The sequence below is a fragment of the Corynebacterium pilbarense genome (assembly GCF_026930265.1).
GTDB classification, from domain to species: domain Bacteria; phylum Actinomycetota; class Actinomycetes; order Mycobacteriales; family Mycobacteriaceae; genus Corynebacterium; species Corynebacterium pilbarense.
In genome coordinates this window covers 1-114318 of the sequence record NZ_JANRML010000003.1, presented here as the reverse complement: position 1 = coordinate 114318, position 114318 = coordinate 1, and the positions used below count along the sequence as shown (strand labels likewise).

At 65.6% G+C, this 114318-nt stretch carries 104 protein-coding genes and 1 tRNA gene (1 of these 105 only partly in view); 67 read left to right on the top strand and 38 right to left on the bottom strand.

Annotation, left to right across the window (positions count from 1 at the left end):
* On the bottom strand, positions 1-161 hold the 5' portion of the coding sequence (locus NUW87_RS04095) for a (deoxy)nucleoside triphosphate pyrophosphohydrolase (protein ID WP_269027308.1). 229 nt of this gene lie to the left of the window's left edge; the window shows 161 of its 390 coding nt (coding positions 1-161); its start codon is at positions 159-161; the stop codon falls past the left edge of the window.
* A 53-nt stretch (positions 162-214) separates the two neighbouring features.
* A complete protein-coding gene (locus NUW87_RS04090) occupies positions 215-1174 on the bottom strand; it encodes an L-lactate dehydrogenase (protein WP_269027307.1) in 960 nt (319 codons plus the stop codon).
* A 123-nt stretch (positions 1175-1297) separates the two neighbouring features.
* On the opposite strand from NUW87_RS04090, the gene hisD reads away from it, so the two are divergent.
* Entirely contained in the window at positions 1298-2599 is a 1302-nt protein-coding gene (hisD, locus tag NUW87_RS04085) for a histidinol dehydrogenase (protein ID WP_269027306.1), read from the top strand.
* 52 nt (positions 2600-2651) lie between these two features.
* On the opposite strand, the gene NUW87_RS04080 is transcribed toward hisD, so the two are convergent.
* The 4 genes from NUW87_RS04080 to NUW87_RS04065 form a co-directional block, all read right to left on the bottom strand.
* Positions 2652-4064 (bottom strand): amino acid permease, encoded by a 1413-nt coding sequence (locus tag NUW87_RS04080; protein ID WP_377734214.1) that lies wholly within the window; start codon positions 4062-4064, stop codon positions 2652-2654.
* A 419-nt stretch (positions 4065-4483) separates the two neighbouring features.
* Positions 4484-5833: a CitMHS family transporter gene (locus tag NUW87_RS04075; RefSeq protein ID WP_269027304.1), complete on the bottom strand. Its 1350-nt coding sequence runs from the start codon at positions 5831-5833 to the stop codon at positions 4484-4486.
* Positions 5834-5882: 49 nt separating this feature from the next.
* Positions 5883-6908, bottom strand: coding sequence for a hypothetical protein (locus NUW87_RS04070; protein WP_269027303.1), 1026 nt, complete (start codon positions 6906-6908; stop codon positions 5883-5885).
* A gap of 19 nt (positions 6909-6927) precedes the next feature.
* Positions 6928-7911 carry a hypothetical protein gene (locus tag NUW87_RS04065; RefSeq protein ID WP_269027302.1) on the bottom strand — a complete coding sequence of 328 codons (984 nt, stop codon included), beginning with the start codon at positions 7909-7911 and terminating at the stop codon, positions 6928-6930.
* On the opposite strand from NUW87_RS04065, the gene NUW87_RS04060 reads away from it, so the two are divergent.
* Both NUW87_RS04060 and NUW87_RS04055 read left to right on the top strand, forming a co-directional pair.
* Positions 7889-9925 (top strand): DEAD/DEAH box helicase, encoded by a 2037-nt coding sequence (locus NUW87_RS04060; protein ID WP_269027301.1) that lies wholly within the window; start codon positions 7889-7891, stop codon positions 9923-9925. The two genes, NUW87_RS04065 and NUW87_RS04060, sit on opposite strands and share 23 nt — an antisense overlap.
* A 110-nt stretch (positions 9926-10035) precedes the next feature.
* Complete coding sequence (locus NUW87_RS04055) at positions 10036-10812, top strand: chymotrypsin family serine protease (RefSeq protein ID WP_269027300.1); 777 nt, start codon at positions 10036-10038, stop codon at positions 10810-10812.
* 145 nt (positions 10813-10957) lie between these two features.
* Here NUW87_RS04055 and NUW87_RS04050 read toward each other — a convergent pair whose 3' ends face one another.
* From NUW87_RS04050 to putP, 3 genes are read right to left on the bottom strand one after another with little or no spacing between them, the layout of a single operon-like run.
* Positions 10958-11440, bottom strand: coding sequence for a DUF2269 domain-containing protein (locus tag NUW87_RS04050; RefSeq protein ID WP_269027299.1), 483 nt, complete (start codon positions 11438-11440; stop codon positions 10958-10960).
* A gap of 33 nt (positions 11441-11473) precedes the next feature.
* On the bottom strand, positions 11474-12028 hold the full coding sequence (locus NUW87_RS04045) for a GmrSD restriction endonuclease domain-containing protein (protein WP_269027298.1): 555 nt from the start codon (positions 12026-12028) through the stop codon (positions 11474-11476).
* A 51-nt stretch (positions 12029-12079) separates the two neighbouring features.
* Entirely contained in the window at positions 12080-13648 is a 1569-nt protein-coding gene (gene putP / locus NUW87_RS04040) for a sodium/proline symporter PutP (RefSeq protein ID WP_239219886.1), read from the bottom strand.
* A gap of 166 nt (positions 13649-13814) precedes the next feature.
* Between putP and NUW87_RS04035 the strand changes: the two genes are divergently transcribed.
* The 6 genes from NUW87_RS04035 (at position 13815) to NUW87_RS04010 (ending at position 22396) form a co-directional block, all read left to right on the top strand.
* Positions 13815-16919: a DEAD/DEAH box helicase gene (locus NUW87_RS04035; protein ID WP_269027297.1), complete on the top strand. Its 3105-nt coding sequence runs from the start codon at positions 13815-13817 to the stop codon at positions 16917-16919.
* Positions 16912-17730 (top strand): SWIM zinc finger family protein, encoded by an 819-nt coding sequence (locus tag NUW87_RS04030; protein WP_269027296.1) that lies wholly within the window; start codon positions 16912-16914, stop codon positions 17728-17730. The genes NUW87_RS04035 and NUW87_RS04030 overlap by 8 nt, the downstream gene beginning before the upstream one ends.
* A 57-nt stretch (positions 17731-17787) precedes the next feature.
* Entirely contained in the window at positions 17788-18939 is a 1152-nt protein-coding gene (locus tag NUW87_RS04025) for a metallophosphoesterase family protein (protein ID WP_269027295.1), read from the top strand.
* 3 nt (positions 18940-18942) lie between these two features.
* Positions 18943-21591 (top strand): AAA family ATPase, encoded by a 2649-nt coding sequence (locus NUW87_RS04020; RefSeq protein WP_269027294.1) that lies wholly within the window; start codon positions 18943-18945, stop codon positions 21589-21591.
* Between the two features lie 11 nt (positions 21592-21602).
* Positions 21603-22076: a MarR family winged helix-turn-helix transcriptional regulator gene (locus NUW87_RS04015; protein WP_269027293.1), complete on the top strand. Its 474-nt coding sequence runs from the start codon at positions 21603-21605 to the stop codon at positions 22074-22076.
* An 89-nt stretch (positions 22077-22165) separates the two neighbouring features.
* Positions 22166-22396: a PspC domain-containing protein gene (locus NUW87_RS04010; protein ID WP_239219898.1), complete on the top strand. Its 231-nt coding sequence runs from the start codon at positions 22166-22168 to the stop codon at positions 22394-22396.
* Here NUW87_RS04010 and NUW87_RS04005 read toward each other — a convergent pair.
* Complete coding sequence (locus tag NUW87_RS04005) at positions 22393-23223, bottom strand: polysaccharide deacetylase family protein (protein WP_269027292.1); 831 nt, start codon at positions 23221-23223, stop codon at positions 22393-22395. The genes NUW87_RS04010 and NUW87_RS04005 overlap by 4 nt on opposite strands.
* A gap of 842 nt (positions 23224-24065) precedes the next feature.
* Between NUW87_RS04005 and cmtR the strand changes: the two genes are divergently transcribed.
* The 3 genes from cmtR (at position 24066) to NUW87_RS03990 (ending at position 25388) form a co-directional block, all read left to right on the top strand.
* Positions 24066-24425, top strand: a complete 360-nt coding sequence (gene cmtR, locus NUW87_RS04000; RefSeq protein WP_194560256.1) for a Cd(II)/Pb(II)-sensing metalloregulatory transcriptional regulator CmtR — start codon at positions 24066-24068, stop codon at positions 24423-24425.
* Positions 24422-25024: a cadmium resistance transporter gene (locus tag NUW87_RS03995; protein ID WP_269027421.1), complete on the top strand. Its 603-nt coding sequence runs from the start codon at positions 24422-24424 to the stop codon at positions 25022-25024. Before cmtR ends, NUW87_RS03995 begins: the two co-directional genes overlap by 4 nt.
* Positions 25025-25136: 112 nt before the next feature.
* Entirely contained in the window at positions 25137-25388 is a 252-nt protein-coding gene (locus tag NUW87_RS03990) for a hypothetical protein (protein ID WP_239219408.1), read from the top strand.
* 339 nt (positions 25389-25727) lie between these two features.
* Here the strand turns inward: NUW87_RS03990 and NUW87_RS03985 are convergent.
* From NUW87_RS03985 to NUW87_RS03965, 5 genes are all read right to left on the bottom strand, one after another.
* Positions 25728-25804, bottom strand: a tRNA-Arg gene (locus NUW87_RS03985).
* 208 nt (positions 25805-26012) lie between these two features.
* Positions 26013-26687 (bottom strand): LutC/YkgG family protein, encoded by a 675-nt coding sequence (locus NUW87_RS03980; protein ID WP_269027291.1) that lies wholly within the window; start codon positions 26685-26687, stop codon positions 26013-26015.
* Entirely contained in the window at positions 26688-28241 is a 1554-nt protein-coding gene (locus NUW87_RS03975) for a LutB/LldF family L-lactate oxidation iron-sulfur protein (RefSeq protein ID WP_239219410.1), read from the bottom strand.
* Positions 28238-29023 (bottom strand): (Fe-S)-binding protein, encoded by a 786-nt coding sequence (locus tag NUW87_RS03970; RefSeq protein WP_269027290.1) that lies wholly within the window; start codon positions 29021-29023, stop codon positions 28238-28240. Before NUW87_RS03970 ends, NUW87_RS03975 begins: the two co-directional genes overlap by 4 nt.
* 91 nt (positions 29024-29114) lie before the next feature.
* Positions 29115-30785: an L-lactate permease gene (locus NUW87_RS03965; protein WP_269027289.1), complete on the bottom strand. Its 1671-nt coding sequence runs from the start codon at positions 30783-30785 to the stop codon at positions 29115-29117.
* Positions 30786-30949: 164 nt separating this feature from the next.
* On the opposite strand from NUW87_RS03965, the gene argS reads away from it, so the two are divergent.
* From argS to thrB, 4 genes are all read left to right on the top strand, one after another.
* The gene (gene argS / locus NUW87_RS03960) at positions 30950-32602 is read left to right on the top strand and encodes an arginine--tRNA ligase (protein WP_269027288.1); all 1653 of its coding nucleotides are present in this window, start codon (positions 30950-30952) and stop codon (positions 32600-32602) included.
* Positions 32603-33967 (top strand): diaminopimelate decarboxylase, encoded by a 1365-nt coding sequence (lysA, locus tag NUW87_RS03955; protein ID WP_269027287.1) that lies wholly within the window; start codon positions 32603-32605, stop codon positions 33965-33967.
* 86 nt (positions 33968-34053) lie between these two features.
* Complete coding sequence (locus tag NUW87_RS03950; RefSeq protein ID WP_269027286.1) at positions 34054-35406, top strand: homoserine dehydrogenase; 1353 nt, start codon at positions 34054-34056, stop codon at positions 35404-35406.
* A gap of 12 nt (positions 35407-35418) precedes the next feature.
* Positions 35419-36348, top strand: coding sequence for a homoserine kinase (thrB, locus tag NUW87_RS03945; RefSeq protein ID WP_269027285.1), 930 nt, complete (start codon positions 35419-35421; stop codon positions 36346-36348).
* On the opposite strand, the gene NUW87_RS11745 is transcribed toward thrB, so the two are convergent.
* Positions 36345-37685, bottom strand: coding sequence for an HNH endonuclease signature motif containing protein (locus NUW87_RS11745; RefSeq protein ID WP_269027284.1), 1341 nt, complete (start codon positions 37683-37685; stop codon positions 36345-36347). The genes thrB and NUW87_RS11745 overlap by 4 nt on opposite strands.
* A 346-nt stretch (positions 37686-38031) precedes the next feature.
* Here NUW87_RS11745 and NUW87_RS03935 point away from each other — a divergent pair, with 346 nt between their 5' ends.
* Positions 38032-40014, top strand: a complete 1983-nt coding sequence (locus NUW87_RS03935; protein WP_269027283.1) for a VWA domain-containing protein — start codon at positions 38032-38034, stop codon at positions 40012-40014.
* Between the two features lie 12 nt (positions 40015-40026).
* On the opposite strand, the gene NUW87_RS03930 is transcribed toward NUW87_RS03935, so the two are convergent.
* The gene (locus NUW87_RS03930; protein WP_269027282.1) at positions 40027-41757 is read right to left on the bottom strand and encodes a long-chain fatty-acid--CoA ligase; all 1731 of its coding nucleotides are present in this window, start codon (positions 41755-41757) and stop codon (positions 40027-40029) included.
* A gap of 183 nt (positions 41758-41940) precedes the next feature.
* On the opposite strand from NUW87_RS03930, the gene rho reads away from it, so the two are divergent.
* From rho to NUW87_RS03835, 19 genes are all read left to right on the top strand, one after another.
* The gene (rho, locus tag NUW87_RS03925) at positions 41941-43749 is read left to right on the top strand and encodes a transcription termination factor Rho (RefSeq protein ID WP_272508658.1); all 1809 of its coding nucleotides are present in this window, start codon (positions 41941-41943) and stop codon (positions 43747-43749) included.
* The gene (gene prfA / locus NUW87_RS03920) at positions 43749-44828 is read left to right on the top strand and encodes a peptide chain release factor 1 (RefSeq protein ID WP_269027280.1); all 1080 of its coding nucleotides are present in this window, start codon (positions 43749-43751) and stop codon (positions 44826-44828) included. The genes rho and prfA overlap by 1 nt, the downstream gene beginning before the upstream one ends.
* On the top strand, positions 44815-45660 hold the full coding sequence (gene prmC / locus NUW87_RS03915) for a peptide chain release factor N(5)-glutamine methyltransferase (RefSeq protein WP_269027279.1): 846 nt from the start codon (positions 44815-44817) through the stop codon (positions 45658-45660). Before prfA ends, prmC begins: the two co-directional genes overlap by 14 nt.
* A 25-nt stretch (positions 45661-45685) precedes the next feature.
* Positions 45686-46342, top strand: coding sequence for an L-threonylcarbamoyladenylate synthase (locus NUW87_RS03910; RefSeq protein WP_239219437.1), 657 nt, complete (start codon positions 45686-45688; stop codon positions 46340-46342).
* Between the two features lie 6 nt (positions 46343-46348).
* The gene (locus NUW87_RS03905; RefSeq protein ID WP_269027278.1) at positions 46349-47512 is read left to right on the top strand and encodes an MraY family glycosyltransferase; all 1164 of its coding nucleotides are present in this window, start codon (positions 46349-46351) and stop codon (positions 47510-47512) included.
* A gap of 19 nt (positions 47513-47531) precedes the next feature.
* Positions 47532-47930 carry a Cg1360 family ATP-synthase-associated protein gene (locus tag NUW87_RS03900; RefSeq protein ID WP_239219486.1) on the top strand — a complete coding sequence of 133 codons (399 nt, stop codon included), beginning with the start codon at positions 47532-47534 and terminating at the stop codon, positions 47928-47930.
* A gap of 355 nt (positions 47931-48285) precedes the next feature.
* Positions 48286-49080 (top strand): F0F1 ATP synthase subunit A, encoded by a 795-nt coding sequence (gene atpB / locus NUW87_RS03895; protein WP_269027277.1) that lies wholly within the window; start codon positions 48286-48288, stop codon positions 49078-49080.
* 97 nt (positions 49081-49177) lie between these two features.
* Positions 49178-49423, top strand: a complete 246-nt coding sequence (locus NUW87_RS03890; protein WP_034999811.1) for an ATP synthase F0 subunit C — start codon at positions 49178-49180, stop codon at positions 49421-49423.
* Positions 49424-49470: 47 nt separating this feature from the next.
* Positions 49471-50043 (top strand): F0F1 ATP synthase subunit B, encoded by a 573-nt coding sequence (locus NUW87_RS03885; RefSeq protein ID WP_034999813.1) that lies wholly within the window; start codon positions 49471-49473, stop codon positions 50041-50043.
* A gap of 5 nt (positions 50044-50048) precedes the next feature.
* Positions 50049-50882: a F0F1 ATP synthase subunit delta gene (locus tag NUW87_RS03880; RefSeq protein WP_239219441.1), complete on the top strand. Its 834-nt coding sequence runs from the start codon at positions 50049-50051 to the stop codon at positions 50880-50882.
* Between the two features lie 8 nt (positions 50883-50890).
* A complete protein-coding gene (atpA, locus tag NUW87_RS03875; protein ID WP_269027276.1) occupies positions 50891-52555 on the top strand; it encodes a F0F1 ATP synthase subunit alpha in 1665 nt (554 codons plus the stop codon).
* A gap of 51 nt (positions 52556-52606) precedes the next feature.
* A complete protein-coding gene (locus NUW87_RS03870) occupies positions 52607-53575 on the top strand; it encodes a F0F1 ATP synthase subunit gamma (RefSeq protein ID WP_239219445.1) in 969 nt (322 codons plus the stop codon).
* 3 nt (positions 53576-53578) lie between these two features.
* Positions 53579-55090, top strand: coding sequence for a F0F1 ATP synthase subunit beta (atpD, locus tag NUW87_RS03865; protein WP_269027275.1), 1512 nt, complete (start codon positions 53579-53581; stop codon positions 55088-55090).
* Positions 55091-55101: 11 nt separating this feature from the next.
* The gene (locus tag NUW87_RS03860; protein WP_239219456.1) at positions 55102-55470 is read left to right on the top strand and encodes a F0F1 ATP synthase subunit epsilon; all 369 of its coding nucleotides are present in this window, start codon (positions 55102-55104) and stop codon (positions 55468-55470) included.
* Positions 55471-55568: 98 nt separating this feature from the next.
* Positions 55569-56084 carry a DUF2550 domain-containing protein gene (locus NUW87_RS03855; RefSeq protein WP_269027274.1) on the top strand — a complete coding sequence of 172 codons (516 nt, stop codon included), beginning with the start codon at positions 55569-55571 and terminating at the stop codon, positions 56082-56084.
* A gap of 22 nt (positions 56085-56106) precedes the next feature.
* Positions 56107-56799: an endonuclease NucS gene (gene nucS, locus NUW87_RS03850; protein ID WP_239219459.1), complete on the top strand. Its 693-nt coding sequence runs from the start codon at positions 56107-56109 to the stop codon at positions 56797-56799.
* Complete coding sequence (locus tag NUW87_RS03845) at positions 56799-57086, top strand: Rv1322 family protein (RefSeq protein WP_063937385.1); 288 nt, start codon at positions 56799-56801, stop codon at positions 57084-57086. Before nucS ends, NUW87_RS03845 begins: the two co-directional genes overlap by 1 nt.
* A 10-nt stretch (positions 57087-57096) precedes the next feature.
* On the top strand, positions 57097-57399 hold the full coding sequence (locus tag NUW87_RS03840) for an MTH1187 family thiamine-binding protein (protein ID WP_034999836.1): 303 nt from the start codon (positions 57097-57099) through the stop codon (positions 57397-57399).
* 6 nt (positions 57400-57405) lie between these two features.
* Positions 57406-58239, top strand: a complete 834-nt coding sequence (locus NUW87_RS03835) for a tetratricopeptide repeat protein (protein ID WP_269027273.1) — start codon at positions 57406-57408, stop codon at positions 58237-58239.
* Here NUW87_RS03835 and glgB read toward each other — a convergent pair.
* Complete coding sequence (gene glgB, locus NUW87_RS03830) at positions 58236-60425, bottom strand: 1,4-alpha-glucan branching protein GlgB (RefSeq protein WP_269027272.1); 2190 nt, start codon at positions 60423-60425, stop codon at positions 58236-58238. The genes NUW87_RS03835 and glgB overlap by 4 nt on opposite strands.
* A gap of 8 nt (positions 60426-60433) precedes the next feature.
* Positions 60434-62461, bottom strand: a complete 2028-nt coding sequence (locus NUW87_RS03825; protein WP_269027271.1) for a maltotransferase domain-containing protein — start codon at positions 62459-62461, stop codon at positions 60434-60436.
* Positions 62462-62601: 140 nt separating this feature from the next.
* On the opposite strand from NUW87_RS03825, the gene NUW87_RS03820 reads away from it, so the two are divergent.
* The 5 genes from NUW87_RS03820 to NUW87_RS03800 are packed head-to-tail and all read left to right on the top strand — an operon-like array spanning position 62602 to position 67646.
* Entirely contained in the window at positions 62602-63396 is a 795-nt protein-coding gene (locus NUW87_RS03820; RefSeq protein ID WP_269027419.1) for an ABC transporter ATP-binding protein, read from the top strand.
* A gap of 18 nt (positions 63397-63414) precedes the next feature.
* Positions 63415-64290, top strand: coding sequence for an NUDIX hydrolase (locus NUW87_RS03815; RefSeq protein WP_269027270.1), 876 nt, complete (start codon positions 63415-63417; stop codon positions 64288-64290).
* Complete coding sequence (locus NUW87_RS03810) at positions 64280-65419, top strand: THUMP-like domain-containing protein (protein ID WP_269027269.1); 1140 nt, start codon at positions 64280-64282, stop codon at positions 65417-65419. Before NUW87_RS03815 ends, NUW87_RS03810 begins: the two co-directional genes overlap by 11 nt.
* 10 nt (positions 65420-65429) lie before the next feature.
* Positions 65430-66539, top strand: coding sequence for a cysteine desulfurase family protein (locus NUW87_RS03805; RefSeq protein WP_269027268.1), 1110 nt, complete (start codon positions 65430-65432; stop codon positions 66537-66539).
* Between the two features lie 51 nt (positions 66540-66590).
* Complete coding sequence (locus tag NUW87_RS03800; RefSeq protein ID WP_239219473.1) at positions 66591-67646, top strand: glycoside hydrolase family 25 protein; 1056 nt, start codon at positions 66591-66593, stop codon at positions 67644-67646.
* Here the strand turns inward: NUW87_RS03800 and NUW87_RS03795 are convergent.
* The 8 genes from NUW87_RS03795 to NUW87_RS03760 form a co-directional block, all read right to left on the bottom strand.
* The gene (locus tag NUW87_RS03795) at positions 67643-68431 is read right to left on the bottom strand and encodes a spermidine synthase (protein WP_269027267.1); all 789 of its coding nucleotides are present in this window, start codon (positions 68429-68431) and stop codon (positions 67643-67645) included. The two genes, NUW87_RS03800 and NUW87_RS03795, sit on opposite strands and share 4 nt — an antisense overlap.
* Positions 68432-68445: 14 nt before the next feature.
* Entirely contained in the window at positions 68446-69195 is a 750-nt protein-coding gene (locus NUW87_RS03790; protein ID WP_269027266.1) for an ABC transporter permease, read from the bottom strand.
* Between the two features lie 3 nt (positions 69196-69198).
* Positions 69199-69945, bottom strand: a complete 747-nt coding sequence (locus tag NUW87_RS03785; RefSeq protein ID WP_269027265.1) for an ABC transporter permease — start codon at positions 69943-69945, stop codon at positions 69199-69201.
* Positions 69942-70856 carry an ABC transporter ATP-binding protein gene (locus NUW87_RS03780; RefSeq protein WP_269027264.1) on the bottom strand — a complete coding sequence of 305 codons (915 nt, stop codon included), beginning with the start codon at positions 70854-70856 and terminating at the stop codon, positions 69942-69944. The genes NUW87_RS03785 and NUW87_RS03780 overlap by 4 nt, the downstream gene beginning before the upstream one ends.
* 83 nt (positions 70857-70939) lie before the next feature.
* Positions 70940-71620, bottom strand: coding sequence for a response regulator (locus NUW87_RS03775; RefSeq protein ID WP_269027263.1), 681 nt, complete (start codon positions 71618-71620; stop codon positions 70940-70942).
* On the bottom strand, positions 71617-72729 hold the full coding sequence (locus NUW87_RS03770) for a sensor histidine kinase (protein ID WP_269027262.1): 1113 nt from the start codon (positions 72727-72729) through the stop codon (positions 71617-71619). The genes NUW87_RS03775 and NUW87_RS03770 overlap by 4 nt, the downstream gene beginning before the upstream one ends.
* A gap of 55 nt (positions 72730-72784) precedes the next feature.
* Entirely contained in the window at positions 72785-73078 is a 294-nt protein-coding gene (locus NUW87_RS03765; protein ID WP_269027261.1) for a metal-sensitive transcriptional regulator, read from the bottom strand.
* Positions 73079-73109: 31 nt separating this feature from the next.
* Complete coding sequence (locus NUW87_RS03760; protein WP_344849657.1) at positions 73110-75260, bottom strand: heavy metal translocating P-type ATPase; 2151 nt, start codon at positions 75258-75260, stop codon at positions 73110-73112.
* 173 nt (positions 75261-75433) lie between these two features.
* Between NUW87_RS03760 and mnmA the strand changes: the two genes are divergently transcribed.
* From mnmA to NUW87_RS03745, 4 genes are read left to right on the top strand one after another with little or no spacing between them, the layout of a single operon-like run.
* A complete protein-coding gene (gene mnmA, locus NUW87_RS03755; protein WP_269027260.1) occupies positions 75434-76513 on the top strand; it encodes a tRNA 2-thiouridine(34) synthase MnmA in 1080 nt (359 codons plus the stop codon).
* Positions 76514-76523: 10 nt separating this feature from the next.
* Entirely contained in the window at positions 76524-77225 is a 702-nt protein-coding gene (locus NUW87_RS03750; RefSeq protein WP_336296909.1) for a uroporphyrinogen decarboxylase/cobalamine-independent methonine synthase family protein, read from the top strand.
* Positions 77225-77386 (top strand): hypothetical protein, encoded by a 162-nt coding sequence (locus NUW87_RS11740; protein ID WP_336296908.1) that lies wholly within the window; start codon positions 77225-77227, stop codon positions 77384-77386. The genes NUW87_RS03750 and NUW87_RS11740 overlap by 1 nt, the downstream gene beginning before the upstream one ends.
* Positions 77383-77766, top strand: a complete 384-nt coding sequence (locus NUW87_RS03745; protein ID WP_269027259.1) for a hypothetical protein — start codon at positions 77383-77385, stop codon at positions 77764-77766. Before NUW87_RS11740 ends, NUW87_RS03745 begins: the two co-directional genes overlap by 4 nt.
* A 7-nt stretch (positions 77767-77773) precedes the next feature.
* On the opposite strand, the gene NUW87_RS03740 is transcribed toward NUW87_RS03745, so the two are convergent.
* Positions 77774-78448, bottom strand: a complete 675-nt coding sequence (locus NUW87_RS03740; protein WP_269027258.1) for a 3'-5' exonuclease — start codon at positions 78446-78448, stop codon at positions 77774-77776.
* Between the two features lie 70 nt (positions 78449-78518).
* Between NUW87_RS03740 and ligA the strand changes: the two genes are divergently transcribed.
* Positions 78519-80546: an NAD-dependent DNA ligase LigA gene (gene ligA / locus NUW87_RS03735; RefSeq protein WP_269027257.1), complete on the top strand. Its 2028-nt coding sequence runs from the start codon at positions 78519-78521 to the stop codon at positions 80544-80546.
* Between the two features lie 219 nt (positions 80547-80765).
* On the opposite strand, the gene NUW87_RS03730 is transcribed toward ligA, so the two are convergent.
* Genes NUW87_RS03730 through NUW87_RS03720 form a run of 3 tightly spaced genes read right to left on the bottom strand, consistent with a single transcriptional unit; the run spans position 80766 to position 82954 of the window.
* Positions 80766-81773: a serine hydrolase domain-containing protein gene (locus tag NUW87_RS03730; protein ID WP_269027256.1), complete on the bottom strand. Its 1008-nt coding sequence runs from the start codon at positions 81771-81773 to the stop codon at positions 80766-80768.
* Complete coding sequence (locus tag NUW87_RS03725) at positions 81773-82237, bottom strand: ArsR/SmtB family transcription factor (RefSeq protein ID WP_269027255.1); 465 nt, start codon at positions 82235-82237, stop codon at positions 81773-81775. Before NUW87_RS03725 ends, NUW87_RS03730 begins: the two co-directional genes overlap by 1 nt.
* Before the next feature lie 51 nt (positions 82238-82288).
* Positions 82289-82954, bottom strand: coding sequence for an ACT domain-containing protein (locus tag NUW87_RS03720; protein WP_269027254.1), 666 nt, complete (start codon positions 82952-82954; stop codon positions 82289-82291).
* Between the two features lie 82 nt (positions 82955-83036).
* Between NUW87_RS03720 and NUW87_RS03715 the strand changes: the two genes are divergently transcribed.
* From NUW87_RS03715 to NUW87_RS03690, 6 genes are all read left to right on the top strand, one after another.
* Positions 83037-84176 carry a cytochrome P450 gene (locus NUW87_RS03715; protein WP_269027253.1) on the top strand — a complete coding sequence of 380 codons (1140 nt, stop codon included), beginning with the start codon at positions 83037-83039 and terminating at the stop codon, positions 84174-84176.
* A 68-nt stretch (positions 84177-84244) separates the two neighbouring features.
* Positions 84245-84544, top strand: coding sequence for an Asp-tRNA(Asn)/Glu-tRNA(Gln) amidotransferase subunit GatC (gene gatC, locus NUW87_RS03710; RefSeq protein WP_034999856.1), 300 nt, complete (start codon positions 84245-84247; stop codon positions 84542-84544).
* Positions 84545-84550: 6 nt separating this feature from the next.
* Positions 84551-86032, top strand: a complete 1482-nt coding sequence (gene gatA / locus NUW87_RS03705) for an Asp-tRNA(Asn)/Glu-tRNA(Gln) amidotransferase subunit GatA (protein ID WP_269027252.1) — start codon at positions 84551-84553, stop codon at positions 86030-86032.
* Positions 86007-87317, top strand: coding sequence for an MFS transporter (locus NUW87_RS03700; protein ID WP_269027251.1), 1311 nt, complete (start codon positions 86007-86009; stop codon positions 87315-87317). The genes gatA and NUW87_RS03700 overlap by 26 nt, the downstream gene beginning before the upstream one ends.
* 10 nt (positions 87318-87327) lie before the next feature.
* Complete coding sequence (locus tag NUW87_RS03695; RefSeq protein ID WP_269027250.1) at positions 87328-88359, top strand: ATP-dependent 6-phosphofructokinase; 1032 nt, start codon at positions 87328-87330, stop codon at positions 88357-88359.
* A gap of 18 nt (positions 88360-88377) precedes the next feature.
* The gene (locus NUW87_RS03690) at positions 88378-88893 is read left to right on the top strand and encodes a mismatch-specific DNA-glycosylase (RefSeq protein WP_269027249.1); all 516 of its coding nucleotides are present in this window, start codon (positions 88378-88380) and stop codon (positions 88891-88893) included.
* Here NUW87_RS03690 and NUW87_RS03685 read toward each other — a convergent pair.
* Both NUW87_RS03685 and NUW87_RS03680 read right to left on the bottom strand, forming a co-directional pair.
* Positions 88860-89681, bottom strand: coding sequence for a PrsW family glutamic-type intramembrane protease (locus tag NUW87_RS03685; RefSeq protein WP_239219614.1), 822 nt, complete (start codon positions 89679-89681; stop codon positions 88860-88862). The genes NUW87_RS03690 and NUW87_RS03685 overlap by 34 nt on opposite strands.
* Positions 89681-90139 carry a hypothetical protein gene (locus NUW87_RS03680; protein WP_070474879.1) on the bottom strand — a complete coding sequence of 153 codons (459 nt, stop codon included), beginning with the start codon at positions 90137-90139 and terminating at the stop codon, positions 89681-89683. Before NUW87_RS03680 ends, NUW87_RS03685 begins: the two co-directional genes overlap by 1 nt.
* A gap of 132 nt (positions 90140-90271) precedes the next feature.
* Between NUW87_RS03680 and NUW87_RS03675 the strand changes: the two genes are divergently transcribed.
* The gene (locus NUW87_RS03675) at positions 90272-91219 is read left to right on the top strand and encodes a GNAT family N-acetyltransferase (protein ID WP_269027248.1); all 948 of its coding nucleotides are present in this window, start codon (positions 90272-90274) and stop codon (positions 91217-91219) included.
* A 36-nt stretch (positions 91220-91255) separates the two neighbouring features.
* Positions 91256-92758, top strand: coding sequence for an Asp-tRNA(Asn)/Glu-tRNA(Gln) amidotransferase subunit GatB (gatB, locus tag NUW87_RS03670; protein ID WP_239219616.1), 1503 nt, complete (start codon positions 91256-91258; stop codon positions 92756-92758).
* Positions 92759-92956: 198 nt separating this feature from the next.
* Here the strand turns inward: gatB and NUW87_RS03665 are convergent, their stop codons facing one another.
* Positions 92957-94360: a YkvI family membrane protein gene (locus tag NUW87_RS03665; protein ID WP_239219618.1), complete on the bottom strand. Its 1404-nt coding sequence runs from the start codon at positions 94358-94360 to the stop codon at positions 92957-92959.
* Between the two features lie 181 nt (positions 94361-94541).
* Between NUW87_RS03665 and NUW87_RS03660 the strand changes: the two genes are divergently transcribed.
* Positions 94542-95357, top strand: coding sequence for a DoxX family protein (locus tag NUW87_RS03660; protein ID WP_269027247.1), 816 nt, complete (start codon positions 94542-94544; stop codon positions 95355-95357).
* Positions 95358-95365: 8 nt separating this feature from the next.
* Here the strand turns inward: NUW87_RS03660 and ilvD are convergent, their stop codons facing one another.
* Both ilvD and NUW87_RS03650 read right to left on the bottom strand, forming a co-directional pair.
* Positions 95366-97204 carry a dihydroxy-acid dehydratase gene (ilvD, locus tag NUW87_RS03655; protein ID WP_269027246.1) on the bottom strand — a complete coding sequence of 613 codons (1839 nt, stop codon included), beginning with the start codon at positions 97202-97204 and terminating at the stop codon, positions 95366-95368.
* 12 nt (positions 97205-97216) lie between these two features.
* Entirely contained in the window at positions 97217-97759 is a 543-nt protein-coding gene (locus NUW87_RS03650) for a PH domain-containing protein (RefSeq protein ID WP_239219624.1), read from the bottom strand.
* Between the two features lie 314 nt (positions 97760-98073).
* Between NUW87_RS03650 and NUW87_RS03645 the strand changes: the two genes are divergently transcribed.
* The 3 genes from NUW87_RS03645 (at position 98074) to ilvC (ending at position 101478) form a co-directional block, all read left to right on the top strand.
* The gene (locus NUW87_RS03645; RefSeq protein WP_377734292.1) at positions 98074-99867 is read left to right on the top strand and encodes an acetolactate synthase large subunit; all 1794 of its coding nucleotides are present in this window, start codon (positions 98074-98076) and stop codon (positions 99865-99867) included.
* 2 nt (positions 99868-99869) lie between these two features.
* Positions 99870-100388 carry an acetolactate synthase small subunit gene (ilvN, locus tag NUW87_RS03640; RefSeq protein WP_194560197.1) on the top strand — a complete coding sequence of 173 codons (519 nt, stop codon included), beginning with the start codon at positions 99870-99872 and terminating at the stop codon, positions 100386-100388.
* A 73-nt stretch (positions 100389-100461) separates the two neighbouring features.
* Positions 100462-101478 (top strand): ketol-acid reductoisomerase, encoded by a 1017-nt coding sequence (ilvC, locus tag NUW87_RS03635; protein WP_269027245.1) that lies wholly within the window; start codon positions 100462-100464, stop codon positions 101476-101478.
* Between the two features lie 70 nt (positions 101479-101548).
* Here ilvC and NUW87_RS03630 read toward each other — a convergent pair whose 3' ends face one another.
* Entirely contained in the window at positions 101549-102163 is a 615-nt protein-coding gene (locus tag NUW87_RS03630; RefSeq protein WP_239219630.1) for a hypothetical protein, read from the bottom strand.
* 268 nt (positions 102164-102431) lie between these two features.
* Between NUW87_RS03630 and NUW87_RS03625 the strand changes: the two genes are divergently transcribed.
* Genes NUW87_RS03625 through NUW87_RS03590 form a run of 8 tightly spaced genes read left to right on the top strand, consistent with a single transcriptional unit; the run spans position 102432 to position 111809 of the window.
* The gene (locus NUW87_RS03625; RefSeq protein ID WP_239219632.1) at positions 102432-103322 is read left to right on the top strand and encodes a cation diffusion facilitator family transporter; all 891 of its coding nucleotides are present in this window, start codon (positions 102432-102434) and stop codon (positions 103320-103322) included.
* Positions 103323-103344: 22 nt separating this feature from the next.
* Positions 103345-105114 carry a DUF262 domain-containing protein gene (locus NUW87_RS03620; protein ID WP_239219634.1) on the top strand — a complete coding sequence of 590 codons (1770 nt, stop codon included), beginning with the start codon at positions 103345-103347 and terminating at the stop codon, positions 105112-105114.
* A complete protein-coding gene (locus NUW87_RS03615; protein ID WP_239219636.1) occupies positions 105115-105972 on the top strand; it encodes a hypothetical protein in 858 nt (285 codons plus the stop codon). It begins immediately after the preceding gene.
* Positions 105973-106031: 59 nt separating this feature from the next.
* Positions 106032-107048 carry a 3-isopropylmalate dehydrogenase gene (locus NUW87_RS03610; protein WP_239219649.1) on the top strand — a complete coding sequence of 339 codons (1017 nt, stop codon included), beginning with the start codon at positions 106032-106034 and terminating at the stop codon, positions 107046-107048.
* Between the two features lie 10 nt (positions 107049-107058).
* Positions 107059-108507: a cell wall-binding repeat-containing protein gene (locus NUW87_RS03605; protein ID WP_269027243.1), complete on the top strand. Its 1449-nt coding sequence runs from the start codon at positions 107059-107061 to the stop codon at positions 108505-108507.
* Between the two features lie 42 nt (positions 108508-108549).
* Positions 108550-110415 carry a DUF294 nucleotidyltransferase-like domain-containing protein gene (locus NUW87_RS03600; protein ID WP_269027242.1) on the top strand — a complete coding sequence of 622 codons (1866 nt, stop codon included), beginning with the start codon at positions 108550-108552 and terminating at the stop codon, positions 110413-110415.
* Between the two features lies 1 nt (position 110416).
* A complete protein-coding gene (locus NUW87_RS03595; protein ID WP_269027241.1) occupies positions 110417-110983 on the top strand; it encodes a 3'-5' exonuclease in 567 nt (188 codons plus the stop codon).
* A 34-nt stretch (positions 110984-111017) separates the two neighbouring features.
* A complete protein-coding gene (locus NUW87_RS03590) occupies positions 111018-111809 on the top strand; it encodes a fumarylacetoacetate hydrolase family protein (protein ID WP_269027240.1) in 792 nt (263 codons plus the stop codon).
* 5 nt (positions 111810-111814) lie between these two features.
* On the opposite strand, the gene NUW87_RS03585 is transcribed toward NUW87_RS03590, so the two are convergent.
* Positions 111815-112930 (bottom strand): isochorismate synthase, encoded by a 1116-nt coding sequence (locus NUW87_RS03585; protein ID WP_239219659.1) that lies wholly within the window; start codon positions 112928-112930, stop codon positions 111815-111817.
* 85 nt (positions 112931-113015) lie between these two features.
* Here NUW87_RS03585 and NUW87_RS03580 point away from each other — a divergent pair, with 85 nt between their 5' ends.
* The gene (locus NUW87_RS03580; protein ID WP_269027239.1) at positions 113016-114068 is read left to right on the top strand and encodes a CE1 family esterase; all 1053 of its coding nucleotides are present in this window, start codon (positions 113016-113018) and stop codon (positions 114066-114068) included.
* The last annotated feature ends 250 nt before the right edge of the window (positions 114069-114318 follow it).

The following is a 114318-nucleotide window of genomic DNA, read 5'->3' as shown; positions in this document are numbered from 1 at the left end:
ATCTCGCGCTTCAGCGCCTGTTCCGGAGTCTCGCCGGGTTCAATCTTTCCGCCGGGAAACTCCCACAATCCGCTCATCGATCGGCCCGGCCCCCGTTGTGCGGCGAACACAAGGTCGCCGTCGAGGATCACTGCTCCAACCACATCGATGTTTCTGGCCATGTAGACATCCTAGACGGCAGCCGGGCGAAGCTGCCGTCGATAAGCAAAGGCCCCTAGAACTCGGCGTGGTCGATGACCTCGCGCAGGGCCTTGGCGGAGTGGCGGAACTTCTCCAGCTCGTCGGAGTCCAGGCGCAGTTCCACGACGTTGCGCACGCCGCTGCGGTTGAGGACGGTGGGGGTGCCGATGTAGAGGTCCTCGAGCCCGTACTCGCCTTCGAGTAGCGCAGAGACGGGCAGGACCACGTCCTCGTTGCGCAGGATCGCGCGCGTGATGCGGGCGAGCGCGTTGCCGATGCCGAAGGCGGTGTTGCCCTTGCGCTTGATGATGTCGTAGGCGGCGTCGCGGGTGCGGATGAACATCTCGTCCATCTGGGTGTAGATGTCCGGGTTGGTCTCGGCCTCGGTCTCCAGCATGGCGCGCAGCGGCACACCGCCGACGGAGCCGGAGGAGAACACGGGCAGTTCGGTGTCGCCGTGCTCGCCGATGATGTGGGTGTGCACCGCGGACGGGGCGATGTCGAAGTGCAGGCCGAGGTTGTGGCGCCAGCGGGCGGTGTCCAGCACGGTGCCGGAGCCGATGACCTGGTTGGACGGCAGGCCGGTCTGCTTCCAGGTGATGTAGGACAGCACATCCACAGGGTTGGTGGCCACGACGTAGATGCCGTTGAAGCCGTTGGCCATGACCTCGGAGTTGATGGACTGGAAAATCTTGGCGTTGCGGGCGATCAGGTCGATGCGGGTCTCGCCGTCGCGCTGCGCCACGCCCGCGCAGTTGACCACCATGGCGGCGTCGCGGCAGTCCTCGTAGGTGCCCACCGTGACGTCCGTGTGGTGGCCCGAGAACGGGACAGCGTGGTTGAGATCCTCAACCTGGGCCCAGACAAGGTCCTCGTTGAGGTCGATGATGGCCAGGTGGTCCGCCAGGCCCTGGTTGGCAATTGCGTATGCGAAGGCAGTGCCGACAGCACCGGCGCCGATAAGGACGATCTTGTTGCCATGAGTCACGGTCATACGACCAAGTGTGTCAGACCAAGCGGGATGGTGCGCGGTGGGGTTGTGTGAAAAACGGCCTCGGCGGCGACGTTGCGTGGATACCATTCAGGAAAGAAATCCCAAGAACTGAAGGGGAGCGACATGCTGTCTGTGACTGATCTCAGAGGCCGCGCGTTGTCAGTGCGCGAACTCCGGAAAGTGCTACCTCGCGCAGGTGCGGACGTAAACGCGGTGGTGTCGCAGGTGACTCCCATCGTGGACACGGTGCGTCACGACGGCGCGCAGGCGGCGCTGGAGTACGGCGAGCGTTTCGACGGCGTGCGCCCGGCCTCTGTCCGTGTGCCCGCGGAGGTGCTAGCGGAGGCCGTGGACGGACTGGACGCGGACGTGCGCGCGGCGCTCGAGACCTCAATCGCGCGCATCCGTGCTGTACATGCGGACCAGAAACCTGCCGAGCACACTACCGAGCTCGCACCGGGCGCGACTGTGACGGAGGTGTTTCGGCCCGTACAGCGCGTAGGGCTGTACGTCCCGGGCGGGAAGGCCGTGTATCCCTCGAGCGTGCTCATGAACGCGATTCCCGCGCAAGAGGCTGGCGTTGGATCAATGGTGGTGTGCTCGCCGCCGCAGGCTGACTTTGGTGGGTGGCCGCACCCGACAATCCTCGCAGCGTGTGCGCTTTTGGGGATCGAGGAGGTGTGGGCGGTCGGCGGCGCCCAGGCAGTCGCGCTGCTCGCCTTTGGTGATGAGAACCTAGAGCCGGTGGACATGGTCACAGGCCCCGGAAACGTCTTCGTCGCCGCGGCGAAACGCGTGGTCAATGGCGTGGCGGGCATCGACGCTGAAGCGGGTCCAAGCGAGATCGCGATCATCGCTGACGGCTCCGCCGACCCGGTGTACTTGGCGTACGACCTCATCTCCCAAGCTGAGCACGATGAACAAGCGGCATCAATTCTGATTACCGATTCGCCAGCGCTTGCAGAGGCCGTTAACCGCGAAATCGCGGACCGCTACCACGTCACGCTGAACGCGGAGCGCGTGCGCGAGGCGCTGCAGGGACCGCAATCAGGCATCCTGCTTGTCGACGACCTCCGGTCCGCCGTCACTATCACCAACGCGTACGCGCCCGAACACCTGGAAATCCACACCGAAAACGCCCGCGAGGTTGTGTCGCAGGTTGCCAATGCCGGCGCGATCTTCGTCGGGCCGTATACCCCTGTGCCGCTCGGCGACTACTCCGCCGGCTCGAACCACGTGTTACCGACATCTGGCACGGCGCGCTTCGCGCCAGGGCTGAGCACCCACACCTTCCTCAAACCAGTCAACGTGGTGGAGTACTCCGCGGATGCGCTAGCGGAAGTGGCCGACGCGGTGGTCACGCTTTCAGACGCTGAAAGGTTGCCAGCCCACGGCGAAGCAATCAGGGTGAGACAGGAGCGGTAAGACTAAAACCCAGCGCCGCTGACGCAGCGCTGGGTTTTACTCGTTTCGGGATCTATTTCGCGTCGTACTCGACCTCATCCTCCGCAATCGCCTGCGGGCGACCGGTGACGAAGTAGAGGATCGTCATCAGGATCAGGAACGCGACACCGACGATGAGTGCAGTGTGGAACTCCTCCATCCACACCATCGTGCCAAAGGTGAACAGGATGAACGCGACGGAGAACCACTGACCGAACGGCCAGAGTGGTACCGGGAACTTCAGGTTCTGCTCCTCGGCGGGGGAGATGTTGCGTCGAGAAGCAATGTGCGCGAGGAGGATCATCAACCACACAAAGATGGTGGCGAAGGTGGCCAACGCTGCGACGGTTTCAAAGATGTCGGGGTAACGCTGGTTCAGGAAGACACCGACGATCAGGGCGATGATCAGCATGACCACCGTCATCACGGGCACATCGCGGTAGGTCTTCGCCATCGCCCGCGGCGCCAGCTTCTCCTTGGCCAAACCCGCGAGCACGCGGCCAGTGCCGAACAGGTCAGCGTTGATGGCGGACAGCGACGCACTCAGCACCACAACATTGAGAAGTGCTGCCGCCCAGCTGACACCAAGAGTGTCGAAGATCTGGACGAAGGGGGAGTCCTCGCCGTCGATGGTGCGCCACGGGTTGATCATCAAGATGATCAGAATGGACAGCACATAGAAAATCAGGATGCGCGCCGGGACGGTGTTCACCGCCTTGGGGATGGAACGGTCCGGGTTCTCGGCTTCGGTGCCAGCGACGCCGATGATTTCGGTGCCGCCGAACGCGAACAGCACGAGAATGAATGATGCCGCCATGCCTGAAATGCCGTTTGCGAAGAAACCGCCATCACTCCAGAGATTGCTCACACCCATCGTTTCAGGCTGCGAACCGAGGTTAAATGCGAGGATGGCGGCGCCGCCCACGATCATGGCTATCACAGCGCCGACCTTGATCAGCGTGAGCAGGAACTCTAATTCGCCGAAGAGCCGGACCGCAGCCAGGTTCGCCGCGCTAATGATCAAGAGCGTGACCGTAATCCAAACCCACGCGGGTGTTGTCGGGAACCAGAACTTCATATAGATCGTGATGGCGGTTAAGTCCGCCAGGCACACGATCATCATCTCGAAGGCGAACATCCAACCGGTGATGTAGCCGCCCCAGCCGCCCAGGTACTTGCGGCAGTACACGGCGAACGAGCCGCGCACCGGGTTGCGCACGCTCATCTCGCCGAGCGCGCGGAGCATGAAATACACCACCGCGCCGCCAAGCAGGTACACCAGCAGCACGGATGGACCCGCCGCCTGGATGGCTCCTGCGGAGCCGTAGAACAGGCCGGTGCCGATGGCGGAGCCGAGCGCGATGAAGTGGATGTGGCGTGCGTTCAGGCCGGGGCGTTTCGGTTTGGGCTTGTTAGCGGATTCAGATGGTGCAGTCATAACAGACATCACTGTGCTCTTTCGGGAAGCAATGCGCGAATCGGGGCGCGGGGAAATGGATTGAGGTGTGCCAAAAGTTGGGGCGGCGTCTCCCCGGTTTGGCCGTCGATAGGCGAGTGCAACCGTGTACCTCGCGGACGGATCCGGGGGCGCGGTGTGAACGACATAAGCCTCGATGCGTCCGCGCTAACAAGAAACCCCTGCGCGATTTGCAGCAGAGGCTGTTAGCGCAGGGGGCTGGAGTCGGCCGACACCGCGCTACAGATGATGATGCAGGCGGGTCGGCTGGGTATTCAGCAACGCAGAACGCGTGGCCTGCGCGGCCACGGTTACAAATGCGCTGCTGTTGATCATGTCGGCGACTGTAGCACGGTGGGCGGTATGTCCGCAGCGGATTGCGGAAACTATTTGCCGCAATGCGCGTAGCACTACGCGAACACGCCGAATGCCCAGGACCCGAGAACCAGCAGGACCGAGAACACCCAGCACACCGGGAAGGCGAGGCGGATGTACTTGCCCATTTCGCCTCGGGCAAGGCCGAGCGCCAGCCAGAGGGCGGGGGAGAATGGGCTGACAAACGTGCCGATGACGTTGCCCACGATCATCGCGGATGCTGCGCCCATAGCGGAGACGCCGAACGCCTCGGCGGTTTGCTGCACGATCGGAAGGACGGAGAAGTAGTAGGCATCGGTGGACGTCGCCAGGTCCAGCGGCACACCCAAAAGGCCGACGATGATGTGGATGTACGGGCCGACAGCCTCCGGCAGAACAGCGATGAGCGACAGCGCGATCTGCTCCAGCATGCCAGTGCCGTCGAGAATGCCCAGGAACATCGCTGCGGCGAGAATCACGCCGGCCATGGACAACGCGGTGGGAGCATGACGGCGCAGCGCGTCGCTCTGGTCCTCGAGCTGGGCAAAGTTAATGACAAGGAGCAGTGCAGTGCCCACAAGAAACGCCGGAGCCGGGGATGCAAGGCCAGACACGAGAACACCAATCAGCGCGACAGTGATCAGCGCGTTCGCCCACGTCACCCATGAGCCGCCGCGTTGAGTGAACTCCAACTTGGCGCGTTCCTCCTGCTGACGGTTAGAAAAGTCCTCCGCGACGGCATTGACGTCGACTTTCTCATCAGCTGGGCCTGCAGCGGTGGCCCGGCGGCCTTCAACCACGCCAAAGATGGCGGCGACGATGAATACGAGCACGATGGCGACGCCCTGCACAGGAAGCAGGTGGGCCCAGATCTCGTTCGGTGACGGGCCGATGACTGAGCTGGCGCGGCCGACGGGGCCACCCCACGGCAGCATGTTCATCACGGATGCGGACAGCGCAACGATAGTCAGCAGCACGTAACGAGACATTCGCATCGCCTCGTACAGCGGGAGCAATGCCGGGATGGTGAGCAGAAACGTCGTGGAGCCGGAGCCGTCCAGGTGAGCGACGATCGCGATGGCTGCCGTGCCCAGTGTGACCAACAGCGGCGTGCCGCGCGTTGCCTTGATCAGTGCCTTGATCACTGGTTCAAACAGCCCCACGTCGGAGAGAATGCCGAAGTAGATGATGGCGAAGATGAACATCACCACGACGTTCATCACCCGGTCCAACCCGTCCATGTAGAAATCCGAGATCTCGGCAACGCCAGCGCCGGTGAGTATGGCGCCGACGATGGGGATGAGCGTCATCGCGACGATTGGGTGGGTCTTGCCTTTCAGCAACAGCCCGACGGTGACCACGATGATGGCCAGGCCGAGCAATGTCAGCGCGAGGGGAGAAGTCATGGAGAAATCCTAAATCACAGACCTCTCTGTTCTGTGTTTCAGGTCATGCTTAGGGTTGCTGCTCCACGTCCTTCTCCGGGAACAACAGCGCTAACGTTGCGGCGCCGGCACCTTCGCGCTCACAGATCGGATCGCCCACACCTCCCGGGGCGGAATCTGGGAACGTGAACCCGACGGTGCAGTTCCAGCCCTCGGGGGAGGTCCAGTCGGCGGTTTCAGCGCCTGCGTCGAGGAAGTCGATGTACGGCTTCGCTGCCTCCATCACCCCGACGCAGTCGGTGTCCGGGGCCACCGCAATACCAACGAAGGCGCCTTCTTTGCCTTCCTGCGAGTAGGGGAAACTGCCACAAACGGTGCCTTCCGGGGCAGCGGAGTCTTTCGCCTCCTGCTCCTTGTGCAGCGTATTCCCACCTTCCGCGAGCAGATCCTGGTACGGGCTTTCAATCGTCGTCTCGCCTCCGCTCACGGTGGCGGTGTGAGCTCCGCGCACAAGGAGCATCGTCTCGTCGTCGGGGCGGCCGATGGTGAAGCCGTTGAGGGTGACCTTCTGGCCGGTCTTCAACTCGGCGGCGTCTGCGACGTATTTGTCTTCCGGGGCTTTGTCTTCCTCGGTGTGGAAGCCAACCGCGGGGTTGTAGTTCAAAAACGAGTGGGGCAGCGCGATGCCGGGGGTGCGCTTTTCTGGTGGGATGCTCTCCGGGTCTATCTCGCCAGCGTCGCAGGTGAAGCCGAACAGCGTGTTATCGGTCATCTCGGCAGAGGTAGACTCCGCTTTTTCAGTGGGGACGTTGCAGGTTCCAATCCCGGGCAACGCCACTTGAAAGACCATAGGGGAAGCGGTGAAACCGTCGGCTGGGGCCTCTTCGAGCGTGTCCAGGTCTGCGGCGGTGAAGTGCTTCTTAAACGGGCTCTTGTTCTGCTTCGGTGTGTCCTCGGTGGCGCCAGTTTCGGCAGTATCCGGTGGAGCGACCTCCGCAGCGTCCTCCGAAGAGGTGCAGGACGTGAGGGCGAGCGCAGACGCAGCGAAGGCGGCGGCGACGGAAAAGGCAGTACGGCGGTTGTGCGTGTGGGTCATGTCGGCTGCTCCTTCGCGTCTACTGTCCGGCGCCACGCGGCGGCAGGTCGACCACCACGGCGCCACCGGAGCCCTGGCGGTAGCAGTTCGGGAATGTGCCGGCGCCAAATTCCTGGTGGGGCATGGGGAAAAACGAGATGTCGCAGCGCCAGCCATCGGGGGAGTTCCAGGCCACGGGCGAGTGCTCGTCGCCAAGGGTTGCGCGGTCTTGCCGGAAGTACTGCGAGATCGCCGCAAGCGCCGCGTTGCAGTCGGTGTTGTTGGTCAGCGCCACCGGAACCGACACGCCGCCGTTGGGTAGGGGCTTGAACCCGCACAGGAACCCTTCGGGCGCCGCGTTGTAGTCGTAGCGGTCCGGGGTGCGGCCGCGGATGATGGTGTTGGGGCGCTGCTCGCCGTAGCGCTGGAAGCTGACAATCGGGCTGAAGCTGAACACGGATCCGGCGACGATCGCCGCGGCGTGCGTGCCACGTTCGATCACTGCGACGTCGTGGTCCGGGCGGCCGACGGTGAAGCCGCCGATGGTGACCTTCTGCCCCGGCAGAAGCTCTGTGTATGTGTCGCCGAACTGCAGTGACCGGTTCTGGTTGTCCACGAAACCGACGATGGGGTCGTACTCCAAAGTGAAGTGTCCGCCGTCGCCGTACGCGGCGTCGATGCCGAACGGGAACGGCGCGTCCGCGGCTGCGGGGATCACGCAGCCGTTGCTGCCCGTGCCGGGCAGCGCGATTGCATGCATCTTGTCGTGCAGGAAGGGTTCTGCGGGGACTGCTTGCAGGGAATCGATGTCGATGTCATGGGCCTTGCGTGCTGCAGTGTTGGGGTCCATCGTCGGTGCTCCTTCGAGGTGTGGGGCAGAGGTGTCGTCGATAGGCAATGTGACCTGCAGCACGAACTTTACGGGAGGGTGTGTGACTTCGCCCGCCGGGAAACCGCAGGAATACTTACGGGGGCGCACAATGGCGTACGCTGAGCCAACGATGAGCATTTCCGAAAACGCCACCGGCGGCGAGAATGGGCCGGACATGAATGAGTCGGAAAATCAGAACAACCCGCAGGATGTCGCGGCCGAGATCGTTGAGGCCGTAGTAGAGGACACCAGGGATGCGGGGGTTTCTGAGGAGACCGGCGCCGCGGACACCGTGGCCATTGAAAATGAAGATGATGTGCTGAAGCTTAACGACGAACCTTCGGCTGAACCCGCCATCGAGCCCAAGAAGCCCGAGAATGGCTTCGAAACCCTCGGCCTGCCCGACCAGGTCATTGAGGCAGTCAAGCGCGTCGGCTTTGAGCAGCCGTCGCCGATTCAGGCGCAGACCATCCCGTTGCTGATGAAAGGCCGCGATGTGGTCGGCCTCGCGCAGACGGGCACCGGCAAGACCGCGGCGTTCGCGCTGCCGGTGCTGTCCCAGATCGATCCGGACAAGCGCTACCCGCAGGCGCTCGTGCTCGCGCCGACGCGTGAGCTGGCGCTGCAGGTGTCCGACTCCTTCCAGTCGTTCGCAGACCACATCGACGGCGTGAGCATCCTGCCGATCTACGGCGGCCAGGCCTACGGCATCCAGCTGTCCGGGCTGCGCCGTGGCGCCCAGGTCATCGTCGGCACCCCGGGACGAGTCATCGACCACTTGGAGAAGGGGTCACTGGACATCTCCAACCTGGACTTCCTCGTTCTGGACGAGGCCGACGAGATGCTCAACATGGGCTTCCAAGAAGACGTCGAGCGCATCCTGGAAGACACCCCGGACTCCAAGCAGGTGGCGCTGTTCTCGGCGACGATGCCGAACGCGATCCGCCGCATCTCCCGCGACTACTTGAACGACCCGGAAGAGGTCACCGTCAAGTCGGAGACGCGCACAAACACCAACATCACGCAGCGCTACCTGTTCACGGCGCACCGCAACAAGCTCGACGCGATCACCCGCATCCTTGAGGTGACCGAGTTCGAGGCAATGATCGTGTTCGTGCGCACCAAGAATGAGACCGAGGAGCTGGCTGAAAAGCTGCGCGCCCGCGGGTTCTCCGCCGCCGCCATCAACGGAGACATTGCCCAGCAGCAGCGCGAGCGCACCGTGGACCAGCTCCGCGACGGCCGCCTGGACATCCTCGTGGCCACCGATGTCGCCGCCCGCGGCCTGGACGTCGAGCGGATCTCGCACGTGCTCAACTACGACATCCCGAACGACACGGAGTCCTACGTCCACCGCATCGGCCGCACGGGGCGCGCGGGCCGTTCCGGTGAGGCGATCCTGTTTGTCACCCCGCGCGAGCGCCGCATGCTGCGCTCCATCGAGCGTGTGACCAACGCGACCATCGAAGAGATGGACCTGCCCACCGTGGACGAGGTCAACGAGTCGCGCAAGGCCAAGTTCATGGACTCCATCACTGAGTCCCTTGAGGCCACCGACCTGCAGATCTTCAAGACCATGGTGCGTGAGTACTCCGCCGCGAACAACGTGCCTATGGACGACATCGCCGCCGCCCTGGCCACCCAGGCCCTGGCCGGCGACGAGTTCCTGATGAAGGAGCCGCCGCGCGACAAGCGCGACCGCCGCGACCGTTTCGACCGCGACGACCGCCGCGGGCGCGGACGCGACCGCTTCGACCGAGACGATCGTGGTGGCCGCGGCCGCCGCTTCGACGACAGCGGCAACTTCGACACCTACCGCCTGGACGTGGGCAAGCGCCAGCACGTCCGGCCGGGCGCGATCGTCGGTGCCCTGGCCAACGAGGGCGGCCTGAACTCCAAGGACTTCGGCCGCATCACCATCGGCGGCGACTTCACCCTGGTGGAGCTGCCGAAGAACCTGGACCAAGCCGTGCTGGATCGCCTGGTGGACACCCGCATCTCCGGCCAGCTGATCAACATCCAGCGCGACCACGGCGCACCGCCGCGTGATCGCGGCGGACGCGGCCGTGGACGCGGTGGCCGGGGAGGCTACCGCGGCGGGCGTGGACGCGACGACCGCGGCGGTTACCGCGGCGGACGAGGCCGTGGCCGCGACCGCTGGGATTAACCCCCACAACCTGATGCAGCCGGCACAGCTCACAAGCAGCGTGCCGACTGCTTTGGGTTTGGGTGGGGGACCGGAGGGCGTCGATACGCAAGAATGCTAGGTTAATGCGCATGTCTTCCCAGCGCACGCACCGAATTTCCAGGGCACTCCTCGCAGCGGCCGTCGCGCTGGGGATGCAGGCCGCACCCGCCGAGGCGCAAACGCGGGTGGAACAAGGCGCGCCCGTGCTTGTCGACGGCACCGGCACCTGCACCATCGGCTTCAACGACCCCGCCCGCCACCGCAGCCTCGTGGCCGCGCACTGCGGAGCCGAAGGCGCCCGAGTCAACGCCGGCGGAGCCACCGGCACGCTGTTTCGCTCCAAGGCCTACGACGGCCACCTGAGCAACGACTGGGCCGCCATCCAATGGGACCCGGGCGTGCACGTCGGCGGCAACCGGCTCACCGGCGACGCGTGGGTCCACCCGGGTGACGTGCGCCTCGGCGAGACCGTCTGCTACTTCTCCCGCACCCGCGGCGCACAGACCTGCGGGCGCTTCTCCGGCTCCGCCGACGGCACTTTCTTCGCCGCAGCGCCACTGAGCCATCCCGGTGACTCTGGCGGGCCAATGTGGGTCCCCGGCCGCGGCTTCATCGGCGTGGTCTCCAGCATGTGGACCTCCAACCCGCTGCCGTTCCTGCGCGGCGGTGACTACGTCATCGGCATCGTGCCCCACGACGGTCCCGCCGTCCCCGAAGCCCGCCTCGTCGGCGTATGGGGGCAAAACGCGCTGTTTACCGGGCTAACCGGGCCGGTGGCGGAGGTGCTGCGCAAGGCGGTGGACGGCATCTTCCGCGCGCTTGCCGGACTGGGCCTCGGCGGCACCCCTGCGCTGCGGTACAAGTAGGTGGCGGGGTCGGCACGGATGCGGTCTGCGCGGGGGTGTCATCCAGGACCCCGGGCGCGGGCCGGAACTAGCCCAGCGAATAAGGCCCAGCCATTCGCCGAACGGGAATAGCTGGGCCTTACTAGCGGGAACCCCCGCGCGTTCCTTACGCCGGGGTCGGCAGGAACATCAGGATCAGCGTGAGCATCCACAGCAGGTTGAAGATGCCGGCGCCGGCGGTTGCCTTTGCCTTGGACTTTTCAAAGTTGTCGGTCACATCGGACGGGTCGGCATCAGCGGCCGGCAGCGCGCCGATGGTGCCCATCATCTTGCGCTGCTGCGGGATGACCATGGCCAGCAGGATGGCCCAGGCGATCACAGAGAGCACGATGGCGGTGTGGAACCAGTAGTTGGACTTGTAAGCCTCCCAGTCGAACGCGAGCACGGCGCCGCCGAGCAGGGGGACGAGCAGGGAAAGCATGCCGTAGGTCTTGGTGATGCTGTAGAGCACCGACGCGCGGCCAGTGGACTCCTCGCCGCCGGCGCGGGATTCCGCGGCCTGGCGCGGGAACATGGAGGTCGACACGACGACGGGGCCGAGCAGCAGGATAGCCGCGGCCACGTGCAGGAAGATGAGGAATGTAGTCATGGGCCCACACCTTACGGCATGGTGGGAAAATCCTCACAGCTCGCCGCGGGACAGGAGCCCGGCGACTCCGGAGCATGCGCGCCGCACCTCCCGCAGGTCTGCCCGGGGCAGCGGCAGGGCGTAGTGCTTCGCGACGTCCACGAGCCTGCGCCCATACGCACAGCGCGAGCGTCTGTCTGAGGGCATCCATTCGGAGGGAAGTTTGTCGCCTTTGGCCTGGTTAGCGGCGGAGGAGACGGCGACGAGGTTTCGCGGGTCGTTGTAAAAGCTGGCCCGGGTGGCGCCGTCCCAGCGGTGGGCGCCTAGGTCCCACGCGGCGGAGACGGGCAGGATGTGGTCGATTTCCACGTCATGCGGCAGAAGAAAATCCCCGGTGTAGGGGTCTACAACTCGGGGATTATCCCACTGCGGCCAGGGCTGGGCGCAATCGGCGTCAAAGGCGGCAGCCATCACCGCGGCGCGGGTGTCGCAGCCGCGGGTGCCGGCGGCCCAGCCGGGGCCGAACTCGGCTCTGTCGTAGCCGAGGATGGTGGTGCGGTGGGGCACCGTTGGGACGTCGATAGGCAATTGCCCCGTGGGAAACGGCACCACCAGAACAGTAAGAGCAGACAGAATAAGAAGGTATCGGCGCATACCTTCTTAGACTGCGGTGGAGCCTCCGCGGTTCCGCAGGGCTGCGGAGAAGTCCTCGTCCGGGTGGGCGAGAGCGTAGTCGGTGGCGGCTGCGGCGGTGTCGAACTCTTCTGCCACACCCTGCTTCGGGCGGGTGGCCAGGGAGACGATGACCATGGCCAGGGTGGCCAGGATGACGCCCGGGACGATCTCGTAGATGATGCCGTTCAGCGCGTCCACGGAGCCCCAGACAAACGAGGTCACGGCGCCGACGATCATGCCGGCGATCGCGCCCTGGGAGGTGAGGCGCTTCCAGTACAGCGACGCCACCACCACGGGTCCGAACGCGGAGCCGAAGCCGGCCCACGCGAAGCCGACGAGGCCGAGGATGGTGTCGGACGGGTTCAGCGCCAGCAGCATGCCAATCAGGGCAATGCCGATGACCATGGCACGGGAGAGCACGAGCAGGGTGGTGTTGTTCGGGTTCTTCTTGAAGATGCGGTAGATGTCCTCGATGAGCGCCGACGAGGTGACCAGCAGCTGGGAGGACATGGTGGACATGATCGCGGCGAGCACGGCGGTGAGCACGATGCCGGCAATCAGCGGGTGGAACATGATGCGGGCCAGGTCCAGGAAGACGGTCTCGTAACCGGACTGGTCGGTCACGGACGCGGACTTCTGGCCGAAGTAGACCGTTGCCACCATCGCGGTGAAGATGCCGCCGAGGTAGCAGATGGCCACCCAGATGGTGCCGGTGCGGCGGGCTGCCTTCGCCTCAGACGGGGAGCGCAGCGCCATAAAACGGGTGATGATGTGGGGCTGGCCGAAGTAGCCCAGGCCCCAGGCGATGTTGCCGATGATGGTGCCCGCGGACACGCCGGCGACGACGTTGAAGTAGTTCGGGTTGCCGTCCTCCCAGGGGCCGTAGGGGTTGGAGGTGGCCCAGGAGAAGATGTCGGACGGGTTGTCCAAGGACATCAGCGCCATGATGGGCACCGTGATCAGGGCGAGGAACATCAGGCCGCCCTGCACCACGTCGGTGTAGCTCACGGCGAGGAAGCCGCCGATGAAGGTGTAGAGCACCGTGATGGAGCCGACGATGAGCACGCCGTGAATGTATTCGCCGCCGAAGGTGGATTCGTAGTAGCGGCCGCCGGAGACCATGCCGGAGGAGACGTAGAACGTGAAGAAGAAGATGATGATCACGGCGGAGGTGAAGCGCAGCACGCGCGAGGTGTCGTGCGTGCGGTTCTCGAAGAAGCTGGGCAGCGTGATCGAGTTCTTGGCCACCTCGGTGTAGCCGCGCAGCCTCGGCGCGATCCACTTCCAGTTGGCCCAGGTGCCGATGAACAAGCCGATGACGATCCACAGCTCACTCATGCCGGCGACGAACAGGGCGCCGGGCAGGCCCATGAGCAGCCAGCCGGACATGTCTGAGGCGCCTGCGGAGATGCCGGCGACGAGTGGGCCGAGGCCGCGGTCGCCGAGGACGTAGTCGTCGTATTTTGTTGTCTTGCGCCACGAGTAGAACCCGATGGCGACCATCACCCCGAAATACAGGACGATGGCAAGCACTAGCCAGAAACTATCGGACATGTGCACTCCCTTGCGTCTTTGTAGATGTCGGTCACAGTTCCGCAACACTGTAACGCATACTTTCTTGCTTCTGTCTTGATCTGCAGAATTACCTGAACGGGCGCTGAAAAAATGTGTTCGAACACTCGGCGCGGGCGATGTCGGTGTCGGTGGTATAAGGGTGGGTATGCCTGAATACCTTCTCCATGGCCTGTGGCTCCCCGAGTCCGGGCTTTCGGTGTGGGTTGAGCGCGTACAGGGCCACCGGATTGTGACCATGGAAGACGTGCCGCCCGGCACGTTTCCGCCGATCGTGCATTCGCTTTTAGACGGCCAAAGGTTCCACCACTTCCATACCCTCATCCTGCAAACCCCGAAGGGCCGCCACGTCCGGTTGAAAGCGCCCTTGGCCCAGTTTGCACCCGAGGACGCGGTGCGCTTTTTGGACAGCCTGTCGCACCTGGACGAGGAGTCGCCGGCGGCCACACCTGCTCAGCGCGAGGCGGTGGCGCCGGACATGTACTGGATTCTGCGCATGTATAGGGGCCTGACCCAGTTCGTGCGCGCGGGACGTGTGAGCATCAACGTGCCGTACCACGACGGGCTGTGGTACGCGCAGTGGCAGCTGGGCACCGGTTTAGAGGAGCGCAGCTGGCTGGCGGAGATGATCGCTGCCTCGCCGGGCGTGCTCACGGTGAACAACGCGAACTTGAGCGAGGATTGCGCGCAGACGTTCACGCACTGGATCGCGTCGGCGCGCCTGCAGGGCGCGGCGGCGAAGGCGCCGACCAGGCCGTACCCGTGGCACGATTTTGTGAAGTCGCTGCTTTACAGCATGCCGTTGCGCCGCGGCGGGGCGGTGCTGGCCCGGCAGATAGGGGATTGGAACGGCACGATCACGGCGGTAAACCTGCAGCTGGTGTTCATCGTGGAGTCGCCGAGCGAGGCGGAGGAGTCGGGCCCGGACACGCTGTGGCCGGTGCGCGTGCAGGTGCGCTCGAGCTCGGATTCGCCGCGGCCGGTGCGGCTGGGGGACTACGACTCGAATACGGCGGACGTGTTGCGCGGTCAGCTCGACCACGCAATCGAGTTGACCTCGCTGGCGGACCCGGCGAAGCATGGCCGGTTCCGTTCCGCGGTGGACCACGGCTTCGACCCGAACGCGGGCGATTGGGACCTGTATTTAAACGGCGACGAAATTGTGAAGTTCGTTCGCGAGAGCGCCTCGTACCTTCGGGCACACGGCTTTGTGGTGCTTTTGCCTCGCGCGTGGGCGACTGCGGAGACGGCCTCGAAGCTGAAGGTCAGCGAGCACCAGGACCCGCACGATTCCTCCACCGTGACCATGATGGGCTTCGACACCCTGGTCAAGTACGACTGGAGGCTGTCCGTCGGCGGCGTGGAGCTTTCGGACGAAGAGATGGCGCAGCTGGTCAAATCCAAGTCCGGCCTGATCAAGCTCCGCGGCGAGTGGGTCCTGGCGGATAGCCGCGAGGTAGCCAAGACCGCGAAGTACCTGGAGAAGCTGCACGATACCTCCCTGGAAACCGCCATGCGTGAGGCGGAGGCCGCCATTAAGCGCGCCCGAATCGCCCAGGCCGCCGGCTCCGATGATGCCGAGGAGCTGCAGCGCATCGCCGATGAGGCGCAGGCGGAGTACGAGCGGCTCAAGGCCGCCGAGGGCGAGGGCGTGGTCTCCGCCGCGGAGCTGCGCCAGCTCGCGCTGGAGGCGGGCGCGGACAACCCGATCGAGTTCACCGGCTCGCGCTGGTTTACCTCGCTGGTCGGCGGCACGGACCGCCCGGCGCCGGAGCGTGTGGACATCCCCGATACCGTCAACGCCGAGCTGCGCGAGTACCAGCGCCGCGGCGTGGACTGGCTGTACTTTATGTCCCGCAACAACTTGGGGGCGGTGCTTGCGGACGACATGGGACTGGGCAAGACCCTACAAATGCTCACCCTGCTTGCGGTGGAACAGGCGGAGGGCATGAGGCGCGGCCCGTCGCTGATCGTCGCCCCTACGTCGGTGGTGAACAACTGGGCACGCGAGGCGGACCGCTTCGTGCCGGGCATGCGCGTGCGCGTCCACCACGGCGCGGGCAGGCTCAAGGGCGACGACCTGTTTGAGGCAGCCGACAACGCCGACATCGTCATCACCTCCTACGGCACCGCCGCGCGCGACGCCAAGGATCTGGCGGCGGTGCAGTGGGATCACGTGGTGTTGGATGAGGCGCAGGCGATCAAGAACGCGGGCACGCAGTCGTCGAAAAGCGTGCGCGCAATTCCCGCACGCCACCGCATCGCCTTAACCGGCACGCCGATTGAAAATAAGCTCTCTGAGCTGCGCAGCATCCTGGATTTTGTCAACCCCGGCATGCTGGGCTCGCAGAGTTTCTTCCGCAACCACTTCGCCAAAGCCATCGAGTCGCGCAGAGATCCTGAGCTGGCGGACGAGATGGGCGAGCGGCTGCAGCGTCTCACCGCGCCGTTTATCCTGCGCCGCCTGAAAACGGACACGGCGATCATTTCGGACCTGCCGGACAAAGCCGAGCACGTCATCGCCGTGGATATGACCCCGGAGCAGGCTGCGTTGTACAAGGCACTGGTGGACAGCACGCAGGCAGAGCTTCAGGAGCGCAAGGGCATGGCACGCAAGGGGCTCGTGCTGGCCACGATCACCCGCATCAAGCAGGTGTGCAACCACCCGGCGCACTTTCTTGGCGACGGCTCCGCGGTCACCGAGAAAGGCCACCACCGCTCCGGCAAGGTGGAAAAACTCATGCAGCTGTTAGAGGAAGCCGCCGCGTCCGAGCAGCGTGTGCTGATTTTCACGCAGTACAAGGCGTTCGGCGACATCTTGCAGCCCTACCTTTCGGAGCGGCTGGGCGAGGACGTGCCGTTCCTCCACGGTGGCGTGGGCAAATCCGCGCGCGACGCGATGGTGGAGCGCTTCCAGCAGCCGGACGGGCCCCGCGCGATGATCCTCAGCCTGAAAGCCGGCGGCACCGGTTTGAACCTGACCGCGGCATCCATGGTCATCCACCTGGACCGCTGGTGGAACCCGGCCGTGGAAAACCAGGCCACGGACCGCGCGTTCCGCATCGGGCAGGAGAAGAACGTCACGGTGTACAAGATCATCACCCGCGGCACGATGGAGGAGTCCATCCAGGACATTCTGGACGGCAAGACCCAGCTCGCCGGCGCCGTTGTGGGGCAGGGTGAGGGCTGGATCACCGAGCTGGGCACCGAGGAGCTCGCCCAGTTGATCAGCTACAGGGGGCAAAATGACTGAGAAGAAGCGTCCGCAGGAAGACAACGTCATCTACGCCAACTTCGGCGCCCGCAAACGAGTCTCCAGCGCGGCCGAGACCGGTGGTGCGGATATCACCGCGTTCCGTCCGCGGTCGCTTTCGCCTGCGGCAATGCTCATCTTCAACGCCGCGGTGCGCCAGACCGACGTGGGCCGGGCGAAGCGCGGCGCGGAGTACGCCGCCCGGGGGCAGGTGGTGGAGCTGCACCCGGTGTCGCATGGTGTGCGCGCGGAGGTTGTGGGCAGCCAGAACGACCCGTTCCGCGTGGCTATGTACTTGCCGCAGCGCCATGCCGAGGAGATCCGCCGCGCCACCGGCGCGATCGTGCGCGCGCCGGGCTCCATTGCCGCGGCGAAAGCTGGCACGTTGGACGAGGAAGTGCTGGAGATCCTGCTGTGCAAAACGCCGCAGGAGGTCACCTTCTACTGCGACTGCCCGGATAGCGCGGCCGTGTGCAAGCATGCCGTCGCCGTGGCGCAGCGCACCGCGGAGCTCATAGACAAAGACCCGAGCGTCATCTTCACCATGCGCGGGCTGCGCCTGGAGGAGCTAGAGAACCGCAAGCGCAACCAGGCGGAGGACTTGGCTAAGGAGAATGCCGAGCCCGGCTCCGAGTACTTCTGGTCCGGCCGTCAGTTGCCCGAGCTGCCGCGTCCGAAGGTGGCGCCGATGATCGAGGATTCGGACATCGACCTGCTCCACCGCGCGATGCAAACTGTGTCGTTTACCAACATCGACCAGTTGCGCGCTGTTGCGGACATTGAAGATCTCTACGACGAGCTCACCCGATAGCTCGTGTGTTCGAATGTTTGCGCTGGAGTGTCGGGCGCAGTGGTAGGTGTATAAGACATGACGCACACCACCTTCATCCACACCTCCGACCTGCAGTTAGGCATGCGCCGAAAATTCTTGTCGCCCGAGGCGCAGTCGCGATTCGACGATGCACGGCTCCGCGCCCTCACCCGCCTGGGGGAGATAGCAACGGAGCGCGGCGCCGAATTCATCGTGGTCGCCGGCGACGTATTCGAGCACAACTCGCTCGAGCCCACCACACTCGGCCGCGCGCTCGAGGCGCTGCGCAAACTGCCCGTGCCGGTCTACCTTTTGCCCGGCAATCACGACCCGCTGGTGGCAGACAGCATCTTTCAGCGCACAGAGGGCATTGAAGGTGTCAAGGTGCTCGCGGACTCTAATCCTGTGGTCGTGCGCGAGGGCGTCGAGGTGGTGGGCGCCCCGCTGCTGACTAAGCATGCCTCGGAGGACCTGTGTGCCAAGGCCGTCCGCCACCTGGCACCGACGGAGGCGGTCCGCATCCTCGTCGGCCACGGCGCCGTGGAGGGCTTCGGGGAGGAAGAGGCGCATTCGCTTATCGACGTTGCTTCGCTCGACAACGCCATCGACCAGGGCACGATCGATTACGTCGCCCTGGGGGATACTCACTCCACCGCGGCGCTGACCGCCTCGGAGCGGATCTGGTACTCCGGCGCGCCGGAAACCACGGATTACTTCGACCGCACCCCTGGCGTGGCCGGCGGCGAGGTGGATTCCGGCAACGCACTGGTGGTCACCGTGAACAAGGACGCCGGGCGCGCTGACGTCTCGGTGGAGAAGGTCCCGGTTGGCGCCTGGACGTTCGAGGCCCGCTTCTGGGAGGTGGCCAGCAGTGAGGATGTGGCCGAGGTGATCGAGGAGCTGAAGGCTTACCCGGAGAAGGACCGCACCGTGATCAAGTACGCGTTATCCGGCACCCTTGGCTTGGAGGACACGCGCACCTTGGAGCGCGAACTTGCCGAGTTAGAGCCGGTCTTCGCGGCGCTGTACCCGCGCGAGCGGCTGATGAGCCTGCACCTCGAGCCCGACGACGAAGAGATGGAAAACCTGCCATTGACCGGCTTCGCCGAGGGCGCCATGCGTGAGCTGATCGGCCAGGCGGCCGGGGAAAACGCCACCGCCCGCGACGCTGTGAACCTGCTGTTTCGCCTGTCCAAGGAGGTGGGCTAGACCATGCGCATCCACGACCTAGTCATCGACAACTTCCGCGCCGTCGAGCACCTGGAGTTGCGCGACCTGCCGGATACCGGCGTGATTGTTATCCACGGCCCAAACGAGGCCGGCAAGTCCACCATCCTGGACGCCATCGGAACCGTGCTGCAGGAGCGCCATTCCGCCGGCGGCAAGAAGATCAAGATCTTCGCCCCGGTCGGCCGCGACGCCTCGCCCGAGGTCACCATGACCGCGACGGTGGGGCAGACCACGTTCAAGATCCACAAGCGCTGGTTGAAGGGCAAGCTCTCAGAGCTGGAGATCCTCTCGCCGGTGCACAAGAACTTCACCGGACGCCAGGCGGACGACGAGCTCGCGCGCATTATCGCCGAGCAGATGGACACCAGCCTGGCCAAGACCCTGTTCCTGCGCCAGGGAGAGCTGGACCCGGGCATCGCCGCGGCCGGCATCCCGTCCATCTCGCAGGCGCTCGACGCGGAAGACGGCTCGGAGCGCTCGGGCGAGGAAGACACCGAGCTCATGGCCGCTATCGAGGCGGAGTACGCCCGCTACTGGACGGCCGCGACCCCGCCGAAACCCAAAGCCTCCTTCACCGCGAAATCCGACGCGGTGGACGCCGCCCGCGAAACCCTGCGCGCCGCCGAGGCCGAGGTGCAGCAACTTGCCACATTCGTCGACGAGGTGGCCCGCCGCGAAGACGAAATCGGCGCGGTGGACACGGAGCTGCCGCAGGCCCACGACGAGCTCGCCGAACGCGAGGCCGAGTTCGCCCAGGCCAGCCAGCTCGCTTTGCAGGCCAAGACCGCGGCCGAGCAGTTCGATCGCGCCACCGTCGCCAGAAAGCGTGCCGAGCAGGACCTCGCCGAGCGCACCGCGCTCACCGCGCGCGTCGCCGCGCTGCGCGAGGAGGAGAAGGAATTGCAGGCCGCGCTTGCTCCGGCGCAGGAGGCGCGCGACGCAGAGCGTGAGAAGGTCACGGAGCTAACGCACCAGGTCGAGGATGCGAAAACCCGCCTCGCCGCCGCTCGCACCACCCTGCGCGGCGCCGAAAACGTCCGCGATCACGTGCGTGCTTCTCGACGCCTCACGGTCGTCACCGACCAACTCTCCCTCATCGGCAAAGCTGAGCAGGCCTACGCAACCCTGCTCAAGAACGCCCCGGTCCTGCAGGTCACGGACGCGGACGTGCGCAAACTGGAGGAGGCCGAGAGCGAACTGACTCTGCAGCGCCGCCTGCGCGAGGCAGCCTCCGCCAAATTAGAGATCACCGCCGAGGGCAAAACTATCCAGGTCGACGGCGAGAGCGTGGATGTGGACGGCACCGAGTCCGTCGCCGTCTACGAGGGCACGCGCCTCACCCTCGACGACTTCGACGTTGTCTTCCGCGCTGCGCAAGGCGCAGAAGACCCCCGCCGTGCTGTGGAGAAGGCCGAGGACCGCCTTGCCAGCCTGCTGTCCAAGCTCGGCTGCGCGGACGTCGACGAGGCACGAGCCGCCCGCGACGCGTGCAAGGCACACGACGCGGAGGTGAAATCCGCCCGTCAGCGCCGCGACGACGCGCTTGCCGGCACCGACGCCGACGAGCTCGCTGCGGAGCGCGACCGCCTTTCCACCCAGATTGAGGAGCTCGCCGAGGCGATCGACACCGCCGAGCTGCCCGACACCGAGCAGGCCGCGGAGCTGGCAGTGAAGGATGCTCAAAAGGCGCTGGATAAGGCAGAAAAGGACGTTGATGCCGCCGACGCCGCACTCAAGCCTTACGCGGATCGCACCGCCGCCAGCGAGCTGACCGTCGTGAAAACCAACCTCGAGGCGAAGCAGGCCGAGGCCAGCCACGCCGCCGACGAGCTGGAGCGGGCGGAGACCGCCGCACCGAAAACCGAGCTCGAGGACACCGTCGAATCCGCCCGCGAGCAGGAGAGCGAGGCCAAGGAGGCGCACGACGTGCTCTCCGCTGAACTCGCGACCGCCGACCCGGAGATCGCCCAACAGATGCTCGAGGGCGCGAAGGCGCGCCTGCAGAACCTGGAAAAACGACAGGCAGAGGCCAACAACCGCATCACTGAGCTAACCGGCCGCATCGAGATCGCCGCCGGCGCCGCGGAGAAGGCCGACCGCGCGGCCGCGGAGCTCGACGCCGCAGAGACAGAACTGGCCCGCACCACCCGCCGCGCCGACGCGGTGCGTTTGCTGCGCGAGACGATGCACGCCCACCGCGACGCCGCCCGCGCTCGCTACACCGCACCGTTCAACGACGCGATCCGCAACCGCGCCCGCGTGCTGTTCGGCCCGACCGTTGACTTCAACTTCGGCGAGGACCTCACCGTTACCGAGCGCACCGTCGACGGGGTGAGCGTGCCGCTGGACCAGCTCTCCGGCGGCACGAAAGAGCAGTTGGCCATCCTCACCCGGTTCGCCATCGCGGACCTGGTCACCGCCTCCGGTGAGACAACCCCGGTGCCCGTGGTGGTCGACGACGCCCTCGGCGCCACCGACCCGGAACGTCTCGCCCGCATGAACTCGCTGTTTTCCCAGGTAGGGAAGTCCTCGCAGGTGTTGGTACTGACCTGTTTCCCGCAGCGCTTCGACCGTGTCGCCGCGGCGCGCACGTACTCCATGGACGAGCTGAAGACCGCACCCATCGGCTAGGATCTGCCCGTATGAATGCACAACCGCGGTGGCTCGACGACGAAGAACAGCAGCTGTGGCGGCTGATGCTCGCGGGGTTTACCAAGATCTCGCGCACGCTTGACGATCGCCTCCAAGCAGGCGGCGACATTTCTTCGCCGGAGTTTTCCGTGCTCGTCGCGCTGTCGGAGGCGCAAGACCGCACGCTGCGCCTGCGCGAGCTGTGCGAAGAACTCGGCTGGGACCGCTCGCGCGCCTCCCACCAGGTCACGCGCATGAAAAAGCGCGGCCTGCTCACCAAAAAGAAGTGCCCCGGCGATGCCCGCGGCGTGCTGGTGACCCTGACCGACCAAGGCATGGCCCACCTCGAGGAGGCGGCGCCGGACCACGTGGAGACCGTGCGGCGCCTCATCTTCGACCACCTGGACGCGGACCGTGCCGACAAAATCAGTGAGTTCTTCACCGACGTGCTCGCTGCCGAGGATCTGCCAACTAACCAGCTCTAACAACCGTTTCGTGAGCAACTGTCCTTGCGGGTTTGCGCCGGCGGGGGTTGGATGGGGTTTACCGAACCCATGGATGAAAGGACCCCACGATGTCCAGCCCGTACAACCCGCAGCACATCAACCCGGGTAACTCCCCGAAGCGCCTCGAGCGTTCCATGACCGACAAGTACATCGCCGGCGTCTGCGGCGGCATCGCCCAGTACCTCGGCGTCGACGCCACCGCGGTGCGCGTGGTCTTTATCCTCCTCGTCCTCATGGGCGTGTTCCCGGGCCTGCTCGCCTACGGCGTGGCCTGGCTAATTATGCCGGCTGAGTTTTAGGGCCTGCTCCCGTCGAGGAACGTGAACCGGACCTCGTCGCTAGGCAATTGCTCCAGCGCCTGGCGCACGCCCGGCCCGGTGCCTGAGGTGGGGTGGTTCATGTGCGCCAGCACGATTGCCCCGTCAGGGGCTTGCATGATTGCCGACGCCACATGGTCCGCCGCGGCAGTCGCCCCAAAATCGCCGTTGACGCTGTAGCCCGCGATAGCCACGCCGCGGTCGCGCGCGATGTCCACGGCGACATCGTCGTAATGGGCCGTGCCTGAGCGGAACCACGTCGATTCCACCCCGTAGTCCGCCAGCAGCGCCCGGTTGCCGTCGATTTCCGCGATGGCTTCCGCCGGCGTTGCGGTTCCCGCGATGCCGTAGGCGGCCTCGCCGTTGCCGCTCAGCGGTAGGTGGCGCGTGCCGTGATTTTCCAGGCGGAACAGGGGGTCGGCCGCAAGCTTGCGCGTCGCATCCGGGTTCGCCTCGATCCAGGTGGCGCTCAAAAACAGCGTCGCGGGTACCGCGAATTTGCGCAGCGCGTCTATCAACCCCTGGTCCACTGCCGAGCCACTGGGTCCGCCGCAGGCGTCGAACGTCAGCGCAATCGTGCGCCTGCCCGGCGTTACAGGCACCATCTCCACAATGCCGCGCATGGAGGTCCCAAACGTTTGTGGCACCCGGCCCGCGTAGTGCTCCGGGCCGGGATACGCCGTCACTGTTTCGCGGGCAGTGGAGGTGGCTGTTTCCGTTGCTGTCGTGCCCCGCGGGCCGGCGCACCCCACTAACGCAGAAAAGCCCGCCACTGCCGTGGCGGACATGAATGTTTTTCTGCTCAGCACAGGCTGAGAGTGTAGTTGCAGGGGGAGCGGAGCGCTCGTCGAACCCGGATGGGACGAGTTAGCTTAGGGGTAAACCCCTGCTTGGGGCTTTCACGAAACCTCCTGACCAGTTGTAGCGGGTTCGTGGCTACACCCCGGTTACACCGGGTTCCGACTCCGGTTACACGACAGAAGTCAATTATATGACGTGAGCAGGAGCGCTTTTTAGAACGGGAAGTCAGGAAATTCTGCTTCCGCCTCTTCCTGCCTCTCGGCAAGCTCCACGCTCCACCGTGAACGCTCGACTAGCTCGTCAAAGGTGAGCACCTCCGGTGACTTGCGGTTCGAGCGGAAACTTTCAAAGCTACGGAGCTTCGAGCCAATTCGGTTTGCCTTGGACGCGGCACAAATCGCACATGGGCCGATCATCAAAAACGAGCGTGGTTCAAGCAAGTATGCACCGTCGCCAGTGTTGTCTCCCTCGTTGTCCCTCTCGGCAATCCATCCGGCAAGACTCTCCTTGGCGGCGCGAACCGTCGTCGAACCCCGAGGTGTCCCCTCTGCAAACGGGAATCGAGTCGAGGCTGCGGATAAGCTAGATAAGTTTGTTCGAGCCTTCCCGGTTCAAGATGATGAGGCCATCGAGTTTTGTTCCGTTCGGATCATTGCTTGGGGCCTGAAAACCGATCTCCCGAACTATGCCAGGCTCGTGCGCAACTTGAATCTCGAGCTGGCGACGCTGTTTTCGCAACTTGCCGGAATCTCTGCCATCTCTGCTCCTTCCACTGTCTCTTGAGCAGCACACACAGCTGCACCGCTACCCGGAACTTGACTAGTTCAGTGCTCGCTGTATAGTTCAGTGAATGCTGACTATTGCTTCGCGTCTCGACGTGATGAACCGCCTGGGTCGTGCACTGGCCGACCCCACTCGATCCCGGATCATCTTGACCCTGCTCGACCATCCCGCCTACCCGGCGGAACTATCCCGAGATCTGGACCTGACACGCCCGAATGTGTCCAACCACCTGGCATGCCTGCGCGATTGTGGGATCGTCGTCTCCGAGCCCGAGGGTCGTCGGACACGATACGAGATTGCCGATCCGCACTTGGCGCAGGCGCTGACGACACTGGTCGATGCCACCCTGGCAGTAGACGAAGACGCCCCGTGCATGGATCCCGCCTGCTCGCTTCCCGGATGCGACGTAGCTGGGGAGGGCGCATGATCCTCACCACAGTCTTGCAAGCGATAGGCCTGTTCGCAGCTACCAACATCGACGACATCATCGTGCTCTCCCTCTTCTTCGCGCGAGGGGCAGGCCAGAGCGGCACCACCGCCCGTATTTTGGCCGGCCAGTACCTCGGATTTGCCGGCATCCTCGTCGCCGCGATCCTTGTGACTATCGGCGCCGGAGCATTTCTGCCCCCGGCAGCTATTCCATACTTTGGTCTCATCCCTCTGGGCATCGGCCTCTGGGCCGCATGGCAGGCCTGGCGCGGAGACGATGACGACGATGACGACGAGGCCAAGGTTGCCGGCAAGAAGGTCGGCGTTTGGACAGTTGCAGGCGTCACGTTTGCCAATGGCGGCGACAACATCGGTATCTACACCCCTGTATTCCTCAGCGTGGAACCTCTCGCAGTAGTCGCCTACTGCGTTAGCTTCCTCGCGCTCGTTGCGGTCCTGGTGGCCCTGGCAAAGTTCGTCGCCACCCGCCCCCCGATCGCGGAAGTGCTCGAACGCTGGGAGGGCATCCTCTTTCCCATCGTTCTCATCGGCCTCGGCATCGTGATCCTCGTCAGCGGCGGAGCTTTTGGGCTCTGACATAGCAGCAGTGTTCCAACGGCGGTTGCGTCCCTTAGTGTTGTGTAACGCTTGCTGATGGGACTTGACCTCTGGCATGTGCGGTGCGGTCTGCTCCCAGGCCTCTATTACCGTGCAGAACACGCCGGAAGACGGCGCGAAGTACCTCAACCAGGGCGCTCCCTACGGCACGAAGGAGTGGCAGGAGCAGTACCACCGTCGCAACACCATTGAGTCGCGCAATGACCGTGTGAAGTTCTCCCGCCACCAGGGCCACGGCGACCCGACCATGCGGCTTATGCGTGGCTGGGCAGCGCAAGCCATTTCGGCTGTCATGTCCGCGGTTGCGGCCAACATAGGTCTGCTGTCGGCAGAGTCCCGCTGACGCTTCCCGAAGAAGCCCACGCCTCCCACGACCCCTCCGGACGGTCGCATGACCCGCGGCCGCGACGAGACTGGCACCGACGCTTTCCCCAACGCGCCCCCGCTTGCGGCATAGCCCGACCAAGGCCACCGGCTGGTCCTCAAACAATGAGGACGAAGCCCGTGGCCTAGAGGTCGTGGGCGAGTGCCGAAATTCGGCCCAAAACGGCGTTCAGATAAAGAAAAATGACCCCTCCGAACGAACGGAGCGGGTCACTTTTGTGTTCGCGGCCGTTTTCCTTCGGCTGGCAGGAGGTTTCGTGAAAAGATTGGAACAGTTTCGTGAAACCCCCTGCTCAAATGGTGTCCCCGACAGGATTCGAACCTGCGACCTTCGGTACCGGAAACCGATGCTCTAATCCACTGAGCTACGGAGACAATGCCGTATAGGTTAGCACCCGGTATCACAGCCAACGAAATTGGAACGAACCCTAGGGTGACTCCCAGCTACACCCCATGGATTTGCAACACCCATGTCGCATAATCATTGGTGCGCGCCGCGGGAACGGCGTGACACGGGAAACAATGACAGCGAAACGGCCGGCCCCGAAAGGGACCGGCCGTTTCGTTATGCCCGCTAAAGCGGCTACTTCACAACCATCACGATGAGGTCGCGCGGGCCGTGCACGCCTTCGACGCGCACGAGCTCGATGTCGGAGGTCGCGGACGGACCAGAGATCATGGTCGCCGGGCGCTCCGGATTGATGCGGGAGATCATCTCCGGCACGCCGAAGACGACGGTCTCAGGGCGCACGATGCAGATGTGGCGATCCGGCACCAGCGACAGGGCGCGGCGGCCGCACACGTCGCCGGACTCCAGCACGATGGAGCCGGTCTGCGCGGAGGTGACCTGGGAGTCGGTGATCACGGCGTCGACGTCGGAAAGCTCGCGCGGATCGGTGTCGTTGGAATCCGGGCGGGCGGTGCCAGCGAAGCCGTCGAAAAGCGAGGCGTCGAGGCCGGGGGCGTAGACGACCTCGTTGCACTTGCGGTCCGCCAGCACCTTGACGATGTCCTCGGCGAGGGTCGCCTCGGTGGTTTCCACAACGTCCGCCTTGTAGTCCACGAGGCGGTCGATGAGGATCTCGCGCAGCTCGTCGGCGCTGAGGTCGGAGGAGGTGTTGTAGTTGCGAACCACTTCCACCTGCTCCGGCGTGTTGGACAGCTGCTGCGCGTCGCGGATGCGCTTGAGGATTTCGCGCTTCGCGTCCTCGTTGCGGGTGTCACGCGGGGCAGAATTACCGGTTACTCGAGTAGTCATTTACTTGTCCTCTTCCTCGAAACGTTCGCCGGTGACCTTCTGGCCCTCCGGGACGCCCTGCTCGCGGGCTTCGGCCAGCAGGCGCTCGGCTTCCTCGGAGCCCCACCACTGGCGGAAGGACTTCTTCGGCGGCACCGCGACGTCGCGGTACTCGGTCCAGCCGGAAATCGGCGGCGGCATGAGGTCGATCTTGCCGTTGAAGCCGCCGAGCACGCGGCCCAGAGCCACCATCCGCACCAGCTTGTCCCACACGCCGCTGCGACCCCAGACCTGGGCCAGGGAAGCGAACGCCGCGCGCTCGATGTGGCTCGGCTCGTTCTTCGCCTTCTGGTAGCGCAGCTCCAGCAGAATGTCCGTGATCGGGATCTTCACCGGGCAGACCTCGTTGCAGCGGCCGCACAGGGAAGACGCGTACGGCAGGGAGCCGTTCGGGTCGTCCGAGGAGTCGATGCCGGTCAGCTGCGGGGTGATGATCGCGCCGATCGGGCCCGGGTAGGTGGAGCCGTAGGAGTGGCCGCCGGCACGCTCGTAGACCGGGCAGACATTCAGGCAGGCAGAGCAGCGGATGCACTTCAGGGCCTCGCGGCCGATCTCGCTGGACAGGGCGGCGGTGCGGCCGTTGTCCAAGAGGACGATGTGGAAGTTCTGCGGACCGTCGCCCTCCGTCACACCGGACCACAGGGAGGTGTACGGGTTCATGCGCTCGCCGGTGGAGGAGCGCGGCAGCAGCTGCAGGAACACGCCGAGGTCCTCGAAGCTGGGCAGCAGCTTCTCAATGCCCATGACGGTGATCAGGGTCTCCGGCAGGGTCAGGCACATACGGCCGTTGCCCTCGGACTCCACGATGGAGACGGTGCCGGTATCCGCGCAGCCGAAGTTGGCGCCGGAGATGGCCACCTTGGCCTCCATGAACTGCTGGCGCAGGTACTTGCGGGCGGCCTCCGCCAGCTCCGCCGGATCCTGGGTCAGGGTCTCGTCCGTGTTCGGCATCTTCGCGGCGAAGATGTCGCGGATCTCCGCGCGGTTGCGGTGGATCGCCGGGACCAGGATGTGGGAGGGGAAGTCCTCGCCGAGCTGCACGATGAGCTCTGCCAGGTCGGTCTCCTGCGCGAAGATGCCGGCCTTTTCCAGCTCGTCGTTCAGGGCGATTTCCTGAGTGGCCATGGACTTGATCTTGACAACCTTGTCCTCGCCGGTGGCGCGGACCAGGTCCTGGATGATCTCGTTGGCTTCCTTGGAGTCGCGCGCCCAGTGGACGTGGCCGCCGCGGGCGGTGACGTTCTGCTCGAACTGCTCCAGCAGCTCGGGCATGCGCGCAGCGACGTCGCGCTTGATGGTGGAGCCGGCTTCGCGCAGATCCTGCCAATCGTCCACCTCGTCCACAACAGCCTGGCGCTTCACACGGATGGTGGTGGTGGCGTACTGGTAGTTGCGGCGCTTGGTTACGTCGTTGAGCTCGTGGTGCGCAGCTTTCTGGAACTTTTCCTTGCCGCGCAGGTGGGACGGGCCGCTGGCGTACGGCGGCATGGTGGGTTGACCGAGTGCGACCTTCACAGCATCTTCTCCTTCTTGTATGCCGCGGACGTCGGGGTCAGCGGGTGCTCCTTGGTGGAGGCGAGGATCTCCGCCATGTGCACAGCGCGGATACCCTGGTGCTGGCGGGACATTGCGCCCGCGATGTTCATCAGGCAGGAGGAGTCACCGGCGGTGACGTACTCGGCCTGCGTGTCCTTGATGTGGCGGACCTTGTCCGAAACCATGGCGGAGGAGACCTCCGGCATCTTCACGGAGAAGGTGCCGCCGAAGCCGCAGCATTCCTCGGAGTTGGGCAGGTCCACCAGTTCCAGGCCCTCGACGTGGCGCAGCAGCTCGGTCGGGCGGTCGCCGACCTTGAGGAAGCGCAGGGAGTGGCAGGAGGAGTGGTAGGTCACGCGGTGCGGGAAGAACGCGCCCACGTCGTAGGTGCCTGCGACGTCCACGATGAACTCGGAGAGGTCGTAGGTCTTCTTCGAAGCGGTCCTAGCACCGTCCGCCAGTGCCTTCGAACCGAAACGCTCCGCCAGCTCGACGTGCTGCTCGCGCACAGCACCCGCGCAGGAACCGGAGGGGGCGACGACGTAGTCGATGGAGGGGTCCGAAAACGCGTCAACGTAAGTTTCGATGATCGGAATGGCCTGCTCTTTATAACCGGTGTTCACGTGCATCTGGCCACAGCAGGTCTGCTGTTCTGGAAAGACAACGTCGTAGCCCAAGCGGGAAAGCACAATGGCAGAAGCCTTGTGCGCGTCGGGAAAGAGGGCGTCGCCGATACAAGTAGAAAACAGCGCTACTCGCATGTTCGGACTCCTAAAAGATGAGATCACAGGGAAATAATGAAAGCCCCCGCAGGCTGTGATGACCTCGAGGGCTCCGATATTCGGTTGTCAGTTACGGAACGACCGGCGCAAGTGCACTCAAAACGTTCGACTGAAGGAAGACTATCACGCACACAGCAACCAGGAAGCCGAAGCTCCAGCCGACGACCTTCTTGAAGATCTCGGATTCCTTGCCCTCCATGTTCACCGCGGTCGCGGCAATGGCGAGGGACTGCGGCGAGATCATCTTGCCCACAACACCACCGGTGGTGTTGGCGGCGAGCAGCAGATCCGGGTTGAGACCCAAGTTGTTCGCCGCGGTGACCTGCAGGTTGGCAAATAGCGCGTTGGCGGAGGTGTCGGAGCCGGTCACGGCCACGCCCACCCAGCCGAGGACCGGGGAGAAGAAGGCGAATGCCGGGCCGAGGTTGGCGAAGAACTCGCCGATGGTCACGGTCTGGCCGGAGTAGTTCATCACGTACGCCAGCGCCAGCACGAGCACGATAGTGACTGCGGACCAGCGCATCTTCCACACAGTGTCGGTGAATTCCTTGCCCACCTGGCCCCAGGTCAGGCTGTAGCGGCCGTTCTCGTTGAACACCATGTAGGCCACGGAGACAATGAGCGCGGAGATGACGAGAAGCGTGCCGGGGTTGTTGATCCAGGCGAAGTTGTAGTCGCTGTTGACGGCCTGGCCAGATGCGTCGAGAAGCTTGCCATCGAGGCCCGGCCACGGGAAGGAGATCTGGAACTTGTTCAGCCACTCCGGAATGGTGCTGCCGAGGTTGGCAAGACCGAAGATGACAACAACGACGGCGTACGGCATGAGTGCCATCCAGACGCGGTGGCCCGGAAGCTCCGCATCCTCGGTGTGTGCCGGCAGCTCGAGGCGCTGACGCATCTCATCGAGGCCCTTCGGCTGCCAGAAACGCAGCAGCAGGAACGCAGCACCGAGCGCGACGATGCAGGCGACGACGTCGGTGAGCTGGTAAGCGAAGTAGTGGGAGGTCCACCACTTGGCCACCGCGAAGGTGAGGCCGATGGTGAAGGCTGCCGGTGCGGTCTCGCGCACGCCGCGCTTGCCGTCGATGATCAGGGCGATGATGAAGGGGACGAAGAACGCCAGGATCGGGGTCTGGTTACCGATGATCGCCGCGATGTTCTCGGTCTGCTCGACCGTGCGGCCGCCGACCTCGCCGGCGGTGGTGATCGGGATGCCCACGGCGCCGAACGCCACCGGAGCGGTGTTGGCCAGCAGCACAACGGTCGCGGCCTTCAGCGGCGGGATGCCCAGTGCGAGGATCATGGTTGCGGTAATCGCCACCGGCGCGCCGAAGCCGGCCAGCGCCTCAAGCAGGCCGCCGAAGCAGAAGGCGATGAGCATCGCCTGGATGCGCACGTCGCCGTTGCCCATCTTGTCGAAGACGGTGCGCAGGTCCTCGAAGCGGCCGGACGCGACGGTGATCTGGTAGAACCAGATGGCCGTCAGGATCACGAAGACGATGGGGAAGAGGCCGAACAAGCCGCCGCGGAAGGCGGAGGAGATAGCCATGGTGGTGGGCATGTTGAAGCCCAAGATGGCTACCAGTAGTGCAACTACGAGCGCGACGGCGCCGGAGGTGTGCGCGCGGGCTTTGAATCCGAGCAGCATGATGAAGAACGTGAGCAACGGCAGGGTAGACACCAGCGCCGAGAGGCCCACGCTGCCACCGATCGCGTCGGTGAACACTTGGAATTGATCCATGGGAGGCTCTTTCGAGTCAGTACGGGCAATGACTGCAAAACAATATGCCACCCTAATCCTGTTAGTGACGAATGGAGGGGCATCGCTTTGGTGTGACCTATTGCACCGCGCGGCCGGTAGCCATGCTGCGTGCAGTGTCGGCGGGTGATTTAGACTTGTGCCCCATGACGCCAGCTGAACTCGCAACCACCGTGAAAGAGGCCGCGACGCGCGTGCTCGCCGCCCACGACCTCGACGCCTCCGTCGTCCCGGACACCGTGACCGTGGAGCGCCCCCGCAATCCCGAGCACGGCGATTACGCCACGAACATCGCGCTCCAGGTGGCCAAGAAAGCTGGCACCAACCCACGCGAGCTCGCCACCTGGCTTGCCGACGACCTGTCGGACAACCCCGCAATCGACTCCGCCGAGATCGCCGGTCCAGGCTTTATTAACCTGCGCCTGGCCGCCGGCGCGCAGGGCCAGCTCGTGGCGAAGGTCCTGGACGAGGCGGAGAAGTTCGGCCACTGCGACCTCTACGCAGACGAGAAGATCAACCTCGAGTTCGTCTCCGCCAACCCCACCGGCCCGATCCACCTGGGCGGCACCCGCTGGGCTGCAGTGGGCGACTCGCTCGCCCGCGTGCTCGAGGCCGCCGGCGCGGAAGTCACCCGCGAGTATTACTTCAACGACCACGGCGGGCAGATCGACCGCTTCTCCCGCTCGCTGGTGGCCGCCGCGAAGGGCGAGCCCACCCCGGAGGACGGTTACGGTGGCGATTACATCCACGAGATTTCCCGGGCGGTCGTCGATAAGCATCCCGGCGCCCTCGATGGCGCGGACGCCGAGGTGCAGGAGACCTTCCGCGCGGCCGGTGTGGAGATGATGTTCGCGCAGATCAAGCAGTCCCTGCACGAGTTCGGCGTGGACTTCGACGTGTACTTCCACGAGAACTCCCTGTTCGAATCAGGCGCGGTGGACAAGGCAGTGCAGACGCTGAAAGACAACGGCAACCTGTACGAAAACGATGGCGCGTGGTGGCTGCGTTCCTCCGACTTCGGCGACGACAAGGACCGCGTCGTGCTCAAGTCCGACGGCGACGCCGCCTACATCGCCGGCGACATCGCGTACGTGGCCGACAAGTTCGACCGCGGCCACACCCTGGCTATTTACATGCTGGGTGCGGACCACCACGGCTACATTGCGCGTCTCAAGGCGGCGGCGCAGGCGCTGGGCTACAACGCGGACGCCGTTGAGGTGCTCATCGGCCAGATGGTCAACCTCGTACGCGACGGCCAGGCCGTGAAGATGTCCAAGCGCGCAGGCACCGTGATCACGCTCGAAGACCTCGTGGACGCGATCGGCGTCGACGGCGCGCGCTACTCGCTGGTGCGTTCCTCGGTGGACTCTACCCTGGACATCGACCTGGACTTGTGGACGAAGCAGTCCTCCGACAACCCCGTCTACTACGTGCAGTACGCCCACGCCCGCCTGTGCTCCATCGGACGCAAGGCCGCTGAAGCCGGCGTGTCCCACTCCGACCCGGACCTGGCGCTGCTCACCCACGACAAGGAGGGCGACCTCATCCGCACCCTCGGCGAGTACCCGGCCGTCGTGCGCGCCGCCGCGGAGCTGCGCGAGCCGCACCGCATCGCCCGCTACACCGAGGAACTGGCCAGCGCGTTCCACAAGTTCTACGACTCGTGCCAGATCCTGCCCAAGACCGGCGAGGAAGCGGAGCCGATCCACACCGCGCGCCTGGCCCTGGCGATGGCCTCGCGCCAGGTTGTTGCGAACGCCCTCGGCCTGATCGGCGTGAGCGCACCGGAGCGGATGTAAATGACCGTTTTCGTCTCCACGCCCTACGAGAAAGACAACGGCGACTTCAACGACCTGCCTGCCCACGTCTGGCCCCACAGCGCCAAGCGTGAAGAGGACGGCGTGGTCACCATCGCCGGTGTGCCGCTCCCGGAGATCGCCGCGGAGTACGGCACCCCGGTTGTGGTCATCGACGAGGACGACTTCCGTTCGCGCTGCCGCGACATGGCCGCCGCGTTTTTAGCGCCCGAAAACGTGCACTACGCGTCCAAGGCGTTTCTCACCCGCCGCGTGGCCCGCTGGGTCGACGAGGAGGGCCTCGCGCTGGACGTGGCCAGCGAGAATGAGCTGCGCATCGCCCTGGCCGCGGACTTTCCGCCGGAGCGCATCACCGTGCACGGGAACAACAAGTCGGACCAGTTCCTGCGTCTATGCGTGGAGTCAAAGGTCGGCCACGTGGTCATTGACTCGCATCAGGAATTGGCGCAGCTGGAGGCCGTGGCTAAGCAAGCGGGCGTGAAGCAGGACGTCTTCGTGCGCGTGAAGCCCGGCGTGGACGCCCACACCCACGAGTTCATCGCCACCAGCCACGAGGATCAGAAGTTCGGCATCTCGCTCGCTACTGGCGACGCCTTGTCGGCCGCCGCCGCAGCCATCACCTCCGACTGGTTGGAGCTGACCGGCCTGCACTGCCACGTCGGCTCCCAGGTCTTCGACGCCGAGGGCTTCAAGCTCGCCGCGGAGCGCGTGCTGGGCCTGTACGCCGAGATCTGGAAGACCCAGGGCGTGGCGCTGGGCTACCTCGACCTCGGCGGCGGCTACGGCATCGCGTACATGCCGGGCGAGTCGCCTTTGGACGTCAACGCTGTGGCGCACGACCTGCTCACCGCGGTGCAGGAGGTCGCCGACGAGCTGGGCATCGCCGCGCCCACCGTGGTGGTCGAGCCCGGCCGCGCGATCGCCGGCCCGTCCGCGGTAACCGTCTACACCGCCGGCGTGATCAAGGACGTGGACACCTCGTACACCACGTCGCGGCGCTACGTCGCCGTCGACGGCGGCATGAGCGACAACATCCGCCCCTCGCTCTACGGCGCGCTTTACGACGCCCGCGTGGTCAACCGCTTCACCGACGGCGCCCCCACCGACACGCGCCTGGTCGGCTCCCACTGCGAGTCCGGCGACATTCTGGTGGAGGAGGCCTCCTGGCCCGACGATATCGCCCCGGGCGATCTCATCGCGCTGGCCGCCACTGGCGCCTACTGCTACTCAATGGCCTCGAACTACAACGCGTTTGGCCGCCCGGCAGTCGTGTCCGTGCGCGGCGGCGAGGTCACGCCCATGGTGCGGCGGGAGACTGTCGAGGATCTGATTGCGCGCGAATATTAATTGACCGTCAGTGTCTTTTGCGCGATAGTAGACAAAGCGGTTCACCGCTGATCCCTGTCACGTACGACGAAGGAGCTACTCGCATCATGACTTCCGCCACAGCCGAGGGATATAACGGCAACTACCCGGGCAAGGGCATCGGCACCCCCGTGGGCATTGCCGTGCTGGGCAAGGGCACCGTCGGTACTGAGGTGCTGCGCCTTCTCTCCGAATTCTCCTCCAACCTGGAGCACCGTATTGGCGGCCCGATCGAGGTGAGGGGTGTTGCGGTGTCGGACGTCGAGAAGCATAAAGATGCCCCCGAGGTCCAGGGTTTGTACTTGACGGGGGACGCGCGCGAACTGGTCACCCGCGACGACGTGGATATCGTGGTCGAGCTCATCGGCGGCATCGACTACCCGCGCGAGCTCGTCCTCGAAGCGCTCAAGGCCGGAAAGTCGGTGGTCACCGCCAATAAGGCCCTGGTGGCCGCCCACAGCGCCGAGCTTGCAGACGCCGCCAACGCCGCCGGCGTCGACCTCTACTACGAAGCCGCCGTCGCCGCCGCCATCCCCGTGGTGGGCATGCTGCGCCGCTCCCTTGCGGGCGACCAGGTGCAGCGCATCTCCGGCATTGTCAACGGCACCACCAACTTCATTCTCGACGCCATGGCATCCACCGGCGCCGACTATGAGGAGGCGCTGGCAGAGGCCACCCGACTCGGCTACGCAGAGGCCGACCCGACCGCGGACGTGGAGGGCCACGACGCTGCCTCCAAGGCCGCCATCCTCGCCTCCATGGGCTTCCACACCCGCGTGACCTTCGATGACGTGCACTGCGAAGGCATCACGAAGATCACCGCCGACGACATCGATGCCGCGAAGAAATCCGGCCACACCATCAAGTTGCTTGCCATTTGCGAGCGGCTTGTCGACGACGCCGGCAACACCACCGGCGTCAACGCCCGAGTCCACCCGACGCTGGTGCCCAACGAGCACCCGCTCGCGTCCGTGGATAAGTCCTACAACGCCATCTTCGTCGAGGCAGAAGCAGCAGGTCGACTCATGTTCTACGGCAACGGCGCCGGCGGCGCCCCCACCGCATCGGCAGTACTCGGCGACCTCGTCGGCGCCGCACGCAACAAGGTCCACGGCGGCCGCGCCCCGGCCGAGAACCCGTACGCGGACTACCCGGTTGTCTCGTTCGAGGAGGTAACCACCCGCTACACGATCAACATGACCGTCAACGACCGCGTCGGCGTCCTCTCCGATCTCACCGCCCGCTTCGCCAAGGCCGGCATTTCGCTGTCCGCGGTGCGCCAGGAGGAGTCCGGCGACGAGGCCCACCTCATCGTTGTCACCCACGCCGCCCGCGAGCAGGACCTCAACGCTATCGTGGAGCAGCTTTCCGGCCACGACGACGTGCTCGCGGTCAACTCCGTCATCCGACTCGACTCCTAAGGGGCCTTCGCAATGGCAATCGATCTGCAGCCCGGCCTGAAAGTCAAGGTCACCGTCCCCGGTTCCTCGGCAAACCTGGGCCCCGGCTTCGACACCCTCGGCATCGCGTTGAGTATCTACGACACCGTGGAAGTGGAGGTCACCGACTCCGGCCTCGAGGTGGAGATCTTCGGCGAGGGCGCCGACGATCTGCCCCGCGACAGCTCCAACCTTGTGGTCAAGGCCATCCAGTCCGGCCTTGCCGCCGCGGACGTGTCCGCCCCCGGCCTGCGCGTGGTGTGCCACAACACCATCCCGCAGTCCCGTGGCCTCGGCTCCTCCGCCTCGGCCGCCGTCGCTGGCGTGTTCGCCGCCAACGCACTGGCCGGCTCCCCGCTCGACGAGGACGCGGTCGTGCAGCTGTCCTCCGAGTTCGAAGGTCACCCGGACAACGCCGGCGCATCCGCGCTCGGCGGGGCAGTGGTGTCTTGGACCGACATCCCCGTCGACGGCCAATCCAAGCCGTCCTACCGCGCCGTGCGCATCCCGGTCGACGAGTCCATCAAGGCCGTCGCCCTCGTGCCCGACTTCCACGCTTCCACAAACGCGGTGCGCAAGGTGCTGCCCAGCCACGTCACCCACACGGACGCGCGTTTCAACGTCTCGCGCACCGCGGTGATGACAGCGGCGCTGCAGCACCACCCTCAACTGCTTTTCGAAGGCACCCGTGACCGCCTCCATCAGCCTTACCGCGCAGATGTCTTGCCGGTCACAGCCGAGTGGGTCAATCGCCTGCGCAACCGCGGCCACGCCGCTTACCTCTCCGGCGCCGGCCCGACCGCGCTCGTGCTCACCACCAGTGAGGTGGAGCCCTCGCTTCTCGACGAAGCACGCTCCGCCGGCCTCCGCGTCATCGAACTCGACGTCGCCGGCCCGGCCACCGCGGAGCTAGTGCACGACTAAGCGCCTGCCTGACCCGGGTGCTGGCCTGCACCCGGCTCGTCGAAGCTGTCGCCCGGCGTGACCGTGTCTCGCAGCGGGCCCCGGTGGTTGTGGGTGCGCCTGGGCAGCGAGCGGTTTCTGGAGACGTACTGCGTGCCGTCCTTCAGACGGAAGTACAAGTCCGGACCGTGGGCCCGGATATGCGCTAGGCCGTGGCTGATCTTGGAGTGGCAGCTGGAACACAGCGGAATTAGGTTGTCCATGTTGGTGGCGCCCCCGTCTTCCCATTCCTTGATGTGGTGGATCTCGATGAATCGGCGATGGCTGCATCCGGGCATCGCGCACTGGTGCCCCCAGGCCGTCAATAGTGCGAGGACCTGTGCGTCTGTGGCGAAGCGCTGCGCGCGGCCGACGTTGATGGTCAACCCCTTCTTGTCCAGCAGGTGCAGGCGCAACGTAGCGTTCGCGATGTAGCTTCGCACTTCCTGGGATCTCGCCGAGGTGTTCTCCGGCATCCACGCACCGCCGTCCTCTGTGAGCACGATGTTGACGTGGGCGCCGGGAGATCGAAGCGGGCTAGTGGGGCTGTCGCGCACCATGTCCATCATGGCGATGAAGGCGGGGTAGAGGTCCTTCTTCTCCGGCGGGCCGAAGCGTGAGGGCGGGCGCAGAATCGACTCCAGATCGAGTTTGGACTTCCTCGGTTTAGGGGCGTCCGCAGTGAAATCAGGCGGGCAAGACTCTGCTTCTGCTTCGGCCGCCGCGATGAACTCGTCAAGCTTGTCCGGGTCCGCGAGCTCTTCTGAGTTGGGTAGCTCGGCGCAGTAATTGGCCAGCTGAGCGACCTTCAACGCGGTGAGCAGTGCTTGTCCGCGTACCGCGGGAAGGAGCGCGCGGAAATCCATCATTCCGTCGGCGCGGAAATCGGCCTTCACAAACGGTTCTTCGGGTTCGTTCTCATCGGCGGTGTCGGTGCCGGCGAGGATGCGTTCGAGCTCGGAAAAGGCATGGATGAGTGCGAGGTCGATCAGTTCTTCCTCGTTCTCCTCATGCATGAATTTCAGCAGGAAACGCATCGTGTTGTACGGCATCACGCCGGAACGGAACGTCTCATATAACAGGCGGAACCGGCGTAGGCCTCGGGCGACGCGGAGATACTCGTACGCGGTGGATGGCGGGAGATTGAGCTCGCGTTTGATCCATGTGGCAGTGGATATTTCGCCACGTTGTTCGGCAATTCCTTCTTCGTCGAGCTGGCCAAGTGCGTCGAGCATGTCTGCTCGGTGGGTGTGGGATTCGCAGTGGTGGAACTTTAGATCGTCTATAAGCTGCAGTGTTTTGCTGGTGGCTGTGGTCACGGAAAGCCCCCTGGGCGATGGCTGGATGGTCGCTGTGGGGTCGAGGGTAGGCGAAAATGTGTGCGATGTAAAGGGGTCCTTCAAAAATATTTTCGACGATTGAAAAATGATTCTGCGGCCGCAGAATACCTTCAACCTCGGGTTGAAGGTTGGGCGGTCGGGGGCCAAACGATTCTGCGGCCGCAGAACACCCTCAAGTGTTAGATGAGACTTTCGAGGCGCGCGGATTCTGCGGCTGCAGAATGAGGGTCGGGGTTTCACAAAGTGATAACGAGGCGTGCAGGTGTGGTGAAGTTCTTTTATTGTCCAAAGTGATTCTGCACACAACGGAGAAGGGCGCGTGAAAATGAGTTGGTCGGTTTCGCAGAAAGGCGCGAGGGTCGTTCTCGCCCTGATGATTGCGGTGTGTTGCTGCTTGGCATGGGCGCCGGTGGCGTGGGGGCAATCGTCGACGGCGGTGTCGACAGTGACGGAGACCTCGTCGTTCTCGACGACGTCGACGAAGACATCCGCGGCTTCCGAAGGCTCGGACGATAGCAAGGCGATGCTGATTTTGGACGCATCCTCGTCGATGGTTGAGGCAGACGCCGAGGGCACACGCATGGAATCGGCGAAAAAGGCGGCGAATGAGCTGGTGGAGTCGCTGCCGGAGACGGCGAAAATGGGGCTGACGGTGTACGGCGCGAATGAGTCGGATGCGCCGGATAACCGGGAGCAGGGGTGTAAGGATATTGACACTCTCGTCCCGGTCGGCAGGGTGGACAAGGCGAAGTTCACGTCGGCTATCGACGGCCTGGAGCCGAAGGGCTACACCCCGATGGGCAATTCGCTGCGCAAGGCCGCTGAGGAGCTGGGCGGCGAGGGGGAGCGCTCGATCATTCTAGTGTCCGACGGTATCGACTCCTGCGCCCCGCCGCCGGTGTGCGAGGTGGCCAAGGAGCTGGCCGAAGACGGCGTTGACCTGGCCATTCACACAGTGGGTTTCCAGGTGGACGACGCGGCGCGCAAGGAGCTGCAGTGCATCGCGGAGGCCGGCAACGGCCAGTTCCTCGAGGCCAAAGATGCGAGCAGCCTGGCGACGTCGCTGAAGTTCCTGGCCCAGCGCGACATTGGCAAGTACAAGGTTGAGGGCACGCCGTTTGAGTTTGCGGATTCGCCGGAGGACGCCAAGTGGCTTGGCCAGGGCCAGTACCAGACCAAGGTGACCCCGGATTCGAACGCGAAGACCGACCGCTACTTCCGCGTCTCCGTGCCGGAGGGGCACAAGGCGCTGATCACTATGACCCCGATCTGGCAGCCCGACGGCCACTTCCAAGATGCTCAGGTAGAACTCGAGTCCTCTGCGCAAACGAACGAGAATGACCCGACCTGCGGCAAGGCTCGAACGAAACTATTTCCCAGCAGCATCGCAGGCAGCGCACAGTTCGCCATGGAACCCTACTGGGTCTCGTTGACGCGTGAGGAGCAAGCCGATGACTGCGACATGAGCAACTGGCTGATAGCCACGCAGATTTACAAAGGTGGCGCGGAGCTTGTCGACGACGTCAACGTCGAAGTCAACGTGTTCTACGAGCCGATCCCGGAAAAAGAGCAGGCCAAGGAATGGTCGGACAAGGTTATCTCCTCCGGGAAGTACGACGGAGAGGTCCCGTTCGGCACCGCCGAGGAAATCGCTGGCGGCACCAGCTTCAACGACGCGGTGGAAATCAGCGAGGGCACCTATTCCGACAAGATCGTCCCCGGCGAGTACCGCTTCTACAAGATTCCGGTGACTTGGGGCCAGCGTCCAGTGCTGAAAATGAAGGTCAAAGAGTCAGTCACCAACGACGCAGACTCGGTGAAGATCAAGATTTTCGACCCAACACGCCTTGAAGTTGGAACGAGAGACTTCAGCTTCTATGACGAGGAAGAGGAAAGTGGCCCGGTCTCGCCGGCGCAGCACACGATGTACGGCGGGGATAATCCGCACCAGGGCTACTACTTCCTACACGTGGGAATGGGTGCGAAGAGCGAAGACGAAGCCACCGAAGTGGAGCAACCGTACGAGTTTGTGGTGATGCTCGACGGCGAGCCGGTCGACGGCGGCCCAGACTGGACCCCGACTTATGAGAACGGCCCCGAGCCGTCGGATGAGCCGATCAAGTTCGACGGTGCTAGCGGCTCAGATGAGGAGCAAACGGTGGAGGAAACCACACAAGCAGCGGAGAGCACCGAAGCCACGGAGGACAAGTCGGGCGGGTTGTCCTTGCCGTTGCTGGGCGGTCTCGGCGTGCTGCTACTGGCCGTGATCGGTGCGGTGGTCTTCCTGCTCAACCGCAACCGCGCATAAGAGCGGTGTGCTTTACGACGTCGCCTTCGGCCGGCTGCCCGGGCCGGGCAAGGCGATGATGTCGAACTCGTCCCGGGCGAGGTGCTTGCGCAGGTCCTTTTTGTCGAACTTGCCCACGGACGTCTTGTCGATGGTGTCGACGAAAGTCCAGTACTCGGGCGCCATCCACTTCGGCAGCACGTCGGCGAGCCCGGCTCGCAGGCGCGCGGCGGTCTCTGCGGTGGGGGCCACCTCCGCGGTCAGCTTGGTCACTGCCAGCGGCCGTTCACCCCACTTGTTGTCGGGGATGCCGATGACGGCGCACTCGATGACCTCTTCTGACTCCATGATCAGGTTTTCCACCTGGGCGGAGTAGATCCACTCACCGCCGGAGCGGATGACGTCGCGGGCGCGGTCGTAGAGGGTGAGGAAGCCGGCATTGGTTACGGTGCCCACGTCGCCGGTGCGCAGCCAGCCGTCGGCAGTGAAGTGATCGCGCACGTCGTCGACGTCTTCGCCGCGGAAGCGCGAGGCGATCTCGCCGGGCTCCTGGGTGGGCGAGTGGTAGTAGCTGGCGGCGACCATGTTGCCCCGCACCTGGATTTCGCCCTGGGTGAGGTCGGTGGGGGCCATGACCTGGCCGTCGTTAACCACGCGGTATTGCAGGGTGGGGGCGAAACGGCCCTGGGAGATGCGGTAGGCCCAGCGGGCCTCGCCGGACGAGCCCGACGGCGGCCTGGCGACGGTACCGACGGTGGAAGTCTCCGTCATACCCCACACGTGCACCACGTCCACGCCGTAGCGCTCCTCCCACATCTTGATCAGGGCGGGCGGGGCCGGCGAGCCGCCGACGAAAATCTCCTGCAGGCTCATGCGTTCGGGCGGGTTGTGCAGGTAGTGCACCATCAGCTGGATCCACAGGGTGGGCACCCCGTGGGCGACGCGCGGGTGGGTGCCCGCGATGAGCTTGGCCAAGGTGGGGGCGGACATGTCCGAATCCGGCAGCACCAGCGGCGTGCCAGCCAAAAACGCGGCGAGCGGCACGCCCCAGCTGAGCACGTGGTAGATGGGGATGCAGCACAAAAACGTCTCACCGTGGGTCACGGCCAACGAGTCGGTGGCGCGCAGGCCCGTCGCCTCCAGCCACAGGGAGCGGTGCGAATAGGCCACGCCCTTCGGTGCGCCGGTGGTGGCGGTGGAGTACACCAGCGCGGCCGCGGTGTTTTCGGGCAGTTCGGGCCACGGGTAGGACGTCGGTCGGCCGTCGAGAAGCTGCTCGTAGCTGTATACCTTGACTGCGTCAGGGAGGTGCGAAGCTGCGTCGTCAAGCGGTTCGACGCCCGTAAACGCCACCGCGCGCACGCTCGGGCAGTCCTGCAAAATTGTGCCCAGCTTCTTTGCCAGCCGCGGGTCCGCGACCACGACTTCGGACTCGGAGTGGTTGACAACGTACGCGATCTGATCCGCCATGAGCTGCACGTTTAGCGGATTGAACACCGCGCCCTTCGCGGCGACGGCGAACATCACCTCGATGTGCTCCGCGCAGTTGTACAGCAGCGTGGACACGCGCTGGTCGCCGTCGATGCCCAGGTCGTTGTGCAGAGCATGCGCGAAGGCCGCGGCGCGCGCGCCAATCTCGGCGAACGTGGTTTCCTCCGCGCCGGATGCGCGCCACGTCGTGCACTTTGTGTTGGCGTGGGCGGTGGTGCCGAACTCCAAAATCCTCGCGACGGAGAACGGCACCTCCTGCATCGTTGAAAGCATGCAGGCCATGTTAGCGCGGGCCTGATTAGCGCAGGGCCTTCTATGCGCTACACTTCTGCGTGGATCGTGCGAATTGCACCCGTCCCGGAACTTCTCCGGTTGAGGGTGCTGGCGGCGCTACCGGGAGGAACGTTTCCCCGGGCCCGCGAGATCCGTAAGACCGCACACGACCGCTACCGGTGCATGCAAACGCGAATATCTGCGCGATTAAGCAGCTGGCTTAGCGACGAAAGGACACACGTGACCGAAACCGGCACCGCGGCCGACCTCGCCGCAATGAAGATTCCGGAGCTGCGAAAGCTCGCCGCCGAAAAGGGACTTAAGGGGATCTCCGGGCTCCGCAAGGGGGAACTCATCCAGGCCATCGTCACCGGGCAGGTGCCGCGCAAGGCCGCCGCCGAGAAGGCTGCGCCAGCGGAGAAGGCAGCGCCGGCGGAGAAGGCCGAGAAGCCGAGCCAGGCCGAGAAGCAGCAGCCTAGCGATGACGACGAGTCCCGCGGGGCATCGCGCTCCGCCGCACGTCGCGCCCGCCGCAACCGCGCACGCTCGCAGCACGACGAGCAGCAGGGCGGCGACAACCGTGATAACCGTGATAACAACGCCGAGGGCGACCACGAGCAGAACCACGGCAACAACGACCGTGGCAACGACCGGGGCGGCCGCAACAACCACGGCAACCACGGCGGCAACAACGACGACCACCACGGCGGGGGTCGCCGCGGCCGTCGCGGGCGCCGTAACCGTAACCGCAACCGGGACCACAACCACGGCGGCGGAAACAACGGCAACAACGACAACCAGAACTTCAACCCGGAGGACCTGCAGGAGGTCGCCGGTATCGCGGACGTGCAGGACAACGGGTCGGCGTTCATCCGCACAACCGGCTACCGCCAGTCCAACGCGGACGTCTATGTGCCGCAGAAGCTCGTGCGCCAGTCGGGCCTGCGCTCCGGAGACGCGGTGACGGGTCAGGTCCGCGCGAACGGGCAGTCCCACTCGCAGGGCAACGGCCGTAACCGTCGCAGCTACAACCAGGTTGTGCGGGTCGATTCCATCAACGGCCAGACCACGGAGGCGGCGAAGGGCCGCAAGGAGTTCCACAAGCTCACTCCGCTGTACCCGAACCGCCGTCTGCGCCTGGAAACTGAGCCGAAGATCCTCACCACCCGCGTGATCGACCTGGTCATGCCGATTGGTAAAGGCCAGCGCGCGCTGATCGTCTCCCCGCCGAAGGCCGGTAAGACGACGATCCTGCAGAACATCGCCAACGCGATCGCCACCAACAACCCGGAGTGCTACCTCATGGTGGTGCTGGTGGATGAGCGTCCGGAGGAAGTCACGGACATGCAGCGCAGCGTCAACGGCGAGGTCATTGCTTCCACGTTCGACCGTCCGCCGTCAGAGCACACCGCTGTGGCCGAGCTTGCCATCGAGCGTGCGAAGCGCCTGGTGGAAATGGGCCAGGACGTGGTGGTCCTGCTGGATTCCATCACCCGCCTGGGCCGTGCCTACAACAACTCCTCGCCGGCGTCCGGCCGCATCCTCTCCGGTGGTGTGGATTCCAACGCGCTGTACCCGCCGAAGCGCTTCCTGGGCGCTGCCCGCAACATCGAGGAGGGCGGTTCGCTGACGATCATCGCCACCGCGATGGTGGAGACCGGCTCGGCTGGCGACACCGTGATCTTCGAGGAGTTCAAGGGCACCGGCAACGCCGAGCTGAAGCTGGACCGCAAGATCGCGGAGCGTCGCGTGTTCCCGGCTGTGGACGTCAACCCCTCCGGCACCCGCAAGGACGAGCTGCTGATGAGCCCGGAGGAGGCCCGCGTGATGCACAAGCTGCGCCGTATCCTCTCCGCGCTGGATCCGCAGCAGTCTATTGACATGCTGATTAAGCAGCTGAAGAAGACGAAGACCAACGGCGAGTTCCTGATCGGCGTGGCCAACTCTGCACCGATGGCGCAGACGGAAAACGACGAGGAGGATTACTCCTAATGGCAGAGAAATCGCAGGTTTCGCTTGTCGACGACTACGTCGCCGAATACCAGGGCATCCAGGCCCAGATGGGCGACCCGGAGGTCGCGGGCGACCAGGACCAGTTCCGCAAGCTGTCAAAGCGCTACGCGGAGCTGCAGCCGATCATCAACGTCTACAACGACCTGACCCAGGCGCAGGAGGACCACGAGGCCGCGGCCGAGATGGCCAACGAGGACAAGGAGTTCGCCGAGGAGGCCAAGCGCCTTGAGGGCGAGATTGTCCGCCTGGAGGAGGAGCTGGCCGACCTGCTCGCCCCGCGCGACGAGCACGACGGCGACGACATCATCATGGAGCTCAAGGCCGGCGCCGGCGGCGAGGAGGCTGCGCTGTTCGCCGGCGACCTTGCGCGCATGTACCAGAAGTACTGCGAGAAGCATGCCCTGACCTGGGAGGTGCTCGACGTCGCCGAGTCTGACCTGGGCGGCGTGAAGGACATGACTGTTGCTGTCAAGGCCAAGAACCCCTCGCGCGACGGCGCCTGGTCCAAGCTGAAGTTCGAGGGCGGAGTGCACCGTGTGCAGCGCGTGCCCGTCACGGAGTCCCAGGGCCGCATCCAGACTTCGGCCGCAGGTGTCTACGTCTTCCCGGAGGCCGACGAGATTGAGAGCGTCAACATCGACGACAAGGACATCCGCGTCGACGTGTACCGCTCCTCCGGCAAGGGCGGCCAGGGCGTGAACACGACCGACTCGGCCGTGCGCATCACCCACCTGCCCACCGGCATTGTGGTGACCTGCCAGAACGAGCGTTCCCAGATTCAGAACCGCGCCCGCGCCATGCAGGTGCTGCAGGCCCGCCTGGAGCAGCTGGAGCGCGAGAAGCTCGAGGCCGAGGAGGCCGAGGGCCGCGCATCCCAGGTGCGCACTATGGACCGCTCCGAGCGCATCCGCACCTACAACTGGCCGGAGAACCGCATTTCGGACCACCGCATCAACTACAAGTCCAACAACCTGGACTCGGTGCTCGACGGCAACATGGACGACCTGATCACGGCGCTGCAGACGCACGAGCGCCAGGAGCGACTTGAAGCCGAGTAGCGTCCGCTCGTTCATCCCGGAAGCGGTGAATGCCCTCCGGAAGGCGGGCGTCGACTCTCCGGAGGTGGACGCGCGCCTGCTCGCCGCGCACGTGCTCGGCGTCGCGCCGATGCAGCTGATGTTCGCCGATGTGCCGGCGGATTTCGGGCAGCGCTACTCCGAACTCGTCGCCCGCCGCACCAAGCGCGAGCCGCTGCAGCACATCATCGGCACCGCGCCGTTTTACGGCGTCGACCTCGCCGTCGGCCCCGGCGTGTTCATCCCCAGGCCCGAAACCGAGATCCTCGCCGAGTGGGCGGTGCACAAGCTTATCGACGCACCTTCGGCCCCCACCGTCGTCGACCTCGGCTCCGGCACCGGAGCTTTGGCCATTGCGATCGCCCGGGCCAGGCCGGACGCGACGGTGTACGCGGTGGAGCGGTCGGAGGCCGCGCGTGCCTACCTGCGGCGCAACGTCGATACGCTCGCGCCCCAGGTCAACGTGGTGGCGGGCGACATGACCGACCCGCAGCTGCTCGCCGGGATCCGCGCGGACGTTGTCGTGTCCAACCCGCCATATGTCCCGGAAACGCCGGAGCTGCAGCAGGAGGTTTACGCGGACCCGCACGAGGCGGTCTTTTCGGGCGCTGATGGGATGGCTGCGATTCGCGGGATCGTGCCCGTCGTCAAGCAAATGCTCAAAGATGGGGGAGTTGTGGGCATCGAGCACGACGACACGACCTCCGAGGCTGCGCAGGATGAGCTGCGCGCCGGCGGTTTTGCGGATGTGCGCGCGCTGGAGGACATGACTGGGCGGGCCCGGTTTGTCACGGCGAGTAAGCTAGCCCGGTAACTGCCCGACGGCCAAGGAGCGAACATTGAGGGAAACGTACAACTGCCTCGACCCGCAAAAGCGCATCGAAGGTGTACGCGCGGCCGCCGACGCCGTCCGGGCTGGCCGCTGCGTGGTGCTGCCGACGGACACCGTCTACGGCATCGGCTGCGACGCCTTCAACAACGACGCCGTGGACACGCTCTTGGCCACCAAGCGCCGCGGGCCGGACATGCCGGTGCCGGTGCTCGTGGGCTCCTGGGTGACCATCCAGGGACTCGTGCGCGAGTTCACGGAGACCGCGAAGACGTTGGTGGAGGCATTTTGGCCGGGTGGGCTGTCCATCGTCGTGCCTGAGGCACCCAGCCTGCCGTGGAATCTCGGCGACACGCGCGGCACCGTGCTGTTGCGCATGCCGAACCAGCCGCTGGCGCTCCAGCTTCTGCAGGAGACCGGGCCGATGGCGGTGTCGTCTGCGAACATCTCCGGCAACCCGCCGGCGACCACCGCCACCGAGGCGCGCCAGCAGTTCGGCGACGCGGTGCCGATTTACCTCGACGGAGGCACCGCGGAAATCGGGGAGCCCTCCACGATCATTGATCTTTCTGGCCCCGCGCCACGGATTCTGCGCGAGGGGGCGATTTCCGCCGAACGCATTGGTCAGGTCTTAGGGCTTGACCCAGAGAGCTTGCGGAGGAAGTAGCCGCCGATGAACGCCTCCGGTGTTCCGCTGCGTGAGCTGGGCCTTGTCCTGCTCGTGGCGGCCGCAGTCACGTACCTGGCCACCGGGCCGGTGCGGTCCATGCTCGTGCGTACGGGCAGAGTGGCTGAGATCCGCCAGCGCGACGTGCATACGCAGCCGACCCCGTCGTTAGGCGGGCTGGCCATGTTCACCGGGTTCTTAGCCGCCTACGCGCTCGCACAGCAGCTGCCCGCGCTGACCCGCGGGTTCGCACCTGTGACGCCGGAGATGACCGCGGTGCTGGTGGGCGGGCTCGCCATCGTGCTCGTCGGTGTGGTGGACGACCTGTATGAGCTGAGCGCGTTGACCAAGCTGATCGGCCAGTTTGCGGCCGCGGTGATCATGACGGCTCTGGGCATCGTCTTTACCGTGTTTTATGTGCCGTTCGGGGAGGGCACCACGCTCATTCTGGACCAAGTCCAGGGCATGGTCTTGAGCGCGCTGTTTACGGTGCTGCTGATCAACGCCGTGAACTTTGTCGACGGCATCGACGGGCTCGCCGCGGGCCTGGGCATGATCGCGGGGTCCGCGATCCTGATCTACTCGCTGGCGGTGCTGCACGACCAGGGTGGGGCAGTCTCCGCATACCCACCGGCGATCATCTGCGCGATCCTGGTGGGCATCTGCGCCGGGTTTTTGCCTCACAACTTCGAGCCGGCGCGCATCTTCATGGGCGACTCCGGGGCGATGCTGATCGGGCTGTTGCTCGCAGCTGCGTCCATTTCTGCTTCGGGCAAGATCAACATGTCCCTCTACGGCGCGGCCGACCTAGTCGCGCTGGTCAGCCCGATCATCGTGGTGCTAGCAGCGATCGCCCTGCCGGTGCTGGACTTAGCGTGGGCGGTGATCCGCCGCACCGCGAGGGGGCAGAGCCCGTTCGCCGCGGACGCCGGGCACATCCACCACCGCCTGCTGCGGCTGGGGCACACCCACCGGCGCACCGTGCTGGTGCTCTACATGTGGGTTTCCGCGGTGGCCCTTGGTGCGGTGAGTTTCTCCGTGGTGCCGTTCAAGGTCGCGGCGTCGCTAAGCGTGGCGGCGCTATTGGTTGCGTTCTTGCTCACGCTGGTGCCCTTGGCCAAGGGGAAAATTGGCCCGGCAGGTAGGATGAACCACCGTGAAACCGCTTGAAGTCAACGACGCTAATGCCATGTCCGACCACCGCAAGCCCCTTGTGCGCGCCCTGAAGGTGGGGAGCTGGGCGCTCGTGGTGCTGACCGTGGTTGCCCTTATGGGGTGGGGCGCAGCGCGCGACCTGCCCGGCATATGGGCCGCGCTGATGGGCGTGGCCGTTGGCGGGAGCTTCGTGCTGCTGACGGCGGTCACCGTGCTTGCCACCTCGAACTCCTCTCCGAACGCGACCATGGCAATCGTGCTCGGCGGCTGGCTGCTCAAGATGGGCGTGCTGGTGCTGTTTTTCCTGTGGATCCGGGGTTACGACTTCTACGACCACCAGGCGTTCGGCATCACCACTATGGCCGCTCTAGTTGTGGCCTTGGGGGCCGAAACATGGGGTTTGATCACCACCCGCACTACCTACCTGGATTAGGGGTAGGCGCGGCCTGTGACAGACCTAACAGCCCCTCGAAAACACGTTGTAGCAGCGCAGTTGCTGGTTTTGGGGGTCCGGGGTGGTGCGTCGGGGGGACAATCGCACAGGTAAAACCTACTTTGCGCGGATGGCCTGTTAGGATTACCGCTGGGTTTGTTCCGAGTCGATATTAACCCTCGTAAGCAGGGGAAACCGGCAGAAGAACGACATCCCCTGCCCCCGCGGAAGCAGATGTGCGACGGAGTCCGCCGCGGAGGCAGTCTTTGTTGAAGACGTCCATCGCACCGCGCGCCGAGCGTATCGGAGCGCGGCCCGAGAACGGGAGAGAACGCTGAGCGTTACAACTTTGGCCATGAAGGGTGAATTCCACGCACCTTCGCTTGGTCCAGAATTTTTCCCGGGGCAGACGTACGGCCAGCTCATTGGCGAAGACTTCGCTAATGGGTGGTTCGCACTCGATCGCATCATGCTCGTCCGCCTCTTCATGGCGGCGGTTTTGGTGCTCCTCTTTGTTATTGCCTTCCGGAACCCGAAGCTGGTTCCTAAGGGGCTGCAGAATGTCGCCGAGATCGGTGTCGATTTCGTCCGCGTCAACATCGCGGAGGACACGCTGGGGAAGAAGGACGGCAAGCGGTTCCTGCCGCTGCTGTGCACCATCTTCTTCACCACGCTGTTCATGAACGTCGCAACGATCATCCCGGGCCTGAACATCTCGCCTAACGCACGTATCGGCATGCCGATCGTCATGGCGGTTGCGGCCTACATCGCGATGATCTACGCCGGCGTGAAGCGCTACGGCATCGCATTCTTCAAGCACTCGACCGTGATTCCCGGCCTTCCGCCGCTGCTCCACCTTCTGGTGGTGCCGATCGAGTTCTTCTCGACGTTTATTCTGCGTCCGGTCACCCTGGCTCTTCGTCTTATGGCGAACTTCCTGGCTGGTCACATCATTCTCGTCCTGCTGTACTCCGCCACGAACTTCTTCTTCTGGCAGCTGAACGCATGGACGGCAGTGAGTGGCCTGACCCTCATCGCAGCACTGCTGTTCACCGCATACGAGTTGATCATCATCTTCCTGCAGGCGTACATCTTCGCTCTGCTGACTGCGGTGTACATCGAGCTGTCGCTGCACGCGGATGCGCATTAACAAAGCGCGACCACACGGCCAACTGAATAACCCCACAATCTGTCACTCGCTCACCCGCAACCCGCGGGAGAGCACTTAGAAAGGGAACGACTTTCACATGAACGACATCATTCTTGCTCAGGCAGCGGAGACCGTGAACCGCTACGAGGGTCTCGGCACCATCGGCTACGGCCTTGCAACCATCGGCCCGGGCATCGGCATCGGCATGCTCGTCGGCAAGACCGTCGAGGGCATGGCTCGCCAGCCGGAGATGGCTGGCCAGCTGCGCACCACCATGTTCCTGGGTATCGCCTTCGTTGAGGCGCTTGCCCTGATCGGCCTCGTCGCCGGCTTCCTGTTCTAAAAAACGCGAACCAGTAACCCGTACATTTTTTAGATCAGGAGCAACCAATGACTAACGTCACTGCATTCCTCGCTGCTGCAGAGGCCAGCGAGAAGCTGCCGGGGGAGAATGAACCTTCCATTCTTCTGCCGGCCGGCTACGACGTGGTTTGGTCTCTTGTCGTTTTCATCATCGTCGGCCTACTTTTTGCGAAGTACGTCATTCCGAAGTTCCAGGAAGTGCTGGCGGAGCGCGAAGACCGAATCAAGGGTGGCATCGAGCGTGCTGAGGTCGCCCAAAAGGAAGCCAAGGCTGCCCTGGAGAAGAACAACGCCGAGCTTGCGGAGGCGCGCCACGAGGCCGCTGAAATCCGTGAAGCCGCCCGCACCCGCGGCAAGGAAATCGAGGCTGAGTCTCGTGCCCGCGCCGAGGAAGAGGCCCGCCGCATCATCGCCTCCGGCGAGAAGCAGCTGCAGGCCTCCCGCGAGGAGGTTGTCGCTGAGCTGCGCAACGAGATGGGCCAGAACTCCATCTCGCTGGCTGAGCGTCTGCTGGGCACCGAGCTGTCGGATTCGACCCGCCGCTCGAACACGATCGACGAGTTCTTAAGCGAGCTCGACCACGTGTCGACGAGGAAGTAGGCGAGATGAAGGCAGCTAGTCGCGAAGCACAGTCGCACGTTACGGGCAAGCTCGAAGAGCTGATCCGGAACGCCGACAATTCCGTCGCCGTGGCTGCGCAGATCGGTACCGAGCTGTTCCTCACCGTGGACCAGCTCGACACCGAGCGCGCACTGCGTATCGCCGTGGCCGACACGTCGCTGGATTCCTCGCAGCGCGAGGGCATCATCCGCGACGTCTTCGGTAACAAGGTTGCGGAGCCCACCTTGAACATCCTCACCGCTGCAGCGCAGCAGGAGTGGTCGACCCCGCGCGAGTTCCGCGCTGGTCTGGTCAACCTCGGCCGTCGCGCGCTGGAGCTGGGTGCCAAGGAACAGGGCCAGCTGGAGCAGGTGGAAAACGAGCTGTACCAGCTCTCCACGCTGCTCGAAGGGGAGAAGGAGCTGACCCAGCTGCTCTCCGACCGCACCGCGACCCCGGCGCAGAAGCGCGGACTGTTGGCTAGCGTGATTTACGGCAAGGTGACGATGTTCACCGAGGCACTGGCATTGCAGGTTATCGGCCGCCCCCACCACAACCCCGTCGACGACTTGGCCGAGCTGGCCGCAGGCGTCGCGGAGCTGCGTGGCAAGGCTGTCGCACGCGTGAAGGCCGCTGAGGCACTCAGCGACACCCAGCGCGATGCACTGGCCCGCAAGCTGGAGCAGATTTACGGTCGCGAGATGGCCATCCACTCTGAGGTTGACCCCAGCCTCCTCGGCGGAATGGTTGTCCGTGTGGGAGATGAGGTCATCGACGGTTCGACGCGCGGGAAGATTAACCGCCTTCGCACCGACATGGCAGCCCAGGCGGCCAAATAGAAAACAACATGCTGGAAGAAACTACCGAGAGCAGGAAGAACATGGCGGAGCTGACGATCTCCTCCGATGAGATCCGTAGCGCGATAGCGAACTACACCTCGAGCTACTCCGCGGAGGCCTCCCGTGAGGAGGTCGGCGTGGTGACTTCGGCTGCAGATGGTATTGCCCAGGTTTCCGGGCTGCCAGGTTGCATGACGAATGAGCTGCTCGAGTTCCCGAACGGCGTCATTGGCGTCGCACAGAACCTCGAGACCGACTCCATCGGTGTCGTGGTGCTGGGTAATTTTGAGACCCTTTCCGAGGGCGACGAAGTCAAGCGAACGGGCGAGGTTCTCTCGATCCCGGTCGGCGAGAACTTCCTCGGCCGCGTGATTAACCCCCTGGGCCAGCCGATCGACGGCCTGGGCCCCATCGAGTCCAACGAAGAGCGCGCCCTGGAGCTCCAGGCCGCAGGCGTTCTCGACCGCCAGCCGGTCGAGGAGCCGCTGCAGACTGGCATGAAGGCGATCGACGCCATGACCCCGATCGGCCGCGGCCAGCGCCAGCTCATCATTGGCGACCGCAAGACCGGCAAGACCGCAGTCTGCATCGACACCATCCTCAACCAGAAGGAATTCTGGGAGACCGGTGACCCGTCGAAGCAGGTGCGCTGCATCTACGTCGCCGTCGGCCAGAAGGGCTCCACCATTGCTGGTGTGCGCCAGACTCTGGAGGAGGCCGGTGCGCTGGAGTACACCACCATCGTGGCGGCTCCGGCATCCGACTCCGCTGGCTTCAAGTGGCTCGCACCGTTCTCCGGTGCAGCCCTGGGCCAGCACTGGATGTACCAGGGCAAGCACGTCCTGGTGATCTACGATGACCTGACCAAGCAGGCTGAGGCATACCGTGCGATCTCCCTGCTGCTGCGCCGCCCGCCGGGCCGCGAGGCATACCCGGGCGACGTGTTCTACCTGCACTCCCGCCTGCTGGAGCGTGCCGCCAAGCTTAACGACGAGCTCGGCGCAGGCTCCCTGACCGCACTGCCGATCATCGAGACGAAGGCGAACGACGTGGGCGCCTTCATTCCGACCAACGTCATCTCGATTACCGACGGCCAGGTCTTCCTGCAGTCCGACCTCTTCAACCAGGGCGTGCGCCCGGCTATCGACGTGGGTATCTCCGTGTCCCGTGTTGGTGGCGCCGCGCAGACCAAGGGCATGAAGAAGGTTGCCGGTAACCTCCGTCTGGACCTCGCCGCATACCGCGACCTGGAGGCCTTCGCGGCCTTCGCGTCCGACCTCGACGCAGCTTCCAAGAAGCAGCTCGAGCGCGGCCAGCGTCTGGTGGAGCTGCTGAAGCAGTCCGAGCACGCGCCGCAGCCCGTCGAGTACCAGATCATCTCGATCTGGTCCGCAAACGAGGGCGTTTTCGACGTCGTTCCCGTCGAGGACGTCCGCCGCTACGAGGCAGAGCTGCACGAGTCCATCCGCGCCAACGCTCCGCAGGTCTACGACCAGATTGCGGGCGGTAAGCAGCTTGACGACGACTCGAAGGCCGCGATCCTGCGCGTCAACGAGGACCTGGCACGCAACTTCCAGGCTTCCTCCGGCGAGCGCATCGTCCGCGAGGCCGAGGCAGAGCCGCTCGACTCCAAGCAGGTAGCCAAGAACCAGCTCAACGTCAGCCGCTCCTAGGCCGCGTGAATCGCGACTAGGACAACTACTTAAAGGAAGGGAGGAAACACCATGGCAACGCTTCGCGAATTGCGCGACCGCATCAGGTCCGTCAACTCAACGAAGAAGATCACGAAGGCCCAGGAACTGATCGCCACCGCGCAGATCACCAAGGCCCAGCAGCGCGTCGAGGCGGCTAAGCCGTACGCCGACGAGCTGAAAGACGTCATGGAACGCCTCGCGTCCGCGAGCTCCCTGGCCCACCCCATGCTCCATGAGCGTGAGAACGGCCGGGTCGCGGCAATCCTCGTGGTCACCTCTGACCGCGGTATGGCCGGCGGTTACAACCACAACGTCCTGAAGAAGGCGGCGCAGCTGGAGCGCATGCTCACCGATGCCGGGTACGAGGTAGTCCGCTACGTCACCGGCAACAAGGGTGTCACGCACTTCAAGTTCCGCGACATGGACGTTCAAGGTTCTTGGACCGGGTTCTCGCAGCAGCCGTCGTGGGATGACACCCACGGCGTGCGCCACCAGATCATCGACGGCTACATGGCAGGCTCCGAGTCCTCGGTGCCACTGCGTGTCGACGGTGCCGAAGGTGGCACCGTGCGCGGCTTCGATGTCGTGCACGTTGTCTACACCGAGTTCGTCTCCATGCTGTCGCAGGAGGCTCGAGTCACCCAGCTCCTGCCGATTGAGCCGGTGCTGGAGGAGTTCAAGTATGAGCAGCAGGACATGCTGACTACTTCCGGCGACGTGCGCCCGGACATGAACTTCGAGCCCGATGCTGACACGCTGATGGAAGAGCTGCTCCCGGTGTACGTCTCCAGGTTGCTCTACTCGATCTTCCTGGAGTCCGCTGCAGCGGAGTCGGCATCGCGCCGTACGGCTATGAAGAACGCGACGGACAACGCTACGGAGCTGGCTAACGACCTGTCCCGTGAAGCTAACCAAGCCCGTCAGGCAAAGATCACCCAGGAAATCACCGAGATTATCGGCGGCGCTGGCGCGCTGTCCGGTAGTGGAGAAAGTGACTAAATCATGACTACTGCTCACTCTTTTGATGAGCGCAACGACGAGCTGGCGGGTGCGGCTTCTGAGACCGACACCGCCCCGGCTCAGGTCGAGAACACTCAGAACCCGCGCGGTTCTGAGAACGGCCGTGTCGTTCGCGTCATTGGCGCAGTCGTCGACGTGGAGTTCCCGCGTGGCGAGCTGCCCGCTCTGTACAACGCGCTCGAGGTCGACATCGACCTCGGCGACATGTCCCGCACGATCGTGCTCGAGGTCGCCCAGTTCCTGGGCGACAACCTCGTGCGCACCATCGCCATGGCGCCGACCGACGGACTTGTCCGCGGTGCCAAGGTGGCGGACTCCGGCAACCCGATCTCCGTGCCGGTAGGCGACCAGGTGAAGGGCCACGTGTTCAACGCGCTCGGCCAGTGCCTGGACGACCCGTCGGTGGGCGAGACCGGCGAGCGCTGGGGCATCCACCGCGAGCCGCCGGCATTCAAGGACCTCGAGGGTAAGACCGAGATCCTGGAGACCGGTATTAAGGTCATCGACCTGCTCACCCCGTACGTCAAGGGCGGCAAGATCGGCCTGTTCGGCGGCGCTGGCGTGGGCAAGACCGTGCTGATCCAGGAGATGATTACGCGTATTGCACGCGAGTTCTCCGGTACCTCGGTCTTCGCCGGCGTGGGCGAGCGCACCCGTGAGGGCACCGACCTGTTCCTCGAGATGGAGGATATGGGCGTGCTGCAGGATACCGCGCTTGTCTTCGGCCAGATGGATGAGCCGCCGGGGGTCCGTATGCGCGTGGCCCTGTCCGGCCTGACCATGGCGGAGTACTTCCGCGATGTGCAGAACCAGGACGTGCTGCTGTTCATCGACAACATCTTCCGCTTCACCCAGGCGGGCTCCGAGGTGTCGACCCTGCTGGGCCGCATGCCTTCCGCTGTGGGTTACCAGCCGACCCTGGCCGACGAGATGGGTGTGCTCCAGGAGCGCATTACCTCGACCAAGGGCCGTTCGATTACGTCGCTGCAGGCCGTCTACGTGCCGGCGGACGACTACACCGACCCGGCTCCGGCCACCACCTTCGCTCACCTCGATGCGACCACCGAGCTTTCCCGTTCGATCGCGTCGAAGGGCATCTACCCGGCCGTGGATCCGCTGACCTCCACGTCCCGTATTCTCGAGCCGGGCATCGTCGGCGAGCGCCACTACGCGGTCGCTCAGCGGGTGATCGGTATTCTGCAGAAGAACAAGGAGCTGCAGGACATCATCGCCATTCTCGGTATGGACGAGCTGTCCGAGGAAGACAAGATCACCGTGCAGCGCGCACGTAAGCTCCAGCGCTTCCTGGGCCAGAACTTCTTCGTGGCGAAGAAGTTCACCGGCGACGAGGGCTCCTACGTCCCGCTCGAGGAGACGATCGACGCGTTCGACCGTATCTGCGAGGGCGAGTTCGACCACTACCCGGAGCAGGCCTTCAACGGTCTCGGCGGTCTGGACGACGTCGAGGCTGCGTACAAGAAGCTGCAGGCGTAGGAGGGTAGAACATGGCTGAACTTACCGCTCAACTGGTCGCGGTTGACCGCATGCTCTGGAAAGGCCAGGCAAGCATTGTCACCGCCCAGACCACGGAGGGTGAGATCGGCATCCTTCCTGGCCACGAGCCGATCCTTGGCCAGCTCAAGGACAACGGTGTGGTGACCATCCGCCCGACCGACGGCGAGCGCATCGTAGCCGCCGTCCAGGGTGGCTTCCTGTCCGTTGTGGGCGAGAAGGTGACCATCCTGGCCGACTACGCCGTTTTCGCCTCCGAGGTCGACACCGCCGACGCGGAGTCGCACCTCCACGACGAAGATCGCGTTGTCAAGGCTCGCTCCGAGGCGGAGCTCGCCGCGGTTCGCCGCTTGAACCAGTAACTGGTCTGGAAGGCATAAACGCCGACCGCCACGAATGCACCCCTTCCTGGGAAACCGGGAGGGGGTGTTTCGCATTTGTGCGATATGATCACAGGCAAATGTCTATCCAGCGGAGTCGAGGAGGTTGGGCCGGGATGGTGGTCGTGGCGGGTATCGCAGCGCTTGTCCTGGCTGTCCTCGCCGCGGCGGCTGCGTGGCGCTTCGCAATGGTGCGCAACTCCGGCGCACGCGCCATGATGCGTGAGCTGCCGGCGCAGGGCATCCACGGCTGGCGCCACGGGGTGCTGCGCTACGACGGGGAGCGGCTGCTGTTTTTCAAGCTCCGATCTCTGACGTTCCACCACGATGTGGAGCTGGATCGCCGCGGTGTGGAGTTCGAGGGCTTCAGGGACGTGACCGAGGGTGAACGAGAGTTCATGCCTGAGATCGGTCACGTCCTTCGCTTTTCTGGACCGCAGGGGGACTTCGAGTTCGCTGCAGACCGCCACACTGAGATGGGGCTGGTGTCGTGGGTGGAGGCGGCCCCGGATGTGCGCAAGGAGCGTATCGACGTGCATTCGCTGGCCCAACGCGCGCAGCGCGAGTCGGCGCAGCGCGATGCAAACGAGCGCTAAGCCCGGCTGTACCCTGACAGGCATGCGTCTTGTCATAGCCCGTTGCTCTGTGGATTACGTCGGCCGCCTGGATGCGCACCTGCCGGAAGCGAAGCGCCTGATCTTGCTCAAGGCGGACGGTTCGGTGTCCATCCACGCGGATGACCGCGCCTACAAGCCGTTGAACTGGATGACGCCGCCGTGCACCACCCGTGTGGAGCAGGTGGTGGACGTCGACGGCGAGGACACCGGTGAAGAGCTGTGGATCGTGGAGAATCCAAAGGGCGAGCAGTTGCGCATCACTATCTCCGAGGTGCTGTTGGACGAGACGAAGGAGCTTGGGCAGGACCCCGGCTTGGTTAAGGACGGCGTGGAATCGCACCTGCAGGAGCTTCTAGCGGAGCACATCACCACGCTCGGAGACGGCGTCACCTTGGTGCGCCGCGAGTACCCGACTGCGATCGGTCCGGTGGACATCCTGGCGCGCGACCCGCAAGGCGGCACGCTTGCGGTGGAGGTCAAGCGCCGCGGCGGCATCGACGGCGTGGAGCAGCTCAGCCGCTACGTGGAGCTGCTCAACCGCGACGAGCTGCTGCGCCCGGTGCGCGGCGTTTTCGCGGCGCAGGAGATCAAGCCGCAGGCGCGCACGCTCGCGGGCGACCGCGGCTTCGAGTGCGTGACCCTGGACTACGACGAGCTGCGCGGCATCGAGTCCGCGGAGCTGCGCCTGTTCTGATGCCGCGCAGGAACCGTCGCCGGAACCAGGCGCCGCGCTACGTGCTGCCCAAAGATGGCTCCACGTTCATCGGTACGCAGGAGATGGAGGGGCCGAGCTGGACCAACGGGGAGATCTTCAAGGTGCGCCAGATCGGCTCGGCGGCCGCGACGAAGTACTACATCTGCCCGGGCTGCAACCAGAACATCCCGCCCGGGGTGGCGCATGTGGTGGCGTGGCCGCGCGATACCGGACGCGGCGCGGACGACCGGCGGCACTGGCACAAGCACTGCTGGCAGCGGCGCTAGTATTGGCCGCATGATTGCAGCGTTTTCTGTGGCACCGACCATGACCGAGAATTCCAACGCGGAGATGTCCGATGTTGTCGCCAGGGCGGTGAAGGTGGTCCGCGAGTCGGGCCTGCCGCACGAGACCACGGCGATGTTCACCACCATCGAGGGGGAGTGGGACGAGGTCATGGACGTGATTAAGCGGGCGACGCAGGCGGTGGAGGAGGTCTCCCCGCGCGTGTCGCTGGTGGTCAAGGCGGATATCCGCCCCGGCTACGAGAACATGCTGCAGCAGAAAGTCGAATCCCTGAACAAGCACTTGGAGGCGTAAGAGCACATGACCAACCCGCAGTTCACCGGCGGCGCGATCGACTTGGGAGCGCTCGCGGAGCGCAACGACGAGGCGCAGGCCGGCTTCGAGTCGTTCATCACGGTCACTGAGGCCAACGTTGAAAAGGGCGTGTTCGAGCGTTCCATGCAGATCCCCGTGGTGCTGCTCATCGGCACGCCGCGCAGCCCAGACTCGGAGAACCTGAAGGCGCAGTTTGAGAAGCTCTCGGCAGGCCAGCGCGCGTTCATGGTCGGCTACGTGAACGCGGACACGACCCCGCAGGTCGCGCAGGCCATGGGCGTGCGTGTGCTGCCCACCGTGGTCGCGCTCGCGGGCGGGCGCCCGGTGGCCAACTTTGAGGGCAACCAGCCGGCCGACGAACTCGAGCAGTGGGTGGGCGCACTGGTCAGCCAGGTGGGCCCGCAGCTGCAGGGGCTTGTCGACGACAACGCGCCCGAGCAGGAAGACGTCGACCCCCGCCTGGACCGCGCGACGGAGGCGCTCAACGCGGGCGACTTCGACGCCGCCACGGCGGTCTACGACGAGATCCTCGCTGACGACCCCACCAACGCCGATATCAAACAGGCCAAGGCGACCGTGGCTGTGCTCAAGAGGGTGCAGGGGCAGGGGGAGCCGGAGGATGACGTCGAGAAGCTGCTGTGGCTCGCGGACAAGGAGTTTGTCGCAGGCGACCCGGAGGCGGCCTTCGACCGTCTGCTAGAGCACGTCAAGGCCGAGCCGCGCGCCAAGGAGCGATTGCTGGAGCTGTTGACGCTGCTCGAGCCGGGCGACCCGCGCGTGATCGCGGCGCGCACCCGGCTCGCAAGCGCCCTGTTCTAGCGGCGCAGGATGTAGTACTGCGCGCTCATCGCCGGCACATGCAGCTGAACGGACTGCTCGAAGCGGTCCCACTCGGTCGGCTCGGTGGTGAGTACCTGCGGCAGGTCGTTGCCGGCGCCGCCGTAGACGGCGTCGTCGGTGTTGACTAACAGCTCCCACTCGCCGGCCTCGGGAAGCCCCAGGCGGTAGTTGGGCTGGGAGGCACCGGAAAGGTTTACCACGGCGAGCACCGGGGTGGCGTCCACGCCCCAGCGGATGTAGGCGAGGATGTTGTTCGCGGCGTCGTCACCCTTGACCCACTGGAAGCCCATCGGGGTGTTGTCCTGCGAGTACAGCGCCGGGGTGTCGCGGTAGACGCGGTTGAGGTCGCGCACGAGGCGCTGCACGCCGCGGTGGTAGCCGTGGCCCCAGCTATCGGAGATGTTGTCCCAGTTGACGGAGTGGGCCTCGTCCCATTCGGTGGTCTGGCCCCACTCGCAGCCCATGAACAACAGCTGCTTGCCGGGGTGCGAGAACATGTAGCCGTAGAGGGCGCGAAGGCCGGCGGCCTTGTTCCAGTCGTCGCCGGGCATGCGGGTCCACAGCGAGCCCTTGCCGTGGACCACCTCGTCGTGGCTAAACGGCAGGACGTAGCGCTCGGAGAACGCGTAGACCAGCGAGAAGGTGATCTCGTTGTGGTGGTAGGAGCGGTGGATGGGGTCCAGGGAGAAGTACTCTAAGGTGTCGTTCATCCAGCCCATGTTCCACTTCAGGGAGAAACCCAGCCCGTCAGCGTCCGTCTGCGCGGTCACGCCCGGCCAGGCGGTGGATTCCTCGGCGATGGTGAGCACACCCGGGTGCTCGCGGTGCACGGTGGCGTTCATCTCCTGCAGAAACTGCACGGCCTCCCAGTGCTCGCGCCCGCCGTACTGGTTGGGCAGCCACTCGCCGGGCTCACGGGAGTAATCCAGGTAGAGCATGGAGGCCACCGCGTCCACGCGCAGGCCGTCCAGGTGGAACTCCTCGCACCAGTACAGGGCGTTGGCCACCAGGAAGTTGCGCACCTCGCGGCGGCCGAAGTCGAAGACGTAGGTGCCCCAGTCTTTCTGCTCGCCGCGGCGCCAGTCGGGGTGCTCGTAGAGCGCGGTGCCGTCGAAACGCGCGAGCGCGAAGTCGTCTTTGGGGAAGTGGGCGGGCACCCAGTCCACCAGCACGCCGATGCCGTTGGCGTGCAGGGTGTCCACGAGTTTGCGGAACTCGTCCGGGGTGCCCCAGCGCGCGGTCGGGGCGTAGTAGCCGGTGACCTGGTAGCCCCAGGAGCCGCCGAAGGGGTGCTCGGCCACGGGCAAAAACTCCACGTGGGTGAAGCCGTTTTCCACCAGGTAGGGCACGAGCTCCTCGGTCAGGGTGGCGTAGTTGGAGCCCTGCTTCCAGGAACCGATGTGGCATTCGTACACGCTCATGGCGGAGTTGGTGGCGTCGATACCGGCGCGCGCGTTCATCCACTCGCTGTCCGTCCACTCGAATTCGCTCGGCGCGGCCACCACGGAGACGGTCTCCGGCGGGGTGAGTGTGCGCTTGGCCAGTGGGTCGGCCTTGTCCACGCGGGTGCCGTCGGCAGTCTGGATCGCGTATTTGTAGGTCGCGCCGTCGCCGATGCCAGGGATGAAGATCTCCCACACGCCGGAAGAGCCCAGAGAGCGCATGGGGTACTGGTTGGGGTTCCACCCGCAGAAGTCGCCGATGACGGCCACTCCCTGGGCGTTCGGCGCCCACACGGCAAAGGAGGTGCCGCGGACCTCGCCCAGGGAGGTCTCGTAGGAGCGCACGTTCGCGCCGAGGACCTCCCAGAGGCGTTCGTGTCGGCCCTCGTTGATCAGGTGCAGATCCAGCGAGCCCAAGGTGGGCAAAAAGTGGTACGCATCCGCCACGATGGCAGGCTCTGCACCCGGGTAGGTGACGCGGAAGCGGTAGTCGGGCGCATGCTCGTCGTCAAGCGAGATTGCCCAGATGTCGTCGCCGATGGGTTCCATGGCACGTGCGCCGTTGTGGATGAGCAGCTCCACGCGCTCCGCGCCGAGGAAGCGAGTGCGCACGACGGATCCTGCGCCCACGCGGTGCCAGCCGTAGAAATCGTGGGGCGCGTGGTGCTTGCACTCGATGAGGCGCTGGCGGTCGCCTTCGGGGATGAGCAGGTCGGTGTTCATTGGCTTCCTTAGGGACGGTAGTCGTGGTCTGAAATCTGACGGTACGCAAGTGCTTCTCGACGAGCCGAAGGCACCTCCGGCAACCGGAAAATATGCGCGACGTTCTTCTCCGGCGCGAGACGGATGAAGTTGCCGGTCTCGGCGGTGGTCCAGGTGTAGCGCTCGCCGGTGATCTGGTCGTGCACCTTGAAGGTTTCTCCGTCGTTGAGTCCTACCGCGGAGGCGTCGACACGCAGCATGCCCTCCTGGGTGGAGGAGGGGTTTAAGTTGATCACCACAAGCACCGCGTTGCCGGTCTCGGCATCCACCTTGGAGTAGGCGATGATCTGGTCGTTGGCGATGTCGTGGAAGCGGATCTGACGCAGCTGCTGCAGTGCCGGGTTGTCACGGCGGATCTGGTTGAGCAGGGTCAGGTACGGCTCGAGCGACGCGCCCTTTTCCAGCGCGGCGTCGAAGTCGCGGTGGCGCAGTTGGTACTTCTCGCTGTCGTGGTACTCCTCGCTGCCTTCGGCCACAGGGCGGTCCTCGTAGAGCTCGTAGCCGGAGTAGACACCCCACAGCGGACTCATGGTGGCAGCCAGGGTGGCGCGCAGCGCGAAGGCCGCCGGGCCGCCCTGTTGCAGCGTGGCGTGCAGGATGTCGGGGGTGTTGACGAAGAGGTTGGGGCGGGAGACATCGGCGACGTCCACGAGCAGCTGGGCGAAATCGGTCAGCTCCGCCTTAGTGGTCTTCCACGTGAAGTGGGTGTACGACTGCGAGAACCCGGCCTTGGACAGCCCGTACATGCGCGGCGGGCGCGTAAACGCCTCCGCCAGGAAGATCACGTCCGGGTCGGTCTCGTGCACCTTCGCAATCAGCCAGTGCCAAAAATCCACCGGCTTGGTGTGGGGGTTGTCCACACGGAAGGTGGTCACGCCCAGGTCCACCCAGTACATGAGCACGCGGTAGATCTCCGCGTAGAGCTTTTCCGGGGCGTTGTCGAAGTTGAGCGGGTAGATGTCCTGGTACTTCTTCGGCGGATTTTCGGCATAAGCAATGGTGCCGTCCGCGAGCACGGTGAAAAACTCCGGGTGCTCTTTGGCCCACGGGTGGTCGGGGGCTGCTTGGAGGGCAAAGTCGAGGGCGATTTCCAGGCCCAGCTCGTTGGCATGGTCCATCATGTCGAGGAATTCGTCCTCGCCGCCCAGGTTCGGGTCGAAGGCGTCGTGGCCGCCGTGCTTGGAACCGATCGCCCACGGTGAGCCGACGTCTCCGTCTTCCGGGGTCAGCGTGTTGTTCCGGCCCTTGCGGTTGACCTCGCCGATGGGGTGGATCGGCGGGAAGTACACGGTGTCGAAGCCCATGTCCGCCACGCGCTGGAGCTGCGCCGCGGTGGTTTCCCACGTGCCGTGGACGGGGTTGCCCATAGCGTCCACGCCGCCGGTGGAGCGGGGGAACAGCTCGTACCAGGAGTTCACCAGCGCCTCGCGGCGCTCCACCAGGATGTCGGCCACCGGTCCGCGGGTGACCAGCTCACGCAGCGGGTACTCGGCAAGCACGTCGCGCACCTTGCTTGACACGCACGGCGCGATGCGGTCGGCGAGCGGGAGCGTGTCGTCGAGAAGCGTTGTGCGGGCGTTCTTCAGCACCTGCGGGGAGGGAGTTTGGGCGATGGCCGCGGCGAACAGGTCCGCGCCGTGGGCGATGTCGTTGGCCAGCTCTTTTTCGGTCTGGCCGGCGGCGAGCTTCTTCTCCACCGCATTGCGCCAGGTGGCCATCACGTCGCTCCACGCATCCACGCGGTAGCGCCACAGCCCCTTTTCGCGGGGGATAAACACGGCGTGGACGTAATCCGGGCGGTAGAACTCCTGATGCATCGGCACCGTAAACTGCTCGCCGGTAGGCGACACCAGCACCAGTGTCGCAGCGATCGCGTCGTGGCCTTCGCGCCACACCAGCGCCGAAATAGGCACGACCTCGCCGACCACCGCCTTCGCGGGCAGCGTGCGACCGGAAACCTGGGGGCGCACATCGTCGATGCCAAAGCGAGCAACCATTTTTACTGACCCTCTCAACCTGCCTGCATTCCATCAGCCAGGGTAGCGCGGGCCTCCCACACACGCGGGCCGAAATAGGTAAAGATGGATGCGTGAATGCGAGTGAGGAATTGGTGACAGACCCGGACCTGCTGGTGGACATGCGCGACGTGGAATTCATCCGCGGCGGCAACACCCTTGTGGGGCCCGTGACATGGCAGGTGGAGCTGGACGAGCGCTGGGTGGTCATCGGCCCCAACGGCGCCGGCAAGACCACCTTGATCCGCATGGCCTCGGCCCAGGAGTTCCCGTCCAAGGGCACCGTGTTCATCCTCGGAGAGCGCGTCGGCGCCACCGACATGCGCGACTTGCGTGCGGCGATCGGCGTGACGTCCTCGGCGGTGGCCCAGCGCGTGCCGGACAACGAGAAGGTGGGCGACCTGGTCGTCTCCGCCGGCTATGCCATTTTGGGGCGCTGGCGCGAAGACTACGACGAAATGGACTACGAGCAGGCCCTCGAGGTGCTCGAGCAGGTCGGCGCGATCCACCTGATCGACCGCACCTGGGGCACCCTGTCCGACGGCGAGAAGAAGCGCGTGCTGGTTGCGCGTGCGGTGATGACCAACCCGGAGCTTTTGATCCTGGACGAGCCGGCCGCCGGCATGGACCTGGGCGGGCGCGAGGACCTGCTGGCCTACCTGGGCGATCTGGCCATGGACCCGGACGCCCCGGCGATTGTCATGATCACCCACCACTTGGAGGAGATCCCGGCGGGCTTTACCCACGCCATGCTGTTGGACGAGGGCGAAGTGGTCGCCCAGGGCCTCATCAACGACGTGCTGACCTCTGAAAACGTTTCGCGCGCCTACCACCAGCCCATCGAGGTCACAGTGGACGAGGGCCGCTACACCGCCCGCCGAGCTCGCGCCAAGCGCGGTGGTGCGCACCGGGCGTAGGCCCGGGGGATTTCGGCAATGCCCACGAGAAGGAATCGCACCCAGGGCGTGCTGACGCACGACGTCGGCGACACCATCGACGTCCACGAGCGCAGCGGGTTTCAAGGTGCCCGGCTGTCCGCGACGGTGATGCTGCTGCGCGACGGTGCGGACGGTCTCGAGGTGTGGATGCAGGAGCGCGTGCTTTCCATGCCGAATTACCCCGGCATCACTGTCTTTCCCGGCGGTGGGGTGGATTCGCGCGATTTCCCGCCGCGCGCGTGGGACGACGGCGAGCTGTGGCTCGGCCGCTCCGCGATTTCCCTGGCCCGCCAGCTGGGCGTGACCAAGTACAAGGCGCATGCGTTGCTGTTTGCGGCGGTGCGCGAGCTGTTCGAGGAAACCGGCACGCTGCTCGCCGTGGACGACGACGGGGTGCTGCTCGATGACGCGCGCCCCTTCCACGAGCACCGCCTGAAGTTGGCGTCGCATGAGCTTTCGCTTACCGACGTGCTCCGCGAGTCCAACCTCAACGTCTGCGCCGACCTGGTCAAGCCACTCGCGAGGTGGGTGGGCAAGTCTGAAAGCGGCAACTGGTTCGACACCTTCACCTTCGTCGCCGCCAACCCGGAGGGCCAGGAGCCGGATTCCAACACCGAGGAGGCGGACGACGCCAACTGGTTTCCTCCCAAGCTGATCTTGGACGGCTGGCGCCACGGCCTGGTGCGCCTGGCGCCCTCGACGTGGGCGCAGCTGAACGAGGTAGCGCGCTTCAGCGACACGGAAGAGGCGCTGGCCGCCGCCTGGCGCGCAGACCTGTCCCCGGTGGTGGGTGACCCGGTGGACGACGTGCGCTACCACGACTTCTTCTCTTTCACGCCCATAGACAGGATTGGACGCCGCGGTGGGATTTAGCGTTGTAGAAGCCCGCTTTTTGTCGGAGCACGCCAGGGAGATCGCGGAGGTTGCGCCGCAGGTGGCGCTGACCAAGCAATCCGTGTTCGCGGACCGCGCGGTCCTCGATGCCCGTTTCGGCGAGTACGCCCGCGCGGTCAGCGTGCTCATCTCCTCCCAGCGCGCGGCAGCAGGGAAGTTTCCGGAGCACTGGCTCACCGACGCTGACGCAGTGCAGCAAGCCACCCCGACGCGCGTGGCGAGCGTGCGGGCCAGGCGCATCGCCTCAGCCGGGGTGGAGTTCGTCCACGACGTGACCTGTTCGGTGGGCTCCGAGGCGCCGGCGTTTCTTGATGCCGGCGTTGCCTGGCTCGGCTCGGACCTGGACGCCGCGCGCCTGGTCATGGCGCGGCACAACCTCGGCGCAGGCGCCTGGCTGGCTCGCGCCGACGCGCTCGCGCCGGTGAGCTCCGGCGGGGCGGTGGTGGCTGACCCCGCGCGCCGGGCCGGCGGCAAGCGGATCACCGACCCGGCGAAGCTCCTGCCGCCGCTGCCGGACCTGCTTTCCGCGCATGCCGGCCGCGAGATGGCGGTCAAGTGCGCGCCGGGCATCGACTACTCCGGGTGGGATGGCCTGGTCAGCGTGGTCTCGGTGGACGGGAGCGTAAAAGAGGCGTGCCTGTACACGCCGGGGTTGGCGGGCGGAGCTCGTCGAGAAGCAGTGGTGTTGCGCGACTTCGAGGAACGCGTCACCGACGACGAGCCGGACGAGGTGGAGGTCACCGCGCCGCGCAAGTGGATCATCGAGCCGGACGGCGCGGTCGTGCGTGCGGGGCTGGTGCGGCAGTGGGCCGCGCGCCACGGGCTGAGCATGCTCGATGAGCACATCGCCTACACCACCGGCGACGCTGTGCCAGCGGGCTATAGCGGCTTCGAGTTCATCGAGGCGGTGCCGCTGCGCGCGCTGAAGAAAACGCTCGCCGGCCATGGCGCTGGGGCCGCGGAGATCCTCGTGCGCGGGGTGGACGTGGACCCGGACCAGCTGCGCAAGAAGCTCAAGCTGCGCGGGGACAAGCAGATGGGTGTGGTGATCGCGCGCATCGGCGACGACGCGGTGGCGCATGTGTGCCACGCGCGCGTGCACGCCTAACCTGTGGGGCATGGTCTACCTCGATCACGCAGCCACCACTCCCATGCGCCAAAGCGCCATCGACGCGTGGGTAGAGCACGCAGGTGTCTTGAACGCCGGCAGCCAGCACGCCGCCGGGCGCAAGGCCAACGCGGTGCTCGCCGACGCCCGCGAGCGCATCGCCGCAGCCCTTGGCGCGGATCCGGTGGAGGTGGTGTTCACCGGCTCCGGCACCGAGGCGAACAACATCGGGGTGCGCGGGCTTTGGAGCGCTTCCGGAGGCGGCCGTGTGGTGTCTACCCCGATCGAGCACCCGGCTGTGCTCGAGGTAGTCAAGTCTCTGGGGCAGACTGAGTGGCTGCCGGTGGGGCGCGACGGCGTGGTCTCGAACCTTTCAGCGCTAGATGCCCCGGCCGCGGTGGCGGCGGTGATGTGGGCGAACAACGAAACCGGCGCGATCCAGCCGGTGCGCGAGTCGGTTGCGCGGGCCGGGGCGGCGGGCACGTCGGTGCACGTGGACGCGGTGCAGGCGGTCGGGCACATTCCGGTGGACTTCCACGAGCTCGGCGCGGCCACGCTGGCGGCCAGCGCGCACAAGTTCGGCGGGCCGCGCGGGATGGGGATTCTGTTGGCGCGGCGCTCGCCGGCGCCAAAACCGGTGATCTTGGGCGGCGGGCAGGAGCGCGGCATCCGCTCCGGCACGGTGGACGTGGCCTCGGCGGCGGCAACGGCGGCGGCACTGGAGGAGGCGGTCGCCGAGATGGGGCAGGAGCGGCAACGGATCGCGGGCCTGCGCGACGCGGTGATTGCCGGGGTTAAGGCAGCTGTGCCGGAGGTGATCGCTGTAGCGCAGGAGCCTCGCCTGCCCGGGCACGCGCACTTCATGTTCCCGGGGGCGAACGCGGACGCGCTGATCATGCTTTTGGACGCCCAGGGCATCCAAGTCTCGGCCGGGTCGGCGTGCGCCAGCGGTGTGCTGCGGATGAGTCACGTGCTCGAGGCGATGGGGTACTCCGAGCGCGAAGCGATGGGGGCGCTGCGTGTGACGGTGGGGCGGACGAACACGCGCGAGGACGTGCAGCAGTTTTTGGCGGCGATCCCGGAGGTGGTGGAGCGAGCTAGAGCCGCTGGCGCGCTGTAACACGCGTGTCGTGTGTGGTGCGTGTGACTTGAGTGGTTTAGTGTGTCGGACATGCAGATTTCTCGCCGCATCCGTACCGCAGCCGCCGCCGTGACCGCGCTCGCCTTAGGCCTGAGCGTGATCAACCCGGTGACCGGGCCCGCAGACGCCCAGCCCATCCCGGGCGTTGTTTCCGGCGTGGACGTGGCGGGCCACCAGCGCCCGGGCGGCGCCGCCATCGACTGGCGCTCCGTGCACACCATCGGCGGCCAGGACTTCGCCTACGTGAAGGCCTCCGAGGGCGACGGCTGGAAAAACGACTTCTACGACGAGGACGCCAAGGCCGCGGCCGATGCCGGCCTGAAGGTGGGCGCCTACCACTACGCGCGCCCCGCCGAGGATCCGGTGGCGCAGGCGCGCTACTTCGCCTCCGTGGTCAACGACGGCCCGGCCACCCAGCTGCCGCCCGTGCTGGACCTGGAGGTCGACGAAGGGCTGGGGCCGGTGCAGCTGGCGGGCTGGACGCAGGCGTTCCTCTCCGAGCTGGAGGCGCGCACCGGCAAGCGCCCGATGATCTACACCTACCGCTACTTCTGGTACGAGCGTATGAACGACACCAGCGCGTTTACCTCGTATCCGCTGTGGCTGGCGGCGTTTCAGAACCGTCCGCCGGCTCCGGTCGGTGGTTGGGACAAGCTGAGCTTCTGGCAGCGCAGCGAGTCCGGTCGCGTGGTGGGCATCAACACCCCGGTGGACATGAACATCTACAACGGCAACGCCGCACAGCTGAACCAGTTCGCCGCGGGCGACCTGCGTGCCGGCGGTGGTGTGCTGGAGGCGTTCCAGGCGCCGGACTCCGGGGAGCTGAAGGTGCTTGAGCAGGACAGCACCAAGCTCGTCGTCGCGATCCTTGCGCTCGCCGCTGGCGGCCTGGGTGCGCAGCAGCTTATCGACGCCGCCCGCCTCGCCGGCTTCGACCCGACCGACGCGGACAACATCGCGGGCCTCGTCCGCGCGCTCGCGGGCCAGGGCGAGCTGCCGATCGAGGACCTGCAGAAGATGATGACCGGCGACTACCAGATCGGCGACTTGCTCATCCTGCTGGACAATGCCGCGAAAGCGGCTTAGTCGTGCCGCGGTGTCGTCGCTAAGCGGCGGCACCATTTTTCGTCTTTGAACTGCGCCGGCACCCCGCCTTTGAGCAGGTTGCGGGTAAGCGTATCGCTCGCCTCCAGGGGGTGGTCAGCGCCGATGAGGACGATGTTGCCGTAGCGGCGGCCCTTGAGCATCGGCGGGTCCGCGATCGCCGCGACGTGCGGAAACACCTCTAACATCCCCGCCAGCTCCTCCTTGGCCTCCTTGAGATCCGCGTGCGAGCCGCAGTTGGCCACGTAGAAGCCGCCTTCGCTTAACGACGCCCACGCCGCGCGGTAGAACTCCACCGTGGTGAGATCGCGCGGCGTGGTGGCGGAGGTAAACACGTCGCGGATGATCACGTCGCGGGTCGCCGGTTTGAACGCGTCGGTGACCTCGCGGGCGTCGCCGACGCGGATTTTCACGGTGGGGGACCGGGGGACGTCGAAAAGCTCGCGCGCAAGCACCGCAAGCTCCGAGTCGATCTCGACGACCGTGCTGCGCGAGCCGGGCCACGCGGCGGCGAAGTAGCGGGCGAGCGTGCACGCGCCGCCGCCGAGGTGCGTCAGGCGCGACTTCGCCCGCTTTGTCTCTGGGTAGGCGGAGTCGAGGAAGTCCGCCATCCAGCGCATGTACTCGAAATCCAGCCGGGTCGGCTCGCCCGGCACGATGTGGGAGCTGGGTACCCCGTTGACGAGCAGCACCATGGAGCCGTCCGGCTCGTGGAGCACCTCGGCGACGCCGGTGTCGATCTCGTAAAACTCGCTTTTTGCGGCCATGGCTGGTGAGGGTACTAGAGGCGCGCGTCTGTCCCTCGCAGGTAGGCCGCAGAGGCGGCCCACGCGGCTGCCGCGAGCGCGGCCGAGGCGAGGATCACGCTCAGGACAGTCCCGAAGTCGAGTGCGCCGGCATCGGCGACGGCGGTGCTTCCCATCCACAGCGTTTCCGACAGCAGCGCCGGCGCGAGCACGAACCGCACGCCGGGCATGCCGGAGGCGAGCGCGCCGAAGGAGATGAGGCTGGCTATCACGGCGATGCCGATGGGGGCAGCGAAGCTGCGGAGGACCATGGAGAAAAGCGACTGCCAGGCCGCCACCGCCACCATCGGCGCCAGCGACAGCGCAGCCGCGGCGAGGAGGTGGACGGGAAACGCGCCCTGGACGCCCAGGGCGAAACCGATAACGAGAGCGAGAATCACCAGAACCGCGTGCATCGTCGCGGCCGCGATGCTGATCGCCGCAATCTTTGCGGCCACCAGGCTGCCGGCGCTGCGGGTGGAGGTGAGCATGGTCAACCAGTTGTGTCCCCGGTGCTCCACGCGCCAGGCATAGGCGGCCAGCACCGCGATGCCGGCGGTGCAGAACAGCATGCCGTAGAAGAGCATGATCTGAGAGAAGTAGCTGTCCCAGCCCGCGGACAGAGTCTCGGCATTGGCGGAGTAGTTGCCGGCGCCGAAGCCGACGGCGATAAGCGGCACGAGGACCACCACCGCCCACATGTGGGAGCGCTTGAACTTCAGCAGGTCGTTTGTGATCAGGTGCATGGTTTAGATTTCCTTCCGGTCCAGGGCCCTCGAACCTGCGATGAACACTGCGGCGGCGAGGACAAGGTATGCGGCCCACAGCCACCAGCCGGGCTGGGTTGGAGCGACGCCCGACTCGGTGAATCCGAACGGCAGCAGCACGGCGTAGTAGCCGAAGGGGTTCAGCGCTGCGAGCCAGGCGGGGGACAGTAGCGCGGCGATGCCCAAGAACCCGCCGACGATGCCGACGCCCAACACGACGATCTGTGAATCGACCACCGCCGCGAGCAGCAGCATCACGGCCAGCAGGGCGATGCTGGTGCCCAGGGCCCCGAGCCCGAAGCGCAGCCATGTGGAAACCATTGCCCCGCTAGGCGCGGGCGCGCCCAAAGCGACGGGCAGGGCGAGGGTTGCGGCGAATTCGAGCGCGGTGAACACGACCACGATCAGGCTGGCCACGGCGAACTTCCGGGAAAGCAGCGTCCCCGGCCTCGTGCCGGCAATGGCGTTGAGCCGCCACCCGCCGCTTGCGTGTTCCGCGTCGACGATGCGGCTGGCCACCAGCGCCAGCTGTAGGGGAGCAAGAAACGCCAGGGCCATGCCCAGCCCGACGAGGTGGCTGGCCCACTGGGTGTGCGGGTCGGCCTGGAAATCTGCGATGGGATCGCCCGCGAACAGGTTCATGTTGGAAAACAGCACGATGCCGGTGCACATGAGCAGGCACAGCCAGACAATCTTGGTGCGCTTGAGCTTCGCAAACTCGACCATCATGCGTCCATCGCCTCCTTGCCCGTCAGGCCGATGAAGACGTCTTCCAGGGTGCGCCGCTTGCGCACCACCTGGTGCAGCGGAACGCCGTGGGAGACGAGGTGAGCGCAAGTCTCGGCGACCTGGGCGTCGCTAAGCCCGGAAAGCGCCAGGCCGCCCTCGACGAAGGTGGGGTGAAGCGCCCGCAGCACCTCGGCGGCCGCATCCGGGTGAGGGGTTTGGATGAACACGTCCGGCAGCTGCGCGCTGTAGAGGTCGTCCTGCGAGCCCTGAAACACCAGCTCGCCGTGGTTGATGATGGTCAGATCCGAGGCCATCTTCTCAATCTCGGACAACAGGTGGCTGGACACCAGCACGGTGCGGCCGTGGTCGCGGGCGAGGCTGATGATCAGCTCGCGGATCTCCTCGATGCCGGCAGGGTCGAGGCCGTTGGTGGGCTCGTCCAGGATCAGAAGCTGCGGGTCACGTGCCAGCGCCATCGCGATGCCGAGACGCTGCTTCATGCCCAGCGAGTAGTTCTTCACCAGCTTGTCCATGTGGTTTTCAAGGCGCACAAGCCGTACCGCGCGGCGCGCCCGTTCTTTGTCGGCGCCGAGCAGGCGGGTGACGATGCGCATGTTCTCCCCGCCGGTCAGGTGCGGGTAGGCGGCCGGTGCCTCAATGAGCGAACCGACGCCGGAGAGCACCTTCGCCCGGTTGGCGCGGGTGATCGGCTGGCCCAGCATCGTGATCTCGCCGCCGGTCGGCGCGATCAGCCCGAGCAGCATCTTCATGGTGGTGGACTTGCCGGAGCCGTTCGGCCCGAGCAACCCGTGCACCACGCCCGGCTGGACTTCGAGGTTGAGGTCGTGGACAACGTCTGTGTTTCCGTAGGTCTTGGTCAGACCCCGGGTGTGAATGGTCGGTGTTTCCATGCGTTCAAGGTTCGCGCATGGCACGGGCCTTCCGCGTCGGCGCGGGGCACGATTTTGGGCGTGATACCCAGGTATGACGCGGCTTAGGAATCCAGCAAGTCCGCCCGCGAAACCAACCCGGTCCGGTACGCGAAAAGTGCCGCGTGCACCCGGTCGCGCGACTGCGTCTTCGCCAGCACCCGGCCCACGTGGGTCTTCACCGTGGGCATGGAGATGAACATCCGCTCGGCGATCTCGCCGTTGCTCCAGCCCCGGGCAATCGCGATGAGTACTTCGCGCTCGCGCTCGGTGAGCTCACCCAGCGCGAAGCGGTCCGCGGGGGACAGGGCCACAGCCTCCTCTGTCGGAGCAGCAAGCTTTGCGACGATCCGGTTCGTCGCCCTCGGCGAAATCACCGCGTCACCGCCTGCAACCGTGCGGATCGCGTCCAGCAGCGCCTCCGGTTCCGCGTCCTTGAGCAGGAACCCGCTCGCGCCCGCGCCAATCCCGCCGAGCACGTAGTCCTCGTCGTCGAACGTGGTCAGCACGATCACCTTGATGTCCGGATGGTGTTGGGTGATACGCCGGGTGGCGGCGATGCCGTCGAGGACGGGCATTTGCACGTCCATGAGCACAATGCCCACCGGATCGCTGTCGCACGCCTGCACTGCCTCCTCGCCGTTCGCGGCGAGCCAGCGGACCTCCATGTCCGGCTGGGAGTCCAGCACGTTGCGGATGCCGTGGAGAAACAACGCTTGGTCGTCTGCGAGTCCGAGAGTGATCATGAGTTCAGCGGGATCCTTGCCGTTGTGGTCCAGGATCCGGCGGGGGTTGCGGATGCGGTCACCGTGCCGCCGGAAAGCGCCGCGCGCTGCCGCATGCCCTCCACTCCGTGGCCCGGACGACTGGTCGCGCCGGGAGCGACCGGGTTCGTCGTTTCTACCACGACGTTATCTGCGCCCCAGCACACCGCGAGCTCGGCGCGGCCGGTGCCGTGCTTCATGGCGTTGGTCAGGGACTCCTGCACGATGCGCTGGACGGTAAGCGCGGTGGCCGGGGCCAGGTGCTCGGGAGGGGTGCCCTCGGCGGTGTATGCGACGTTAAGCCCGCCCGCGCGGCTGGTGGCGACCAGGCCGTCGATGTCCAGTTGCGTTGCTGGTTCAAGGGGACGCTGTTCAGCGTCGCGGAGCAGCTCCACCACGCCGCGCATCTGGCGCAGCGAGTCGCGGCCGACATTGCCGATGGTGCGCAGCGCCTCGTCCTTCGCCTCCGGGGCGGCGGCAAAGCGCGCGCCGTCGGCCTGCGCGACGATGACGGTCAGCGAGTGGGTGACAATGTCGTGGATCTCTCGCGCGAGGTGGGCGCGCTGCTCCTGGGCATCGCGCTCGAACTGCTCACGCTGTCGGGCCAGATCCTTCTCCGCGGTCTCCTCGGCACGGCGGCGCAGCTCGCCGAACAGCAGCGCCACGGTCAGCAGAATGATGCTCCAGAAGATGTAGGGGAGTCGCTCGGCAGGCTTGAGCGCGGTGAGCGCGGGGATGACGAACGCGGTGGCTGCGGCGTCGCCAAGCAGCAGTGCACCCGTGGCGATGTCGCGGTGCGGGGCGGGCAGGTGGCGCCTAGCGATGTAGGCAGCGAACGGTGCCACGGCGATTGTGCCTACGGGGAGCGTGCTGCAGAACGCCGCGGGAATGAGCACCGTAAGGATCGCAGCGAACGTTTCCAGCGGCCAGCGCCAGCGGGTAAACGGAGCCGCAATGGCGCAGGCCAGCAGTGCGAGCCCGACGACCAACTGCCGCGAATCCGGCAGCAGCCCAACTAGGCAGGCGACCAGCATGAACGCTGCCATGCCCGCATTGCGGATCCGCACTAAACGGGTAGTGGAAAAGTTCATGGCCGTCCACGCTACTTGCTGCCGCGGGCAGCCGCGTCGTACTGCGGTATGACGATTAGGACTTCACCAGCCGCGCGATAGCTGCGGACGCTTCTTCGATCTTTACGTCGGCCTCCTGCCCGTCGCTGATCGCATCGGCAACACAGTGCTTCAAGTGGTCGTCCAGCAAACCCAGCGCTACGCCCTTCAGCGCCGCGTTGACCGCACTGATCTGGGTGAGGATGTCAATGCAATAGGCGTTTTCGTCGATCATGCGGTGAATACCGCGGGTCTGACCCTCGATACGTTTGAGCCGAGCGAGGTAACGGTCTTTCTCGCTGATGTAGCCGTGGGTGGGGGTGTTCATCATTGGTCTCCTGGATGGTGTGGACGGTGTCGGGTCACTTGGACCTGTTAAGCATCCGGTCGGTGCTGCTCTGTGGGGTGAGGTCGAGGCGGCGGAGCAGCTGCGCATTCAGCGCCACGACGACAGTCGAGGCCGACATCAGGATTGCGCCGACGCTCATCGGCATCACGAACCCGATTGGGGCGAGGATACCGGCAGCCAGCGGAACGGACAGCAGGTTGTAGCCGGCCGCCCACCACAGGTTCTGCTTCATCTTCCGGTAGGTCGCACGGGAGAGCTCGATGACCGAAAGCACCGATCGCGGGTCGGAGCTTGCCAGGACGACGCCCGCCGAGCCGATCGCCACGTCTGTGCCGGCACCGATCGCGATGCCGACATCGGCCTGGGCCAGCGCGGGGGCGTCGTTGACGCCGTCGCCGACCATGGCGACCTTGTGGCCCTCGCCTTGCAGTTCCTTGACTTTCGCGGCCTTGTGCTCGGGACGCACACCCGCGAAGACCCGGTCAATGCCCAGGTCCTTGGCTACGGTGTCCGCGACGGCCTGCGCATCGCCGGTGATCATGACGACCTGGGCGCCCGCAGAGTGCAGTGCGTCGACGGCGTCGCGGGACTCGGGGCGGATCTCGTCGGCAAGCCGCAGCGCTCCGATCACTTCGCCGTCGGCGAGGACGTGGAGAATGATCGCGCCCTCCTTTCGCCACTCGTCGGCGACCGGGAGCTCCCCGGCGGAATGCTTCTCAAGCAGGTAGGGGCCACCGACCTCGATTACCTCACCGTCAACAGTTGCCTTCACGCCCACTGCTGGGGACGAAGTAAAGTCGATTGCCTGCGGGACGGTTACGCCACGGGCCTGAGCAGCCCCGATGATGGCGCGTGCGAGCGGGTGCTCGCTGTCTGCTTCGGCGGCCGCCGCAAGGGCAAGCACGTCTTCTTTATCACGCCCTCCGGCGGTGTCGATCGCGGTGACGGTGGGTTCGCCCTTGGTGAGAGTGCCGGTCTTGTCGAACAGTACCGCGTCGACGGTGCGCATGGATTCGAGTGCGAGCCGATCCTTGATCAGCACCCCGCCGCGGGCGGCGCGCTCAGTCGCAATCGAGACGACCAGCGGGATTGCGAGGCCTAGGGCGTGAGGGCAGGCGATGACGAGCACCGTGATGGTGCGCACCACGGCGTCGTTTGGCATGCCGACGACGGTCCAGACCACTGCGGTCAGAATGGCGGCGCCGAGGGTGAACCAGAACAACCACGCGGCGGCCTTGTCTGCGAGGCGCTGCGCCCGCGATGACGATTCTTGCGCATCGGTGACGAGCTTTTGAATGCCGGCCAACGCGGTGTCGCCACCCGTGGCTGTGACCTTGATGCGCAGGCCCGAGTCTGTCGCGATGGTGCCAGCGACCACGTGCTCGCTTTCACCGCGGCGCACCGTTTTCGACTCACCGGTGACCATCGACTCGTCCATGCTGGCGCTGCCGTCGACAATTGTGCCGTCGGCAGGCACGGACGCGCCGGGCCGCACGATCACGACATCGCCGACCTCAAGATCCGCCGGGGTGACCTTCACCACTTCGTCGCCGTCGATCTTCTCGGCCTCGTCGGGCAGAAGTGCGGCGAGCGAATCCAGGGCCGAGGTGGTCTGGGCGAGGGAGCGCATCTCGATCCAGTGCCCCAGCAGCATGATGACCACCAGCAGCGCCAGTTCCCACCAGAAATTCAGCCCGCGGTCCAGCAAGTTCAGGCTCGCACCCCAAGAGGAGACGAAGGCGACCGTGATCGCGAGCGCGATCAGCAGCATCATGCCGGGTTTGCGGGAGCGGATCTCGGAGACAGCACCCGTCAAGAACGGGCGACCTCCCCAGAAGTAAATGACCGTGCCCAAAAGCGGCGAGATCCACCGAGCCCAGTCCGCGTCAGGCAGCTGGTAGCCGATGAGATGGGCGAAGGTTTCGTTAAATCCGACGACCGGGATCGCGAGAACCAGCATGATCCAGAAGAGCCTGCGGAACTGGGCAACGTGGTCTCCGTGCCCTGCGTGGCCCGCGTGGCCCGCGTGGCCATGGCCTCCATGTTCTCCGTGGCCCGCGTGGTCTGTGTGGTGGTGGCCGGCATGGCCTCCGTGGTTGCTGTGCTCGTGATGGCTGGCGTGCCCACCGGGTCGGGTGCCGGAGTGGGCGTGTCTGTCGTTCATGGTTCTGTCCTCTCGTTGCAGTTCATCGTTGTGGTCGGTTCGGCCGTGCCGGGGCCTGGCACGACGGCCGTCCCCCACGTTAATACCCTATGGGGGTATATGTCGAGGGGGTGTTTCCATGCATTCAGCCGGACGTTTCACCTTTCGCATCCGCGGGACTACACTGCGCCGACATGCGAGTATTGGCGGCCATGAGCGGGGGAGTGGACTCTTCTGTCGCTGCTGCGCGCCTGGTGGAGGCGGGCCACGACGTCGTCGGTGTGCACCTTGCGCTGAGCAAGGACGCGCAGCAGACGCGCGAGTCCGCCCGCGGGTGCTGTTCGCTGGAGGACTCCGCCGACGCGCGCCGCGTGTGCGACCACCTGGGCATCCCGTTTTACGTGTGGGACTTCTCCGACCGCTTCAAAGAAGAGGTCATCGACAACTTCGTATGGTCCTACGAACACGGCGAGACCCCCAACCCGTGCCTGCGCTGCAACGAAAAGATCAAGTTCGCAGCGTTGCTGGACCGCGCGGTGACCTTGGGCTTCGACGCGATCGCCACCGGGCATTACGCAATTATCGACGACCAAGGCAACCTCCGCCGATCCACCGACCCGAAGAAAGACCAGTCTTACGTTCTCGGTGTGCTCACGCGCGAGGAGCTGGACCGCTGCATTTTCCCGGTGGGCGACACCGAGAAGCCGCAGATCCGCGAGGAGGCGGCCCGCCACGGGTTCGCCACCGCGTCCAAGCCGGACTCCTACGACATCTGCTTCATCCCGGACGGCAACACCCAGGCGTTTCTGGGCCGTTCCATCGGCATGCGCCCCGGCATGATCAAGGACACCGACGGCCACGAGCTGAAGGAGCACGACGGCGCGTTCCAGTACACGATCGGCCAGCGCAAGGGACTGAACATCCGCGTGCCCGCCGCCGACGGCAAGCCGCGCTACGTCACGGACGTGGACACCGCCACCGGCACGGTCACCGTCGGCCCGCGCGAGGCGCTGAAAGTCCACGAGATCACCGCCGACCGCCTGAAAGTGCTGCACCCGGCGATGGAAGGCGAGTTCGAGGCCAACGTGCAGATCCGCGCTCACGGCGGGGTCGTGCCCTGCACCGCACGCGTTGAGGGCGATCAGATGACGCTTGCCCTGCACGAGCCGCTCGAAGGCGTGGCCCGCGGCCAGGCGGCGGTGCTCTACCTGCCGGACCCGGATGGTTTGGGCGACATCGTCCTCGGCTCCGGCACCATCTGCGCCACCGCGTAACATCAGCGCCGTGACAACACTCCCCCCAACCGCGTTCGGCCTCGGGCCTCTGCCCGGCACTGACCTCGCGCAGGCCGCGGACGTGGTGATTTCAGAGTCGCCCCTGCCGCACATCCCGCAGCTGCCGGACCGCGGCGTCGGCTCGGACCTGATCGGCCGCACCGCCGCCATGCTGGAAATCCCCGTCGCGCGCGGACCCCGCGGCTGGCGCGTGGCCGCCCGGAGGCGCGCGGATGCCGACCGCATGGAGCGCGATCTGGACCACCTCGAAGAGCTCTGGCACGGCAAGGTAGACACCGTGAAGGTGCAGCTCGCGGGCCCGTTCACGCTCGCCGCAGAGATCGAGATGGCCAACGGCCACCGCATGATCACCGACCCCGGCGCGCTTCGCGACCTCACGGACGCGCTGTTGGAGGTGTGCGTGGGGCACCGGAGGGACGTCGAGAAGCGATTTGGCAAAAGTGTGCTGCAGCTGGACGAGCCGCGCCTGCCCGAGGTCGTCGCTGGCACGCTGCAAGGTGCCACAGACTTCGAGACCATCCGCGCGATCCCCGAGCCGGAGGAAACGCTTGCACGCTTCGGCGAGCACTTGCTGCATACGCCGAAGCTTGTCGACGTCCCGTGGCTGACCTGCGACCCGCGCCGCGCCGCGCCGACAAGGATGCGCTGGCGAAACTGTTGGACGCCGGCGCGCGCATCGCGATCCCGGTAATGGCCCCGCGCGAGCTGTACAACCTCTTCGACGAGCTGCAGATCGACCCGGCCGAAACGACCGTGGACGTCTACGCCGAGCCAGCCGCCACTCTGGCGGGCACGGCAGCGAACTACCGGGCGGCCCGGGAGATGGCCGAGGCGCTTACAGTGGAGGTATGACTACGCCGCTGCACTGGGACAAGAAAAAGGCTGACTTCTCGATGGGAATCGTTTTTGGCGTGATGTTCTTTGTCGTGTTCGGCCTGATGATGGATGACATGCTGTTGGGCGCCGGGATCGGCATTGCGTTCTTCGCCGCGTTTGGGCTCTTGTCGGAAAAGCGAGAAGCCGATTTCGACGGGCAGACGCTGCGCCTCGTGGACAAGAAGGAAACCACAGAGCTCGACGCCGCCAGCATCGCCGATGTGGTTATCAGCGAATCGGGCGCGATGGTGGTGAAGACCAAGTCGGGGGAGAGGTACTCGGTCGAATCCGAAGGCGACAACCGGGGGTTGCACAACTTCGCGGAGAAACTGCGCGCGGAGCTGGCGCTCAACTAGCCCAGAGCTAGCCCAGCATGGGCCAGCCGGGCAGCACGTTCGAGGCGTCGCGGCCCTGGGACTCGAAGTAGCGCTTCCGGTCCTCCTGCAGCGTGAAGTACTCCACCGCCTGGTACTCCATGAGCTCGCCGGTGTCCATCTGGGCAAGATCCGGGTAGAGCTTGCGCACCTGCATCCACGCCACGCGGGCCGCAGCGAACGCGTCCGCGGTGGCCTCATGCGCGTTGTCCAGCCGCACCCCGTAGTGCTCGCACATCGACGTCAGGTTGCGCGGGCCTTTGCGGTAGCGGTCCTTCGCGCGGTCGATCAGCAGGGGGTCGAACACTGGGCCGGTGACCGTGAAGTCACCGGTGAGCTGGCGCAGCACCGTCAGGTCGTAGGGGGCGTTGAACACCACCAGGGTCAGGCCGTCCTCCCAGCCTTTCTTGATCGCCTCGACGGTCTCGCGCACCACCTCGTCGTGGTCGCGTCCCTCCGCGCGGGCCTTCTCCGTGGTGATGCCGTGCACCTTCGCGGCCTCCTCAGGGATCTCCACCCCGGGGTCGGCGAGGGTTTCGTTGGCGTCGACCTCGGAGCCGTCGATACGCACGAGCGCAGAGGTGACCACACGGGCCTCGCGCGGGTTGGCGGAGGTGGTCTCCAGGTCGAAGGAGAGCATGCGGGAGGCATCGAAAGTGGCCATGAGCGACATTGTAACTAGCGCGCCGACACGGGCAGAGCGGACGTGAGTGACGGCGCTAGACTCGTCACCCGTGAGTGAAATTTCCGCTGATCTGCACCGTGAATGGGACGAACTGGCCGCGAAGGTGCGCAAGCACCGGGACCTGTACTACAACGGCCAGCCGGTGATCACCGACGGCGAGTTCGACGAGCTGTTCCGCAGCCTTCAGAAGCTGGAGGAGGAGCACCCGGAGCTGGCCGTGCCGGACTCGCCTACCAAGGAGGTCGGCGCGCCCGCCACCGACACCGCGTTCGCGGACGTCACCCACCCACAGCGCATGATGAGCCTGGACAACGTCTTCAACGAAGACGAGATGCGCGAGTGGCTCGCCAAAGCGCCCGGCCCGTACTTAACCGAGCTGAAGATCGACGGGCTGTCCATCGACCTCGTCTACGAAAACGGCGAGCTGACCCGCGCCGCCACCCGCGGCGACGGCACCACCGGCGAGGACATCACCGCCAACGCGCGGGTGATCGAGGACATCCCGCAGAAGCTCACCGGCGACGCTCCGGCGTTCCTCGAGGTCCGCGGCGAGGTGTTCATCCGCCCCGAGGACTTCCCGGAGCTCAACGAGTTGCGCCAGAAGGAGGGCGGCAAGCCGTTTGCCAACCCGCGCAACACGGCGGCTGGGGGTCTGCGGCAGAAGAACCCGGAGGACGTGAAGAAGCGCAAGCTCCGCATGATCTGCCACGGCATCGGCGCACGCGAGGGCTTCACCCCCGAAACGCAGTGGGAGGCCTACGAGAAGCTCGCCGAGTGGGGCCTGCCGGTCAGCGAGTACACGCGCCGGGCGGAGACCGCCGACGAGGTCATCGAGGCCGTCAACTACTGGGGCGAGCACCGCAACGACGCCATTCACGAGATGGACGGCCTGGTGGTCAAGGTCGACTCGGTTGCCGAGCAGCGCGCCCTGGGTGCGACCTCCCGCGCGCCGCGCTGGGCCATCGCGTACAAGTACCCGCCGCAGGAAGTGACCACGAAGCTGCTCGACATCGAGGTCTCCGTCGGCCGCACCGGCCGCGCCACCCCGTTCGCAGTGCTCGAGCCGGTGTTCGTCTCCGGCTCGACGGTGTCCATGGCCACGCTGCACAACCAGCACGAGGTCAAACGCAAGGGTGTGATGATCGGCGACACCGTCGTGGTGCGCAAGGCCGGCGAGATCATCCCGGAGGTGTTGGGCCCGGTCGCGGATCTTCGCGACGGCACAGAGCGCGAGTTCGTCTACCCCGAAAACTGCCCGGCCTGCGGTACGAAGCTCGCCCCCGCGAAGGAGGGCGACGCGGACTGGCGCTGCCCAAACACCCGCTCCTGCCCGGCGCAGCTGGCTACCCGTTTGGAGTACATCGCCTCGCGCGGCGCGTTCGACATTGAAGCGCTCGGAGAGAAGGGCGCGCAAGACCTCATCGCCTCCGGCGTGCTCGAAGACGAGGCGAAACTGTTCGACCTCACCGAGGGCGACCTGAAAAAGTCCAGCGTGTACACCCGCAAGGACGGCGAGGTCAACGCCTCCGGCAAGAAGCTTCTTGCCAACCTGGAAACGGCCAAAAACGCAGACCTGTGGCGCGTCATCGTGGCGCTGTCCATCCGCCACGTCGGCCCCACCGCGGCGCGCGCGCTCGCGTCGCGCTTCCACTCGATGCGTTCGCTTATCGACGCACCAACGGCCGACCTCGCCGAAACCGACGGTGTCGGCGGCGTGATCGCCGAGAGCTTCAAAGAGTGGTTCACCGTGGACTGGCACCAAAACATCGTGGACACCTGGGCCGCGGCCGGGGTGACCATGGAAGCGGACGAGGAGGACCGCGCCCCGCAGACGCTGGAGGGCCTGACCATCGTCGCCACGGGCACGTTGGAGGGCTTCACCCGCGACGAGATCAAAGAAGCGATCCTGTCTCGCGGCGGCAAGGCTGCCGGTTCGGTGTCGAAGAAGACCGACTACGTGGTCGTCGGCGAAAACGCCGGCTCCAAGGCCGCGAAGGCGGAGGAGCTGGGCCGGCCGATCCTTAACGAGGAGCAGTTTGTGCAGCTGCTCGAGGGCGGCCCAGACGCGCTCGCATAAGCCGAGCGGCGCTCAGCCCCACTAGGGCCGCCGCCCACACGGCGATGGCCCACCACAGCCAGATAGGGAACTGGCCGTTCCAGTTCACGCCAAATGAGAGCATCCACACCACAGCTGCGGAGATGACCGCATTGATGACGGCGTAGATGGGGCCCTTGGTGTTCCGCACGGCGCTGAAGGTCGGAGACACGAGCAACAGCAGAATCATGGTGAGGGCAATCATCGGGTCTCCTTCAGCAGATCGATGCCGAGCGCGTCCACCCAAGCTTCGGTATCGCCCGCGACGAACGCTGCGCGGTGGTTATTGTCGGGGTCCCAGACCAGCATGGTCCGGAATCCGCCCGTGCCGCCGTTGTGGAACGTGACTTCCTGGCCACTATCTTCGAGGCTGGCCCAGCCGTAATCGGGCACACCGTGCAAGGAGACCCATTCCACGTACTTCGCCATGTCAGCCGCCGTGGAGCGGATTGCACCGGCTGGCGCCCAGCCGTCCATGTCCCACGGGCCGGCGGGGTGCCCGTTGGCCGACAACCCGGTAGGGGCACCGTCGATGGTGCCTGGCAGCGCCACATAGGTCGAGGTCATGCCAGCGGGCTCGAAGATGCGGGTGCGCAGCAGTTCGTCGTAGGGCACGCCGGCGTGTGTGGCCAGTAGTTGGCCGAGCAGTGCGTGGCCGTAGTTCGAGTACTGTTCTTCGCCGCGGTTGTTCAGCTCAGCGGCGCCGGCGGCGTCGAGGATGTCCTGCGGTGTGTCGCGCCGGTAGGGGTTGCCGCCGTCTCGGATGTTGGCCACGAACATGTCCGCGAGGCTGAGACTTTCGGTGGTGGCGAGCCCGGAGGTGTGGTTGAGCAGCTCCTCGATAGTCACATCGGCGACGGGGGCGGACGGGACGTTGATAAGCTCCTGCACCTGGGTGTCCAGGCTGAGCTCTCCTTCCTCAATGAACTGCCGGACAAGTTCCGCGTTGAAGGTTTTGGTGATCGAGCCGATTTCGAACTCGGTGTGCTCGTCCGCGCCGAGGCCGCCGAAGCGTGTCTCGCCGCCGTCGTAGGAGAACGCGGCGAGGTTGTGGTGGCCGTTCTCCGCGAGATGCTCGAGGGCGGAGGAAATTTCGGGATCGCCCGTATGCTCGGTGGCCACCGAAATGTCCCGGGGTCCAGTGGAGAGCATCAACGCGGCGGCGAGGACGGCGGAGATTCCGCCGGCGGCAATGGTGGTAGCGCGCATCAGTGGTCCTCTCCGGCGATCACGATCGCCATGAGCGGGATGACGCGGGCCGGGGGAATCTCGAACATCCCGCCCTGCTTGCGCACCCAGCCGGCGCCCTGCAGCTCCTTCAGATGGTGGTAGGCGGTGCCGGTGGAGGAGACCAAGTCCGACTCCACAAGCTCCGTCACCGACGCGGGCGCTGCCAGCAGGTGACGCAGGATCGCGCCGCGTACCGGGTGCGCGAGCGCGGCGATGCGGGCAATCGCGGCATCCCACGGCTGGTCCGTAATCCAGGCTGTCGGGCGAGCCCACGCGTAGGTGTACGTGCCGGTCGGCAGCGTGATGTCGCCGGTGAAGGACACTGTGCCTTGGTCCGCCCCGTTGACGGAAGCGGGGAGCGGGGAGGGCTCGGGCGAGGAGGTCTGTTCGAGCGCGGCGACGCGCGCTTCTAGGTCAGATAGGCGTGCTTCAATCGACTGCATAATTTCTAGAATTACAGAAATCCAGAAATTATGCAACGGTTGAAGTTTGCGCTAGCGCAGCATCGCGCCGGCGATGCAGCCGAGGTCGCCGATCTCGCGCACCTCGGACGCCAGGAAGTCCGGCCCGCCGACGCGGCCGACCACCAGCACCATGTCGGTGCCGTGCAGGGGGGTAATCGTCAGCGAGGTGCCGAGCTGGAACCAGGACTCCGGGGCCCAGTCGTCGAAGTCGGGCTGGAGGATGCGCGCGGCCTCGACGGGCGGCATCTGCGGGGTTGAACCGTCGTCTTCCGGTGCGGCGGGGGAGGCGGCTGCGCGGGTGAGACCCTCGTCGGAGGTGTGCAGTACCACGGCCCAGGAGGAGGTCACGGCGCTCGGCATGACGCCCACCAGCTCGCTGAGCCGGTCGTCGATGCTGTCGGACTGCGCCGCAATCTGCGCGAGCATCTGGATCTGCCCGCGGCGGTCCACCCGGCCGGTGAACGGGCGGATCGAATCCACCTCGGCGCCGTCGACGGATGCCACGGCGGTGATCAGGGTGTCCACCATCACGCCGGTGGGCAGGGTGACCACAATGTCGTCGGTCACCGTGCCGTCGGTGGAGGATTCCACGATGTCCACGGAGTTGATGTCGGCATCCACCATGCCGAAGGCCTCAGCAAGCTGGCCGAGGCTGCCCGGGACGTCGGGGAGAGATACGCGGATGAGGTACGACATGGCCTTATTTATAGCAATTCGGCACATCGCGAGCGGGTGTACATTCGAAAACCGGACAATTTTCGAACGGAGGAGAACCAGAATGGACCGCACCGACATTCCGCAGACCACACTCGCCGGCGCCGAACCGCGCGCTGTCGGGGACGCGTTGCTTCGCGACGGCGCGAGGTTGGCTCGTGACGGCAAAGAGGTCGTCGTCACTGGCAACGCTCTTGCGCGCGAAGTGGCGGAAAACCCGGAACAGTTCTCGTCGGGTGTGTCGCGTTTTCTGCAGTTGCCCAACGGCCTCGACGGCGAGAAGCACACCGAAATGCGTGCGTTGATCGACCGCTACCTCACTGCGGAGGAGGTCGGGCAGCTCGATCCGATGTTCCGCGAAATCGCGCGGGAGCTGGCTGAAAAGGCGGTCTCGGCCGGTGAAGTCGACGCCGTCGGCGACTTGGGCGCCCAGTACGCGGTTCGGGCGATGACCGCGTGGCTCGGATGGCCAAGCGAGCTCAACGACACCCTTGTGGAATGGGTGGCGGACAACAACGCGGCCACCCGGTCCGGCGAACTCGAGCGCACCGCAGCCGTCGCGGAGCGTTTCGACGACATCATCCGCTCTGTGGTCGAACCGCTGCACGACAACCCGGACGATTCGGTCACCTCTCGGCTCGTCCACGACGACAGCCTCGGACGTCGTCTGGAGTTCGAAGAAATTGTGTCCGTGCTGCGCAACTGGACCGCGGGCGATCTGAGCTCAATGGCGTACTGCATCGGCGTGGTGCTCGACGCTCTCATCCGTCACCCGGAGCTGCAAGACCGCCTCGCGGGCGGCGTGTCGCAGAAGGAGTTCACCGCGATTGCCGACGAGATTCTCCGCGCCGATTCGCCGTTTGTGAGCAACCGGCGCGTGACCACGTGCCCCGTCTCGTTCGGCGGGCACGAGCTGCCGGAGGGGCAGCGTGTGCGCATTCACTGGACCGCAGCGAACCGGGATCCGGATGTGTTCGCAGACCCGGATGGGTTCGAGCCGGATGCTCACGCGGACGACAACCTGGTCTGGGGCGCAGGCCCTCACGCGTGCCCCGGCAAGGCGCTGTCGATCGTCGAGTTGCAGGCGTTCTTCGAGGAGTTGCTCGCGGCCGCGGGGGTCGCCAGCGCTGGCGAGGGTGAGCGTGAGGTTCACCCGGTCGGTGGCTGGGCGTCGTTGCCGGTGCGCCTTACCGCCCGCGGGTAAGCGAATTGCCGTGACGTAAGATAAGGCGCGTTAATCGCAACCCACGTGATGGACGAAGGGATGGGACTGTGGCTGAGATTTCACGCGACGAGGTGTCGCGCATCGCACGCCTGGCGCGAATCGCGCTGAAAGACGAGGAGCTGGACGACATCGCCCAGCAGCTGGACACGATCGTGGACGCGGTCTCGAAGGTGCAGAGTGTGGACACTGAGGGTGTCACGCCGATGAGCCACCCGCACTCCATCGACGCGGGTATGCGCGCCGACGTGGAGAAGAAGACGCTGACGCAGGCAGAGGCGCTGGACCAGGCTCCGGCCGTGGAAGACGACCGCTTCGTGGTGCCGCAGATTCTCGGAGAGGGAGACTAGAGACTTATGACGCAGTACACGATTCCGGCCGAAGGTCTCGTCGCAAAGCCAGCGCACGAGCTCGCAGCAATGATCCAGTCCGGCGAGGTCACCTCCCGCGAAGTTACGCAGGCGTTTTTGGACCGCATCGCTGAGGTCGACGGCGAGCTCGGCGCCTTCCTGCACGTCGGCGCCGAGGAGGCGCTCGCCGCGGCGGACAAGGTGGACGAGCAGGTCAAAAACGGCGATGAGCCGGCTTCCGCGCTCGCGGGTGTGCCGCTGGCGTTGAAAGACCTGCTGGTGACCACCGACGCGCCGACCACCGCCGCGTCCAAGATGCTCGAGGGCTACATGAGCCCGTACGACGCCACCGTGGTGGCGAAGCTGCGTGCGGCTGGCATCCCGATTCTGGGCAAGACCAACCTGGACGAGTTCGCCATGGGCTCGTCCACGGAGAACTCCGCCTACAAGCAGACGAAGAACCCGCACGACCTCGAGCGTGTCCCGGGTGGTTCCGGCGGCGGCACCGCGGCGGCGCTCGCGTCCGGTGAGGCCCCGCTGGGCATCGGCACCGACACCGGCGGTTCCATCCGCCAGCCGGCATCCCTGACCGGCACGGTTGGCGTGAAGCCGACCTACGGCGGCGTCTCGCGCTACGGCGTGATCGCCTGTGCGTCATCGCTCGACCAGGTGGGCCCGTGCGCGAACAACGTGCTGGATACCGCGCTGTTGCACGAGATTATCGGCGGCCACGACGAGTTCGACGCCACCTCCGTGGACCGCGAGGTGCCGGCGTGTGCCGACGCCGCACGCGAGGGCGCGAAGGGCGACCTCAAGGGTGTGAAGATCGGCCGCGTGAAGCAGTTCGAGCGCCCCGGAACGCAGGACGGCGTGAAGGACGCCATTGACAAGGCTTACGCGCAGCTTGAGGCGCAGGGCGCGGAGATCGTCGAGGTGGACTGCCCGAGCTTCGAGGACGTCATGGGCGCGTACTACCTGATCCAGACCTCCGAGGTCAGCTCCAACCTCGCGCGCTTCGACGGCATGCGCTACGGCCAGCGCGTCGGCGACGACGGCAGCCGCTCCGCCGAGGAAGTCATGGCCGCCACCCGCGGCGAGGGCTTCGGCGCGGAGGTCAAGCGCCGCATCATCCTGGGCACCTACGCGCTGTCCGTGGGCTACTACGACGCCTACTACCTGCAGGCGCAGCGCGTGCGCACCCTGGTAGCGCAGGACTTTGCCAAGGCATTCGTGCTTTGCGACGTCATCGCCGCCCCGGCCGCTCCCACCACCGCGTTCAAGCTGGGCGACAAGGTGGATGACCCGCTGGCGATGTACAACTTCGACCTGTTCACCCTGCCGCTGAACCTGGCCGGCCTGCCCGGCATGTCGGTGCCGGCGGGCGAGGCCTCTGACACCAACCTGCCGGTGGGCTTGCAGCTGATCGCCCCGGCCTTCGAGGACGCGCGCCTGTACCGCGTGGGTGCCGCTTTTGAAGCCGGTCGTTAATCCCTGGAATACCCTCGCAGCCCTGGCTGCGGGGTATTTTCTTGTCCTGATCGATCAGGGCTTCATGCCCGTGATCACGCCTCTTTTGCCTTTCGACGTCGGCTCCGCCGTGTGGCTGACCAGCATCTACCTGCTGTGCACGGTGGCCCCGATGCCGGCCACGGGCAAACTCGGCGACGCCTTCGGGCAACGCCGCGTCTTCCTCATCGGCTTGGCCATCTATGTGACCGCCCTGGTTTTCGCGGGCGCGTCGTGGTCCTTCGGCTCCCTGGTGGTGGCCCGCGGCCTGCAGGGCGTGGGTGCTGCGGTCTTCTTGCCGCAGGCGTTCGGGCTGATCCCGCGCGTGTTTGAGGAGGACAAGCAGGGCCGGGCGTTTGCCGCCTGGGGTGTGATCGGCTCGGTGGCGTCGCTGATCGGCCCTGTGGTCGGCGGGGCGGTGGCAGACGGCTTCGGCTGGCGTGCCGCGTTTTTCGCGCAAGCCGCGCTTGGTGCGGTGGCGCTGGTCGCTGGGCTGATCGCGCTGCCGCGGCTGCCGCGCAGCGGCGAGGGGGTGACCATGCTGCCGGTGCTGCTGTCTTTCGGCGGGCTGGGGCTTTTGGTGTATGGCATCCAGTTCGGCCAGTGGCCCTCGATCCTCTTCGGTGCGCTGCTCATCGGCGTGCTGGTGCTCTCGGCTCGCAACGGCACCGACGACGGGTTCCTGCCGGTGGAGCTCATGCTCAACCGCTCGTTTGCGCTCGGCGCGCTGGGCGTGGCCGCGATGGGCTTTACCGTGGCGTCGATGTTCATCCCGTTGATGTACTGGTTGCAAAACGTGGCAGGCGCCTCGCCGACGGCATCCGGTGCCGTCACCGCGCCCATGTCCGTGTTCGCGCTCGTGCTCACCCCGGTCGCCGGGTACCTGACGGACCGTCGCGACCCAGGCAAGCTGTGCGCAGCGGGCTTTAGCATCTCCGCGGCGGGGCTGGCACTTGCGATCGCTCTGATTCACACCGGGGCGGGCGTGTGGTGGTTTACCGCCGTGACCTCACTGTTGGGCATCGGCGGGGCGTTTGTGTGGGCGCCGAACGCGGCGGTGACCATGCGCGGTGTCCCCGAGCACGAAACCGGCGCGGCTTCCGGGCTGTACAACACCGCCCGCCAGGTCGGGTCCGTCCTCGGCGTGGCGCTGGTGGGCATGGTGCTGGCTTCCGGCGCAATCGAATCCACCGCCGGTTGGGCGCTTGCGCTGCCATGCGTTGCGATGCTGATCGGCGCGGTGTCGTCGCTTCGGCTTCGCGGGTAGCCTGGCAGGTATGCGACTTGCCACTTTGACCTCCGGCGGCGACTGCCCCGGCCTCAACGCCGTCATCCGCGGCATCGTCCGTACCGCCAACACGGAGTACGGCTCCACCGTCGTGGGGTACCGCGACGGCTGGGTGGGGCTGATGGAGGATCGCCGCGTCGACCTTTACGACGACGCCTACATGGACTCCCTCCTGCTTCGCGGCGGCACCGTGCTGGGCACCGGCCGCCTGCACCCGGACAAGTTCAAGGCGGGACTGGACCAGATTAAGGCCAACATCGACGACGCCGGGGTGGACGCTTTAATCGCGATCGGCGGCGAGGGCACGCTCAAAGGCGCAAAGTGGCTCTCCGACAACGGCATCCCGGTCGTCGGCGTGCCTAAGACCATCGACAACGACGTCGCCGCCACCGACTACACCTTCGGCTTCGACACCGCGGTGTCCGTGGCCACCGACGCGATCGACCGGCTGCACACCACCGCCGAGTCCCACAACCGCATCCTCATCGTCGAGGTCATGGGCCGCCACGTCGGCTGGATCGCCCTCCACGCTGGCATGGCCGGCGGCGCGCACTACACCGTGATCCCGGAGGAGCCGTTCGACATCGCCGATATCTGCAAGGCCATGGAGCGGCGGTTCCAGATGGGGGAGAAGTACGGCATCATCGTCGTCGCCGAGGGCGCGACACCTAAAGAAGGCACCATGGACGCAGGCCTGGGCGAAGAGGACGAGTTCGGCCACAAAACCTTCAACGGCATGGGCCAGATCATCGGCGACGAGGTGAAAAAGCGCCTGGGCTACGACGTGCGCACCACCGTGCTGGGCCACACCCAGCGCGGCGGAACGCCCACCGCTTACGACCGCGTGCTGGCCACCCGCTACGGCGTCCACGCCGCCCGCGCAGCCCACGACGGCAACTTCGGCCAGTGCGTGGCCCTGCACGGCGAGGACATCGAGCTGGTCGCGCTCGAAGACGCCGTGGCACAGCTTAAGACCGTGCCCGAGCGTCGCTACGCCACCGCGAAGGCGATGTTCACGTAGCGCCCGCACGTTCACGCTATGAAAAACCGTATCCCCGACCCCTGCCGCCTGCTCATCGTCGGCATCAACCCCGGCCGCCTCACCGAGGAGGTGGACGCGCCCTTTGCCTACCCGGGCAACCGCTTCTGGCCGGCGCTGGAGGCCGCGGGCATCACCCCGTACCGCGTCCACGCCAATGAGGGGTTATCGGAAGAAGACGCGGCCATGCTCGCCGAGCTCGGCATCGGCTTTACCAACCTGGTGGGGCGCATGACGCCGAAAGCGTCCGACCTCTCCAAGGCGGAACTCGTGGAGGGAGGGGAGGTGGTGCGGGGCGTCGTCGAAAAGCATCAGCCCACAGCCGTGATGTTCGCAGGTATCGGGGCGTACCGCGATGCTTATCGACGACCAAAGGCCACCCGCGGCCTCCAACCCGAAACCCTCGCTGGAGTGCCGGTGTGGGGGGTAGGCAACCCGAGCGGGCTCAACGCGCACGAGACCGTGGCCACGCTCGCCGAGAGCTACCGCGAGGTGTGGGAGGCGACCGGCTCCTGACGGCCGATGCGGCAGGAGCGGCGATAGAGCCAGATGAGCAGCACCCAGAGCAGGACAGAGACTGCCAACATAGCCACAGTTCCGTAAGGGTCGGGAAGCTCACGGGAGCCGTTAAAGGCACCGTGGAGCGCGGCGGCCAGCACAAACCAGCCTGCGAGCCGGGAGAGACGCCAGCCGAGGGGCTGGTCGGTGCGGCACAAAAATACGCCGAGGCCCCACGCGGCCAACCCGGTATAGACCGCGTGAGCAAATGGTCCCAAGACAACCATCACAAGCATAAAAATTGCGCCGTCGCGGTACTCCGAGTGCAGATCCAGCGTCGCTTTAATCGCTGAATTGGTTACGATCTCGGCGACTGAGAAGCCGGCGCCGACGGCCATGCCGACCACGGCCGACTCGACGGGTCGACGCACCGGCGCGAAAGCGGCGATGACAAGCAACGCAGCCAGCAGTTTGGCAGTCTCCTCCGGAATCGAGGAAAACAGGTACGTAACTGCGTCGGGAAGCTGCTGCGCCGCGGCGAGGTAAGCGGAGTTGACGAGTGGAACCACGCCGCACACGCCCACTCCTGCGATTACGCCAACCGGTAGCCACCACGAAGCTTCCGGCCGCCCAGGGTGCCGGCGCGATAGGAGCCACAGCGCCGCAACGGCGATGAGGACGAATGCGGCCGCCACTGCGCCGAACGCGGGCGTCCACGGCACCTGTGTGAGTGCGTAGACGAACCGTCCCACACCCGCGAGGATTGCCAGGCCGCCGAGGGCTTGGAGTACGACGCTCGTTCGCATCAACGGGCCTCCTCAGCGACGAAGCGGTCGACGATCTCGCGGCCGTAGGTATCAGAAGCCGCGACGTATACCGTCAGGTTGTCGCGTTCGGTGGCGGCGATAGACACGCCGTCGCGGTGTACCGCATAGACACCGGAGGCAGGGTGATCGAGCTCGTCCGGGGTGATTCGTTCGCCATTCGACGCTAGCCAATACAAGCGCGTGACGGCGTTGGCGAGCTCGGCTTCATCGCCTAAAGAGTCTTCGGTGCGCAGCTGGATCCGCGTGTCGCCACAATCCCATTTCACCATGTCGGAGCCGCCGTCAGTTTGGGGGCACTGCAGCACCGAGCCGTCTGCGTTGCGCAGTGTGGCGCCACCCGCAGCCACCTCCGTGACTTCGGGGGCTTCGGGCTCGTCGCTTTGCGTTGCCGCCTGGGCCATGAACGGGGCCGCCAGGAGCAAAGCGCCGGCCGCCACGAGCCCTATGGTGCCGGTGCGGGTATTTCTGTCAGAAAAATCGGGGTATTTCACTTGGAGACACTATAGGGAACTGCTCTCTCATTCGCAGTGTGCAGCTATATGTACCGCCCCTGCAGTAGCATCGCTGAGATGACGCTGCTTGAACAGATGGCTCGCGCGTACGAGACGTGGATGCCACTTCAGCTTCGCGAGTGGTACACCGCAGACGAGCGGCGTGGGCTCGCGGTGCAGGAGATGCGCCCGCAGGCCGAGCACACAGCAGACGCGGAGTTCGGCGCCGGCTTCCGCGACCATCTGCAACCTCTCGGCGGCCCGGACGTGCCCGACCCGCTGGCGTGGGCGAACCGGCGCGTGGAGTTTGCGGATGGTAACTGGTGCGTCGCCGGAATCCGCTTCCTGGGGCTGGACCCGGAAAAGCCGTTCGTGCACGTTGTCGCGACCTCCTTGCCGCCGCGGCACGACGGCCTAGGCACGTACGCCACACAGCTGCACTGCGAGTTCGCGGACTTCGGCCCGCTGGCCATCCGCTTCGAGCTGCCGAACCCGCCCGAGGACGCGGACGTTGACCAGTGGATTATCGCCGGGCTCGTCTCCGAGCTGCGGCGGAAACCGCGCCGCCCGCAGCACGAACGCGTCCGCCTCACCCCAGCAGACCCCTCGGAGACGGCACCATATGCCGATGAGGTGCTCGGCAACGTCGCAAAGCAACGGCCCGAAGTACGCACCTGGACGGAGGCCGCGACCCCGGAACAACTGCAAAGCTGCGCGGAGACCGGTGCGCTGTGCGCGATCGAGGTAGACGGGGAGCGCGCGGGCATCATTGCGGCGGCCCGCGACGATGCAAACGGAATGCGCGGTTTCCAGGTCTACGAGTTTCTCCTCGACGACAATGCCCGCGGTCGCGGCCTCGCACCCGTGGCGATGCAGCTGCTTTGCGACGTCCTGCCGGCCCAAACCGGCGACACATTGTGGGGGACGGTGCACGGGGGCAATGGGCCGTCGATAGGCAATGCGCTCGCTGTCGGCCGCGAGAAGACGGCGGCATTTGTGTGGGTGCAGAGACGGGGCGAGCTGTAGCGCGGGGGCGCGGGGCGGGGCAGTAGACTGATGCGCATGACTGCGTACGACCTGATGGATTACGACGAAGTACTCGAAAAGTACGACCCCGTGATGGGCCTTGAGGTGCACGTCGAGCTCGCCACCGAGACGAAGATGTTCTCCACCTCATCCGCCCACTTCGGCGCGGAGCCGAACACGAACATCGACCCGGTCTCGCTCGGGCTTCCCGGTGCGCTGCCGGTGGTCAACGCCAAGGGCGTGGAGTGGGCCATCAAGATCGGCCTGGCGCTGAACTGCAAGATCGCCGAGTCCTCGCGGTTCGCGCGCAAGAACTACTTCTACCCGGATCAGCCGAAGAACTACCAGATCTCCCAGTACGACGAGCCGATCGCCTACGACGGCTACCTGGACGTCGTGCTCGAGGACGGCACCGAGTGGCGCGTGGAAATCGAGCGCGCGCACATGGAGGAAGACACCGGCAAGCTCACCCACCTCGGCTCCGCCTCCGGCCGCATCACCGGCGCCACCGCGTCGCTGGTGGACTGCAACCGCGCGGGCATCCCGCTGATCGAGATCGTGACCAAGCCGATCATCGGCGCCGGCGAGCGCGCCCCAGAGGTGGCTAAGGCCTACGTCGGCGCACTGCGCGAGCTGGTCAAGGCCCTCGGCGTCTCCGACGCGCGCATGGACCAGGGCAGCATGCGTTGCGACGCCAACGTGTCCCTGCGCCCGGTTGGCCAGGAAGAATTCGGCACCCGCACCGAGACGAAGAACATCAACTCCCTGAAGTCCGTCGAGCAGGCCGTGCGCTTTGAGATGCAGCGCCAGGCAGCCGTCCTGCAGGAAGGCGGGGAAGTGGTCCAGGAGACCCGCCACTACCAGGAGAAGGACGGGTCCACCTCGAAGGGGCGCCCCAAGGAAGAGGCGTCCGACTACCGCTACTTCAACGACCCGGACCTGCCGCCGGTGATTGCGAAGCCGGAGTGGGTCGAGGAGATCCGCGCGACCCTGCCGGAGCTGCCGTGGGTGCGCCGCGCCCGCATCCAGGAGGAGTGGCAGCTGCCGGAGAAGGAGTTCCGCGACCTGGTCAACGCCGGCGCGCTTGACCTGATCGTGGACACCGTCGAGGCCGGCGCCACTCCCGATGAGGCCCGTGCATGGTGGGTCTCCTACATCAACGGCAAGGCCAACGAGGCCGGCAAGGACCTCGACGCCCTCGGTGTTACCCCGGCCGACGTCGCCCGCGTGGTAGAGCTGGTCAAGGAAGGCAAGCTGACCACCAAGCTGGGCCGCCAGGCCATCGACGGCGTCATCGCCGGCGAAGGCTCGGTCGACGAGGTCGTCGCCGCCCGCGGCCTGGAGGTTGTGCGCGACGACGGCGCGATTGAAAAGGCCGTCGACGAGGCTCTGGCCGCCAACCCGGACATCGTGGAGAAGTACCGCGCCGGCAACAAGAAGGTCACCGGCGCCATCGTCGGTGCGGTGATGAAGGCGACCCAGGGCAAGGCCGACCCGGGCCAGGTCAACCAGCTCATCGCGAAGAAGCTCGCGGAGTAGCGTTCGACTACACTAGCCCACCACAAAACCGGCTACCTAGAACCGGCTACCACACGAAATAGCTGCTGGTAGCCGGATGTAGGTAGCCGGTTTTCGCGTTGTTGCCGTGGGATCCCGGCGATGCCCAGGCGCAAAGCAAAACCCCGGCCAACTTTGCGTTGGCCGGGGCGGAACGGGACGTCGTAAAGCGAAACGCGCTTACTTGTCCTCAGGCTTGACGGCGGGGAACTCGCCGGTCTTGTACATCTCCTCGTAGGACTCCCAGTGAATGTCCTCGCCGGGGGTGTCGGGGACGCCGGCGTACTCGTCGGACTCGGGGTCGAGCGCCGGGACGGACTTGATGTCGAAGTCGTTGGAAGAATCGGCGTGCATGTCCGCCGCGACCTCTTCCTGCACCGACTGCCACAGTTCCTTGCCGCCGACGTTGGAGTCGGAGGTCAGCGAGTCGATCTCGCTGCGCTCCGCGCCGGTGAGGTCCGAGCTCTCAGGATCAAGCTGGCTGCCGGCGAGCTCTGCGAGGCGCTCGCGGCGTCCAGTCTCGTCCTGGATGTTCTTGCGGTCGCGGAACCAGGCCACACCCATAACGACGCCCAGCACGAGGCCGAGGTAGCCCAGGAACGGGTAGACCCAGCCGACCAGGTCGGCGAAGCCGATGAAGGACAGGGCGAAGCCGACCAGGACCGCAATGGAGTAGTACGCGCGGAACTTCCCGGGCTTGTCGTGGCTCAGGCGGCGGCCGTTGGCGTAGAACATGCCGACGGCGGTGTTGTAGATCATCAGGTAGATGACAATGGAAACGAACACGCCTACGGCCGGGTGCATGGAGTCGAAGACCATCAGCAGCGGCATGTCTGCATCCATGACGTTTTCCATGTTGCAGAACAGGATGAAGGTCAGGATCAGCAGCAGCACGGCGAACATGATGCCGCCGAGCAGGCCGCCCTTGCCCGCCTGTGCCGGGTTCATGTGGGAGCCAGCGAAGACGAGCATCATGGAGACGTCCATGATCATCACCAAGGTGGCGTAGTTCAGCGCGGTGATCAGCCAGTTGCCGAACGTGCCCGACGCGCTCTGGTTAGTCTGTGCCAGTTCGTTGATGTGCCCGAAGTCGGACGGCATATCCATCAGCGTGATTACGAACGCGATGAGCAGGCATGCGATCAGCAGCGGGGTGATGTAGGAGAAAACGCTGGTGAGCTTGTCAATGTCCAGGAGGCCGGACAGCAGCAGAAGCACGGTCATGATTGTGGAGCCAACCCAGGTGGGGAAGCCGAATTGCTGCTCCAGGTTGGCGCCTGCGCCGGCGACCATGACGAAGCCGATGCAAAACAGGGTGAACATCGTGGTGATGTCCATGTACCTGGAAAGCCACGGACGCGAGACGCTCTTGAACACGGCGCTGTGGTCGTCAGCCAGGTAGTAGGAGCCGAGCTGGTAGACCCAGCCGCTGAAGATGGCGATGGCGGCGCCAGCGACAGCCGCGCCGAGGATGCCCCAATATCCGAACGCGAGGAAGTACTGGATCACCTCCTGGCCGGAAGCGAAGCCCGCGCCGACGGTGAGGCCCACCAGCGCAAGGGCAACTTTGAATGTTTTACCCATAATGATCCTTAATCAAAGTTAATTAAAAAGAGCGGAGCCGAGGGTAACACCATTGGGGGGCCATTGCTAACCGACGACCACAGGTTCCCACTGTCAACAGCGCAGCGCACAGGCGTGGTTTTGGTGCTTTTATCGGCGCGTTGCTAAGGATCAGGCAGTGTTTTCGCATACATTCGTTGGCATGGCTAACAACCCACGCGATCTCACCCCGAATGAGCAAAACGATCTGACAAACCTGGATTCCCCTGAGGTGCCGGAGTACACCGGCGACGGGCTTTACACCCGCACAGGCAAGGCTGCCCCGACGGAGATTTTCCCGCGCGGCGAGCAGGACAACGGCCCGTTGATCCCGCAGGCGCCGGAGACCACCGGGTTTGAAAGCACCACTGAGACGGTGGCCGTGGACCGCGAGCCCGCGTATGTCGCCACCGAGCCGACCTACGCCGAGACCGCAGAGCCGGCCGTGGTCGAGGAGGAGACCCGCCGAGGCACCACGGACTTCGGTCTGTTCTTGATGCGCCTGTTTCTCGGCGCGTTTTTGATTATCGATTCCGTAGCGATCTTCTTCCGCCTCGGCGGCAACGAAGGTATCTCCGGTCTGGAGAGCGCATTTGCGGATTACCCTTACGGTTCCGGTCTGGCCGTTGTGGTGCCCACCCTCGAGCTGGCCGCGGGCGTTTTCCTGGTGCTGGGCCTGCTCACCCCGGTGGCAGCGCTGGTTGCCATCGCAGTGACCGGGTTTATGGCGCTGCACGCGTTCGTTTCCCAGTCTGACGGCTTCAATGTCTTCGCCTGGACGCCGGAGACCTGGGTGCCGGTCATGCTGCTGGCCGCATCCCTGGTCGTGCAGTTCACCGGCCCGGGCCGCTACGGCATCGACGCCTCGCGCGGCTGGGCTAAGCGCCCGCTGGCATCCAGCTGGATCTGCGCGCTGCTCGGCCTGGTGGCCGCCGGACTGATCTGGTGGTTCGGCACCGGGGTCAATCCGGTCGCTTAGTCCACTAGTTAGTCCACTTGGCGCACTGCGCCCTTGTCGGCGCTGGTGGCCATCTTCGCGTACGCACGCAAAGCCTTCGACACCTCCCGAACGCGGTTCGGCGTCCACGGGGTGTCGGAGGCTTCCATCGTTTTCCGGCGCTTGTCCAGCTCCGCCTCGTCTACGTCGAGTTTCAGCTCGCGGTTGGACACGGAGATGGAGATGGTGTCGCCGTTTTCGATTAGGCCGATCAGGCCGCCGGCCGCGGCCTCGGGGGAGATGTGGCCGATGGAAAGGCCGGAGGTGCCGCCGGAGAAGCGGCCGTCCGTGATCAGAGCGCACTTCTTACCCAGGCCGGCGCCCTTCAAGAACGACGTCGGGTGCAGCATCTCTTGCATGCCCGGCCCGCCGGCGGGGCCTTCGTAGCGGATCACCACGACCTCACCTTCGAGCACCTCACGGTTGAGAATCATGGAAACGGCCTGCTCCTGCGAGTCCACCACGCGTGCGGGCCCCGTGAACTCCCACAGACCCTCTTCCACGCCGGCGGTCTTCAAGATCGCGCCGTCCGGTGCGAGGTTGCCGCGCAGCACCACCAGGCCGCCGTCGGACGTAAACGGGTGCTCGGCGTCGTGGATCACGCCGTTTGCCGCGTCGGTGTCGAGCTCCGCCCACCGCGCGCTCTGGGAAAACGCCTTCGTGGTGCGCTCGCCGCCGGGGGCGGCGTGGTACAGCTCCAGCGCCTCATCGGTCGCGGTACCGCCGCGGATGTCCCAGTCTGCGAGCCATTTGCTTAGCGACGGATACGCGATCGAGTGCACATCCGTATGCAGCAGTCCTGCGCGGTTGAGCTCGCCCAAAATCGCCGGGATGCCGCCAGCGCGGTGGACGTCCTCGACGTGGGCTTCGCCGTTCGGCGCGACCTTGGACAGGCAGGGGATCTGGTGGGACAGCTCGTCGATGTCGTGGAGGTCGAAGTCGATTTCGCCCTCCTGCGCGGCGGCGAGAATGTGCAGGATGGTGTTGGTGGATCCGCCCATGGCCATATCCAGCGCCATGGCGTTGCGGAAGGCGTTCACACCTGCCACGTTGCGCGGCAGGACGGATTCGTCGCCCTGACCGTAGTAGCGCTCGCACAGCTCCATGACGGTGCGGCCGGCCTTTTCAAACAGCTCGCGGCGCGCGGTGTGGGTGGCGAGCGTGGTGCCGTTGCCCGGCAGGGACAGGCCGAGCGCCTCGGTGAGGCAGTTCATGGAGTTGGCGGTGAACATGCCGGAGCAGGAGCCGCAGGTGGGGCAGGCATTGTTGGCGATGTCATCGAGCTCCGAATCGGAGACGTCGTCGTTGGCGGACAGCGCGATCGCGTCGATGAGGTCGGACTTCGGCTTGGTCACCCCTCCGACCGAGAATGCCTTGCCGGCCTCCATGGGGCCGCCTGAGACGAACACGGCCGGGATATTCAGGCGCATCGCGGCGTTGAGCATGCCCGGGGTGATCTTGTCACAGTTGGAAATGCAGACCATGGCGTCCACGGTGTGGGCGTTGACCATGTACTCCACCGAGTCGGTGATGATTTCGCGCGACGGCAGGGAGTACAGCATTCCGGAGTGTCCCATGGCGATGCCGTCGTCGACGGCGATGGTGTTGAACTCCTTGGGCACTCCGCCGGCGGCGCGCACGGCGTCCGCGACGATCTCGCCGACTTCCTTGAGGTGGACATGGCCTGGCACGAACTGGGTATAGGAGTTCACAATGGCCACGATCGGCTTGCCAAACTCGTTCTCACCGGTGCCGGTGGCGCGCCACAGTGCGCGGGCGCCCGCGGCCTGGCGGCCGATGGTGGTGACGCGTGAGCGAAGTGGGATCACGGTGGTTACTCCTTAAGCTTCAGGGGAAGCACTCGGCGCGGACGGGCGCGGGCCCGGCAGATCCGGGTGCTCGGCAACGTAGGCGTCGTACTCTTCGCGGGAGAGCAAAACCTTGTGGCCGCCCTTGTCGATGATTTCGTACTTGCCGTCGGCGGCCTCCTGGGCTGCGGTGATCACGTCGGTGATGCGGCCGTTGGAGGCCTCGGCCAGGTCGGGAAGCGAGTTGAAGGTCACGCCGGGCAGCGGGTGCTCCGTGCCGTCGACAGTGACGGCGTGAACAGCAGAGCCCTTGAAGGCGAGGCCCTTGAGGTTGCGCCACGGCAGGGTGACGTTCTTGCGCACCAGATACTTGGCGGTGATGCCGCGTTCGTCCACAGTGGTGGAGGAGGCGAGCACCCAAGCTAGCCAGATAGCGGGGAAGATCAGCAGCCAGGCCAGGTACTTCGGCGCCCAGAGGATGCCCATGAGGGCGATGCCGGTGGCGAGCACGATGGCGAGGATGTGCTCGCGCGTGGGCTTGAATACGTGCTGGGTGTGCTCCGGCGTGTCAGTCATAGTTGGGGATGGTAGTCACCTTTGGAACGTCGATAGGCAATAGCCCGCAATTTAAATACTTGAATAAAAACCCTCGATATGTTGCCTGGGACACTACAGTTTTAAATCGTGATTAACGAGCGACTTGTAATTATTCTCTCCCGACGGCGCTTGCCGTAGCGGGTGCGTTTTACACGCCGCTCACACACACCAAGCGCCCTCGAGAGCACATCGCTCGCCGGGGGCTTTTGTTGTATGAGATCGCGATACCAAGCAGAGTCGAGCAAGCAAGGAGCCTTCACGTGGCAGCTGCAGAGAAAAGAAAGCCCGAACGTATGACGGGTGCGGACGCAGTCGTGCGCAGCCTCGAGGAACTGGGCACCGAGATCGTATTCGGTCTGCCGGGTGGTGCAGTGCTCCCGCTTTACGACGCACTGTTCCGCGCCGAGAAACTGCGCCACGTCCTCGTGAGACACGAGCAAGGCGCAGGCCACGCCGCGGAAGGCTACGCGGTGGCCTCCGGAAACGTGGGCGTGTGCATCGCCACCTCCGGCCCGGGCGCAACCAACCTGGTCACCCCGATCGCGGACGCCTACCTGGACTCGGTGCCGTTGGTGGCCATCACCGGCCAGGTCGGCTCGTCGCTGCTGGGCACCGATGCGTTCCAGGAGGCGGACATCCGCGGTGTGACTATGCCGATTACCAAGCACAACCTCATGGTGACGAAGGCCGAGGAGATCCCCAGCGCGATCGCAGCGGCGTTCCATATCGCCTCCACCGGCCGCCCCGGCCCGGTGCTGGTGGACATCCCGAAGGATGTGCAAAACGCCGAGATCGAATTCGCGTGGCCGCCGAAGGTGGACCTGCCGGGCTACAAGCCGAACACGAAGCCGCACAACCGCCAGATCGCGCAGGCCGCGAAGATGATTGCCAAGGCGAAGCGCCCCGTGCTCTACATCGGCGGCGGCGTGGTCAAGGCGAACGCGCACAAGCAGCTGGCCAAGTTTGTGGAGGCCACCGGCATCCCGGTGGTGACCACACTGATGGCGCTCGGGACGTTCCCGCACGACCACCCGCTTTACCTGGGCATGCCTGGCATGCACGGCACCGTGCCGGCGGTGGGCGCGTTCCAAGAGTCCGACCTGCTCATCGCGATCGGCGCGCGTTTCGACGACCGCGTCACCGGCGACACCGAGACCTTCGCCCCGCACGCGAAGGTCATCCACGCCGACATCGACCCGGCCGAGGTTGGCAAGATCCGTCCGGTGGACGTGCCGATCGTCGGCGACGCCAAGCGGGTGCTGTCCGAGCTCACCGACTACTTCGATGAAAAAGATAAGGTCAAGGCTCCCAGCATCAAGCCGTGGATCGACCGCTTGATGGACCTCAAAGAGCGCTTCCCGCGCGGCTACGAGGAGCACACCGACGGCACGCTGGCACCCCAGTACGTGCTGGAGACGCTGTCCAAAACCGCAGGCACCGACGCAATTTATGTCTCGGGCGTGGGCCAGCACCAGATGTGGGCCGCCCAGTTCATCGACTATGACAAGCCGCGCCACTGGATCAACTCCGGCGGCGCAGGAACGATGGGCTTTTCCATCCCGGCCGCGATGGGCGCGAAAGCGGCGATGCCGGAGAAAGAGGTCTGGGCGATCGACGGCGACGGTTGTTTCCAGATGACCAACCAGGAGATCACCACCGCCGCGCTCGAGGGCTTCCCCATCAAGGTGGCCTTGATCAACAACGGCAACCTGGGCATGGTGCGCCAGTGGCAGACCCTGTTCTACGACGGGCACTACTCGCACACCAAGCTCGGCGGCGAGGTCTACGTCCCGGACTTTGTGAAGCTGTCCGAGGCGCTCGGCGCGGTGTCGTTCCGCGTCACCTCGGCCGACGAGGTGGAAGAGGCGATCCAGCGCGCCCGCGAGATCAACGACCGCCCGGTGGTGGTCGAGTTTGTCGTGGGCGAGGACGCGCAGGTGTGGCCGATGATTGCGGCTGGCACCTCTAACTCCGACATCGAGTACGCGCGCGGCATGCGTCCGTTCTTCGGCGAGGAGGAGTCCGCGGCGGAGACGCCGGAGGCCATCAACGACACCATCGAAGCGCTCGAGCAGGAGGGAAACTAACCATGGCACAGCCCGAACAAATCACCCGCCACACGCTGTCGGTGCTCGTCGACGACGTCGACGGCATCATCACCCGCGTCACCGCGCTGTTTACCCGCCGCGGCTACAACCTGGTCTCCCTCGTCTCTGCGAAGACGGCGAAGGAAGGCATCAACCGCCTCACGGTTGTTGTGGACGCCACGCCCCATGCCGTCGAGCAGATCACCAAGCAGCTGTACAAGCTCATCCAAGTGCACAAGGTGCTCGAGCTTGACGACGCCACGTCGGTCGGCCGCCAACTGCTCCTGGTGAAGGTCAACGCGGACAACCTCACCCGTCCGCAAGTGGTGGACGCCGCCAACCTGTTCCGCGCCCGCGTGATCGACGTGGCGGTGGACTCCGTGATCATCGAGGCCACGGGCAACTCCGCCAAGCTCAAGGCGTTTCTTGAGGTGATGGACTCCTTCGGGATCCGCGAGTTGGCGCGCTCGGGCTCGGTGGCGCTATCGCGCGGCGCAAAAACGATGGCAAAGTCCGAGTAAATCTTAAAAACCCGAGACGGTTGTGTCATAATGTGAAATGACCGTCTCACAGAATGAAGGAAGTGACGTACACATGGCAATCGACGTGCTCTACGACAACGACGCAGACCTGTCCCTGATCCAGGGCAAGAAGGTCGCCATCATCGGCTACGGCTCCCAGGGCCACGCCCACGCGCAGAACCTGCGCGAATCCGGCGTCGAGGTGGTCGTCGGCCTGCGCGAAGGCTCCAAGTCCGCCGACAAGGCGCGCGAAGCAGGCTTCGAGGTCAAGACCAACGCGGAGGCCGCCGAGTGGGCCGACGTGATCATGCTGCTGGCCCCGGACACCTCCCAGGCTCAGATCTTCACCGATGACATCGAGCCGAACCTCAAGGACGGCGACGCACTGTTCTTCGGCCACGGCCTGAACATCCACTTCGACCTGATCAAGCCGGCGGACAACATCACCGTCGCCATGGTCGCGCCGAAGGGCCCGGGCCACCTGGTCCGTCGCACCTTCGCCGACGGCAAGGGTGTGCCGGCGCTGATCGCGGTGGAGCAGGACCCGCAGGGCAACGGCAAGGAGCTCGCGCTGTCCTACGCCGCGGCAATCGGCGGCGCCCGCGCAGGTGTCATCCCGACTACCTTCGAGGCGGAAACCGTCACCGACCTGTTCGGTGAGCAGGCGGTGCTCTGTGGCGGCCTGGAGGACCTGATCATGTCCGGCTTCGAGGTGCTCACCGAGGCCGGCTACGAGCCGGAGATGGCCTACTTCGAGTGCCTGCACGAGATGAAGCTGATCGTGGACCTGATCTACGAGGGCGGCCTGGCCAACATGAACTACTCCATCTCCGACACCGCGGAGTTCGGCGGCTACCTCTCCGGCCCGCGCGTCATCGACACCGGCGCGAAGGACCGCATGCGCGACATCCTGAAGGACATCCAGGACGGCACCTTCACCAAGCGCCTCGTCGCCAACGTCGAGGGTGGCAACAAGGAGCTGGAGGACCTGCGCGCGAAGGTCTCCGAGCACCCGATTGAAAAGACCGGCGAGGAGCTGCGCGACATGATGAGCTGGGTGAAGAACCCGCTCACTGACACCGCCCGCTAAACCGGCAGACAGCAAAAACCCCGCGCTCCCGACTGGGAGACGCGGGGTGAAGCTTTTTCTTGGCTAGCGACTAGTTGGTCGGCTCAGCCTCAGCGCCCTCCGGTGCGAGGGTCTCGGTGATCTCGTCGACGATGTTAGTCTCGGTGACCGTCTCGTCTGCCGGCTCAGCTGCGGACTCCTCAGCGCCCTCGGCTGCGGACTCCTCAGCGCCACCCTCGATGGTGGTGGTCTCGGAGACAACCTCGGTTGCGGCGGTGGTGGTGGACGTGACGGTCTCGCCCTCGCCGTTGTCGCCGGAGAACAGGGACCACAGCAGCCACAGCAGCAGCAGAGCGACGAACAGGCCGAGCAGCCACTTCCACCAGCCGCCGCCACCGTTGGACTCCTCGGTCACCGCGGTGGAGCCAGCGGTGGAACGAGCCGGGGTAGTAGCGGTGCGCTCGGTGGTGGTGCGCTCAACGCGGACGTCCTTGTTCGGGTCGACGTTGGTGCGGTCCACGTTGACGTCCTTAACTTCCTTGGCACCGTCCTTAACGCGGTCGACGCCTTCGTCGCCGCGGCCGCGGATGTCGTTAACCTTGTCCTGGCCGAAGTCCTTCGCGTCGCCGAGTTTGTCCTGGCCGAAGTCCTTAGCGTCCTTGGCAACGTCCTTCGGGTTGCGCTTCGGATCGATGGGGTTGTTCATTGTAAATTCCTTTCGTGCTAACACAAGTGCTGGCATAACGTCTCCGTTGGACGCAGGGCTACGCCAGCATCCACGGTGAACGACCGCCCACTGTAACAAAACTTCCGCAACCGCCGTCGCGGGACCTGTGCTGTGCATCTCATCGTGTCCGGAGTTTTCCCTGCGCTCGTGGGTGGCTGGCTTCAGGCGGAACCATTTTCAATAAGTTGTCATTAAGCGAAAAGGTGCATACCGTAGGTCGTCGAGAGGCAATGTGAAGGGGACCGAAATGCACGATCACCACAACCACGACCACGCCCACGGCGCTCCGAAACGCGCGCTCGCAGTCGCACTGGCGATCACCGGCACGGTTTTCGTCGCGGAAGTTGTCGGCGGATTGCTCTCTGGGTCGATGGCTCTACTCGCGGACGCGATGCACATGCTTTCCGATGCCGCGGGGCTGATCATCTCCCTTCTTGCCATCATCGTCGGACAAAAGGCCGCTTCCGCAACCGCGACGTACGGCTACCGGCGCGTGGAAGTGCTCGCTGCACTGATCAACGCTGCCACTGTGCTGGCAATTTCCATCTGGATCGTGGTCGAGGCGGTGCGCAGGTTGCGCGACCCGCAACCGGTGGAAACAGGACCGATGATGGTCATCGCGATGATTGGCCTGATCGCGAACGCTGCTTCGGCATGGGTGCTCTCGCGCCACCGGGAGGGCTCGATCAACGTGCAGGGCGCGTACTTACACGTGCTGGTGGATATGTTCGGCTCCGTCGCAGTGCTGGTGGCTGGCGCGGTGATTGCGTGGACCGGGTTTACCGGTGCTGACGTGGTTGCCTCCCTGGTTATTGCGGCACTGGTGCTGCCGCGGGCTTGGCAGCTGATGGTGCGCTCGGCCCGGGTGATGCTCGAACACGTCCCGGCGGGGTTCGATGCGGACGAAGTGGAGCGCGCACTACGGCAGGTCGAAGGCGCGACGGATACGCACGACCTGCACCTGTGGTCGCTGGACGGGGTGAGCGTATTAGCCACGGTGCACGTGGTGGCGGGCCCCGGGGTGGACCGCGACCAGCTGCTGGACCGGGTGCAGGACACGCTGGCGCACCTTGGGGTGGAGCACGCGACGGTGCAGATTGAACCTCCTGAGCACATCGGTCACGAGAAGGTGTGCTGAAACTGCACTACGCTTGGGAGACATGGGTTTCACCACGCCGAGCTACTCACTCAAAGACCTGTTTTCCCGCGCGGGGCGGGGAGAGCTGCAGCTGCCTGACTTTCAGCGGGAGTACCTATGGGACGTCGACAGGGTTCGCACCCTGGTGACTTCCGTGCTGCGCGGCTACCCGGTGGGCTCGTTCCTCGCCCTGGATACGCGCAACACGGAGCAGCGTTTCAAGCCGCGCCCGCTCGAAGGTGTAGCGGTGGAAGGCGTCGCCCCCGGGCTGTTGCTTCTGGACGGACAGCAGCGCCTGACCTCGCTCTACCAGGCGTTCAAGAACGACGGCGAGGTCCACACCGTGGACTACCTGGGCCGGCCGATCCGCCGGCGCTTCATGGTGGACGTGCGCGTAGCAGTGTCCGCAGACCCAATGCCAGTGGAGGCGCTATTCGCGGTGGATGAGCAGGGCCAGGTGCGCTCCCACTTCGGGCCGGACGTCGACGGTGCGCTGAATTCGCGCGAGGCCTATATAAATAACGGTGTCATTCCGGTAAGCATGCTGCTGTGGACCGAGGGCAACGACTTGCTTGTGGACATGGCCGCGAGCACCGAAGACGAGCAGCTGCGCGACGCGGTCAAGCACTTTGTCAACCAAGTGATGCGTGGGCTTCCGGCGTACGACGTGCCGGTGATCCGCGTGGACCGCGAAACCACGCAGGCGGGCGTTGGTCAGATCTTCGCGTTCGCCAACTCTGCTGGCGTGCAGATGGACGTCTTCGAGCTGCTCACGGCGGTGTTCGCCTCCGAGGACCCGTCGTTTGTGCTGGCGGAGAACTGGCGGGATACGGAGCACAAGCTGCGCGAGCACCCCGTGCTGGACAGCGTGGGGCGAGTGGAGTTTCTGCGCGCGCTGTCGCTGCTGCTGACCAGTAGGAGGGGCTCCGCGCGGGGCCACCGCGGCGACATCCTGGACATTTCGCTGGAGCAGTACCGGGCGCACGCAGGCGAAATGCTGGACGGTTTCCTCGCCGCCGCGAGGTTTTTGGAGGAGCGCCGCGTCGTTTACGCGGACCAGGTGCCGTACCCGGCCCAGCTGATCCCGCTGGCGGTGATCTTGGCGCGGCTGGCTGAGGATCCGGGCGCACTTGAGCGCGAGGGCGCGGCTGACCGGCTCAACCGGTGGTTCTGGTGCGGCGTGTTCGGCGAGCTGTACGGCTCCCACGCGCCCACCATCCGCATCGGCCTGGACGTGACTGAGGTGACCCCGTGGGTGCGCGGGGACACCGACGAGCTGCCCCGCACGGTGGCGGATGCGCAGTTTTTCGAGTCCCGCCTGCGCACCGCGGGCCCGGACAGCGGCGTTTACCGTGGCCTGTACTCGCTGCTCATGGCCCGCGGCGCCCGCGATTGGCGCACCGCCGAGCCGTTCACGGCAGAAACGGTGGGGCAGCTGCAGCCCCGCTTCCGGCAGGTGTTCCCAACGGAATACTTGGCGGTCACCGGCGCGCTGGATACCGACCCGGAGCTAGCCGATTCGGTGCTCAACCGCACCCCGATGGGGAGGCGCACCGACGTGGTGATCGAGCGCAACGAGCCGAAGCGTTACCTGCCCCGCCTGCAGTCGAAGTCCCTGCTGGAAGACGACGAGTTCGACGCAATGCTCGAGGGCCACGAGATGGATCCGGAGCTGGTGCTGGCCTCGGACTGGGAGGGCTTCGTGGCAGATAGGCGCGAGCGCTTCGTGGGCATGATCGAATACGCCATGGACCGCGCCGCCGAGCGGGACTGGGAGCCGGGCGAGGCGTAAGTGGCGAAAGCGAAAACTCTCGCGGGTGCGGCCGCCGTGATCGCGGCCTCCGCGATGCTGACGTCGTGCGCGCCCGAAGCACAGTTGAGCCCGCTCGAGCGCGCCCGTGGCGTGAACCAGTCAAAGCACGTGGGCAAGCTGTTTGCGGGCGAGCCGGAGGTCGTCGATGACGTTTTGGGCATTGAGACCGCGAGGCTGTTCTTCCCGGCGTCGGAGACGCTCGTGCTGAGCGATAGCTCGGTTGAGGCGCAGCTGCGCGCTGCGTCCATCGCGGTGATCACGAACGCGCCGATGATGGTCTATGACCCCGCCCGCCACGCCGAGTACGTGCAGATGATCGCGGATATGCGCACTGTCAACGTGCTCACCGTCGGGGACGTGGCCATTGCGCCGTCGAAAGGCGCGGTGAGCGTGCAGCGTGACCCCGGTGGACTGCGGGCGTTGGAGCAGATGACGGCGCTGCGCTACCGGGAGCGTACCGTCGCCACGCCGCAGGAAGCGGTGCGGGAGGTATCCGAGTTGCACCAGCGCGAACCGATGTGGTTGCGCGCGCAGTGGGCGGACCCGGCGGTGTTGCCCGCGTCGAACCCCGAACCCTTTCCCATTCAGTCCCGCCGCGACGCGAATATGGCACCGAGGGTGGTGGCCACCTGGGAGTCGTCCATCCCGTCCGTGGCAAACGCGCGCAGCTACGGCGCTGATGTGACCGTTGTGCCGTTGACGGATCCGCGCAAAAGCGAGCAGACCTTGTTCGCGATGGCGGGGTTGGCTGAGCGGCCGTTGGTGGCTTTGGGGAGCCACTTCGGCACCTCCGAGGAATTGGCTGGCCGGATTCAGGAGGCGGAAGCGGCCTTCTAGTGCCGCGCGGGGTGATAGTCTGAAGCTGTTTCTACTATGTGAGAAGAAGGTTTCAGAATATGAAAATTGCAGTGCTCGCGGGCGACGGCATCGGACCAGAGGTCATGGCGGAAGGCCTCAAGGTCCTGCGCGCCGTGCGCGACGACGTGGAGACCACCGATTTCGACCTCGGCGCCCGCCGCTACCTGCGAAACGGCGAGCTGCTCACGGACGCGGATCTGGACGCACTGAAGGCACACGACGCGATCCTGCTCGGCGCCATCGGTGACCCGGAGCGTGTGCCGGCCGGCGTGCTCGAGCGCGGTCTGCTGCTTCCGCTGCGCTTCAAGCTGGACCATTACGTGAACCTGCGCCCGTCGCGGTTGTACCCGTCGTCGGTGAGCCCGCTTGCCAACCCCGGCGACATCGACTTTGTAGTGGTGCGCGAGGGCACCGAGGGGCTCTACGCCGGCAACGGCGGCACCCTGCGCCAGGGCACTGAGCACGAGGTGGCCTCCGAGGTCTCCCAGAACACCTACCACGGTGTTTCGCGCGTGGTGCGTTACGCGTTCGAGCTGGCCAAGACGCGTCGCAAGAAGCTCACTCTGGTGCACAAGACCAACGTGCTGGTCAACGCAGGCGGGCTGTGGCAGCGCGTCGTCGACGAGCTCGCGCCCGAGTTCCCGGAGGTCGAGGTGGACTACAACCACATCGACGCCGCGACGATCTACATGGTGCAGGACCCGCAGCGCTACGACGTCATCGTCACCGACAACCTCTTCGGCGACATCCTCACCGACCTCGCAGGCGCCGCCGCAGGTGGGGTGGGCCTTGCCTCCTCCGGCAACATCAACGCCGCCAAGGAATTCCCCTCCATGTTCGAGCCGGTGCACGGCTCCGCCCCGGACATCGCCGGCCAGGGCATCGCGGACCCCACCGCGATGATCCTATCGGTGGCGATGATGCTGCGCTTCCTTGGCGACGAGGACAACGCCGCGCGCATCGAGGACGCCGTCGAGCGCGATGTGGCCTCCCGCGGCGACGCGAAGGTGCGAACCGCCGAAGTGGGTGACAGGGTCGCCGCGGCCCTGAAGTAGGGTTGTGCGCATGCATGTGACCCGCACGATCCCCGCCGTTTTGACCGCAACAGCACTGGTGCTGACCAGCTGCAGCAGCACAGAGGGCGGGATCGGGCAGCCGGCAGCCCTTGAAACCAATGGTGACGAGGTGATCCAGGATGCCGATGGCACTGGTGTCGAGGTCTCGCAGCGCCTGTTTGATTCCTCGGAGACCGTGGTGGTCTCCGCGAAGGAGCGCGACCAGCAGCTCAAGGCAGCGGCCATCGCGGTCAAGCTCGGGGCACCGATGCTCGTGCGTCTCGACGGCACCGACGCCGCCGTCGACGCCGAAGTCGAGCGACTGGGCGCCACACGCGTGATCAACGTGCCGGGCGACGAAGAAGAAGCCGAGGAGGTCGCTTCCGCCGAACCGGCCGAAGATGTCGCGGCCATTGCCGCGCTGGAGGCACAGAACCCGAGTGAGCTGACCATGCCCCCGGTGTTCGCCACCGCGCAGTCCTCGCGCGCCTCCGTCGCCACCGCGCGTGCCGCTGGCGCCGAGGTGCAAGTGCTGGCGGCGCCGGATCCGCGCGCCACGGCGGAAAGCATGCGCACCGTCACCGACCAGGACACCCTCGCGCTGGGCCGCCAGTGGGGCGACACCGAAAACTTCGAGGAACGCGCGGCGCTGGCAGAGGGCGGCGAGCTGCCGGGCGGCGGCGGCCTGGTCTTCCCGGGCCGCCGCATGGTGGCGCTGTACGGCCACCCCTACGGCCCGGACCTGGGCGTGATGGGGGAGCAGGACCCGGCGGCCGCGGTGGAGCTGGCGAAGAAGTACGCCGCGGACTACCAGCCGTTTAGCGAGCTGCCGGTCATCCCCGCGTTCGAGGTCATCGCCACCGTTGCCTCCGGAGGCCCAGGCGACGACGGAAACTACTCCAACGAGACGCCGATGGAGGACCTCGTGCCCTACGTCGACGCGATTGTGGACGCCGGCGGCTACGCCGTGATCGACCTGCAGCCCGGCCAGGGCAGCTTCCTCGAGCAGGCCAAGATCTATGAGGATTTGCTCAAGCGCCCGAACGTCGGTTTGGCGCTGGACGCCGAGTGGAAGCTCAACCCGGGCGAGGAGCCGCTGTCGCGCATCGGCAGCGCCACCTCAGGCGAGATCAACGAGGTGGCGGACTGGCTGGCCCAGCTCGTCCGCGACAACAACCTGCCGCAAAAGGTAATGATCCTGCACCAGTTCAACGTGGCCATGTACCCGGACCGCGAAAACATCGTCACCGGCCAGCCGGAGCTCGCCTGGGTGCTGCACGCCGACGGCCACGGCGGCCCGGAGCAAAAGTTCGACACCTGGAACGTCCTGCGCGAGGGCCTGGACCCGAACTTCTTCATGGCGTGGAAGAACTTCTTCGACGAGGATTTCCCCACCTTTACCCCGGAGCAGACCTACCGCGACGTCAACCCGCGTCCGTGGTTTGTCAGCTACCAGTAAAAACCGCCGGTATCGGGCGCAGCTGCACGATACTCTTGCTCCATGAGTGTGGAGCTTGAAGAGGTCTACGGTTTCCTCGCCCAGCACGAGCCGTTTTCGACGCTGCCCGAGGACACCCTTCGCGCGCTTCCCGCGCAGATGGGCATCACCTACGTCCGCCGCGGCCAGGCCGTGGTGGAGGTGGGACAGCCCAACGACACGCTCTACGTCATCCGCTCCGGCGCGGTGGACATCGTCAGCGAGGGCAACCTGCTGCTGGACCGGCGCGAGGCCGGCCTGAACTTCGGCTACTCCACGCTGGTGGGCGACCGCGTCTCCGCCTACCTCATGCAGGCGGTGGAAGACAGCATCCTGCTCTTGATCCCGCGTGAGGCGTTTCTCGAGCTGCTTGCGCAGTTCCCCGACATGGGCCGTTTCTTCCAAACCGCCTCGCGCCGCGTGCGTGCCGCCGCCGAGGAGGTGCGCGATGGCGGCGCCACCGACGTGCTGCGCACCCCGCTGCGCGAGATTTTCGCCGGCCGCGGGCCGGTCACCCGGGACAAGCACGTGAGCATCACCGAGGCCGCTCGCACGATGGGCGAAGAGGGCATCAGCAGCCTGATCATCACCGACGGGCAGGAGGTCGCCGGCATCATCACCGACGCCGACATGCGTTCGCGCGTGGTCGCAGCGGGGGTGGACGCGTCCAGGCCCGTGGCAGATGTGATGACCAGCCCGGTACGTACCATCGCCCCCAACGCGCTCGTGTTCGAGGCGATGCTGACCATGAGCGAGATGGGCATCCACCACCTGCCGGTCGCCGACGAAAATAATGTGGCTGGGGTGGTCACCACCGCGGACATTATGCGCCAATTACAGGCGGACCCGATCTACCTCGCGGCGGACGTGGCGCGGGCGTCGCTGGAGGAGCTGGAGGGTGCCTACCGGGACGCGGCACGCGTCGCGGTGCGGTTTTTCGAGCGCGGCGCCTCGGCGGCCGAGACGCAGCGGCTGCTCACTTCGATCGCGGATGCGGTGGCGAAAAGGTTGGGCACTTTAGCCGTCGAGAAGCTTGGGCCCCCGCCTGTGCCGTTTGCGTTTGTGGCGGTGGGCTCGCAGGCGCGCGGGGAGATGGGGCCAGCTAGCGACCAGGACAACGCGCTCGTGCTCGCCGACACGTACGACGCCGCGCGGCACGGTGAGTACTTCGCCGAGCTCAGCGAGTTTATCTGCGAAGGGCTCGCCCGCGCCGGCCAGGCGTTGTGCCCGGGCGACATGATGGCGTCCTCGCCGCAGTGGCGGATGACGGAAAGCGAGTGGGGCCGCACGTTCCACGGCTGGGTCACCGCGCCGAAGCCGGACGCGCTGCTTAACGCGCAGGTGTTTTTCGATTTCCGCGCCGTCTTCGGTTTCGGCGAAGGCTGGCAGGAGATGGCCGCGCGGGTGCGCTCGGGCGCGCTGGCGTCCGCGCACGGCTCGCGCCGCCTCCACACGCACCTCGCCGCGCTGGCCACGTTCCGCGAGCCGCCGGTGGGCTTCTTCCGCGGGTTCGTGCTCGAGCGCAGCGGCGAATACGCCCACACGCTGGACATCAAGCGCGGCGGCACCGCGGCGGTGGTGCAGATGGCGCGCCTGTACGCTATCGCGGCCGGGGTGGACGAAGTGGACACGATCGCGCGCCTGCGCGGCGCCGCCGGCGGTCCGGTGTCCGCGAAGGGGGCGGCGGATCTTCTGGACGCCTACGAGTACCTCGCCGATCTGGCCATGCGCCACCAGTCCGCCCTGGTGCGCGCCGGTGACACACCGAATTACCGCATCGACCCGAAGCAGCTGCCCGAGCGCGACCGCGCGGCACTCCGCGACGCGTTCGGGGTGATCAAGTCGTTGCAGAACGCGCTTTCCACCGCGTACCCGACCAGGGCGGTGTGACATGCTGTTCGGTCCGAAGAAGCGGCAGCTTATCAGCGGCTCACTGCTCGCCGTGGACGTCGAAACCACGGGCCTGAAGCCAGCGCACTCGCAGTTGGTGTCCGTGGGGTGGGTGCCGGTCAACGGCCGGGTGATCGACCTTGCCGGCGCCGAATACTTCGTCCTGCGCGGGGCGGACGTGGGGGAGTCCGCCACGTTGCACGGGGTGACCGACGACGAGGTGACGTCGCTGGGCCGCGAGCCTGCAGAGGTGCTCGAGGCGTTTCTGGCTGCGCTCGACGGGCGGAAGCTGCTCGCGCATTTCGCGCAGATGGAAACCGGGTTTCTGGGCAAGCTGCATCAAGATGTGCGCGGGTCCAAGTGGCGGCTGCACGACAGCGAGGTGGTTGACACCTTCGCCATGGAGCGGCGCCACATGGAACGCATGGGCACCTACCCGCGCGGCGAGGACCTGCGTTTGCCCAGGGTGCGGCAGCGTTATAACCTGCCGGCGTACGCAAACCACAACGCGTTGACCGACGCGGTGGCGTGCGCCGAGCTCTATCTCGCGTTAACCGCATCCGGGTAACGCCACTTTTGCAATTAGCTATATGCTCTGTCACATGCGTTTTGGACGAATTGCAACACCTGAAGGAATGACATTCGCCGTCATCGACGACGAGGGAACAACCGCGAAGGCCATCGCTGGCACCCCGTTCACCGACCCCGAGTACACCGGCAAAGACTACGCGCTTGAGGACGTCCGCCTGCTCGCCCCGACCCTGCCGTCGAAGGTGGTGGCCGTGGGCCGCAACTACGCCGACCACGTGGCGGAGGTGTTCAAAAAGTCCGCGGAGCACCTGCCGCCGACGATCTTTATCAAGCCGTCCACGGCAGTTGTGGGTCCCGGCGCCGCCATCAAGATCCCGGAGTACGCCACCGGCGTGGAGTTCGAGGGCGAGCTCGCGCTCGTTGTCGGCGTGCCGTGCAAGAACGTCAAGGCTGCAGACTGGAAATCTGTCATCCGCGGCGTGACCATCATCAACGACGTGTCCTCGCGCGACCTGCAGTTCGCCGACGGCCAGTGGGCCCGCGCAAAGGGCATCGACACCTTCGGCCCGATCGGCCCGTGGATTGAGACGGACCTGGAGAAATTCGACTTTGCCAACCTGCCCATCAAGGCGCACCACACCCACAACGGCGTCACCGAGACCAAGCAGGACTCCAACTCCAACCAGATGATCAAGTCCGTCGGCGAGATGGTGGAGTGGGTTTCCGAGTCCTTCACGCTGTTGCCTGGCGACGTCATCGCCACCGGCTCGCCCGCCGGCACCGCGGAGATGGTGCCGGGCGACTACATCGAGGTGGAGATCCCCGGCATCGGCAAGCTGGGCAACCCGGTCGAGCGGGCGTAGGACGCTTACAGGCCGAGTGCGCGCATGATAGTGCGCAGCTTGGCCGAGGTCTCGTCGAGCTCTGCCTGCGGGTCCGAGTAGGCGGTCAGGCCCCCGCCCGCCCAGGCGCGTGCCCGGGTTCCGTCGGCGTTGACCTCGGCGCAGCGGATAGCCACCATGTACTCGCCGTCGCCGGCCGTGTCCGTGTATCCCACCGCGCCGGCGTAGAACCCGCGGTCCGGCTCTGCGGTGGTGATCAACGCCTCGGCCGCCGCTTGCGGGGTGCCGCAGACCGCCGGGGTGGGGTACAGGCTTAAGGCGAGATCGAGCGCGCTCGGCGCGGGATCTTTCAGTACGCCCTCGATCGGTGTGGCCAGGTGCCACATCTCGCTGGTCTTTTCCAGCCTTGGTTGATCGGGGACGTTTAGCTCGCTGCACAGTGGCGCCAGGATGCGCCGGATGTGGTCGACCACGAAGCGGTGCTCGTCTAGGTCTTTCGCAGAATCGCGCAGTGAGTTAGCCGCGGCCTGATCTGCGTCCTGGTCGCCGGGGACGCGGGCGGCGGAACCTGCCAGAGGAAACGACCAGACGCGCCTTCCGCGCCGGCGCACCAGCACCTCTGGCGAGGAGCCCACGAGGAAATGCCCCGTGCGCCCCGACGGGGTGAGGTCCGCGATGAACCCGTCGTGCGTATACGACAGGTCGATCAGCCGGGCCGCCACCAAGCGGGGGTCCACCGGCGGGTCAAAGGCGATGTCTACGGCACGCGCCAGCACCACTTTGTCCAGGGCAGAGCTTTGGATTGTCGAGATGGCGGCTTCGACTCGGCGCAGGTGTTCGGCCGGGGACGGGTCAACGTCGATAAGCATTGCGTTGAGCTTGGAACCCTCGCCGACGCGGTAGTACGGGTGCGGCTCGAGCGCACCCGGCTCCCGGATGATGTGCTCGGGGACCGTGAGCGCCGCTGGGCAGTCGTGGTCGAAGGGGAGGGCGCCGACAACCATTTCTTCCTCGCCGCGCGCGATCGCGTCCGCAGCTTCCCATGCGTCGTCGAAGGTGCGGAGTGCACCCTGGGTGCGCACGGAGCCGTCGCCACGCGAGAGCAGAAAGTCTGGAGCGCTATCGGGTCTGGAAGTGGGCATGTGACGATACTTTAACGAACCTCCATTTGTGCACGCACGTCTGCATTGCTTGCCGCTACATAAAGGTGGGGTTAATGTGGCCGGTGTGAAAATTGTGAAGAGCCTTGCAGGTGGTTTCGCTGCCTTGCTCATCGCAGGTAGTGCGATCGCTCCGGTGCAGGCTGGGGCCCAAGATATGTCGTCCCAAATCAACGGACAGGTCAACCGCGCGATCAGCGACGCTAACCGCGCCGCCACCGACGCGGTGAATCAGGCCAACGCCGAGTGGAACAAGTTCGTCCAAATGGCCAACGACACCATCCCCGGCAGCTCGTCTTTCCCGCACAATCCGTTGCCCGCGCCTGCACCGGTGCCTGGGCCCTGGGTGCCACAAGCACCCGCACCAGTGGCTAACGGCACCAACGGCGAAATCCACGCCGCAGGACGCAGCTACCTCATCTGGGTGCCGCGAGGCTACAACCCGGCGAACCCGACGCCGGTGATGGTCGGCTACTCCGCCTACCAAGACTCCACCGAGAACTTCCGCAACTATTCCCGACTGCGCGAATCCTCCGTCGGACGCGACGCCATCATCGTCTACCCGCGCGCCATTGGTGCGTCCTGGGAAGGCTCGCCGACCGCAGCCACCCGGCCCGGCCAAGACATCGCTTACGTGCGCGCAATGATCAACGACGTGCAGCGTTACTACAACATCGACCGGCGCCGCATCTACGCCACCGGCATGTCCACCGGCGGCGGCATGGCAGCAGTCTCCGCCTGCCACATGGCAGACCTTTTCGCCGGCGTCGCAGGCGTATCCGGTGCGTACTACGCGCCGGTGAACCGCGGCTGCCAGAACCTGCCCATCGCCTTCATGGCCCTGCACGGCATGAACGACACCCTCACCCCGTACTACGGCACCACCCGACGCGGCCAGCGCGTCCTGCCGGTTCCAGAACTGTTCGGCTCCTACGCCGCCCGCAATGGCTGCGGCCCCGGTCTCAACCGCGCCCCGCTGTACAACGCCACCCGCGTCTCCGCCCGCGGCTGCCGCAAAGGGGTGGAAGTGATCCAGGTGCACGGCTCCAACCACTACTGGTGGTACTCGCCGTCCGCCGCCGACGAAATGTGGGCGTTCCTTTCCCGCCACTCCAAGTAGTGCACCACCTAAGCGCCTCCCGGGGCGCGACCTGGGGCGCCTGTCAAGGCGCGGTTTTGTAAAACTCGGCCACAGTGGGGTGGGGGGAGCTGGGGGTATTGGGTATTGGGTATTGGGTTTTGTTTTAGGCCGAGTTTTACAAAACCATGTTGTGCCGGTTCTGCGGCCGCATAATGTTGTGCCGGTTCTGCGGCCGCATAATGTTGTGCCGGTTCTGCGGCCGCATAATGTTGTGCCGGTTCTGCGGCCG

Coding starts and splice junctions, on each gene's coding strand:
- NUW87_RS04090 (WP_269027307.1), bottom strand. CDS start 1,174: ATGACCGTGACTCATGGCAACAAGATCGTCCTTATCGGCGCCGGTGCT.
- hisD (WP_269027306.1), top strand. CDS start 1,298: ATGCTGTCTGTGACTGATCTCAGAGGCCGCGCGTTGTCAGTGCGCGAA.
- NUW87_RS04080 (WP_377734214.1), bottom strand. CDS start 4,064: ATGTCTGTTATGACTGCACCATCTGAATCCGCTAACAAGCCCAAACCG.
- NUW87_RS04075 (WP_269027304.1), bottom strand. CDS start 5,833: ATGACTTCTCCCCTCGCGCTGACATTGCTCGGCCTGGCCATCATCGTG.
- NUW87_RS04070 (WP_269027303.1), bottom strand. CDS start 6,908: ATGACCCACACGCACAACCGCCGTACTGCCTTTTCCGTCGCCGCCGCC.
- NUW87_RS04060 (WP_269027301.1), top strand. CDS start 7,889: ATGAGCATTTCCGAAAACGCCACCGGCGGCGAGAATGGGCCGGACATG.
- NUW87_RS04055 (WP_269027300.1), top strand. CDS start 10,036: ATGTCTTCCCAGCGCACGCACCGAATTTCCAGGGCACTCCTCGCAGCG.
- NUW87_RS04050 (WP_269027299.1), bottom strand. CDS start 11,440: ATGACTACATTCCTCATCTTCCTGCACGTGGCCGCGGCTATCCTGCTG.
- putP (WP_239219886.1), bottom strand. CDS start 13,648: ATGTCCGATAGTTTCTGGCTAGTGCTTGCCATCGTCCTGTATTTCGGG.
- NUW87_RS04035 (WP_269027297.1), top strand. CDS start 13,815: ATGCCTGAATACCTTCTCCATGGCCTGTGGCTCCCCGAGTCCGGGCTT.
- NUW87_RS04030 (WP_269027296.1), top strand. CDS start 16,912: ATGACTGAGAAGAAGCGTCCGCAGGAAGACAACGTCATCTACGCCAAC.
- NUW87_RS04025 (WP_269027295.1), top strand. CDS start 17,788: ATGACGCACACCACCTTCATCCACACCTCCGACCTGCAGTTAGGCATG.
- NUW87_RS04020 (WP_269027294.1), top strand. CDS start 18,943: ATGCGCATCCACGACCTAGTCATCGACAACTTCCGCGCCGTCGAGCAC.
- NUW87_RS04015 (WP_269027293.1), top strand. CDS start 21,603: ATGAATGCACAACCGCGGTGGCTCGACGACGAAGAACAGCAGCTGTGG.
- NUW87_RS04010 (WP_239219898.1), top strand. CDS start 22,166: ATGTCCAGCCCGTACAACCCGCAGCACATCAACCCGGGTAACTCCCCG.
- cmtR (WP_194560256.1), top strand. CDS start 24,066: ATGCTGACTATTGCTTCGCGTCTCGACGTGATGAACCGCCTGGGTCGT.
- NUW87_RS03995 (WP_269027421.1), top strand. CDS start 24,422: ATGATCCTCACCACAGTCTTGCAAGCGATAGGCCTGTTCGCAGCTACC.
- NUW87_RS03980 (WP_269027291.1), bottom strand. CDS start 26,687: ATGACTACTCGAGTAACCGGTAATTCTGCCCCGCGTGACACCCGCAAC.
- NUW87_RS03970 (WP_269027290.1), bottom strand. CDS start 29,023: ATGCGAGTAGCGCTGTTTTCTACTTGTATCGGCGACGCCCTCTTTCCC.
- NUW87_RS03965 (WP_269027289.1), bottom strand. CDS start 30,785: ATGGATCAATTCCAAGTGTTCACCGACGCGATCGGTGGCAGCGTGGGC.
- argS (WP_269027288.1), top strand. CDS start 30,950: ATGACGCCAGCTGAACTCGCAACCACCGTGAAAGAGGCCGCGACGCGC.
- lysA (WP_269027287.1), top strand. CDS start 32,603: ATGACCGTTTTCGTCTCCACGCCCTACGAGAAAGACAACGGCGACTTC.
- NUW87_RS03950 (WP_269027286.1), top strand. CDS start 34,054: ATGACTTCCGCCACAGCCGAGGGATATAACGGCAACTACCCGGGCAAG.
- thrB (WP_269027285.1), top strand. CDS start 35,419: ATGGCAATCGATCTGCAGCCCGGCCTGAAAGTCAAGGTCACCGTCCCC.
- NUW87_RS03935 (WP_269027283.1), top strand. CDS start 38,032: ATGAGTTGGTCGGTTTCGCAGAAAGGCGCGAGGGTCGTTCTCGCCCTG.
- NUW87_RS03930 (WP_269027282.1), bottom strand. CDS start 41,757: ATGCTTTCAACGATGCAGGAGGTGCCGTTCTCCGTCGCGAGGATTTTG.
- rho (WP_272508658.1), top strand. CDS start 41,941: ATGCAAACGCGAATATCTGCGCGATTAAGCAGCTGGCTTAGCGACGAA.
- prfA (WP_269027280.1), top strand. CDS start 43,749: ATGGCAGAGAAATCGCAGGTTTCGCTTGTCGACGACTACGTCGCCGAA.
- NUW87_RS03905 (WP_269027278.1), top strand. CDS start 46,349: ATGAACGCCTCCGGTGTTCCGCTGCGTGAGCTGGGCCTTGTCCTGCTC.
- NUW87_RS03900 (WP_239219486.1), top strand. CDS start 47,532: ATGTCCGACCACCGCAAGCCCCTTGTGCGCGCCCTGAAGGTGGGGAGC.
- atpB (WP_269027277.1), top strand. CDS start 48,286: ATGAAGGGTGAATTCCACGCACCTTCGCTTGGTCCAGAATTTTTCCCG.
- NUW87_RS03890 (WP_034999811.1), top strand. CDS start 49,178: ATGAACGACATCATTCTTGCTCAGGCAGCGGAGACCGTGAACCGCTAC.
- NUW87_RS03885 (WP_034999813.1), top strand. CDS start 49,471: ATGACTAACGTCACTGCATTCCTCGCTGCTGCAGAGGCCAGCGAGAAG.
- NUW87_RS03880 (WP_239219441.1), top strand. CDS start 50,049: ATGAAGGCAGCTAGTCGCGAAGCACAGTCGCACGTTACGGGCAAGCTC.
- atpA (WP_269027276.1), top strand. CDS start 50,891: ATGCTGGAAGAAACTACCGAGAGCAGGAAGAACATGGCGGAGCTGACG.
- NUW87_RS03870 (WP_239219445.1), top strand. CDS start 52,607: ATGGCAACGCTTCGCGAATTGCGCGACCGCATCAGGTCCGTCAACTCA.
- atpD (WP_269027275.1), top strand. CDS start 53,579: ATGACTACTGCTCACTCTTTTGATGAGCGCAACGACGAGCTGGCGGGT.
- NUW87_RS03860 (WP_239219456.1), top strand. CDS start 55,102: ATGGCTGAACTTACCGCTCAACTGGTCGCGGTTGACCGCATGCTCTGG.
- NUW87_RS03855 (WP_269027274.1), top strand. CDS start 55,569: ATGTCTATCCAGCGGAGTCGAGGAGGTTGGGCCGGGATGGTGGTCGTG.
- nucS (WP_239219459.1), top strand. CDS start 56,107: ATGCGTCTTGTCATAGCCCGTTGCTCTGTGGATTACGTCGGCCGCCTG.
- NUW87_RS03845 (WP_063937385.1), top strand. CDS start 56,799: ATGCCGCGCAGGAACCGTCGCCGGAACCAGGCGCCGCGCTACGTGCTG.
- NUW87_RS03840 (WP_034999836.1), top strand. CDS start 57,097: ATGATTGCAGCGTTTTCTGTGGCACCGACCATGACCGAGAATTCCAAC.
- NUW87_RS03835 (WP_269027273.1), top strand. CDS start 57,406: ATGACCAACCCGCAGTTCACCGGCGGCGCGATCGACTTGGGAGCGCTC.
- glgB (WP_269027272.1), bottom strand. CDS start 60,425: ATGAACACCGACCTGCTCATCCCCGAAGGCGACCGCCAGCGCCTCATC.
- NUW87_RS03825 (WP_269027271.1), bottom strand. CDS start 62,461: ATGGTTGCTCGCTTTGGCATCGACGATGTGCGCCCCCAGGTTTCCGGT.
- NUW87_RS03820 (WP_269027419.1), top strand. CDS start 62,602: ATGCGCGACGTGGAATTCATCCGCGGCGGCAACACCCTTGTGGGGCCC.
- NUW87_RS03815 (WP_269027270.1), top strand. CDS start 63,415: ATGCCCACGAGAAGGAATCGCACCCAGGGCGTGCTGACGCACGACGTC.
- NUW87_RS03805 (WP_269027268.1), top strand. CDS start 65,430: ATGGTCTACCTCGATCACGCAGCCACCACTCCCATGCGCCAAAGCGCC.
- NUW87_RS03800 (WP_239219473.1), top strand. CDS start 66,591: ATGCAGATTTCTCGCCGCATCCGTACCGCAGCCGCCGCCGTGACCGCG.
- NUW87_RS03795 (WP_269027267.1), bottom strand. CDS start 68,431: ATGGCCGCAAAAAGCGAGTTTTACGAGATCGACACCGGCGTCGCCGAG.
- NUW87_RS03790 (WP_269027266.1), bottom strand. CDS start 69,195: ATGCACCTGATCACAAACGACCTGCTGAAGTTCAAGCGCTCCCACATG.
- NUW87_RS03785 (WP_269027265.1), bottom strand. CDS start 69,945: ATGATGGTCGAGTTTGCGAAGCTCAAGCGCACCAAGATTGTCTGGCTG.
- NUW87_RS03780 (WP_269027264.1), bottom strand. CDS start 70,856: ATGGAAACACCGACCATTCACACCCGGGGTCTGACCAAGACCTACGGA.
- NUW87_RS03775 (WP_269027263.1), bottom strand. CDS start 71,620: ATGATCACTCTCGGACTCGCAGACGACCAAGCGTTGTTTCTCCACGGC.
- NUW87_RS03770 (WP_269027262.1), bottom strand. CDS start 72,729: ATGAACTTTTCCACTACCCGTTTAGTGCGGATCCGCAATGCGGGCATG.
- NUW87_RS03765 (WP_269027261.1), bottom strand. CDS start 73,078: ATGATGAACACCCCCACCCACGGCTACATCAGCGAGAAAGACCGTTAC.
- NUW87_RS03760 (WP_344849657.1), bottom strand. CDS start 75,260: ATGAACGACAGACACGCCCACTCCGGCACCCGACCCGGTGGGCACGCC.
- mnmA (WP_269027260.1), top strand. CDS start 75,434: ATGCGAGTATTGGCGGCCATGAGCGGGGGAGTGGACTCTTCTGTCGCT.
- NUW87_RS11740 (WP_336296908.1), top strand. CDS start 77,225: ATGGCCCCGCGCGAGCTGTACAACCTCTTCGACGAGCTGCAGATCGAC.
- NUW87_RS03745 (WP_269027259.1), top strand. CDS start 77,383: ATGACTACGCCGCTGCACTGGGACAAGAAAAAGGCTGACTTCTCGATG.
- NUW87_RS03740 (WP_269027258.1), bottom strand. CDS start 78,448: ATGGCCACTTTCGATGCCTCCCGCATGCTCTCCTTCGACCTGGAGACC.
- NUW87_RS03730 (WP_269027256.1), bottom strand. CDS start 81,773: ATGCGCGCTACCACCATTGCCGCCGGCGGAATCTCCGCCGTCCTCGCC.
- NUW87_RS03725 (WP_269027255.1), bottom strand. CDS start 82,237: ATGCAGTCGATTGAAGCACGCCTATCTGACCTAGAAGCGCGCGTCGCC.
- NUW87_RS03720 (WP_269027254.1), bottom strand. CDS start 82,954: ATGTCGTACCTCATCCGCGTATCTCTCCCCGACGTCCCGGGCAGCCTC.
- NUW87_RS03715 (WP_269027253.1), top strand. CDS start 83,037: ATGGACCGCACCGACATTCCGCAGACCACACTCGCCGGCGCCGAACCG.
- gatA (WP_269027252.1), top strand. CDS start 84,551: ATGACGCAGTACACGATTCCGGCCGAAGGTCTCGTCGCAAAGCCAGCG.
- NUW87_RS03695 (WP_269027250.1), top strand. CDS start 87,328: ATGCGACTTGCCACTTTGACCTCCGGCGGCGACTGCCCCGGCCTCAAC.
- NUW87_RS03690 (WP_269027249.1), top strand. CDS start 88,378: ATGAAAAACCGTATCCCCGACCCCTGCCGCCTGCTCATCGTCGGCATC.
- NUW87_RS03685 (WP_239219614.1), bottom strand. CDS start 89,681: ATGCGAACGAGCGTCGTACTCCAAGCCCTCGGCGGCCTGGCAATCCTC.
- NUW87_RS03675 (WP_269027248.1), top strand. CDS start 90,272: ATGACGCTGCTTGAACAGATGGCTCGCGCGTACGAGACGTGGATGCCA.
- gatB (WP_239219616.1), top strand. CDS start 91,256: ATGACTGCGTACGACCTGATGGATTACGACGAAGTACTCGAAAAGTAC.
- NUW87_RS03665 (WP_239219618.1), bottom strand. CDS start 94,360: ATGGGTAAAACATTCAAAGTTGCCCTTGCGCTGGTGGGCCTCACCGTC.
- NUW87_RS03660 (WP_269027247.1), top strand. CDS start 94,542: ATGGCTAACAACCCACGCGATCTCACCCCGAATGAGCAAAACGATCTG.
- NUW87_RS03650 (WP_239219624.1), bottom strand. CDS start 97,759: ATGACTGACACGCCGGAGCACACCCAGCACGTATTCAAGCCCACGCGC.
- NUW87_RS03645 (WP_377734292.1), top strand. CDS start 98,074: ATGACGGGTGCGGACGCAGTCGTGCGCAGCCTCGAGGAACTGGGCACC.
- ilvN (WP_194560197.1), top strand. CDS start 99,870: ATGGCACAGCCCGAACAAATCACCCGCCACACGCTGTCGGTGCTCGTC.
- ilvC (WP_269027245.1), top strand. CDS start 100,462: ATGGCAATCGACGTGCTCTACGACAACGACGCAGACCTGTCCCTGATC.
- NUW87_RS03630 (WP_239219630.1), bottom strand. CDS start 102,163: ATGAACAACCCCATCGATCCGAAGCGCAACCCGAAGGACGTTGCCAAG.
- NUW87_RS03625 (WP_239219632.1), top strand. CDS start 102,432: ATGCACGATCACCACAACCACGACCACGCCCACGGCGCTCCGAAACGC.
- NUW87_RS03620 (WP_239219634.1), top strand. CDS start 103,345: ATGGGTTTCACCACGCCGAGCTACTCACTCAAAGACCTGTTTTCCCGC.
- NUW87_RS03610 (WP_239219649.1), top strand. CDS start 106,032: ATGAAAATTGCAGTGCTCGCGGGCGACGGCATCGGACCAGAGGTCATG.
- NUW87_RS03605 (WP_269027243.1), top strand. CDS start 107,059: ATGCATGTGACCCGCACGATCCCCGCCGTTTTGACCGCAACAGCACTG.
- NUW87_RS03600 (WP_269027242.1), top strand. CDS start 108,550: ATGAGTGTGGAGCTTGAAGAGGTCTACGGTTTCCTCGCCCAGCACGAG.
- NUW87_RS03595 (WP_269027241.1), top strand. CDS start 110,417: ATGCTGTTCGGTCCGAAGAAGCGGCAGCTTATCAGCGGCTCACTGCTC.
- NUW87_RS03590 (WP_269027240.1), top strand. CDS start 111,018: ATGCGTTTTGGACGAATTGCAACACCTGAAGGAATGACATTCGCCGTC.
- NUW87_RS03585 (WP_239219659.1), bottom strand. CDS start 112,930: ATGCCCACTTCCAGACCCGATAGCGCTCCAGACTTTCTGCTCTCGCGT.